Source organism: Micromonospora sp. NPDC006766, from assembly GCF_040636055.1.
Taxonomy (GTDB): Bacteria; Actinomycetota; Actinomycetes; order Mycobacteriales; family Micromonosporaceae; genus Micromonospora.
Genome location: NZ_JBEYIX010000001.1, coordinates 1 through 107,166 on the forward strand (window position 1 = coordinate 1; position 107,166 = coordinate 107,166).

The 107,166-nt window shown below is 71.8% G+C and carries 142 protein-coding genes, 1 tRNA gene and 1 pseudogene (1 of these 144 only partly in view); 96 read left to right on the forward strand and 48 right to left on the reverse strand.

All coding sequences use genetic code 11. The features are described 5' to 3' along the window. Positions 1–121: 121 nt before the first annotated feature. Positions 122–1,018 carry a TatD family hydrolase gene (locus tag ABZ671_RS00005; RefSeq protein ID WP_357850551.1) on the reverse strand — a complete coding sequence of 299 codons (897 nt, stop codon included), beginning with the start codon at positions 1,016–1,018 and terminating at the stop codon, positions 122–124. Between the two features lie 82 nt (positions 1,019–1,100). Here ABZ671_RS00005 and ABZ671_RS00010 point away from each other — a divergent pair, with 82 nt between their 5' ends. Further along, the gene (locus ABZ671_RS00010; RefSeq protein ID WP_357848660.1) at positions 1,101–2,324 is read left to right on the forward strand and encodes a hypothetical protein; all 1,224 of its coding nucleotides are present in this window, start codon (positions 1,101–1,103) and stop codon (positions 2,322–2,324) included. 62 nt (positions 2,325–2,386) lie between these two features. Then, positions 2,387–3,238, forward strand: a complete 852-nt coding sequence (locus tag ABZ671_RS00015; RefSeq protein ID WP_357848662.1) for an alpha/beta hydrolase — start codon at positions 2,387–2,389, stop codon at positions 3,236–3,238. Between the two features lie 51 nt (positions 3,239–3,289). Here ABZ671_RS00015 and metG read toward each other — a convergent pair whose 3' ends face one another. Then, positions 3,290–5,092, reverse strand: a complete 1,803-nt coding sequence (gene metG / locus ABZ671_RS00020) for a methionine--tRNA ligase (RefSeq protein ID WP_357848665.1) — start codon at positions 5,090–5,092, stop codon at positions 3,290–3,292. Positions 5,093–5,230: 138 nt separating this feature from the next. Between metG and ABZ671_RS00025 the strand changes: the two genes are divergently transcribed. After that, a complete protein-coding gene (locus tag ABZ671_RS00025; RefSeq protein WP_357848668.1) occupies positions 5,231–6,106 on the forward strand; it encodes a hypothetical protein in 876 nt (291 codons plus the stop codon). 57 nt (positions 6,107–6,163) lie between these two features. Here ABZ671_RS00025 and rsmI read toward each other — a convergent pair whose 3' ends face one another. Then, entirely contained in the window at positions 6,164–7,012 is an 849-nt protein-coding gene (gene rsmI, locus ABZ671_RS00030) for a 16S rRNA (cytidine(1402)-2'-O)-methyltransferase (protein WP_357848671.1), read from the reverse strand. 84 nt (positions 7,013–7,096) lie between these two features. Here rsmI and ABZ671_RS00035 point away from each other — a divergent pair, with 84 nt between their 5' ends. The 5 genes from ABZ671_RS00035 (at position 7,097) to ABZ671_RS00055 (ending at position 12,752) form a co-directional block, all read left to right on the forward strand. Further along, the gene (locus ABZ671_RS00035; RefSeq protein ID WP_357848674.1) at positions 7,097–8,788 is read left to right on the forward strand and encodes a phospholipid carrier-dependent glycosyltransferase; all 1,692 of its coding nucleotides are present in this window, start codon (positions 7,097–7,099) and stop codon (positions 8,786–8,788) included. 196 nt (positions 8,789–8,984) lie between these two features. Beyond that, a complete protein-coding gene (locus ABZ671_RS00040) occupies positions 8,985–10,262 on the forward strand; it encodes a VWA domain-containing protein (protein WP_357848677.1) in 1,278 nt (425 codons plus the stop codon). Positions 10,263–10,264: 2 nt separating this feature from the next. Continuing rightward, positions 10,265–11,038 carry a peptidase gene (locus ABZ671_RS00045; protein ID WP_357848680.1) on the forward strand — a complete coding sequence of 258 codons (774 nt, stop codon included), beginning with the start codon at positions 10,265–10,267 and terminating at the stop codon, positions 11,036–11,038. Positions 11,039–11,126: 88 nt separating this feature from the next. Then, positions 11,127–11,783, forward strand: coding sequence for a 4'-phosphopantetheinyl transferase superfamily protein (locus ABZ671_RS00050; protein WP_357848683.1), 657 nt, complete (start codon positions 11,127–11,129; stop codon positions 11,781–11,783). Between the two features lie 72 nt (positions 11,784–11,855). Next, positions 11,856–12,752 (forward strand): DUF4352 domain-containing protein, encoded by an 897-nt coding sequence (locus ABZ671_RS00055; protein ID WP_357848686.1) that lies wholly within the window; start codon positions 11,856–11,858, stop codon positions 12,750–12,752. 66 nt (positions 12,753–12,818) lie between these two features. Here ABZ671_RS00055 and ABZ671_RS00060 read toward each other — a convergent pair whose 3' ends face one another. Beyond that, the gene (locus tag ABZ671_RS00060; protein ID WP_357848689.1) at positions 12,819–13,697 is read right to left on the reverse strand and encodes a dihydrodipicolinate synthase family protein; all 879 of its coding nucleotides are present in this window, start codon (positions 13,695–13,697) and stop codon (positions 12,819–12,821) included. Positions 13,698–13,767: 70 nt separating this feature from the next. On the opposite strand from ABZ671_RS00060, the gene ABZ671_RS00065 reads away from it, so the two are divergent. Next, positions 13,768–14,664, forward strand: a complete 897-nt coding sequence (locus ABZ671_RS00065) for a LysR family transcriptional regulator (protein ID WP_357848693.1) — start codon at positions 13,768–13,770, stop codon at positions 14,662–14,664. Between the two features lie 38 nt (positions 14,665–14,702). Here the strand turns inward: ABZ671_RS00065 and ABZ671_RS00070 are convergent, their stop codons facing one another. Then, positions 14,703–15,875: a TDT family transporter gene (locus ABZ671_RS00070; protein ID WP_357848696.1), complete on the reverse strand. Its 1,173-nt coding sequence runs from the start codon at positions 15,873–15,875 to the stop codon at positions 14,703–14,705. 71 nt (positions 15,876–15,946) lie between these two features. Between ABZ671_RS00070 and ABZ671_RS00075 the strand changes: the two genes are divergently transcribed. From ABZ671_RS00075 to ABZ671_RS00090, 4 genes and pseudogenes are all read left to right on the forward strand, one after another. Then, the gene (locus ABZ671_RS00075) at positions 15,947–16,864 is read left to right on the forward strand and encodes a LysR family transcriptional regulator (RefSeq protein WP_357848700.1); all 918 of its coding nucleotides are present in this window, start codon (positions 15,947–15,949) and stop codon (positions 16,862–16,864) included. A gap of 55 nt (positions 16,865–16,919) precedes the next feature. After that, on the forward strand, positions 16,920–17,588 hold the full coding sequence (locus tag ABZ671_RS00080) for a hypothetical protein (protein WP_357848703.1): 669 nt from the start codon (positions 16,920–16,922) through the stop codon (positions 17,586–17,588). 52 nt (positions 17,589–17,640) lie between these two features. Next, positions 17,641–17,823: pseudogene (locus ABZ671_RS00085) on the forward strand (GntR family transcriptional regulator); the annotation flags it as partial. Between the two features lie 137 nt (positions 17,824–17,960). Continuing rightward, entirely contained in the window at positions 17,961–18,743 is a 783-nt protein-coding gene (locus ABZ671_RS00090) for a methyltransferase domain-containing protein (RefSeq protein ID WP_357848706.1), read from the forward strand. A 141-nt stretch (positions 18,744–18,884) separates the two neighbouring features. Here ABZ671_RS00090 and ABZ671_RS00095 read toward each other — a convergent pair. From ABZ671_RS00095 to ABZ671_RS00120, 6 genes are all read right to left on the reverse strand, one after another. Beyond that, positions 18,885–18,958 (reverse strand) — tRNA-Ala (locus ABZ671_RS00095). A 294-nt stretch (positions 18,959–19,252) separates the two neighbouring features. Beyond that, entirely contained in the window at positions 19,253–20,038 is a 786-nt protein-coding gene (locus ABZ671_RS00100) for a hypothetical protein (RefSeq protein WP_357848709.1), read from the reverse strand. A 177-nt stretch (positions 20,039–20,215) separates the two neighbouring features. Further along, positions 20,216–20,824 (reverse strand): GNAT family protein, encoded by a 609-nt coding sequence (locus tag ABZ671_RS00105; protein WP_357850554.1) that lies wholly within the window; start codon positions 20,822–20,824, stop codon positions 20,216–20,218. Positions 20,825–20,856: 32 nt separating this feature from the next. Then, positions 20,857–22,170, reverse strand: coding sequence for a gephyrin-like molybdotransferase Glp (gene glp / locus ABZ671_RS00110; protein ID WP_357848712.1), 1,314 nt, complete (start codon positions 22,168–22,170; stop codon positions 20,857–20,859). Then, entirely contained in the window at positions 22,167–23,120 is a 954-nt protein-coding gene (locus ABZ671_RS00115) for a UTP--glucose-1-phosphate uridylyltransferase (RefSeq protein ID WP_357848715.1), read from the reverse strand. Before ABZ671_RS00115 ends, glp begins: the two co-directional genes overlap by 4 nt. A gap of 9 nt (positions 23,121–23,129) precedes the next feature. Further along, positions 23,130–25,352, reverse strand: a complete 2,223-nt coding sequence (locus ABZ671_RS00120) for a diguanylate cyclase (RefSeq protein ID WP_357848718.1) — start codon at positions 25,350–25,352, stop codon at positions 23,130–23,132. An 83-nt stretch (positions 25,353–25,435) separates the two neighbouring features. On the opposite strand from ABZ671_RS00120, the gene ABZ671_RS00125 reads away from it, so the two are divergent. From ABZ671_RS00125 to ABZ671_RS00135, 3 genes are all read left to right on the forward strand, one after another. Next, positions 25,436–26,065, forward strand: coding sequence for a 5-formyltetrahydrofolate cyclo-ligase (locus ABZ671_RS00125; RefSeq protein ID WP_357848721.1), 630 nt, complete (start codon positions 25,436–25,438; stop codon positions 26,063–26,065). A 98-nt stretch (positions 26,066–26,163) separates the two neighbouring features. Continuing rightward, the gene (locus ABZ671_RS00130) at positions 26,164–26,499 is read left to right on the forward strand and encodes an FmdB family zinc ribbon protein (RefSeq protein WP_357848724.1); all 336 of its coding nucleotides are present in this window, start codon (positions 26,164–26,166) and stop codon (positions 26,497–26,499) included. 256 nt (positions 26,500–26,755) lie between these two features. After that, a complete protein-coding gene (locus tag ABZ671_RS00135) occupies positions 26,756–27,253 on the forward strand; it encodes a flagellar biosynthesis protein FlgA (protein ID WP_357848726.1) in 498 nt (165 codons plus the stop codon). A gap of 9 nt (positions 27,254–27,262) precedes the next feature. On the opposite strand, the gene ABZ671_RS00140 is transcribed toward ABZ671_RS00135, so the two are convergent. Beyond that, positions 27,263–27,439, reverse strand: coding sequence for a hypothetical protein (locus tag ABZ671_RS00140; protein WP_357850654.1), 177 nt, complete (start codon positions 27,437–27,439; stop codon positions 27,263–27,265). Between the two features lie 79 nt (positions 27,440–27,518). Here ABZ671_RS00140 and ABZ671_RS00145 point away from each other — a divergent pair, with 79 nt between their 5' ends. Further along, entirely contained in the window at positions 27,519–27,848 is a 330-nt protein-coding gene (locus ABZ671_RS00145) for a hypothetical protein (protein WP_357848729.1), read from the forward strand. Positions 27,849–27,855: 7 nt separating this feature from the next. Here ABZ671_RS00145 and ABZ671_RS00150 read toward each other — a convergent pair whose 3' ends face one another. Then, positions 27,856–28,338 carry a DUF2231 domain-containing protein gene (locus ABZ671_RS00150; protein ID WP_357848732.1) on the reverse strand — a complete coding sequence of 161 codons (483 nt, stop codon included), beginning with the start codon at positions 28,336–28,338 and terminating at the stop codon, positions 27,856–27,858. A gap of 114 nt (positions 28,339–28,452) precedes the next feature. Here ABZ671_RS00150 and ABZ671_RS00155 point away from each other — a divergent pair, with 114 nt between their 5' ends. Together ABZ671_RS00155 and ABZ671_RS00160 are read left to right on the forward strand one after the other, a co-directional pair. Continuing rightward, positions 28,453–28,881, forward strand: a complete 429-nt coding sequence (locus ABZ671_RS00155) for a Fur family transcriptional regulator (protein ID WP_357848734.1) — start codon at positions 28,453–28,455, stop codon at positions 28,879–28,881. Positions 28,882–28,959: 78 nt separating this feature from the next. After that, on the forward strand, positions 28,960–29,814 hold the full coding sequence (locus ABZ671_RS00160) for an oxygenase MpaB family protein (RefSeq protein ID WP_357848737.1): 855 nt from the start codon (positions 28,960–28,962) through the stop codon (positions 29,812–29,814). A gap of 19 nt (positions 29,815–29,833) precedes the next feature. Here ABZ671_RS00160 and ABZ671_RS00165 read toward each other — a convergent pair whose 3' ends face one another. The 10 genes from ABZ671_RS00165 to ABZ671_RS00210 form a co-directional block, all read right to left on the reverse strand. Then, entirely contained in the window at positions 29,834–30,667 is an 834-nt protein-coding gene (locus tag ABZ671_RS00165) for a PD-(D/E)XK nuclease family protein (RefSeq protein WP_357850557.1), read from the reverse strand. Between the two features lie 144 nt (positions 30,668–30,811). Beyond that, complete coding sequence (locus ABZ671_RS00170) at positions 30,812–31,426, reverse strand: MarC family protein (protein WP_357848740.1); 615 nt, start codon at positions 31,424–31,426, stop codon at positions 30,812–30,814. A 40-nt stretch (positions 31,427–31,466) separates the two neighbouring features. After that, the gene (locus tag ABZ671_RS00175; RefSeq protein ID WP_357848743.1) at positions 31,467–32,333 is read right to left on the reverse strand and encodes a PHP domain-containing protein; all 867 of its coding nucleotides are present in this window, start codon (positions 32,331–32,333) and stop codon (positions 31,467–31,469) included. A 56-nt stretch (positions 32,334–32,389) separates the two neighbouring features. Further along, positions 32,390–33,634, reverse strand: a complete 1,245-nt coding sequence (locus ABZ671_RS00180) for a hypothetical protein (protein ID WP_357848746.1) — start codon at positions 33,632–33,634, stop codon at positions 32,390–32,392. Further along, positions 33,631–34,320 (reverse strand): SigE family RNA polymerase sigma factor, encoded by a 690-nt coding sequence (locus tag ABZ671_RS00185; RefSeq protein WP_357848749.1) that lies wholly within the window; start codon positions 34,318–34,320, stop codon positions 33,631–33,633. Before ABZ671_RS00185 ends, ABZ671_RS00180 begins: the two co-directional genes overlap by 4 nt. Positions 34,321–34,425: 105 nt before the next feature. Continuing rightward, complete coding sequence (locus ABZ671_RS00190; RefSeq protein ID WP_357848752.1) at positions 34,426–35,301, reverse strand: PH domain-containing protein; 876 nt, start codon at positions 35,299–35,301, stop codon at positions 34,426–34,428. Positions 35,302–35,307: 6 nt separating this feature from the next. After that, entirely contained in the window at positions 35,308–35,466 is a 159-nt protein-coding gene (locus ABZ671_RS00195) for a hypothetical protein (protein ID WP_242796591.1), read from the reverse strand. A gap of 275 nt (positions 35,467–35,741) precedes the next feature. Then, positions 35,742–36,365 carry an RNA methyltransferase gene (locus tag ABZ671_RS00200; protein WP_357848755.1) on the reverse strand — a complete coding sequence of 208 codons (624 nt, stop codon included), beginning with the start codon at positions 36,363–36,365 and terminating at the stop codon, positions 35,742–35,744. 49 nt (positions 36,366–36,414) lie between these two features. Then, positions 36,415–36,906, reverse strand: coding sequence for a hypothetical protein (locus ABZ671_RS00205; RefSeq protein ID WP_357848758.1), 492 nt, complete (start codon positions 36,904–36,906; stop codon positions 36,415–36,417). A gap of 72 nt (positions 36,907–36,978) precedes the next feature. After that, positions 36,979–37,494, reverse strand: a complete 516-nt coding sequence (locus ABZ671_RS00210) for a MaoC family dehydratase (protein ID WP_357848761.1) — start codon at positions 37,492–37,494, stop codon at positions 36,979–36,981. Positions 37,495–38,042: 548 nt separating this feature from the next. Here ABZ671_RS00210 and trxA point away from each other — a divergent pair. Further along, on the forward strand, positions 38,043–38,405 hold the full coding sequence (gene trxA, locus ABZ671_RS00215; protein ID WP_357848764.1) for a thioredoxin: 363 nt from the start codon (positions 38,043–38,045) through the stop codon (positions 38,403–38,405). A gap of 59 nt (positions 38,406–38,464) precedes the next feature. Here the strand turns inward: trxA and ABZ671_RS00220 are convergent, their stop codons facing one another. Further along, complete coding sequence (locus tag ABZ671_RS00220; RefSeq protein ID WP_357848767.1) at positions 38,465–38,851, reverse strand: DUF393 domain-containing protein; 387 nt, start codon at positions 38,849–38,851, stop codon at positions 38,465–38,467. A 59-nt stretch (positions 38,852–38,910) separates the two neighbouring features. Between ABZ671_RS00220 and ABZ671_RS00225 the strand changes: the two genes are divergently transcribed. Further along, positions 38,911–39,318, forward strand: a complete 408-nt coding sequence (locus ABZ671_RS00225; RefSeq protein ID WP_357848770.1) for a CoA-binding protein — start codon at positions 38,911–38,913, stop codon at positions 39,316–39,318. Positions 39,319–39,370: 52 nt separating this feature from the next. Here the strand turns inward: ABZ671_RS00225 and ABZ671_RS00230 are convergent, their stop codons facing one another. Then, positions 39,371–39,970: a TetR family transcriptional regulator C-terminal domain-containing protein gene (locus tag ABZ671_RS00230; protein WP_357848773.1), complete on the reverse strand. Its 600-nt coding sequence runs from the start codon at positions 39,968–39,970 to the stop codon at positions 39,371–39,373. Between the two features lie 94 nt (positions 39,971–40,064). Between ABZ671_RS00230 and ABZ671_RS00235 the strand changes: the two genes are divergently transcribed. Beyond that, positions 40,065–40,877, forward strand: coding sequence for a hypothetical protein (locus tag ABZ671_RS00235; RefSeq protein WP_357848776.1), 813 nt, complete (start codon positions 40,065–40,067; stop codon positions 40,875–40,877). On the opposite strand, the gene ABZ671_RS00240 is transcribed toward ABZ671_RS00235, so the two are convergent. After that, positions 40,858–42,054: an acyl-CoA dehydrogenase family protein gene (locus tag ABZ671_RS00240; RefSeq protein WP_357848779.1), complete on the reverse strand. Its 1,197-nt coding sequence runs from the start codon at positions 42,052–42,054 to the stop codon at positions 40,858–40,860. The genes ABZ671_RS00235 and ABZ671_RS00240 overlap by 20 nt on opposite strands. A 176-nt stretch (positions 42,055–42,230) precedes the next feature. Between ABZ671_RS00240 and ABZ671_RS00245 the strand changes: the two genes are divergently transcribed. Further along, entirely contained in the window at positions 42,231–42,638 is a 408-nt protein-coding gene (locus tag ABZ671_RS00245) for a DUF4190 domain-containing protein (protein WP_357848782.1), read from the forward strand. Positions 42,639–42,641: 3 nt separating this feature from the next. Here the strand turns inward: ABZ671_RS00245 and ABZ671_RS00250 are convergent, their stop codons facing one another. Further along, on the reverse strand, positions 42,642–43,532 hold the full coding sequence (locus ABZ671_RS00250) for an SDR family NAD(P)-dependent oxidoreductase (protein ID WP_357848785.1): 891 nt from the start codon (positions 43,530–43,532) through the stop codon (positions 42,642–42,644). 116 nt (positions 43,533–43,648) lie between these two features. Here ABZ671_RS00250 and ABZ671_RS00255 point away from each other — a divergent pair, with 116 nt between their 5' ends. Continuing rightward, complete coding sequence (locus ABZ671_RS00255; protein WP_357848788.1) at positions 43,649–44,125, forward strand: DUF4190 domain-containing protein; 477 nt, start codon at positions 43,649–43,651, stop codon at positions 44,123–44,125. A gap of 67 nt (positions 44,126–44,192) precedes the next feature. On the opposite strand, the gene ABZ671_RS00260 is transcribed toward ABZ671_RS00255, so the two are convergent. Next, complete coding sequence (locus ABZ671_RS00260) at positions 44,193–45,149, reverse strand: CoA ester lyase (RefSeq protein WP_357848791.1); 957 nt, start codon at positions 45,147–45,149, stop codon at positions 44,193–44,195. Between the two features lie 76 nt (positions 45,150–45,225). Here ABZ671_RS00260 and ABZ671_RS00265 point away from each other — a divergent pair, with 76 nt between their 5' ends. Next, complete coding sequence (locus ABZ671_RS00265; RefSeq protein WP_357850560.1) at positions 45,226–46,050, forward strand: SDR family NAD(P)-dependent oxidoreductase; 825 nt, start codon at positions 45,226–45,228, stop codon at positions 46,048–46,050. A 248-nt stretch (positions 46,051–46,298) separates the two neighbouring features. On the opposite strand, the gene ABZ671_RS00270 is transcribed toward ABZ671_RS00265, so the two are convergent. Further along, positions 46,299–48,482: an APC family permease gene (locus ABZ671_RS00270; RefSeq protein ID WP_357848794.1), complete on the reverse strand. Its 2,184-nt coding sequence runs from the start codon at positions 48,480–48,482 to the stop codon at positions 46,299–46,301. A 78-nt stretch (positions 48,483–48,560) separates the two neighbouring features. After that, positions 48,561–49,517, reverse strand: coding sequence for a DMT family transporter (locus ABZ671_RS00275; protein WP_357848797.1), 957 nt, complete (start codon positions 49,515–49,517; stop codon positions 48,561–48,563). A 108-nt stretch (positions 49,518–49,625) separates the two neighbouring features. Between ABZ671_RS00275 and ABZ671_RS00280 the strand changes: the two genes are divergently transcribed. Continuing rightward, the gene (locus ABZ671_RS00280; protein ID WP_357848801.1) at positions 49,626–50,330 is read left to right on the forward strand and encodes an HAD family hydrolase; all 705 of its coding nucleotides are present in this window, start codon (positions 49,626–49,628) and stop codon (positions 50,328–50,330) included. 3 nt (positions 50,331–50,333) lie between these two features. Here ABZ671_RS00280 and ABZ671_RS00285 read toward each other — a convergent pair whose 3' ends face one another. Together ABZ671_RS00285 and ABZ671_RS00290 are read right to left on the reverse strand one after the other, a co-directional pair. Beyond that, entirely contained in the window at positions 50,334–50,849 is a 516-nt protein-coding gene (locus tag ABZ671_RS00285; RefSeq protein ID WP_357848804.1) for a hypothetical protein, read from the reverse strand. 22 nt (positions 50,850–50,871) lie between these two features. Further along, complete coding sequence (locus ABZ671_RS00290) at positions 50,872–51,741, reverse strand: PhzF family phenazine biosynthesis protein (RefSeq protein WP_357848806.1); 870 nt, start codon at positions 51,739–51,741, stop codon at positions 50,872–50,874. A 126-nt stretch (positions 51,742–51,867) separates the two neighbouring features. Between ABZ671_RS00290 and ABZ671_RS00295 the strand changes: the two genes are divergently transcribed. After that, on the forward strand, positions 51,868–53,013 hold the full coding sequence (locus tag ABZ671_RS00295) for an Mrp/NBP35 family ATP-binding protein (RefSeq protein WP_357848809.1): 1,146 nt from the start codon (positions 51,868–51,870) through the stop codon (positions 53,011–53,013). Between the two features lie 34 nt (positions 53,014–53,047). On the opposite strand, the gene ABZ671_RS00300 is transcribed toward ABZ671_RS00295, so the two are convergent. Both ABZ671_RS00300 and ABZ671_RS00305 read right to left on the reverse strand, forming a co-directional pair. Next, positions 53,048–53,473: a preprotein translocase subunit TatB gene (locus tag ABZ671_RS00300; RefSeq protein ID WP_357848811.1), complete on the reverse strand. Its 426-nt coding sequence runs from the start codon at positions 53,471–53,473 to the stop codon at positions 53,048–53,050. 71 nt (positions 53,474–53,544) lie between these two features. Beyond that, complete coding sequence (locus tag ABZ671_RS00305; RefSeq protein ID WP_357848814.1) at positions 53,545–54,840, reverse strand: trypsin-like peptidase domain-containing protein; 1,296 nt, start codon at positions 54,838–54,840, stop codon at positions 53,545–53,547. 307 nt (positions 54,841–55,147) lie between these two features. Here ABZ671_RS00305 and ABZ671_RS00310 point away from each other — a divergent pair, with 307 nt between their 5' ends. Then, a complete protein-coding gene (locus ABZ671_RS00310; protein ID WP_357848817.1) occupies positions 55,148–55,720 on the forward strand; it encodes an O-methyltransferase in 573 nt (190 codons plus the stop codon). A gap of 11 nt (positions 55,721–55,731) precedes the next feature. Here the strand turns inward: ABZ671_RS00310 and ABZ671_RS00315 are convergent, their stop codons facing one another. Both ABZ671_RS00315 and ABZ671_RS00320 read right to left on the reverse strand, forming a co-directional pair. Then, on the reverse strand, positions 55,732–57,192 hold the full coding sequence (locus ABZ671_RS00315) for a leucyl aminopeptidase family protein (RefSeq protein ID WP_357848820.1): 1,461 nt from the start codon (positions 57,190–57,192) through the stop codon (positions 55,732–55,734). 144 nt (positions 57,193–57,336) lie between these two features. Continuing rightward, entirely contained in the window at positions 57,337–57,504 is a 168-nt protein-coding gene (locus tag ABZ671_RS00320) for a DUF3117 domain-containing protein (protein WP_203990634.1), read from the reverse strand. Positions 57,505–57,694: 190 nt separating this feature from the next. Here ABZ671_RS00320 and ABZ671_RS00325 point away from each other — a divergent pair, with 190 nt between their 5' ends. Beyond that, positions 57,695–58,513, forward strand: coding sequence for a PaaX family transcriptional regulator C-terminal domain-containing protein (locus ABZ671_RS00325; RefSeq protein WP_357848823.1), 819 nt, complete (start codon positions 57,695–57,697; stop codon positions 58,511–58,513). A gap of 3 nt (positions 58,514–58,516) precedes the next feature. Further along, positions 58,517–59,308 carry an enoyl-CoA hydratase-related protein gene (locus tag ABZ671_RS00330; protein ID WP_357848826.1) on the forward strand — a complete coding sequence of 264 codons (792 nt, stop codon included), beginning with the start codon at positions 58,517–58,519 and terminating at the stop codon, positions 59,306–59,308. A 15-nt stretch (positions 59,309–59,323) separates the two neighbouring features. Here ABZ671_RS00330 and ABZ671_RS00335 read toward each other — a convergent pair whose 3' ends face one another. The 4 genes from ABZ671_RS00335 to ABZ671_RS00350 all read right to left on the reverse strand — a co-directional run bounded on the left by ABZ671_RS00335 (position 59,324) and on the right by ABZ671_RS00350 (position 61,848). Continuing rightward, positions 59,324–59,920 carry a hypothetical protein gene (locus tag ABZ671_RS00335; RefSeq protein ID WP_357848829.1) on the reverse strand — a complete coding sequence of 199 codons (597 nt, stop codon included), beginning with the start codon at positions 59,918–59,920 and terminating at the stop codon, positions 59,324–59,326. A 63-nt stretch (positions 59,921–59,983) separates the two neighbouring features. After that, positions 59,984–60,568 (reverse strand): DNA-3-methyladenine glycosylase I, encoded by a 585-nt coding sequence (locus tag ABZ671_RS00340; protein WP_357848832.1) that lies wholly within the window; start codon positions 60,566–60,568, stop codon positions 59,984–59,986. A gap of 48 nt (positions 60,569–60,616) precedes the next feature. Continuing rightward, positions 60,617–61,111, reverse strand: coding sequence for an SRPBCC family protein (locus ABZ671_RS00345; RefSeq protein WP_357848835.1), 495 nt, complete (start codon positions 61,109–61,111; stop codon positions 60,617–60,619). Continuing rightward, complete coding sequence (locus tag ABZ671_RS00350) at positions 61,108–61,848, reverse strand: DivIVA domain-containing protein (RefSeq protein ID WP_357848837.1); 741 nt, start codon at positions 61,846–61,848, stop codon at positions 61,108–61,110. Before ABZ671_RS00350 ends, ABZ671_RS00345 begins: the two co-directional genes overlap by 4 nt. Positions 61,849–61,997: 149 nt before the next feature. Between ABZ671_RS00350 and folP the strand changes: the two genes are divergently transcribed. After that, entirely contained in the window at positions 61,998–62,867 is an 870-nt protein-coding gene (folP, locus tag ABZ671_RS00355; RefSeq protein WP_357848840.1) for a dihydropteroate synthase, read from the forward strand. Between the two features lies 1 nt (position 62,868). Here folP and ABZ671_RS00360 read toward each other — a convergent pair whose 3' ends face one another. After that, positions 62,869–63,246, reverse strand: a complete 378-nt coding sequence (locus tag ABZ671_RS00360) for an NADH-quinone oxidoreductase subunit A (RefSeq protein WP_357848843.1) — start codon at positions 63,244–63,246, stop codon at positions 62,869–62,871. A gap of 335 nt (positions 63,247–63,581) precedes the next feature. On the opposite strand from ABZ671_RS00360, the gene ABZ671_RS00365 reads away from it, so the two are divergent. Beyond that, complete coding sequence (locus ABZ671_RS00365; protein WP_357848846.1) at positions 63,582–65,429, forward strand: 2-oxoacid:acceptor oxidoreductase subunit alpha; 1,848 nt, start codon at positions 63,582–63,584, stop codon at positions 65,427–65,429. Continuing rightward, positions 65,422–66,456 (forward strand): 2-oxoacid:ferredoxin oxidoreductase subunit beta, encoded by a 1,035-nt coding sequence (locus ABZ671_RS00370; RefSeq protein WP_357848849.1) that lies wholly within the window; start codon positions 65,422–65,424, stop codon positions 66,454–66,456. Before ABZ671_RS00365 ends, ABZ671_RS00370 begins: the two co-directional genes overlap by 8 nt. A 121-nt stretch (positions 66,457–66,577) precedes the next feature. Here ABZ671_RS00370 and ABZ671_RS00375 read toward each other — a convergent pair whose 3' ends face one another. Further along, on the reverse strand, positions 66,578–67,594 hold the full coding sequence (locus ABZ671_RS00375) for a potassium channel family protein (protein ID WP_357848852.1): 1,017 nt from the start codon (positions 67,592–67,594) through the stop codon (positions 66,578–66,580). A gap of 146 nt (positions 67,595–67,740) precedes the next feature. On the opposite strand from ABZ671_RS00375, the gene ABZ671_RS00380 reads away from it, so the two are divergent. Both ABZ671_RS00380 and ABZ671_RS00385 read left to right on the forward strand, forming a co-directional pair. Then, entirely contained in the window at positions 67,741–68,325 is a 585-nt protein-coding gene (locus ABZ671_RS00380) for a helix-turn-helix transcriptional regulator (protein ID WP_357848855.1), read from the forward strand. Positions 68,326–68,451: 126 nt separating this feature from the next. After that, positions 68,452–69,045, forward strand: a complete 594-nt coding sequence (locus ABZ671_RS00385; RefSeq protein ID WP_357848858.1) for an ATP-dependent Clp protease proteolytic subunit — start codon at positions 68,452–68,454, stop codon at positions 69,043–69,045. Between the two features lie 92 nt (positions 69,046–69,137). Here ABZ671_RS00385 and ABZ671_RS00390 read toward each other — a convergent pair whose 3' ends face one another. The 3 genes from ABZ671_RS00390 to ABZ671_RS00400 all read right to left on the reverse strand — a co-directional run bounded on the left by ABZ671_RS00390 (position 69,138) and on the right by ABZ671_RS00400 (position 72,269). After that, positions 69,138–70,931 (reverse strand): adenylyl cyclase, encoded by a 1,794-nt coding sequence (locus tag ABZ671_RS00390; protein ID WP_357848861.1) that lies wholly within the window; start codon positions 70,929–70,931, stop codon positions 69,138–69,140. Between the two features lie 153 nt (positions 70,932–71,084). Continuing rightward, positions 71,085–71,861 (reverse strand): HAD-IIB family hydrolase, encoded by a 777-nt coding sequence (locus ABZ671_RS00395; RefSeq protein ID WP_357848863.1) that lies wholly within the window; start codon positions 71,859–71,861, stop codon positions 71,085–71,087. A 141-nt stretch (positions 71,862–72,002) separates the two neighbouring features. Beyond that, a complete protein-coding gene (locus ABZ671_RS00400; protein WP_357848866.1) occupies positions 72,003–72,269 on the reverse strand; it encodes a hypothetical protein in 267 nt (88 codons plus the stop codon). Positions 72,270–72,621: 352 nt separating this feature from the next. Between ABZ671_RS00400 and ABZ671_RS00405 the strand changes: the two genes are divergently transcribed. Next, positions 72,622–72,885 carry a helix-turn-helix domain-containing protein gene (locus ABZ671_RS00405; RefSeq protein WP_357848869.1) on the forward strand — a complete coding sequence of 88 codons (264 nt, stop codon included), beginning with the start codon at positions 72,622–72,624 and terminating at the stop codon, positions 72,883–72,885. Positions 72,886–73,328: 443 nt separating this feature from the next. Further along, positions 73,329–74,675, forward strand: coding sequence for a tyrosine-type recombinase/integrase (locus tag ABZ671_RS00410; RefSeq protein WP_357848871.1), 1,347 nt, complete (start codon positions 73,329–73,331; stop codon positions 74,673–74,675). On the opposite strand, the gene ABZ671_RS00415 is transcribed toward ABZ671_RS00410, so the two are convergent. After that, positions 74,672–75,091: a hypothetical protein gene (locus tag ABZ671_RS00415; RefSeq protein ID WP_357848874.1), complete on the reverse strand. Its 420-nt coding sequence runs from the start codon at positions 75,089–75,091 to the stop codon at positions 74,672–74,674. The genes ABZ671_RS00410 and ABZ671_RS00415 overlap by 4 nt on opposite strands. Before the next feature lie 214 nt (positions 75,092–75,305). On the opposite strand from ABZ671_RS00415, the gene ABZ671_RS00420 reads away from it, so the two are divergent. The 10 genes from ABZ671_RS00420 to ABZ671_RS00465 all read left to right on the forward strand — a co-directional run bounded on the left by ABZ671_RS00420 (position 75,306) and on the right by ABZ671_RS00465 (position 79,531). Next, a complete protein-coding gene (locus tag ABZ671_RS00420) occupies positions 75,306–75,599 on the forward strand; it encodes a helix-turn-helix transcriptional regulator (protein ID WP_357848877.1) in 294 nt (97 codons plus the stop codon). Then, on the forward strand, positions 75,596–75,919 hold the full coding sequence (locus tag ABZ671_RS00425; protein ID WP_357848880.1) for a hypothetical protein: 324 nt from the start codon (positions 75,596–75,598) through the stop codon (positions 75,917–75,919). The genes ABZ671_RS00420 and ABZ671_RS00425 overlap by 4 nt, the downstream gene beginning before the upstream one ends. Before the next feature lie 364 nt (positions 75,920–76,283). Next, on the forward strand, positions 76,284–77,126 hold the full coding sequence (locus ABZ671_RS00430) for a hypothetical protein (RefSeq protein WP_357848883.1): 843 nt from the start codon (positions 76,284–76,286) through the stop codon (positions 77,124–77,126). A 115-nt stretch (positions 77,127–77,241) separates the two neighbouring features. After that, a complete protein-coding gene (locus tag ABZ671_RS00435) occupies positions 77,242–77,502 on the forward strand; it encodes a hypothetical protein (protein WP_357848886.1) in 261 nt (86 codons plus the stop codon). Then, entirely contained in the window at positions 77,499–77,777 is a 279-nt protein-coding gene (locus ABZ671_RS00440) for a hypothetical protein (RefSeq protein WP_357848888.1), read from the forward strand. The genes ABZ671_RS00435 and ABZ671_RS00440 overlap by 4 nt, the downstream gene beginning before the upstream one ends. Then, the gene (locus ABZ671_RS00445) at positions 77,777–78,076 is read left to right on the forward strand and encodes a hypothetical protein (protein WP_357848891.1); all 300 of its coding nucleotides are present in this window, start codon (positions 77,777–77,779) and stop codon (positions 78,074–78,076) included. Before ABZ671_RS00440 ends, ABZ671_RS00445 begins: the two co-directional genes overlap by 1 nt. A 29-nt stretch (positions 78,077–78,105) precedes the next feature. After that, positions 78,106–78,330 carry a hypothetical protein gene (locus ABZ671_RS00450; protein ID WP_357848894.1) on the forward strand — a complete coding sequence of 75 codons (225 nt, stop codon included), beginning with the start codon at positions 78,106–78,108 and terminating at the stop codon, positions 78,328–78,330. Positions 78,331–78,643: 313 nt separating this feature from the next. After that, positions 78,644–78,910: a hypothetical protein gene (locus ABZ671_RS00455; RefSeq protein WP_357848897.1), complete on the forward strand. Its 267-nt coding sequence runs from the start codon at positions 78,644–78,646 to the stop codon at positions 78,908–78,910. After that, positions 78,903–79,331: a DUF3307 domain-containing protein gene (locus ABZ671_RS00460; RefSeq protein ID WP_357848900.1), complete on the forward strand. Its 429-nt coding sequence runs from the start codon at positions 78,903–78,905 to the stop codon at positions 79,329–79,331. Before ABZ671_RS00455 ends, ABZ671_RS00460 begins: the two co-directional genes overlap by 8 nt. Then, the gene (locus ABZ671_RS00465) at positions 79,328–79,531 is read left to right on the forward strand and encodes a hypothetical protein (protein WP_357848904.1); all 204 of its coding nucleotides are present in this window, start codon (positions 79,328–79,330) and stop codon (positions 79,529–79,531) included. Before ABZ671_RS00460 ends, ABZ671_RS00465 begins: the two co-directional genes overlap by 4 nt. A gap of 2 nt (positions 79,532–79,533) precedes the next feature. Here the strand turns inward: ABZ671_RS00465 and ABZ671_RS00470 are convergent, their stop codons facing one another. Continuing rightward, on the reverse strand, positions 79,534–79,770 hold the full coding sequence (locus ABZ671_RS00470) for a hypothetical protein (RefSeq protein WP_357848907.1): 237 nt from the start codon (positions 79,768–79,770) through the stop codon (positions 79,534–79,536). Positions 79,771–79,877: 107 nt separating this feature from the next. Here ABZ671_RS00470 and ABZ671_RS00475 point away from each other — a divergent pair, with 107 nt between their 5' ends. From ABZ671_RS00475 to ABZ671_RS00595, 25 genes are all read left to right on the forward strand, one after another. Then, positions 79,878–80,297 carry a hypothetical protein gene (locus ABZ671_RS00475; RefSeq protein WP_357848909.1) on the forward strand — a complete coding sequence of 140 codons (420 nt, stop codon included), beginning with the start codon at positions 79,878–79,880 and terminating at the stop codon, positions 80,295–80,297. Then, positions 80,294–80,809 carry a hypothetical protein gene (locus ABZ671_RS00480; protein ID WP_357848911.1) on the forward strand — a complete coding sequence of 172 codons (516 nt, stop codon included), beginning with the start codon at positions 80,294–80,296 and terminating at the stop codon, positions 80,807–80,809. The genes ABZ671_RS00475 and ABZ671_RS00480 overlap by 4 nt, the downstream gene beginning before the upstream one ends. Further along, positions 80,806–81,015, forward strand: a complete 210-nt coding sequence (locus ABZ671_RS00485; RefSeq protein ID WP_357848913.1) for a hypothetical protein — start codon at positions 80,806–80,808, stop codon at positions 81,013–81,015. The genes ABZ671_RS00480 and ABZ671_RS00485 overlap by 4 nt, the downstream gene beginning before the upstream one ends. Continuing rightward, positions 81,012–81,314: a hypothetical protein gene (locus ABZ671_RS00490; RefSeq protein WP_357848916.1), complete on the forward strand. Its 303-nt coding sequence runs from the start codon at positions 81,012–81,014 to the stop codon at positions 81,312–81,314. The genes ABZ671_RS00485 and ABZ671_RS00490 overlap by 4 nt, the downstream gene beginning before the upstream one ends. After that, entirely contained in the window at positions 81,314–82,390 is a 1,077-nt protein-coding gene (locus ABZ671_RS00495; protein WP_357850563.1) for a hypothetical protein, read from the forward strand. The genes ABZ671_RS00490 and ABZ671_RS00495 overlap by 1 nt, the downstream gene beginning before the upstream one ends. Positions 82,391–82,404: 14 nt before the next feature. Further along, positions 82,405–83,616 (forward strand): hypothetical protein, encoded by a 1,212-nt coding sequence (locus ABZ671_RS00500; protein ID WP_357848919.1) that lies wholly within the window; start codon positions 82,405–82,407, stop codon positions 83,614–83,616. Further along, positions 83,613–84,572: a hypothetical protein gene (locus ABZ671_RS00505; RefSeq protein WP_357848922.1), complete on the forward strand. Its 960-nt coding sequence runs from the start codon at positions 83,613–83,615 to the stop codon at positions 84,570–84,572. The genes ABZ671_RS00500 and ABZ671_RS00505 overlap by 4 nt, the downstream gene beginning before the upstream one ends. A gap of 76 nt (positions 84,573–84,648) precedes the next feature. Next, the gene (locus tag ABZ671_RS00510; RefSeq protein ID WP_357848925.1) at positions 84,649–85,521 is read left to right on the forward strand and encodes an exonuclease domain-containing protein; all 873 of its coding nucleotides are present in this window, start codon (positions 84,649–84,651) and stop codon (positions 85,519–85,521) included. After that, a complete protein-coding gene (locus tag ABZ671_RS00515) occupies positions 85,518–86,051 on the forward strand; it encodes a hypothetical protein (protein WP_357848928.1) in 534 nt (177 codons plus the stop codon). The genes ABZ671_RS00510 and ABZ671_RS00515 overlap by 4 nt, the downstream gene beginning before the upstream one ends. Then, a complete protein-coding gene (locus ABZ671_RS00520; protein ID WP_357848931.1) occupies positions 86,048–86,557 on the forward strand; it encodes a hypothetical protein in 510 nt (169 codons plus the stop codon). The genes ABZ671_RS00515 and ABZ671_RS00520 overlap by 4 nt, the downstream gene beginning before the upstream one ends. A gap of 13 nt (positions 86,558–86,570) precedes the next feature. Beyond that, entirely contained in the window at positions 86,571–87,065 is a 495-nt protein-coding gene (locus ABZ671_RS00525; RefSeq protein ID WP_357848934.1) for a hypothetical protein, read from the forward strand. After that, positions 87,062–87,619, forward strand: coding sequence for a hypothetical protein (locus tag ABZ671_RS00530; protein WP_357848936.1), 558 nt, complete (start codon positions 87,062–87,064; stop codon positions 87,617–87,619). The genes ABZ671_RS00525 and ABZ671_RS00530 overlap by 4 nt, the downstream gene beginning before the upstream one ends. Further along, a complete protein-coding gene (locus ABZ671_RS00535) occupies positions 87,616–88,101 on the forward strand; it encodes a hypothetical protein (RefSeq protein WP_357848938.1) in 486 nt (161 codons plus the stop codon). Before ABZ671_RS00530 ends, ABZ671_RS00535 begins: the two co-directional genes overlap by 4 nt. Then, complete coding sequence (locus ABZ671_RS00540) at positions 88,101–88,754, forward strand: RusA family crossover junction endodeoxyribonuclease (protein ID WP_357848941.1); 654 nt, start codon at positions 88,101–88,103, stop codon at positions 88,752–88,754. Before ABZ671_RS00535 ends, ABZ671_RS00540 begins: the two co-directional genes overlap by 1 nt. Beyond that, positions 88,747–89,172, forward strand: coding sequence for a hypothetical protein (locus tag ABZ671_RS00545; protein WP_357848944.1), 426 nt, complete (start codon positions 88,747–88,749; stop codon positions 89,170–89,172). The genes ABZ671_RS00540 and ABZ671_RS00545 overlap by 8 nt, the downstream gene beginning before the upstream one ends. Continuing rightward, on the forward strand, positions 89,169–89,567 hold the full coding sequence (locus tag ABZ671_RS00550) for a hypothetical protein (RefSeq protein WP_357848947.1): 399 nt from the start codon (positions 89,169–89,171) through the stop codon (positions 89,565–89,567). Before ABZ671_RS00545 ends, ABZ671_RS00550 begins: the two co-directional genes overlap by 4 nt. Next, complete coding sequence (locus ABZ671_RS00555; protein ID WP_357848950.1) at positions 89,567–89,740, forward strand: hypothetical protein; 174 nt, start codon at positions 89,567–89,569, stop codon at positions 89,738–89,740. The genes ABZ671_RS00550 and ABZ671_RS00555 overlap by 1 nt, the downstream gene beginning before the upstream one ends. Before the next feature lie 56 nt (positions 89,741–89,796). Further along, positions 89,797–90,054, forward strand: coding sequence for a WhiB family transcriptional regulator (locus ABZ671_RS00560; protein WP_357850566.1), 258 nt, complete (start codon positions 89,797–89,799; stop codon positions 90,052–90,054). Then, positions 90,054–90,755 (forward strand): HNH endonuclease signature motif containing protein, encoded by a 702-nt coding sequence (locus ABZ671_RS00565; RefSeq protein WP_357848953.1) that lies wholly within the window; start codon positions 90,054–90,056, stop codon positions 90,753–90,755. The genes ABZ671_RS00560 and ABZ671_RS00565 overlap by 1 nt, the downstream gene beginning before the upstream one ends. Position 90,756: 1 nt before the next feature. Continuing rightward, positions 90,757–91,257, forward strand: coding sequence for a single-stranded DNA-binding protein (locus ABZ671_RS00570; RefSeq protein ID WP_357848956.1), 501 nt, complete (start codon positions 90,757–90,759; stop codon positions 91,255–91,257). Next, entirely contained in the window at positions 91,257–91,463 is a 207-nt protein-coding gene (locus ABZ671_RS00575) for a hypothetical protein (protein ID WP_357848959.1), read from the forward strand. Before ABZ671_RS00570 ends, ABZ671_RS00575 begins: the two co-directional genes overlap by 1 nt. A 3-nt stretch (positions 91,464–91,466) precedes the next feature. Beyond that, positions 91,467–92,147, forward strand: coding sequence for a hypothetical protein (locus ABZ671_RS00580; protein WP_357848962.1), 681 nt, complete (start codon positions 91,467–91,469; stop codon positions 92,145–92,147). A 78-nt stretch (positions 92,148–92,225) separates the two neighbouring features. After that, positions 92,226–92,882, forward strand: coding sequence for a hypothetical protein (locus ABZ671_RS00585; protein ID WP_357848965.1), 657 nt, complete (start codon positions 92,226–92,228; stop codon positions 92,880–92,882). Next, complete coding sequence (locus ABZ671_RS00590; RefSeq protein WP_357848968.1) at positions 92,879–94,390, forward strand: hypothetical protein; 1,512 nt, start codon at positions 92,879–92,881, stop codon at positions 94,388–94,390. Before ABZ671_RS00585 ends, ABZ671_RS00590 begins: the two co-directional genes overlap by 4 nt. A gap of 83 nt (positions 94,391–94,473) precedes the next feature. Further along, positions 94,474–94,692: a hypothetical protein gene (locus tag ABZ671_RS00595; RefSeq protein WP_357848971.1), complete on the forward strand. Its 219-nt coding sequence runs from the start codon at positions 94,474–94,476 to the stop codon at positions 94,690–94,692. A gap of 226 nt (positions 94,693–94,918) precedes the next feature. On the opposite strand, the gene ABZ671_RS00600 is transcribed toward ABZ671_RS00595, so the two are convergent. Further along, entirely contained in the window at positions 94,919–95,191 is a 273-nt protein-coding gene (locus ABZ671_RS00600) for a hypothetical protein (protein WP_357848974.1), read from the reverse strand. A 270-nt stretch (positions 95,192–95,461) separates the two neighbouring features. Between ABZ671_RS00600 and ABZ671_RS00605 the strand changes: the two genes are divergently transcribed. From ABZ671_RS00605 to ABZ671_RS00720, 24 genes are all read left to right on the forward strand, one after another. Beyond that, a complete protein-coding gene (locus ABZ671_RS00605) occupies positions 95,462–96,697 on the forward strand; it encodes a hypothetical protein (RefSeq protein ID WP_357848977.1) in 1,236 nt (411 codons plus the stop codon). Next, positions 96,694–98,070 carry a DnaB-like helicase C-terminal domain-containing protein gene (locus ABZ671_RS00610; RefSeq protein WP_357848981.1) on the forward strand — a complete coding sequence of 459 codons (1,377 nt, stop codon included), beginning with the start codon at positions 96,694–96,696 and terminating at the stop codon, positions 98,068–98,070. Before ABZ671_RS00605 ends, ABZ671_RS00610 begins: the two co-directional genes overlap by 4 nt. 14 nt (positions 98,071–98,084) lie before the next feature. Continuing rightward, the gene (locus tag ABZ671_RS00615; protein ID WP_357848984.1) at positions 98,085–98,804 is read left to right on the forward strand and encodes a DnaB-like helicase C-terminal domain-containing protein; all 720 of its coding nucleotides are present in this window, start codon (positions 98,085–98,087) and stop codon (positions 98,802–98,804) included. Beyond that, the gene (locus ABZ671_RS00620) at positions 98,801–99,199 is read left to right on the forward strand and encodes a hypothetical protein (RefSeq protein ID WP_357848987.1); all 399 of its coding nucleotides are present in this window, start codon (positions 98,801–98,803) and stop codon (positions 99,197–99,199) included. Before ABZ671_RS00615 ends, ABZ671_RS00620 begins: the two co-directional genes overlap by 4 nt. After that, complete coding sequence (locus ABZ671_RS00625) at positions 99,199–99,393, forward strand: hypothetical protein (RefSeq protein ID WP_357848990.1); 195 nt, start codon at positions 99,199–99,201, stop codon at positions 99,391–99,393. Before ABZ671_RS00620 ends, ABZ671_RS00625 begins: the two co-directional genes overlap by 1 nt. Beyond that, the gene (locus tag ABZ671_RS00630) at positions 99,390–99,755 is read left to right on the forward strand and encodes a hypothetical protein (RefSeq protein WP_357848993.1); all 366 of its coding nucleotides are present in this window, start codon (positions 99,390–99,392) and stop codon (positions 99,753–99,755) included. The genes ABZ671_RS00625 and ABZ671_RS00630 overlap by 4 nt, the downstream gene beginning before the upstream one ends. Before the next feature lie 104 nt (positions 99,756–99,859). Next, complete coding sequence (locus ABZ671_RS00635; RefSeq protein ID WP_357848996.1) at positions 99,860–100,018, forward strand: hypothetical protein; 159 nt, start codon at positions 99,860–99,862, stop codon at positions 100,016–100,018. Beyond that, positions 100,015–100,479, forward strand: a complete 465-nt coding sequence (locus tag ABZ671_RS00640; protein ID WP_357848999.1) for a hypothetical protein — start codon at positions 100,015–100,017, stop codon at positions 100,477–100,479. The genes ABZ671_RS00635 and ABZ671_RS00640 overlap by 4 nt, the downstream gene beginning before the upstream one ends. Next, entirely contained in the window at positions 100,476–100,886 is a 411-nt protein-coding gene (locus ABZ671_RS00645) for a hypothetical protein (protein ID WP_357849002.1), read from the forward strand. The genes ABZ671_RS00640 and ABZ671_RS00645 overlap by 4 nt, the downstream gene beginning before the upstream one ends. Next, on the forward strand, positions 100,883–101,656 hold the full coding sequence (locus tag ABZ671_RS00650) for a hypothetical protein (protein ID WP_357849005.1): 774 nt from the start codon (positions 100,883–100,885) through the stop codon (positions 101,654–101,656). The genes ABZ671_RS00645 and ABZ671_RS00650 overlap by 4 nt, the downstream gene beginning before the upstream one ends. Beyond that, positions 101,649–102,500, forward strand: a complete 852-nt coding sequence (locus ABZ671_RS00655; protein ID WP_357849008.1) for a hypothetical protein — start codon at positions 101,649–101,651, stop codon at positions 102,498–102,500. The genes ABZ671_RS00650 and ABZ671_RS00655 overlap by 8 nt, the downstream gene beginning before the upstream one ends. Further along, positions 102,497–102,634 carry a hypothetical protein gene (locus ABZ671_RS00660; protein WP_357849011.1) on the forward strand — a complete coding sequence of 46 codons (138 nt, stop codon included), beginning with the start codon at positions 102,497–102,499 and terminating at the stop codon, positions 102,632–102,634. Before ABZ671_RS00655 ends, ABZ671_RS00660 begins: the two co-directional genes overlap by 4 nt. A gap of 44 nt (positions 102,635–102,678) precedes the next feature. Then, complete coding sequence (locus ABZ671_RS00665; RefSeq protein WP_357849014.1) at positions 102,679–103,455, forward strand: hypothetical protein; 777 nt, start codon at positions 102,679–102,681, stop codon at positions 103,453–103,455. Between the two features lie 3 nt (positions 103,456–103,458). Next, positions 103,459–103,647, forward strand: coding sequence for a hypothetical protein (locus ABZ671_RS00670; protein ID WP_357849018.1), 189 nt, complete (start codon positions 103,459–103,461; stop codon positions 103,645–103,647). 2 nt (positions 103,648–103,649) lie between these two features. Then, positions 103,650–103,853 carry a hypothetical protein gene (locus ABZ671_RS00675; RefSeq protein ID WP_357849021.1) on the forward strand — a complete coding sequence of 68 codons (204 nt, stop codon included), beginning with the start codon at positions 103,650–103,652 and terminating at the stop codon, positions 103,851–103,853. Beyond that, positions 103,850–104,179 (forward strand): hypothetical protein, encoded by a 330-nt coding sequence (locus ABZ671_RS00680; RefSeq protein WP_357849024.1) that lies wholly within the window; start codon positions 103,850–103,852, stop codon positions 104,177–104,179. The genes ABZ671_RS00675 and ABZ671_RS00680 overlap by 4 nt, the downstream gene beginning before the upstream one ends. After that, positions 104,176–104,484 carry a hypothetical protein gene (locus tag ABZ671_RS00685; protein WP_357849027.1) on the forward strand — a complete coding sequence of 103 codons (309 nt, stop codon included), beginning with the start codon at positions 104,176–104,178 and terminating at the stop codon, positions 104,482–104,484. Before ABZ671_RS00680 ends, ABZ671_RS00685 begins: the two co-directional genes overlap by 4 nt. Continuing rightward, positions 104,477–105,502 carry a hypothetical protein gene (locus ABZ671_RS00690; protein ID WP_357849030.1) on the forward strand — a complete coding sequence of 342 codons (1,026 nt, stop codon included), beginning with the start codon at positions 104,477–104,479 and terminating at the stop codon, positions 105,500–105,502. Before ABZ671_RS00685 ends, ABZ671_RS00690 begins: the two co-directional genes overlap by 8 nt. After that, positions 105,499–105,771 carry a hypothetical protein gene (locus tag ABZ671_RS00695; protein WP_357849033.1) on the forward strand — a complete coding sequence of 91 codons (273 nt, stop codon included), beginning with the start codon at positions 105,499–105,501 and terminating at the stop codon, positions 105,769–105,771. Before ABZ671_RS00690 ends, ABZ671_RS00695 begins: the two co-directional genes overlap by 4 nt. Further along, positions 105,768–106,079, forward strand: a complete 312-nt coding sequence (locus tag ABZ671_RS00700; protein ID WP_357849037.1) for a hypothetical protein — start codon at positions 105,768–105,770, stop codon at positions 106,077–106,079. The genes ABZ671_RS00695 and ABZ671_RS00700 overlap by 4 nt, the downstream gene beginning before the upstream one ends. Beyond that, on the forward strand, positions 106,076–106,531 hold the full coding sequence (locus ABZ671_RS00705) for a DUF6221 family protein (RefSeq protein ID WP_357849040.1): 456 nt from the start codon (positions 106,076–106,078) through the stop codon (positions 106,529–106,531). Before ABZ671_RS00700 ends, ABZ671_RS00705 begins: the two co-directional genes overlap by 4 nt. Next, positions 106,528–106,884: a hypothetical protein gene (locus ABZ671_RS00710; RefSeq protein ID WP_357849043.1), complete on the forward strand. Its 357-nt coding sequence runs from the start codon at positions 106,528–106,530 to the stop codon at positions 106,882–106,884. Before ABZ671_RS00705 ends, ABZ671_RS00710 begins: the two co-directional genes overlap by 4 nt. After that, entirely contained in the window at positions 106,881–107,048 is a 168-nt protein-coding gene (locus tag ABZ671_RS00715; protein ID WP_357849046.1) for a hypothetical protein, read from the forward strand. The genes ABZ671_RS00710 and ABZ671_RS00715 overlap by 4 nt, the downstream gene beginning before the upstream one ends. 17 nt (positions 107,049–107,065) lie before the next feature. Beyond that, a protein-coding gene (locus tag ABZ671_RS00720; RefSeq protein WP_357849049.1) for a hypothetical protein crosses the window boundary here: on the forward strand, positions 107,066–107,166 show its 5' end (the start). 265 nt of this gene lie beyond the right edge of the window; the window shows 101 of its 366 coding nt (coding positions 1–101); the start codon lies at positions 107,066–107,068; its stop codon lies beyond the right edge, outside the window.

The following is a 107,166-nucleotide window of genomic DNA, read 5'->3' on the forward strand; positions in this document are numbered from 1 at the left end:
CGTGCCGATGAACAGATCGTCTCGGCACATGAGGCCGGCGACGCTGAGCTTGTCGGGGACGTTCGGTGCCCGGTTGTGCTCCAGCGATACGTCGACTGGCGTTAACAAGGGGCCCCTCCTTTCACCAAGGGCCGAAGGCGCGGTTGCCGGTGGCGGAGATGGCGGCGCAGAGTGCGTCGAGGTCGGTGCCGGTGGTGGCGGCCAGGGACCGGACGGTCAGCGGGATCAGGTACGACGCGTTGGGCCGGCCCCGATGCGGCATCGGCGTCAGGTACGGGGCGTCCGTCTCGACCAGCAGCTGGTCGATCGGCGTGACGGTGGCGGCCTCGCGGAGCGCCCCGGCGCTGCCGAAGGTGACGGTGCCGGCGAAGCTGAGCAGAAAGCCCCGGCGTACGCACTCTCGGGCGAAGTCGGCGTCGCCGGAGAAACAGTGCATGACAACGGTGTCGGGGGTGCCCTCGTCGTCGAGGATGCGCAGCACGTCGGCGTGGGCGTCCCGGTCGTGGATGACGAGGGTCTTGCCGTACCGCTTGGCGATGGCGATGTGCGCCCGGAAGCTCTCCTCCTGCGCAGCCCGCCCCTCGTCCCCGGTACGGAAGAAGTCCATCCCGGTCTCGCCGACGCCGCGTACCCGGTCGCGGGCGGCGAGGGATTCGATCTCGCGCAACGCCTCGTCCAGGTCGGCCAGGCGGGGCGCCTCGTTCGGGTGCAGCGCCACGGTGGCCAGCACCGCGCCGTAACGCTCGGCGACGTCGGCGCCCCAGCGGGACGACTCGACGTCCACGCCGACCTGGACCAGCCGGTCCACGCCGACGCCGGCGGCCACCGCGATGGCGGCGCCGACCGGGTCGTCGGCCGGTCCGCCGGGTACGCCGGCCTCGCTGACGGTGATGTCCAGGTGGGTGTGGCTGTCCAGCACGGGGACGGGCAGCGCCTCGGGGGCGGGCGGGAACTCCCCGGCCCGGCGGGCGGCCCGCTGCTTGCGGGTTTCGGTCTGCTCGGTCATCGCGGCCAGCATCACACACGGCGGCTGGCCGGTGTTCCCGGACCGCCACCACCTGTTCACTCGTCCCACACCTGTCGCGCCTACCGTGCGGATCGTGATCGTCACCCCTCAGGCCAGCGAGACCGGGCTGCACGTGACGTACGACGGTCGCGTCCACCCGGCGGAGGAGATCGCCCGGGGCGCGGCGTACGAGTTGTTCAGCGCCGAGGAGGTGCCCGGTTTCGAGTGGGCGCCCCGGCCGGGCTTGGCGTACCCGTGGCGGAAGTTCGTGCACATGACCGAGGTGAGCGCGGTGCGCGGCGGGACACCGCCGACCGAGGAGTCGGACGCGCCGCTGCTGATGCCGGTGCACCGGGAACGCGGCTGGTCGTACCTGCACCAGGCCAGCCAGCGGCCGGGGGCGGCGGGGGACCCGACGCTCGCCACGGTACGCGGCTCGGCGGTGATCCGGCCGGGTACCCGGATGGTGAAGGTGCTGTCCGCCCGCCAGCTCGCAGGCTACGTGCGGGGCTGGCTGCCGCACGGCTTCTGCTACCGGGAGCACGACGTGGCGCACCTGCGTACGCCGGCCGGGCTGGCGGTGCTGCGCGGCGATGGCGAGGGCGGCGACGTGGCGTACGCGCTGCGCTGGCGGGCCACCGACCCGACCGACTACGACGTGCCGGCCGGACCGGCGCACCAGGGGCTGTTCGCCCTGCCGCCCCGGGACCGGCTCGGGCCGCCGGTGCTGGGTACCGGCTTCGTGCCGAGCAACGCCCAGCTCATTCCGGAGTTCATCACCCGGGACTTCGCCGACCTGCCGATGCCGGCCAACGCCGCCCTGCTCGCCTACCCGGCGGAGGGGGTGGAGGTGGTGCTCTACACGTATCAGGCGGAGCAGCGGGGCTGGCTGCGGATGGTCGGCCCGCAGTGGCGGCATCTGCTGTCCGCGGTGCCCGGGCTCTCCCCCGACCAGGAGTACGTGCCGACCGGCGACGCAATCCGCTCCACCCAGCTGGTCGGCACCCACGGTGACAGCGAGTACGAGGCGGTGGCCGACCTGCCCGGCGGGTTCCGGGTGCTGGCGATGACCCGGGCGGCCCGGTATCCGGTGGAGTCGGCCGCCCGGCGGCTGCGCTACGCCACCTGGCGCGGGGCGTCCTGCCTGGTGCTGCGGGAGGAGGGGGGCTGGCTGCGGCTGCGGTTACGCCGGCCGGGCCCGGACGCGGTGGCCGCGACCGGGGCGCAGTGCCACGAACGGGGCGTCTACGAGACCTGGGCGCCGGGCGCCGAGGTGACCGCCGACCAGGTGGTGGACCTGCCGTACCCGCGCGCATAACTGACAGCGGTGGGGGAATCCGCCGGGGTCCGACCAAGGCACCCCAGCTCAGGAGATCCGACATGCCCTTCGTCACCGTCGGCACGGAGAACTCCGCGCCCATCGACCTGTACTACGAGGACCACGGCTCCGGGCAGCCGGTGGTGCTGATCCACGGGTTCCCGTTCAACGGGGCGACCTGGGAGAAGGTGACCACCGCGCTGCTGAAGGCCGGATACCGGACGATCACGTACGACCGGCGCGGCTTCGGCTCCTCCGCCCAACCGGCGATGGGGTACGACTACGACACCTTCGCGGCCGACCTGGACGTGCTGATGACCGAGCTGGACCTGCGCAACGCGATCCTGATCGGGCATTCGATGGGCACCGGCGAGGTGACCCGCTACCTGGGCTCGTACGGGTCGAACCGGGTGGACCGGGCGGTGCTGCTGGCCCCGCTGGCGCCGTATCTGTTGAAGACGCCGGACAATCCGGAGGGCGTCGACAAGGCTCTCTTCGACGGCTTCCAGCAGGCGATCCTCAACGACCGTTTCGCCTACCTGACCCAGTTCTGCCAGAACTTCTTCAACTGGGACGAGAACAAGGGCAAGCTGGTCAGCGAGGAAGCGTTCCGGGCGCACTGGGAGATCGGCACGCGGGCGTCGGCCAAGGGCACCCACGACTGCGTGGGCGCCTGGCAGACGGACTTCCGCAACGATCTGCCCCGGATCGACGTACCCGTGCTGATCATTCAGGGCGACAAGGACGCCGTCCTGCCCTACCCGGCGACCGGGCAGCGGTTGGCGCCGATGCTGCCCAACGCGAAGCTGATCACCCTGAAGGGCGCCCCGCACGGCACCCCGTGGACCCACGCCGACGAGATCAACCAGGCGATCATGGAGTTTATCGGCGCGTCGCGGATGGCCCGCGCCTGAGCGTGTCGGCGGCGCGGCCCGGGTCCCCCCGGGTCGCGCCGCCGCGTACGGTCAGCCGGCCAGCCGGGCCAGCTCCTCCTCGACGATGGACGGGTCGAGCTTGCGGAACACCGGCTTCGGCGCCGCGAGCGGCCGGCCCACTTCCAGGGGTACGGACTCCCAGCGCGCGCCGACGGTGTAGTCGCCGGTCAGCACCGGGTACGACGGCCCCCCGTCGAGGTCGTCGACCTCCTCGATCACCGGCATCGGCGCGTGCACGCCGGTGCCGCCGAGCAGCTCGTGGATTTTCTGTGCGGAGTGCGGCAGGAACGGGGTGAGCAGCGTGTTGGCGTCGCTGACCACCTGCAGGGCGACGTGCAGGATGGTGCCCATCCTCGGCTTGTCGTCCTCGCCCTTGAGCTTCCAGGGCGCCTGCTCCGACAGGTACTTGTTGGCCTCGGCGACCACCCGCATCGCCTCGCCGATGGCCTGCTTCTGCCGGTGCTTTGCGATCAGGTCACCGACGACGGTGAAGCCAGCCCGCGCGGTGGCGAGCAGCGCCTGGTCGGCCTCGGTGAGCCCGGCCGGGTCGACCGGCGGGATCGCGCCGAAGTTCTTCGCCGCCATGGAGATGGACCGGTTGACCAGGTTGCCCCAGCCGGCGACCAGCTCGTCGTTGTTGCGGCGGAGGAACTCCGACCAGGTGAAGTCGGTGTCGTTGCTTTCCGGTCCGGCGACCGCGATGAAGTAGCGCAGCGCGTCGGCGTCGTACCGCTCGAGGAAGTCCCGGACGTAGATGACCACCTTGCGGGACGAGGAGAACTTCCGCCCCTCCATGGTCAGGTATTCGCTGGAGACGACCTCGGTGGGCAGGTTGAGCCGCCCCAGCTCGCCCGGCTCGCCGTCGCGGGAGCCCGCGCCGGAGTAGCCGTCGAGCAGCGCCGGCCAGATCACCGAGTGGAAGACGATGTTGTCCTTGCCCATGAAGTAGTAGCCACGGGCGTCCTTGCCCTGCCCGTCAGCGGACCACCACTTCCGCCAGGCCTCCGGGTCGCCGGTGCGGCGGGCCCACTCGATGGAGGCGGACAGGTAGCCGATCACCGCGTCGAACCAGACGTAGATCCGCTTGTCGGGCCGCTCGCGCCAGCCGTCCAGCGGGATCGGCACGCCCCACTCCAGGTCGCGGGTGATGGCCCGGGGCTGGAGGTCGTCCAGCAGGTTCGTTGAGAACCGCAGCACGTTGGGCCGCCAGCCGTGGCGGGTGTCCAGCCACTGCCGGAGCGCGTCGGCCAGGGCCGGCAGGTCCAGGAAGAAGTGCTCGGTCTCGACGAACTCGGGCGTCTCGCCGTTGATCTTCGACTTGGGGTCGATCAGGTCGATCGGGTCGAGCTGGTTGCCGCAGTTGTCGCACTGGTCGCCGCGGGCGCTGTCGTAGCCGCAGATCGGGCAGGTGCCCTCGATGTAGCGGTCGGGCAGGGTGCGGCCGGTGGACGGCGAGATCGCCCCGGTGGTGACCTTCGGGACGATGTAGCCGTTGCGGTGCAGCCCGAGGAACAGCTCCTGCACCACCGCGTAGTGGTTGCGGGTGGTGGTGCGGGTGAACAGGTCGTAGGAGAGCCCCAGCGCCCGCAGGTCCTCGGCGATCACCCGGTTGTAGCGGTCGGCCAGCTCGCGCGGGGTAACCCCCTCGGCGTCGGCCTGCACCTGGATCGGGGTGCCGTGCTCGTCGGTGCCGGAGACCATGAGCACGTCGTGGCCGGCCATGCGCATGTACCGGGAGAAGACGTCGGAGGGTACGCCGAATCCGGATACGTGGCCGATGTGGCGCGGGCCGTTGGCGTAGGGCCAGGCGACCGCGGCGAGAACGTGACTCATGAGCAGCAAGCGTAGTGATTGCCTCCGGTCGACCGCGAACCAATAGGGCCTGTGCCACCGCCCAACCCCGACACCACGTCCGATTTGTCGCCGACACGCGGTCTGAGCTGCCCGGTCGCCCCCGCGTACCGGTGTCAAATGAACGGCGTGACCAGCAGACCAGCGGTGCCGGAGCAGGGCGGGCCACCCGTCGACCCGGCGGGGGACGCCGCCGCGGCCGGGACCGGGGCGGCGCGCGGGGCGGTCGCCCCGCAGCCGCGGGTGGAGCCGACCGACCCGCTGGTGGAGGTGGAGCCGACCACCGGAGCGCCGGTGGACGCGGTGCCCCGCCGCGTGCCGGTCCGGCAGCCCCACTGGCAGCAGCCCTCCCCGGGCGGTACGCCGGATGGCGGGATCTTCTGGGCGCCGATCGAGGAGGTGCACTGGGACGGCACGCCGCTGCCGGCGGAGCCGCGCCGGCGGGTGCATCGGTCGTCCACCGGCCGCCCGCTGTTCCGGTCCCGCCGGCCCCGCTCGTCCCATCCGCCGGATCCGCTGCCGGCGTTGGCGGTGCTGGTCGCGTTGAGCCTGATCGCGGCGTTCTTCGCCTGGGTCAGCGCCGGGCCGTTGTGGTTGGCGGCGGGGCACGCCACCAACGGGACCGTGGTGATCACCGACTGCACCGGCCGTGGCCTGACCCAACGCTGCCGGGGGGTCTTCCTGGCCGACGGCGGGCGGTTCGTCGCCCACGGGGTACGGGTCAGCGGGGTGCCGGCCGAGCGCAGCGCCACCGGCAGCGCCCTGCCCGCCCGGATGACCGGGCCCGGTGCTCGCACCGCGTACGCGGACACCGGGCTCGGCCGGCACCTGCGCTGGCTGCTCGGGCTGCTGCTGGTGCTGGGCTGCGCGGCCGGGATCGCCCGATGGACCGGTGCCACCCGACTGCCGGACCGGCGGCACCGTCGCTGGGCGGTGGGCAGCGCCCTGGCCGGCCCGCTGCTGATCACCGCCGGCTTCCTCATCGCCGCCTGGTGACACCCGTTAACAAGGGGCCCCTCCTATACACGAGGCGTCAACAGGGGGCCCTTCCTTTCAGCTGTGCACGACGGTGTAGACGTCGCGGCGGCGGAGGCCGTACTCGGTGGCGACCTCGGTGATCGCGTCGCGCCGGGACAGCCCGGCCGCCTCCCGCTCGGCCACCGCGGCGCGCAGCGTGTCATCGTCCGGCCGGGCCGCGGAGGCCGGCGGCGCGCCCGCGACGACCAGGGTGATCTCGCCGCGCGGCTCGCCCGCCACGGCCCACTCGGCCAGTTCGCCCAGCGGCCGGCGGACCACCTCCTCGTACGTCTTGGTCAGCTCCCGGCAGAGCGCGGCGGGCCGGTCCGGGCCGAAGGCGGCGGCCAGGTCGGCCAACGCGCCGGCGATCCGGTGCGGCGCCTCGAACAGGACGAGGGTGCGTTCCTCGGCGGCGAGGGCCCGCAGCCGGGACCGGCGGGCACCGGGCGTGCGGGGTAGGAACCCCTCGAAGCAGAACCGGTCGCAGGGCAGCCCGGACAGGGCCAGCGCGGTGGTCACCGCGCTCGGGCCGGGTGCCGCGGTGACCGGGATGCCGGCGTCGAGGGCGGCCCGGACCAGCCGGTAGCCGGGGTCGGAGACGCTGGGCATGCCGCCGTCGGTGACCAGGGCGATCGTGTAGCCGGCGGCGAGCACCTCGACCAGTTCGGGGGTGCGCCGCTCCTCGTTGCCCTCGAAGTAGGAGACGATCCGGCCGGGCACGGTCACGTCGAGGTCGCGGGCCAGCCGGGTGAGCCGCCGGGTGTCCTCGGCGGCGACCACGTCGGCGGTGGCGAGCACCTCGCGGAACCGGGCCGACGCGTCGGCCGGGTTGCCCAGCGGCGCGCCGAGCAGCACGAGACGCCCTACCTCGGACATTTCACCCACAGCAGTAGGCCCTTTCATCGACAGCTGTACCAATCTCGGGGACGATGGGCGCCACCGGGCACGTTGGCAGCCTACGATCGCCGGGTGACGAGTGCGTCGACTGCACAGAGCGCGAGCGAGTCCGCCGCCGAGCGGACGGACGACGACCGGGCCACCGGGTCCTCAACGACCGGCGGGGGCGGGATCCCGGCTGCGGTTCGACGGCGGCTCGCCACCGTCGACGCCCGCCTCGACGGGTACGCCTGGCTGGCCACCGCGGTGGTGGTGGCGATCGCGGGGATTCTACGGTTCGTGAGGCTGAGCAGCCCCTCGGGCAAGATCTTCGACGAGACCTACTACGCCAAGGACGCCTACGGTCTGATAGCCCGGGGCGTCGAGTGGAACTACAAGGACAACGGCCCGTCGTACGTGGTGCACCCGCCGCTGGGCAAGTGGCTGATTGGGCTCGGCGAGTGGGCCTTCGGCTACCAGGACGCGGAGACGAACATCTCCGTGCCAGGGCACTTGATCACCACCTCCCCGGAGTTCGGCTGGCGGGTCGCGGCGGCCGTGGCCGGCACCCTGTCGGTGCTGCTGCTGGTGCGGATCGGCCGGCGGATGTTCCGCTCCACCGTCCTGGGCTGCACGGCCGGGCTGCTGCTCGCCCTGGACGGCTTCCACCTGGTGCTCTCCCGTACCGCGCTGCTGGACATCTTCCTGCTGCTGTTCGTGCTGGCCGCGTTCGGCGCCCTGGTGCTGGACCGGGACGCGCGGCGACGCCGCTGGACCCGGGCGCTGGAGGCGGGGCTCGACCCGTCGCGGCCGGGGCGGGCCGGCCGGCCGGCGTCGACCTGGCGGGAGTGGCCGTGGTGGCGGCTGCTCGCCGGGGTGCTGCTCGGCTGCGCCTGTTCGGTGAAGTGGAGCGCCGTCTACTTCGTGCCGGCCTTCGCGCTGTTGGTGATCCTCTGGGAGGTCGGCGTACGCCGGTCGGCCGGCGTACGCCATCCGTGGCGGGACGCCGTGCTGGACGAGCTGCCGTGGCTGCTGCTGGCCGGGGTGCTGGTGGTCGGGACATATATCGCCACCTGGTCGGGCTGGCTGTTCACCGACGACGGCTACTACCGCCTGGCCAGCCGCTATCCGGGCGCGGGGCTGAGCGACAACCCGGTCTACGGCCCCCTGTACAACCTGTGGAGATACCACAGCGAGGCGTACAAGTTCCACACCGGGCTCGAGTCCCCGCACAAGTACCAGTCGTGGCCGTGGCAGTGGCTGCTGCTCGGCCGGCCGGTCGCCTTCCACTACTCCGGTACCGGTAGCTGCGGCGCGCCGAGCTGCTCCGAGGAGATCCTGCTGCTGGGCACCCCGCTGCTGTGGTGGTCGTTCCTGCCGGCGCTGGCGGCGCTGGCCTGGCTCGGGCTGGCCCGGCGCGACTGGCGGGCCGGGGCGATCCTGCTCAGCGTGGCCGCCGGCCTGCTGCCCTGGTTCTGGTACGCCCTCGACAACCGGACGATGTTCTCCTTCTACGCCGCCCCGGCGGTGCCGTTCCTGGTGCTCGCGGTGACCTACGTGCTCGGCGCGATCGCCACACCGGCGCCGGCGGCCGCTTCGGCCACGGCACCACCCGGCAGCGCGCAGGAGATCGCCGATCGCCGGCTGGTGGGCGGGATCATCGCGGGCGCGTACGTGCTGCTGGTGGCGCTCTGCTTCGCCTACTTCTACCCGATCTTCGTGGCCAAGTCGATCACGTACGCGGAATGGTCCGCCCGGATGTGGCTGGACGGTCGCTGGATCTGACCGGGTAGCGCCGGCGCACGAAAAGACGCGCCCCGATCGCCTGCCACGGGGGAAGCGGGCGATTGGGGCGCGCAGATGAAGCTTAACCAGCCGGCCTCACCTGCACAACTGGTTGCTCCCGTTCAGATTTCCCGCCGCTGGGCCCGGGCCACCACCCGGGTGATCGTCCGAAGTGGATCTCACTACACTTCGGTCGGTGATCAACAAGAGAAGATCGTTGGCCGCCCTTCTCGGACTGCTGACGACGACCGCGCTGATCGGTCCCGCACCCGCCAAGGCGGACAGCGAGGGCGAACCCACCGCCGAACCCCCCAAGGTCGAACTGGTTCTCGACGTCAGCGGCTCGATGCGGGCCCGCGACATCGACGGGCGCAGCCGGATCTCGGTCGCCCAGCAGGCGTTCAACGAGGTCGTGGACGCGCTGCCGGACGAGACCCAGCTCGGCATCCGGGTACTCGGAGCCACCTACCCCGGCGATGACAAGAAGCAGGGCTGCCGGGACACCCAGCAGATCGTGCCGGTCGGCCCGGTGGACCGTACGCAGGCCAAGGCGGCCGTGGCCAGCCTCCGGCCGACCGGCTGGACCCCGATCGGGCTGGCGCTCCGCTCCGCCGCACAGGACCTCGGCACCGGCAGCACCGCCCGCCGGATCGTGCTGATCACCGACGGTGAGGACACCTGCGCCCCGCCCGACCCCTGTGAGGTGGCCCGCGAGCTGGCCGCCCAGGGCACCAAGCTGGTCGTCGACACCCTGGGCCTCGTCTCCGACGAGAAGGTACGCCGTCAGCTGCTCTGCATCGCCACCGCGACCGGCGGCACGTACACGGCGGTGCAGAGCGGCGACCAGCTGACCAGCCGGGTCAAGCAGCTCGTCGACCGGGCCCGGGACACCTACACCGCCGCCCCGACCGTCGTCGGCGGGTCGACCGAGTGCGACAACGCGCCGCTGCTCGCCCCCGGCGTCTACACCGACCGGGAGGCGTTCTCCGAGCACCGCTGGTACCGGGTGCCGGTGCGCCCCGGCCAGGAGCTGCGCGCCTCGGTCAGCGTGGCGCTGGACCGGCCGGTCAACCCCGACTACGGCGTGCTGCTGCGGGCCACCGCACGGGACGGGCGGGAACTTGTCCGCGGCGTCGACGCCGACAGCGGGCGGATCGACGTGATCTCCGCGGGCCTGCGCTGGTCCGCGGCCGAGGAGGAGTCCCCCACGCCGTCGCCAACCGACACCGTGACCGCGGAGACCGTGTGCCTGGTGGTCAGCAACTCGCTCGCGCCCCGTCCTGGCACCGAGGCCACCCCGGGGATGCCCCTGGAACTGACCGTCGACGTGGTCGCCGCCTCCCCCGCCCCGGACGGGCCGGACCTCGGCCGCGGCTGGGCCCTGCTGCTCCTGCTCACCCTGGCCGGGCTGATCACCGGGCTGGTCACCGGGCTGCTCACCCGCTGGTGGGTCGCCACCTGGAGGGAGAACTGAGGATGCGTACGCTGATCCGGTCCGTGGCGGCGCTGGCCGCCGCCGGGCTGACCCTCGCCCCCGCCGCCGCCTCGGCCGCGCCCACGCCCTCACCCGGCGCGAGCACGGTCACCAAGGCCGGCACCTCGTTCCTGACCGCCACCGCCATCGCCGCCGGCCAGCCCGTCCAGGTGGACGCGTCGAGCGGCGACCACCTCTACTGGTCGTTCCGCGCGGAGGCCGGCCAGACCCACACGATCAACGCCACGGTCTCCTTCCCGAAGGGCCGCAGCGGCAGGTCCACCTGGACCATCGACGTCTTTGACGGGCTGCGCCGCCGGCAGGCCTGCACGGCCGGGGCACAGACCCCGACCGTCGACGCGACGGCGACCAGCGTCACGTTGGGCTGCACGTTGCGCCGGGTGCGGCCCTGGGCCGAGCCCTGGTCCGGTGACCCGCTGCCCGGCACCTACTACGTCCGGCTCGCGGTGACCGACCTGCCCGAGCTGGATTTGGGCCTGCCGATCGACGCGGACCTGCTGGTCAGCGTCGACGGCGAGGGCGGCGCGTCCGGTGACGACGGAAAGCTGAAGGCACCGCTGGTGCCGAACACCCGGGCCGGGACGGTGCTCACCGCCGAGCCGATGCCCGAACCGGTCGCCGAGAAGAAGACCAGCCTCACCGACTGGCTGCCGGAAGCCGGCTCCCGCTGGGTCTGGACCACCGCCGGCGGTGTGCTCGCCGCCGTGGCGGGCGTGGTCGGCTTCGCCCTCACCCGGCGACGCCGCCGCCCCTGAGCAGCCCGGTGGCCGCCGCGTTTGCCGGCGCGGCGGCCACCGGAGGCAACGGATCCACCGTTGCGGCGGCTGCGGTACCTTTCCGGCTGTGCGTGACCTTCTGCCGCCGACGGTCGCGGTGGCCGTGGCCGGGCCGCAGGACTGGTCCGGTGTGCTGCTCCCCGCCGAGCAGGCCTGCCTCGGCGCCCGGGCACCCGCCAGCCGCCGTCGCGATTTCACCGCCGGCCGGGTGTGCGCCCGTCGGGCCCTGGCCGGGCTCGGACTGCCGGCAACGCCGGTGACCTCGGCGCCCGACCGGTCCCCGGTCTGGCCGGCCGGTGTGGTCGGCACCATCACCCACACCCGCGATTACTGCGCGGCCGCCGCCGCCCGCGCCGCCGAGTTCCGCTCCCTCGGCATGGACGCCGAGCAGCACCGGGAGCTCGACCCGGGGGTACGCCGGGCGATCTGCCTGCCCGAGGAGGAGGCGGACCTCGCCCGGTTGCCCGCTGGCGTCTCCTGGCCGACGCTGGTGTTCAGCATCAAGGAGACCGTCTACAAGGTCTGGCACCCGGTCGTCGGGACGTGGCTGAACTTCCACGATGCGCGGGTCACGCTCGATCCGGACGCGGGGACGTTCACTGCCCGGATCGCGCCGGGGCGGATCGCCGCAGCCCCCGTGCCCGATCCCCCGACGTGGCTCGCCGGGCGGTTCGCGGTCGACGCCGCCCTGATACGCAGCGCCGCCGCCCTGCTGCTCCACTGAGGTCCTGATGGCCGGTTCTGCCAGCAGCTTGTACCGTCGTCCCGACCGAAGCCCTCCGAGACAAGGAGCCCGGTGAGCCACCCTCAGCCCCCGTTCGGACCGCAGGACCCGAACCAGCAGCCCGCGGAACCGCCGACCCAGGCGTTCCCCACCGCGCCGATGCCCCCGGTGCCGGGCGACCCGTACGCGCCGCAGCCGCCGGTCTCCGGGGCACCCCAGCCGCCGTATCCGCCGGTCCTCGGCGAGCCCCAGCCGCCGTACCCGCCGCAGCCTCCGGCCGGAGGCGGTCCCTACCCGCCGCCGGGCGGGCCCTACCCGCCGGCGCCCGGGCAGCCGTTCGGGGTGCCGCCGGCGAAGAAGTCCAACAAGACCGTCTGGATCATCGTCGGCATCGCGGCGGCGGTCCTGCTGCTGCTCTGCTGCGGCGGCGGCATCTTCGCCGTCTACAACGGGTTCAAGAAGGTGCAGGACACGGTCGAGAGCCTGCCCACCCCGGGGATCACCGCCGACCCGTTCGACGAGACCCCGACCGGAGCGCCGAAGTCGACGCCGAAGCCGGGTCCGACCGGTGAGACCTTCAACATGAGGCCGGGCGAAACCCTGGTCATCACCGACGACCAGGGCACCATCGAGATCACCGTCAGCAAGTTTCACACCAAGGACAAGGCCTGCCAGGCGTACCTGCCGGAGCCGAAGAACGGGATCTACCTGATCGCCGACGTGACCGCCGAGGTCACCAAGGGCAAGGCCTCGATCAACCCGTTCTACTTCAGCTGGATCGACGCGGACGGCAATGAGGAGAACGGCCTCGGGGGCGCTCTCTCCGGCTGCGGCAAGCTGCTCGGCTCGGGCATCAACCTCGCCGCCGGCAGCAAGCGCACCGGCCAGCTGGTCTTCGATGTCAAGGACACCAACGGCAACCTGGAGTACGAGCACCAGCTGGAGACGGCCGGCTCCTGGAAGCCCTGAACCGTGACACCCGGCGACGGGGGCCGGTCCCGAACCGGGGCGCCGGCCCCCGTCCGTTTGTCACGGTCACGCCAGCACCCCGGTCAGCTCCTCGGCACACGCCACGGCGCGCGCCGTGGCCGCCTGCGTGGCCGGCAGCAGCGGCGGGCGGACCGCCGGCGTCGGAATGCGTCCCTCGGCATGCAGCACCGCCTTGATCACGGACGGGTTGGGTTCGGCGAAGAGCGCCGCCGAGAGTGCGGCGAGCCGGTGACCGAGCGGCCGGGCCCGGGTGACGTCCCCGGCCCGCCAGGCCGCGACCAGCGCGGCGTAGTCGGCGGTGGCGATGTGCGCCGAGGCGACGATGCCGCCGCCTGCGCCGAGGGCGAGCAGCGCCGAGAGGTACGCGTCCTCACCGCCGAGCACCGCACACTCCGGCGGCGGGTCGGCGAGCAGGGCGAGGGTGTCCGCGTCGATGCCGCCGACCGCGTGCTTGATCCCGACCACTCCGGGCAGCCCGACCAGCCGGCGTAGCGCCTCGGCGGAAAGCTGCTGCCCGGTGCGGTACGGGACGTGGTAGACGACCAGCGGCACCGGGGACGCCTCGGCCAGCCGGGCGAAATGGGCGTGCACCGCCTCCTCACCGGGCCGCAGGAACGGCGGCACCAGGCAGAGCGCCGCCGTCACCTCGGGCCGCTCGGCGAGCGCCCGCAGCGCGTCGATGGTGTGCGCGCCGACCAGGAGCCCCGCCCGGCGTTCCCGGCAGGCGGCGGCGATTGCGTCGACCACCTGCCGCCGTTCGGCGTCGGCGAGCGCGTGCGGCTCGGCGGTGGTGCCCAGGGCGACCAGGCCGTCGGCCCCGGCCGCCAGCACCTCGTGGGCGAGAGCGGTCAGCACGTCGAAGGCGACAGCGCCTTCCTCGTCGAACGGTGTGATCAGTGGTACGTACAGCCCGGTCGGTGTCATGCCCCCAGCCTGCGACGCGAGACCATGAAGCACCAGTTCCGATTACTGAACGAATACGTAAGCTGAACTGATGCTTGATGTTCGCCGCCTGCGCCTGCTGCGGGACCTGGCCCGGCTCGGCACCATCGCAGCCGTCGCTGAGGCCCACACCTACACGCCGTCCGCCGTCTCCCAGCAACTCGCCGCATTGCAACGGGAGGCCGGCGTCGCGCTCCTGGAACGCGCCGGCCGCCGGGTCACCCTCACCCCGACCGGGGAGGCACTGGTCCGGCACACCGAGGTCATCCTCGCCGCCCTGGAGGCCGCCGACGCCACCCTCGCTGCCGCCCGCGGCGGACTTTCCGGCACGGTACGCATCGGCACGTATCCCAGCGCCGTGCGTACGCTCCTGCTGCCCGCCCTGGTCGCGCTGGCCCGGGACCATCCCGCGCTCGACCTGATGGTCACCGAACTGGACCCGGTCGCCGTGCCCGACGCACTGCGCGACCGCCGCCTCGATGTGGCCCTCGTCCACGACTACGACATCGTGCCGGTCGAGCCGGACCCGGCGCTGGATTCGACACCGCTGCTGGACGAGCCCGTGTTCCTCGCCCTGCCCGACGGCATGGAACACGACCCGGCCGGCGACCCGATCCGCTCGGCGTGCGACGCCGACTGGATCGTGGGCAGCCCCGGAACGCTGTGCCACACGGTTGCCCTCCACGCCTGCGAGCTGGCCGGTTTCCACCCGTCCGTACGCCATCACGCCGACGACTTCGGCGCCATGCTCGCCCTGGTGGCCGCCGGCCACGGCGTCGGGCTGGTGCCCCAACTTGCCGTCGGGCAACCGCCCACCGGGGTCCGCCTCGTACCCCTCACCATCCGGCGACGCACCCGGATCGCGTACCGGCGGGGCGCGGGCGACCACCCGGCGGTGGCCGCCTGCGTCACGGCGCTCCGAGCCGCCAGCCTGTTGCACCAGGCGTGACGGCCGGGCGGGCCTGTCGCCACTCAGCTTGACCGCCGTCAATGCGCTGCTGTCGACACGGCCGGTGAAAGGAAGAGGTGACCGTGCCAGGCACCGCGCACCGTACGCGTCGCTACCGTCACCCAGGCGGCGAGCAGCAGCCCGTACAGCAGCACTGCGAGGGTGGTCAGCAGGGCCGAGCCGGTCCGGGCGGCCAGGCCGGTGATGCCGGTGACCAGGGTGCCGACGGGGAAGGTGAAGCTCCACCAGGTGAGCGAGAACGGCAGCCCGGCGCGCGCGGTGCGGACGGTGATCGCGGCCGCCAAGGCCAGCCAGAGCAGAGCGAACCCCATGGCAGGTACGCCGTAGAGCACGGCGAACATCTGCGCGCCGGCCGCGTACGGCTCGGGTAGGACGCCCTCGGCGGCGCGGCCGAGCAGGTGCGCGGCGGTGATCGACTGGCCCAGCGGCCCCAGCACGATCCACAGCGTGGGAACCATCCGCGCGGCGCCGACCCGGTGCTGGACCAGGCGGGACCACAACTGCGGCATGATGATCACGGTGGCGGCCAGGCTGATGCCGAACATCGCGTAGCAGGCGATGACCATGTCGAGTCGGGCCTGCCCGGCCGGCAGGTGCGGCACGAGCAGCGCCCCGTTGGCGGCCGAGACCATCGGCGGGACCACCGGCATCAGCCAGCCGCCGAAGGCGGCGTCCGGCCCGATCCGGTGCCGGGTCATCATCAGGTACGGAATCGCCACCGCGGTCAGCAGGCCCAGCCCGGTCCCGGCGCTCCACAGCACCAGATCGACCGTGACGGCGGCGGACTCGCCGATCCACGTTGAGCCGAGCAGCAGCGTGCCGCCGCCGACGGTCATCAGCGCCATCGGTGGCGCGCCCCAGAACTGCGCCATGACCGGGTCGGCCGCATACCCGAACGCGGTGGCCCGGTGCCGGCGCAGGTGCACCGCCCAGGCCACAACCAGCGTCACCAGCAGCAGCGCCGCCGCCAACCAGACCAGGGTCGCGGCGAACCGCAAGCCCGGCAGCCGCACCGGCAGCCCGGCGGCGGCGGTGGCCACGATGCCGGTGCCCATCACCGAGGCGAACCAGTTCGGCCCCAGGTACGCGAACACGTCACACGGACGCGCCAGCGCCGACAGCGGCGCGGGCCGCCCGGCGACCTCGGGGGAACGGGTGGGAAGCGTGGGCGGGTGGTGCAGGCTGTTCACGCGAACAACTGTCCGGCCGCGCGGACCGGTCCGGTAGGCGGTGATCTCGTACCGAGTCATAACCTGCTCTTATGCCTCTGCCGCCGCAGGTGACCGACCTGACCAGCTTCGACCTGCTGCTGTCGGTCGCCCGCCTCGGCAGCATCGGACAGGCCGCCACGGAACACCGCATCTCCCAGCCGGCGGCCAGCGCCCGGCTCCGCCACCTGGAACGCCGCCTCGGCCTCACCCTGCTGCAGCGCACCCCGCGCGGCTCCGCCCTCACTCCCACCGGCGCGCTGATCGCCGACTGGGCCCGCGGCGTGGTGGACGCCGCCGATTCGCTCGCCGCCGCCGTTCAGACCCTGCGCAGTTCACACGAGAGCCGGCTGGCCGTCGCCGCCAGCCAGACCATCGCCGAGTACCTGCTGCCGGCCTGGCTCGTGGCGCTACGCGCCCGGCAGCCGGAGCTCACCGTCACCCTGCAGGCCGCCAACTCCACGGAGGTGGCCGCGCGGCTGCTCGCCGGCAACGCCAACCTCGGCTTCGTCGAGGGCCCCGACCTGCCACCCGGCCTGGACGCGGACACCGTCGCCACGGACCAGCTCACCGTCGTCGTCGCCCCCGCCCACCCGTGGGCCCGCCGCCGACGCGGCATCACCCCGGCCGAGCTCGCGGCCGCACCGCTGGTGTCCAGGGAGTCCGGCTCCGGCACCCGCCGCGCGCTGGAAGCCGCCCTACGCGAGCACGACATCGACGCGCTCGCAGCCCCGCTGCTCGAACTCTCCTCCACCACGGCGATCAAGCACGCCGTCGCCGCCGGCAGCGGGCCGGCCGTGCTCAGCTCGCTGGCGGTCAGCACCGAACTCGCGGCCGGCACCCTGACCGCCGTACCCGTCAACGGCCTCGCCCTGCACCGCCTGCTCCGCGCGGCCTGGCCGGCCGGCCGGCAGCTCACCGGCCCCGCCCGCGACCTCCACGCCATCGCCGCCCGACCCGAACGGAGTTAGCCCCGGGGCCACTGCCGAGCACAAGGGACGCCAGGCGTTGGGTAGCGTGCTCAACGTGCGGGAGCAGACGGGCGACAGGCAGCAGGTGTTCGTGTCGGCCCACGATCGGCCCGACGGGCGAGAGGCGCCGGTGATCGACCTGGGCGCAATGCGGGATCAGTCCGCAGACCCCGAGCCGGACCAGGAGCGGCACGCCTGGCAGGCGCTTCGATCGACGCGGGTCTCGCTGCCATTGGTCCTTGCCGTCCTGCTGGGCACGGCGGCCGTGGCGGGTATCGGAGGGTACCGGTGGCAGGCCCGGCAACAGCGCCTGGCCGACGAGTCGGTCGCTTCCGTTTATATCCTTCCGCAGGCCGCGATAGCCCAGGTTGAACGAGACGGGCCGCTGGTCAAGGTCAAGTCATCGGTGATCGTGGTGAACTCCGGGCCCCTGCCGGTGGAGGTCACCGACATCCAGGCCTCGAAGGACAACCTCGCTCTCCAGGTGGCCGACCCCGATGTCGTACGTCCCGGGGTGCGGTGGTTCAGCGTCTGGGTGACGGTCAACTGCACCACGGCAGTGCCGAACGAGCCTGTCCCGGTCGTGATATCGGTGCGCCCACCGGACGGCAAAACACGCGACGTCACCTTCCAGGTGCCGCCCAGCCCATGGCAGTACGCGTCCGATTCGATGTGTCTGCCGCCCGAAGGTTTCCCGGGCCGGCGGGTGCGGATCGGTACCTGACCGGCAAACGTTTCCGGGCATGGGTGGCCCACGGCAGGCCCCGGCCGCCAAGCTGGGTAGCCCCACGAGCAACCTGAGACGCAATGTGCGCAGGGTCAACACTGGCAAGCTGCCATCCTTCGCCGCCCTGTGCGAGCACTACGAGGTCAGCAACACCGTCATCCGGGCCGCCATGCTCCTACTCAAAGCCGAGGGGCTGATCGACGGCCGGCAGGGCAAGGGCGTGTACGTATCGCGATCGACGCGGCGATCTTCGCCGTCCTGGCGCTCACCTACCGCCTCGCCGCCCCCCACATCTCGTTTACAAGCTCTGTGCATCGCGTACGCACACGTTCCAGGAACGGTTGCACGCTCGGAGCTAGGCTGCCGATCATGCATGGGTTCACCGACGTCGACCGCCCGTCAGACCCGGACTCGTGGGTCGGCGTACTGCACCGCCTCACCGAGGAGCCCTTCTACCAGGCATACCAGCAGCGGGTCCGGGAGCTGCTCCATCCGGCGCCTGGCCGTCGCTACGTCGATGTCGGTGCTGGCACAGGGGCAAGCGCAGCCCTGTTGAAAGATCAACACGGTGTCAGCGTGGCAACTGTGGACCATGCACTGACCATGGCTGCTGCCATGCAAGCCCGCGGCTTGACCCAGAGCACCGTCGCCGACGCCCATCACCTGCCGTTCCTCAGCAACTCATTCGATGGGGCCTGGGCCGATCGCACCTTGCAACACCTCGCCGATTCCCACGCCGCGATCAAGGAACTCATCAGGGTTGTCCGGCCGGGTGGCCGCATCGCACTCGCAGACCCTGACTACGACACTCAAGTACTCGACATCGCCGACCAAAACCTGGCTCGACGCGTGCTGAGGTTCCGGGCGGATGTCCTCCTCCGCAACGGCACCCTGGCGCATCAACATGCCGGCCTTCTCGCCGCACACGGCCTGGTCGACGTCACCATCGAACCCCGAACACTGCTGGTCCGGAACCCGACCGCCGTCGACAACGTTCTCGGCCTCCGCTGCTGGGCTGCCACAGCTGCTCAGCGCGGCGCACTCGACCCGGCCGAAGCTCGTGCGTTCGAAGACCAGTTCGACGACGCCGTCGCTGCACACCGGTTCACATACGCAGTCACGTTCTTCCTCACCGCCGCCACCGTCACCTGAGGGGTGAGTGAGCACGCAGCGTTCAGCCTTGCGGCGACCGAGAACGCGCTCAAGCGCCTCGGCGAACAGTTCGTATGAGCTGCCGCTGCACAGGGATCGAAAAGGCCGTCCCCGACGAGCGGGAACGGCCTTTGAACTGGGTGGAGCTGAGGGGATTTGAACCCCTGACCCCCTCGATGCGAACGAGGTGCGCTACCGGTCTGCGCCACAGCCCCTCCGCTGGCGTACCAGCATCGGTCCCACCCGGCTTGCACCGGGCGGGCCGGCGCCAAGGTTAACAGGTCCCGAGCCCCCCGCGCGAACCGCCCCACCAACGGAAGAGATCTTGGCGGCAAAAGCCCCCATCTGGACCCAAACCTCCCAAGACCTCCAAGGCCCTGCCTCCCTAGCGTCGATCATGGAGTTGTGGCAGTGGACGAAAAGGGTGAATGGTGCCTACTTGGCGCCACAACTCCATGATCGACGGGGTGGGGTGGGGGTGGGGGTGGGGTGGGGTGGGGTGGGGTGGGTTAGGCGCCGCGGCCGGATTGGTAGGGGCGGCCGCGGAGGCCGCCTGCGCGGCGGTAGGAGACCGAGCCGCCGCTCGCCGCCGGCGGGAGGTCCGCTGGGCGGTCCAGGCCCATTGCCGTGCGGCGGACCGCCTCGCGCTGGGCGGCCAGCCGGCGCTGCGCCTCCCGGCGGGCCGCGGCGCGCCGCGCCTGTTCGCGGCGCACCTCGGCTTGGCGGGCGGCGAGCCAGGCCGCCTCGCGGGCCTCCGCGCGCCGCCGCCGACGGTCGGCCAGGGCCAGCTTCCGCAGGTGTACGACGTACGTCACGAGCAGGGTGCCGGTCACCGAGACGCTGATCCAGAAGCCGGGTCCGACCAGCACCACGCCGATCAACTCGACGAAGTTGAGCAGCAGCAGCGCGGCCAGCACCCGACGCCGGCGGTAGATCGCCGGGGTGTGGTGGCGGCGCTTCGGCGGGTTCCGTCGACGGGACCGGGCCGGGGTGGGCGGCACCGACCGCAGCCGGCCCGACCGGCGGGCGGCGGGCGGCGCGGAGACCGGCGGAGCCAGACTCTTGGTGTTGCTATCTTCACTCAGGGTGACGATGAGGGCGCGGGGCGGCCGGACCGGTCGTCGTCCGGGCACGGTACGACGTCGACGGCGGCGCTGAAGCACCCGCGCCGTCGACTGCGCCCGCTCCGCCACCAGCCGCTCAGCGGCGTCGTACCGGCGGACCAGCGCCGGCGCGAGGGCAAGCAGACCGGCGGCGGCGAGGACGGCGAGGAGCACCGAGGTCGGCACCCGCACCCCTCCCGTCACCAGATTCGGGCCCGCGCCGCTCGACCGTAACTTATTCCGTCATCCGTCGTTCACGGCGCAGATCGTGCGGTCATGCAGCGCTTGCCACAGCTTGCAGTTACTTGAGGTTACGGGCCGTAGACCAAGTTGACCGTGCGCCGCGCCGGACGGGACGGGTGGGACGCTTCACCCGCGGCTGTCACGTACGCGGTGCCAGCGGGCCAGCAGCCCGCCCTCGGCGGCCACTTCCTCACTTGTCATCGCGTATCCGATGTGGTCCCGCCAGGTCCCGTCGATGTGCATGTAGCGCACGTGGTAGGCCTCCTCGCGGAAGCCCAGCTTCTCCACCACCCGCCGGGACGGCTTGTTCTCCGGTCGGATGTTCACCTCGATCCGGTGCAGCCCGCCCGGACCGAACGCGTGGTCGACGGCCAGCGCGACCGCGGTGGGGATCACGCCGCGACCGGCCACTCGGGAGTCCACCCAGTAGCCGACGTACCCGGAGCAGAACGCCCGGCGGACGATGCTGCCCACGTTGAGATGGCCGACCAGCCGTTCCTGTCCCTCCTCGCGCAGGCAGACGGCGAACGGCATTCCATCGCCGGTACGCGCCGAGCGGCGCTGGTCGGCGTGGACGAAGCGGAAGGCGACGGGGGAGTTCAACTCGTCCCAACTGCCGGGCAGGTGGGACTCCCAGGGGGACAGCCAGGCTCGGTTGGCCCGCCGGATCTCCGACCAAGCCGCCGCGTCGGAGCGCCGGTAGGGACGCAGCACCACCGGACCGTCCGCCAGCACCGCCGGCCAACCGGGCGACCGTCGAAACAGGCTCACCGACGCCGGTCCAGCAGCAGCACGTCCACAGTCGACCCGGCCGCTGCGGTGGTGACCCGCTCGCCGAGGACCAGTAGGCCGTTCGCCTCGGCCAGGCCGGCGAGCGTGAACGGCCCGCCGGCCAGCGGCTGGACGGTGTACCCGCCGCCGCGCCGCTCGGCCACGTGCGCGGGGCGGAACTCGCGCAGCCCGCCGGGGGACGAGACCGTCTCCAGCAGGTGCGCCCGGACGCTGGGCCGGAACACCGGCTCGGCGCCGGCCAGCAGCGCGATAGCCGGGCGGGCCAGCACCTCGAAGCCGATCAGGGCCGCTCCGGGCTCACCGGGTAGACACACCACCGGCACCTCCTCGGCGCCGACCGTACCGAATCCCAGGGCCGTTCCGGGATAGAGGGCGACCTCTGTGAAGGCCACCGGCCCGGCCCGGCTGCCCTCGCGGCGGGACAGGATCCGGCGGACCATGTCGCCGGGCCCGGTGCCGATGCCGCCGGTGGTGATGATCAGGTCGGCCCGCAGCGTCTGGTCCTCCAGCAGGCCGCGCAGCGCCTCCGGGTCGTCGTCGCAGATCCCCACCCGGTACGCGAGCGCGCCCGCCTCGGCGGCGGCGGCGGTCAGCGCGTGCGAATTGGTGTCCACCACCTGGCCGGGCTGGCTGCCCCGACCGACGTCGACCAACTCGTCGCCGGTGGCCACGACGACCACCCGGGGGCTGGGCCGGACCACGACGTGCCCGATGCCGGTGGCGGCGAAGACGGCGACGAGGGCCGGCGAGACGTACGCGCCGGCGCGGGCGAGCAGGGCACCGGCCGGCAGTTCCTCGCCGGCGCGGCGGACGCCGTACCCGCGCTTGGGAGCGCGGAAGATCTCCACCGCGGCCATGCCCTGGTCGGTCCACTCCACCGGCACGACCACGTCGGCGGCGATCGGCAGCGGCGCGCCGGCCGCCACCGAGAAACACGAGCCGGGGGTGAGCCGGACCGGCCGCCAGCTCGCCGCGCCCAGGTCGCCGACCACGTTGAGCCGGATGCTGCGGCCACCTGGCGTGCCGGAGGGAGCCGGGACGTAGCCCGGGCCCCGGCCCCCTCCGGAGATGTCCTCCCAGCGCGCGGCGTACCCGTCCACCGCCGCCTGGTCGAAGGCGGGGTACGAGTGCGGTGCGACGACGTCCTCGGCGAGGACGTTGCCGTACGCCTGGGTGAGGTCGAGGTCGAGCGGAGGCAGCGCGCGCAACCTGCGCAGCACACTGCCCAGGTAGTCGGCGAGCGGCATCAACTCGTTCGCGGCCGCCTCGGCGTCGGCCGTCGCGGTCATGTACTGGGACCGCCCGACGTGTCGGAGTTGACGAACTCGGCCAGCCACTTGCGGAATTCGGCGCCCAGGTCGTCGCGCTCGGCGGCGATCTGGACGACGGTCTGCAGGTAGCCGAGCGGCATGCCGGTGTCGTAGCGGGTGCCCCGGTAGACGATGGCGTGCACCGGCACCCCCTCGCGGCGCAGCAGCTCCATTGCGTCGGTCAGCTGGATCTCCCCGCCGCTGCCCGGCTCCGTACGCCGGATCGCGTCGAAGATCCGCGCCGGGAGCACGTACCGACCGAGGACGGCGAGGTTGCTCGGGGCGTCCTCCGGCTTCGGCTTCTCCACCATGCCGGTGACCTTGACGACGTCGGCGATGTCGGCGAACTCCGGCTCGGCCGGCTCGACCGAGGCGATGCCGTACCGCTTGGTCTCGGCCGGGTCGACCTCGAAGAACGCCAGCACGACACCGCCGGTGCGGGCCTGCAGCTCCAGCATCGCCGGCAGCAACGGCTCGTCCATCTTGACGAACTCGTCGCCGAGCAGCACCGCGAAGGGCTGGTCGCCGACGTGCGACTCGGCGTACCCGACGGCGTGGCCGAGGCCGAGCTGCTCGGGCTGCCGGCAGGTGTAGATTTCGGCCAGCCCTTCCGGACGGCGTACCGCCTCCAGCAGGTCGGGCTTGTTCGCGAGCCGGGACTCCAGATCGGGCCGGCGGTCGAAATGGTCCACCATCGAGGTCTTCCCGCGCCCGGTGATCAGCAGCACGTCGGTGAGACCGGCCTGGGTGGCCTCCTCGACGATGTACTGCAGCACCGGCCGGTCGACGACCGGCAGCAGTTCCTTCGGGACCGCCTTGGTGGCCGGCAGGAACCGGGTGGCCAAGCCGGCAGCCGGGATGACCGCCTTCACCGCGCGGGCACGGCCGGTCGCGGCCGTCGCTGAGGGATTCGCTGAGTGCTCCGACATGTCGCGAGACTATCGGCCACGGCTCTGCCGCGGCGGGTGAGGACCGGAAGACGCGCCGCGCTGCTCCGCGCTCGCGGCGTCCGCCGCGCCGGCCCGGGGCAGGCCGTCGGGCGGGCTGACCGCCGCAGGCACCACCGGGATCTCCCGGGTGGGTGTCGAGTCGGGTGCCGGGGCCAGTCGGTAGCTGTCCCGACCTGCCGACTTGGCCGCGTAGAGGGCATCGTCGGCGGCGTCGAGGACCTGCTGGCCGGTGGCGGCGTGGTCGGGGTAGACGGCGACGCCGATGGAGACCGTCACCGGCACCCGGACCGGCCCCGAGTGCCCGTTCACCGGCACCGGTTGGTCCCGTACCACCGCGCCGAGCCGCTCGGCGACGATGGCCGCGCCGCGCGCGTCGGTCTCCGGCAGCAACACCACGAACTCCTCCCCACCCTGCCGGAACGCCAGGTCCACCTCGCGGATCTCGCCGCGCACCCGGCGGGCGAACTCCACGAGCACCGCGTCCCCGGCGGCGTGCCCCCAGGTGTCGTTGACGTTCTTGAACCGGTCGAGATCGAGGGCGAGGACGCTGAGCATCCGCCCGAACCGGTTCGCCCGCTCCACCTCCCGCCGGATCGACTCGCGAAGGTAGCGGTAGTTCCACAGCCCGGTCAGCGGGTCGGTCAGCGAGAGTCGCTGCGCCTCCTCGTGCACCCGGACGTTCTCCACCGCCACCGCCGCGTGCCCGGCGAAGGTCCGCAGGGTGACCAGGTCGTCGTCGTCGAACTCGTCCGCGCCGAGCCGGTCGTAGAGGGCCAGCACGCCGAGCGCCTCGGACGACGGCTCCGGGTCGCGGCGCGGCGGGTCCAGGTCGTCGGCCGGCGGGTGGCCGGGCCGGGCCGGGCCGCGCCCGCCCAGGTCCGCCGCCCTGGGCGCGGCGAACGGCACCGCGATGTACGTCTCGCAGGTCGGTTCCCCGGTCGGGGCGTCCGCCAGTGCCCACCGGCCGCACAGCGGCTCCCCGGTGGCGGCCACCGTGCCGATCACCCCGGTGCCGACGGGCACCCGCAGTGTGGCCGGGTCGGATCCGTCGGTGCTGGGCCAGCGTCCGTCCAGCCCCTCGACGCACCGGCCGACGAGCATCCCATCGCCGTCGAGCAGCAGCACCGCCCCGGCCCGGGCGCCGGTGGCGGCGATCGCGCTGTGCAGGATCACCCGCAGGATGCGTTGCAGGTCGTGGGTGCTGGCCAGGGTGTCGCCGAGCACCGCCAGGTGGCCGCGCAACTGATCCCGGCTGTTGGTCAGGGCGGCCACATAGCTGCCGGTTTCCCGGGCCATCCGGTTGAACGCCCGGGCCAGCCGGCCGATCTCGTCCCGGCTGCGGACGGACACCCGGGCGGTCAGGTCGCCGTGCGCCACCCGGTCCACCGCCCCGGCCAGCTCGACCAGGGGCCGGGTGGTCACCCGGGCCAGCCGCCCGGCGGCCAGCACGGCCAGCACCGCGGCGAGCAGCACCGCGCCGACCAGGACGACGTACAGGGCCGGCGGGCGCTCACCGGGGACCGAGAGGATCAGCGGTAGCGGCTGCCCCGGGAACGGGCCGAGCCGGCGGACGTACCGGCCGTCGCTGGTCTCGGTGACCCGGTTCCCGTCGGCCGTGCGGGCGGCGGCCAGCACGGCCGCGCGTACCTCCGGGGTTTCGGTGGTGTGGGTGACGCGGTCGGTGCCGCCGGGATCGTCCAGGAGGGTGACCGCGACGCCGGTCACCGCGGCGAGCCGCGCCACGAAGGCCGGGTCGACGGGCTGGGCGGCGGCGACCGTGCCCAGGTCGGCGCCGGCGGCGTCGCGGAGCTGAACGGTGGCGGCGAGTGCGCGGACCGGGCCGGCGGCCGGCGGCGTGCCGGCGCAGTCCTGCCAGGGCCCGGCGGGACCACCCGGGGTGGCATAGCTGGTCCGGCCGGCGGTGTCGGTGATCAGCACGGCGGCGGCGAGGCCCCGCCCCACCACCTGGTCGGCCGCGCGGGGCCGGGCGGCGGCGTCGGTGACCAGCGCGACCGCGTCGGCCGCCGCGCGCAGCTGCTGGCAGAGGGCGTCCACCGAGGTACGCACCCCGGCGGCGGCCAGGCCCAGCCGCTCGGTGGAACGGCCGCGGTCGACGGCCGACATCATCGATCCGACGAAGAAGGCGCCGAGCAGAACGGGGCCGAGCACCACCACGAGGAAGGCTGCCGTCAACCGCCCGCGTAGCGTCAAGCCTTCTCCCCGGAAGTTCTGCGCCCTTGCTGCGATGCTGACACAGAGCGACGGGTAGGCAAGCGTGGCGTCAGGAGTGTTGCGTGCCGGAATTTTCGGATGAAGCGGATGTGACGCATGCTGCGAAGCGGGATTTGCGTGTCGCGTTGCTCGCCCACCGTCGGTCGCTGTTCGCTACGGCCCGGGCGGAGGCGGCGGCGCGCGTCCAGGCCGAGCTGACCGCCCTGGTACGCCGGCTCCGTCCGGCCCGGATGAGCGGGTACGTGCCGGTCGGCTCGGAGCCGGGCGGGAGCGACCTGCCGGAGGTGCTGCGGGCCGCGCTCCCGCCGGCGGCGGAGCTGCTGCTGCCGGTGCTCCGCGACGACCTGGATCTGGACTGGGCGGCGTACACCGGCGCGGAGTCGCTGCACGCGGCCGGGCGGGGACTGCGTGAGCCGACCGGGCCCCGACTGGGGCGCTCCGCCGTGGCCGCCGCCGAACTGGTGATCGTTCCGGCCCTGGCCGTGGACCATCGGGGGCGGCGGCTGGGCCGGGGCGGCGGCTCGTACGACCGGGCGCTGGCCCGGGTGCCCGGGTCGGCCCTGACGGTGGCCCTGCTGCACGACGGGGAGCTGCTCGAGGCCGTGCCGGCGCAGCCGCACGACCGCCCGGTACGCGCCGTGATCACCCCCACCGGCGGTCTACGTACGCTGCCCCGGACAGCGCTTGTCTGACAACGCACTTCCGCTGGACGAACCCGGGTTCCATGACGCACCATTGGCACTCGAATACGTCGAGTGCCAACCCGGCCGTGCCAGATCCGGAGGAGACCGTGCCTACCTACCAGTACGCCTGCACCGCGTGCGGCCACCAGCTCGAGGCGGTGCAGTCCTTCAGCGACGAGCCGCTGACCGAGTGCCCCGCGTGTGAAGGACGGCTGCGCAAGGTTTTCAACTCGGTCGGCGTCGTGTTCAAGGGCTCCGGCTTCTACCGCACCGACTCGCGTTCCTCTGGCTCCGAGAGCAAGAGTGGCACCTCGAGCAAGCCGGCCAAGTCGGAGTCGTCATCGAGCAGCACGTCGAACGGGTCGAGCAACGGCTCGTCGTCCTCGACCGGCGGCTCGGCCACCAAGGCGCCCGCCGCTACCACCTCCGCGACTTCCTCCTGACCTTCAATTCGCGCAGATCCTCAGAAAAGTGGTTATTCCTCCTGGAATGGCCACTTTTTTTACGTCGACGAAGGCATGCAGCCGCTACGCACACTGTGGCCGACGCCGGACGAAACCTGAGCCACCCATAGCAGATCATCTCGCTGGCCGCGGCCTGTCCACAGTGCTTCCCGCCATCCACAGGCCGATGCCTTCGGCCGGCGTCGGTTCCTAGGCTGGGCGGCGTCCATCGGGTGGCTGGCAAGGAGGGGCGCGGGTGGCGGCGGACGAGGGATCACTACGGCCGGTGCGGTGGCGCGGGCTGCCCCGGGGCGGGACCCTGCTCCGGGTGGCGCTGGTCGCGGTGCTGCTCGGCCTGGCCGCCGCCGTCTTGCCGGCCCCCGCCGGCTGCCCGCCCGGCGCAACCCCGGCCCGACCCACGCCGGCCCCGACTTCCTCGCCACCGAACGACGGCCGCCCCGGCGGCGCGCTGCCGCTGCCCGACGGGTCCGTCGGCGTACCGGTCCGGCTGGCCGAGCCGGCCGCCCTCGCGGTGCTCCGCCCGGGCGCCCGGGTGGACCTGCTGGTCGTGCGGGGCGGCGAGGCGGCCGGGGAAGCGACGCTGCTCGCCCCGCGGGCGTTGGTGCTCGACGTGGTGGGCGCCGGGGCGGTCGACGGTTCCTCCGCGCTCTATTTGGCGCTTCGACCCGAGCAGGCGCTGCGGGCGGTCGGGTTGCCCGAAGGCAGCCGCTTCGCGGTGGTGGTACGCGAATGACCGGCGTGGTCAGCCCCAGTGCGGCGGGCGCTCGGCCAGCAACCAGTCGTCGTTGCCACCGGGCCGCTCGCCCCAGCCGCGGTCCGTGTCGTCGCTGGTCTGCTCGGGCAGCACCACGAGATCATCGCTGAGGTCGACCACGCGGTCGTCGTCGCCGCGTGCGCCACGCATGCCGGGATCGCTCACGAGCGGCAAGGATACCGCCAGAAGACGTCCGTCGCGTCCGGCGGGCCGAGTGGCCACGGCGTTGGTAGCGTCGGACGGCGTGACGACGCCGAGCGGTACTCCCGACGACGAGTTCTGGCGACGCCCGACACCGGACCAGCCGAAGGGCGGAGTCGACAGCGGCCAGCCCGGAAGCGGTGTGCCGGGCAGCGGCTATTCCGGCCCGCCGCCGACCACACCACCCCCGCCCGGCTGGCGGCCGCCCGTGCACGTGCGGCCCGCCCCACCCCGGCAGCTGCCGCCGCAGGACATGGCCGCGATGGACCGGACGGAGCAGCGGGCCCAGCGGCTCACCTACGGCATCGGTGCGGTCGCCGGGGTGGTGCTGGTGATCCTGACGTGTCTGCTCTGCTCGCGGGTGATCTTCTGACCCAGGGTCAGAGTGTGCCGCCCCAGACGACCTGGGCGCCGCTGTCACCGGCCAGGTAGACGTACACCAGCGCGAAGACCGCGAGGACGACCACCATCCCGGTCAGCACCGGGGCCAGCCAGCGGGGCAGGCTGCGCACCCGAGCCAGGCCGCTGGTCACCAGCAGGAGCAGCAGCGCCGCCACCGCCAACCCGATGGTGAACCAGAACAGGGTGTCGCCGTACTCGGCGTGCTCCTCGATCTTCCTGAGGAACTCGCCGCCGAGGCCCCGCTGCCGCTGCGCCTCCTCGAACGCCTCCCCGGACTCCTTCGCCACGAACGTGGCGATCGGAGTCACCACGGACAGGCCCGCCACCGCCCAGTCGAGCCGGGACCGCCACCAGGGCAGCACCCCGTACGCGACGGAGATCAGCGCCAGCAGCGGCACCAGCACCACGACGGCGTGTACGACCAGCGGGTGCAGCGGCAGGCCGTTGACTTCCGTGAACACCGACACCTCCAACGAGTGAACCGAAGCGCCCGCCAGCGTACGACCGTGTGGCCCGCACCACCCAGCATCCCAGCGCGGTTGTCGCCCCCCGAAGGCACGTGCTGTCATTAGTTCATGTCCAGCGGTGAGGAACTGCTCCGGTCGAGGGGCCTCCGGGTCACCCGACCGCGGCTCGCCGTGCTGGATGTCCTCGCCGCCGGCGGTCACCTGGAGGTCGACGAGATCACCCGCCGGGTCCGCGAGCGGCTCGACTCGGTCTCCACCCAGGCCGTCTACGACGTGCTCGGCGCGCTCTCCCGGGCCGGCCTCTCCCGCCGCATCGAGCCGGCCGGCAGTCCCGCCCGTTACGAGGCACGCGTCGGGGACAACCACCACCATGTCGTCTGCCGGGGCTGCGGCGAGATCGCCGACATCGACTGCGCGACCGGCAGCGCCCCCTGCCTCGACCCGAACACCGCGCACGGTTTCGAGGTCGACGAGGCCGAGGTGACCTTCTGGGGGCTCTGCCCAATGTGCCAGGCCCGCCGCCGCCGCGGCGACTGAACCCCCGCGCGATCACACCTGGGATCCGGGCCACTCGCGGGGGCACTAGGCCGGGCCTGCGCATGGCACTCTTGGGCGGTGGACACCGATGACCTCGGCCTGTTCGGTCCGGGATCGGTCACGTGGAAGGTGCACGCGGAGCCGATCCTGATCGTCGCGGGCCTGCGCTCGCTCTACCTTCAGGCGTTGCACCCCCGGGCGATGGCCGGAGTCGCTCAGAACAGCAGCTACCGCACCGACGCGTGGGGGCGGCTGGTCCGGACCGCCACCTACGTGGCGACGACGGTCTACGGCACCACCGCCGAGGCCGAGGCGGCCGGCCGCCGGCTGCGTACGCTGCACGCTCGGATGCGGGCCACCGACCCGTCCACCGGCGAGGAGTTCCGGATCGACGAGCCGGGGCTGCTGCGCTGGGTGCACGTCACCGAGGTCGAGTCGTTCGTCAGCACCGCCCGCCGTGCCGGTCTCGCCCTGAACGACGCGGAGGTCGACGCCTACTACACCGAGCAGCGCCGGGCGGCGGCCCTGGTCGGGCTCGACCCGGCCGAGGTGCCGGGCACCGCCGCCGAGGTGGCCGACTACTACCGGCGGATCCGCCCGGACCTGCGAATGACGAGGGAGGCGGCGGAGACGGCCCTCTTCCTGACCGCCCCGCCTATCCCCTGGAAGCTCAGTCTGCCGGCGCGACTCGGCCTGCACCTCGGCCCGCCGCGCTGGGCGTACCTGGGAATCGCCGGCACCGCGCTGGCGCTGCTGCCGGCGTGGGCGCGCCGGTTGTACGGCGGCCTGGGCCTGCCCACCACCGCGCTGTCGGCGGAGATGAGCATCCGCGCGCTGCGCCTCGCCCTGGCGGCGCTGCCGCGCCGCTACCGGGAGGGCCCGATCCAGCAGGCCGCCAAGGAACGCGCCGCCCGTCTCGACAGCGCCGCGTAGCCCGCCGGCGAGCCGCGAGCTAGGCGGGCTCGGCGGGGCGGTCCATGGCCGCCCACGGGTCCTTGCCCGGGGTCTGGGCGCCGGTGGGGCAGGTGCGTCGGTAGTCGCACCAGCCGCAGCGCGGCCCCGGGGTGACGGGGAACGCCTCGTCGGGGTCGGTGCCATCGGCGATCGCCCGCTCGGCGGCCATGATGTCCCGAGCGGTCTCCTCGGCGCGGGTCAGCTGCCGGTGCAGCGACTCCGGGGTGTGCTCGTGCGCGGCGACCGTGCCGGTGGGCAGGTGGTGCAGCTCCACCCGACGGCAAGGCCGGCGGAACACCCGCTCGGCCGCGTACGCGTAGAGGGCCAGGGCCTGCGAGCCGCGAGCGTCGTCGCCGTCCAGCCCGGTGCGGCCGGTCTTGTAGTCGACGATGACCAGCTCGGGCCGCCCGTCGGGGCCGGGACGGGAGTCGATCCGGTCGGCCCGGCCGTTGAACGCGAGCACCCCGGTCTTGACGGCCACCACCCGTTCCACCCCGACCGGCTCGTCGGCCGGGTCGAGCCCCGCCACGTACGACTCCAGCCAGGCCAGCGCCCGGCGGAAGGCGGCCCGCTCCTGCTCGTCGTCACGGTAGCCCTCGCGCACCCAGGTGCCCTTGAGCAGCGTGGCCAACGCCTCGGGGCGGCGGCGGTCCGGCGGAAGCGCGTACCAGTTCTTCAGGGCGGTGTGCACACTGGCGCCGAGCGAGTTGTGCGCCCACGGCGGCCCCTTGGGCGGCGCGGGCCGGTCGACGTAGGAGTAGCGGTAGCGCCGGGGACAGTCGGCGTACGCGCCGAGCTTGCTGGGCGTGCAGACAAAGAGGCGCTCCGGCATCCCCTCGAAACCGAGCTGCTCGGCCTGCTCGGCGCGGGGCCGGGGCGGCCGGCCGCCGGTGGGTCGTCCGGTCGGGGAGGGTCGTCGCACGCCTGAGATCCTGCCATCCGGGTACGACATCGCGGCGACGGCGGGGCCGACGGATCAGCGCATGGTGAGGAACTCGGTCACGAAGGCGGCTACGGCGTCGGCGATGAGCTGCACCGCGATGGCGGCCAGCAGCAGACCGGCGATCCGGGTCAGCACCTCGATGCCACCCGGCCGGAGGATCCTGACGATCACGCCGGAGAAGCGCAGCGCCACCCAGACGGCGACCATCACCGCGAGGATCGCGAGGGCGATCGCAAGGTAGTCGGTGGCCGGGCCGGCCCGCTGCACGAAGAGCATCGTGGCGACGATGGCACCCGGCCCGGCCAGCAACGGGGTGCCCAGCGGCACCAGGGCGACGTTGGAGGTGGTCTGCTGGCTCGGGTCGTCGGCCTTGCCGGTCAGCAGCTCCAACGCGACGAGCACCAGCAGCAGCCCGCCGGCGGCCTGCAACGCCGGCAGCGAGACGTGCAGGTAGGCCAGGAGGGTCTGCCCGGCCACCGCGAAGATCACAATCACCCCGAGCGCCAGCGCGACGGCCTGCCAGGCGGCCCGGTTCCGGTCGCGGGCCGGCAGGGGGCCGGTGAGCGCGAGGAAGATGGGCAGCATGCCGGGCGGGTCGACGATCACCAGCAGGGTCACGAAGACCTCGAAGAAGAGCTTGAGATCCACCTGAACACGGTAGCCGCGCCGCGGTAACCCTAACCGCGGATCAGCCCCAAGCGACCGGGGTCACCCCGCTGGCCAGGGCGACGAGGCGTTCGTACACCTCGGGGTCGGTGGTGTGCGCGCCGAGTTGGACGGTCTTGTGCGTGCCGTGGAAGTCCGACGCCCCGGTGACCAGCAGGCCCAGCTCGACGGCGAGCCTTCGGACGTGAGCCCGCTCGGCCGGGGTGTGGTCCTCGTGGTCGGCCTCCAGGCCGGCCAGCCCGGCCGCCCCCAACGCGGCGATCAGCTCGTCCGGCACGATCCGCCCGCGCCGCGAGGCCCGTGGGTGGGCGAAGACCGCCACGCCGCCGGCCGCCCGGATCAGCGTCACCGCCCGGAACACGTCGATGTCCTCCTTGGGCAGTCGGTACCGCTCCCCCAGCCAGTCCGGCCCGAACGCCTCGCTGGTGGTGGCGACCAGCCCGGCCCGGATCAACGCCTGGGCGATGTGCGGGCGGCCGACCGTCCCGCCGGCCGCGCCGGCCAGAATCTCCGGCCAGCTCACGTCGATGCCGTCGGCCTGCAACAGCCGTACGATCCGCTCGCCGCGTTCCTCCCGGGCGCGTCGGACCCGGGCCAGCTCGGCGACGAGCTCCGGCTCGCTCGGGTCGAAGAGGTACGCGAGCAGGTGCAGCGGGATCGCCGGCTCGACGCCGTACCACCGGCAGGAGATTTCCGCACCGCGTACCAGGGTGAGCCCGGGTGGCAGCGCACCAACCGCGGCGTCCCAGCCCCCGGTGGTGTCGTGGTCGGTGATCGCGACGACGTCGAGGCCGGCGTCGGCGGCGGCCCGGACCAGCTCGGCCGGGCTGAGGGTGCCGTCGCTGGCGGTGGAGTGGGCGTGCAGGTCGATCCGAGCGGCAACGGTCACCTCGCCGACGCTACCGCCCTGGTACGACCGCCGGTCGCGGCGGAGCAGGCAACCGGTCAGGGTTGGATGTCGGCCACCACGACCGGCCGGTCACCCGGAGCAACCCCGTCGACCGGCGCCGAGAAGGGCTGCTCGCCGGCCGTCACCTCGTCGGGGCGTACCCGGACCAGCGCGCCGGTGGCGTCGACGTGCAGGGCCGCACCGGACCGGGTCCACGTCACCACCCCCGTCAGCGCCGGCCCGGCGGCCCGGGCCGACCCGCCGGCGCCAAGGGCGTCCAGGTCGACCAGGAGCGCTGCGTTCCGCGCGCCGTTCACCAGCAGCCACCGACCGTCGAGGGAGACGTCGCCGTGGCCGTCGGTGGCGAGCTCCGGGCCGCATCCGGTGCGGACCGGGGCGAGGTCGCGGGCCGGGTCGAGGAGAGCGAGGCAGGGCCGCCGGGGCGTGCCGGCCGAGACCTGGCCGACCACCAGGCCGTCCGGACGCACCCCGTAGACGTTGAGCACGTCCCGGTTCACGGTGCCCAGCCGATCCTCGACTCGGGAGTGCCAGACGCGGAAGCCGCTCGGATCGGGCTGCCGGATCAGGACGGTGTCGCCGGCGAAGCCGACCGGCACGCCCCCCGCCGGGGCCGCCGTCCGGGTGGTCGCCAGCAGCTGCCCGGCGACCGCGCCGGCGGCGAAGACCTCGGTGCCGTCGCGCCAGGCGACCCGGCGCCCGTCCGCGCCGACCGCGATCGCGTCCGCGCCGGCGAGCAGCACCTGCGGCGGCCTGCCGTTCGGTGGCATCCACCAGAGGGTACGGCCGGCCGCGGTGACCGCCGAGGTGAGCAGCCAGCCCCCGTGGTCGGGCACGCGCTGTGCCCGCTCGACCGGGCTCACCCCGGTCAGCTCCCACCGCTCGCCACCGTTGGTGTAGAGCCAGGCGCCGACGATCAGGTCGAGCTCGGGGCGGACCGGGCCGGCCGTGGGGGCCGCGACGGTGGGCAGTGGGGAGGGCCCGCGAGGGTCGCCGAGCACCACGATCGGCGGGCCGTCCGGGCCGGTCGACGCACCGAGCTGAGCCATGCCGGTGGTGACCAGCACCGTGGCCACCCCGGCCAGGGCGAAACCGGTCAGCGCACGGCGGCGGCCGACCCGCCGGGCCCGTCGGACGGCCAGACCCGCCGGGTCGGCGACGAGCGGTCGGGGCGTGGCGACCCGGCGGGCGAAGGTGTCCCGCAGCGCCCGCTCCAGCTCGTCGTCGGTCACGAAAGATGGACGCTCCAGGCCGCCCGCCTGGTTGTCGCAGGGTGCGCTCATCGGGTCTCCACCGGCACGCTGGTGGCGGAACGGGCGAGGGCCGGGCCGGCGGCAATCGGGGCCGGCCGGACCACCGGCGGGCGCGCGGTCGGCGGTGACCCGGCGAGCCGTGGTGTTGCCCGGTGTGCCGACGGCGTGCGCGGCGCGGGGGCCGACCCCGCCGCCTCCGGCTCGGCCGGCAGGCCGAGGGCGGCCTCGGAGCCCAGTCGGCGGCGCAGCGTGTTCAAGGCCCGCGAGGTCTGGCTCTTCACGGTGCCTGGGGAGATCTCCAGCAGGGCGGCGGTCTGCGCCTCGGACATGTCCTCATAGAAGCGGAGGACCAGCACGGCTCGCTGCCGGGCCGGCAGTGCCTGTAGGTGCCGCCAGAGCGCGTCCCGGTCGAGCTGCTGCTCGATCTCGTCAACCCCGGCCCGCTCGGGCAGCACCTCGGTCGGGCGTTCACCGTGCCAGCGACGCCGCCACCAGCTCGTCGAGGTGTTGACCAGAACGCGGCGGGCGTACGGCTCGATGGCCTCGATCCCGCCGAGGCGCTTCCAGGCCAGGTAGGTCTTGGTCAGCGCGGTCTGGAGGAGGTCCTCGGCCGTCGCCCAGTCCCCGGCGAGCAGGTAGGCGGTACGCAGCAGGGCACCGGAGCGGGCCGCGACGAACTCGCGGAACTCCTCTTCCAGCGGGTCCCTGTTCGCCACCGCGTCACCTCCGCGCCCCCGTCCTGCATGGCAGGCTGCCACGTTCGTACGGCTCGGGTCGACGGCAAATGGTGCGCAGTTCCTCCGATGTTCGGACGAAAAGTTTCAGGCGCCGTCGTCCGCCTGGGCCTCGTCCGCCTCCTTGCCCAACCGTGCCTCGACGGCCTGCGGCTCGTACATCTCTTCGACGACGCGCAGGTAGAGCTCGTTCGGGTTGGGCAGGTTCTTGACCTCGCGGAGCGCCTGATCCTGGCCGGCGGACTCCAGCACGAAGGTGCCGTAGTTGAGCGCCCGGCCGGTCGGCGACTGCGTGTATTTCATGTCGGTGACCCGGACCAGGGGCATCATCGCCACTCGGCGGGTGATGATGCCGTTGACCACCATCACCCGCTTGTTGGTGAGGATGAAGCGGTCGTACCACCAGTCGGCGACCCGCCAGGCGACCCAGCCCATCACCGCGAACCAGAGCAGCACCGCGACGGTCGTCAGTGCCCCGACGTTACGCCCGGCGAGGAAGCCGGCGAGGTAGCCGAGGACGAAGGTGGCGGCGATGCCGATGAGGATCGGGGTGGCCAGGTGGATCCAGTGCCGCTTCCACTCGCCCCGGTAACGCTCGGTGGGGAACAGATAGCGAGCCACCAGCGAGCTGGGCTCGTCCTCCAGCGGCAGCACCCGACGGGGGGACATGCCGGAGGCACCGGCCCGCAGCCCGGCCAGCTCTTCCTCGGAGATCTGCGGCTGCTGGTAGCCGGCCTCCGGGTCGCGGATCCAGGCTCGCCCGGAGCGCCCCTCACCGGCGAAAGCCGTCCCGCCGCCCAGGTTGACGTCGTCGGACAGGGCGGGACCGTCGCCGAGGGAGGCACCGCGACCGAGGCCGGGACCGTCGTCAGGGTCGATCCGGGGGATGGGCTCGGTGTCGCGCTCCCGGCGTTCCCAGTTGGGATCGTCGGGGTCGAACGGTGGACCGGCGGGGCTTCCCATCGGCGGCTAGGCGACCAGGTTGGTGAAGAAGTCACCGAAGCCCTGGGCTATGTCCATGATGCCGCCGCCGAGGGACTTGAAGACGTCGGCGGCGGAGTTGGGCCGGTAGGCGACGAAGAAAACCAAGAATGCGATGCCGGCCCAGGTGAGGACCTTCTTGACCATGGCGGGCCATCCTCTCGCGCGGCACCGGGTGCGTTTATCGCAGTGGCACCCAGAGTATCAGCATGATGTCGTAGAGTGAATATCTGCGTCCATTCTCCAACCGTCGGTGCTGGCCGGTCAGGCCCGCCCGTGCCGATGCGGAGACGGTGCGCCGTACACTCGCCGGCCAGGCTATCGCATGAAGCCCCAATCCCCGAGCTTCGCTGGCGTACGCGCGTCGATCGGTCGGAGATCTGCCAGCCACAGTGGAGCGGTCCCGGACCCGACGGATGGGGTCAGTCCGGCGGCGGCCCGGCGTAGGCACGGACCCAGGCGTGCATGGCGATGCCGCTGGCCACGCCCGCGTTGATCGACCGGGTCGAGCCGTACTGGGCAATGGAGAAGAGCTGGTCGCAGGCGGTTCGGGCCACGTCGGACAGCCCCGGCCCCTCCTGACCGAAGAGAAGCACGCAGCGCCGCGGGAGGACGCTCGTCTCCAGCGGCCTCGAGCCGGGCAGGTTGTCGATGCCGACCACCGGCAACTGCCGCGCCGCCGCCCAGGCGACGAACTCGTCGATCGTGGGATGGTGCCGGACGTGCTGGTAGCGGTCGGTCACCATGGCCCCGCGCCGGTTCCACCGCCGCTGCCCGACGATGTGCACCTCGGCGGCGAGGAAGGCGTTGGCGTTGCGCACCACCGTGCCGATGTTGAAGTCGTGCTGCCAGTTCTCGATGGCCACATGGAAGTCGTGTCGGCGCCGGTCCAGGTCCGCCACCACGGCCTCCCGTCGCCAGTAGCGGTAGCGGTCCACCACGTTGCGCCGGTCGCCCTCGGCGAGCAGCTCCGGGTCGTACCTCGGGTCGTCCGGCGGGTCGCCGGGCCACGGCCCCACACCCACGTCGAGCTGGTCGTCGGTCACGGTTTTTAGAGGGTACGGCCTGGCTGCGCCGGCCGGCCCAGGACCCTGGTCAGCGCAGGTCGAGTGCGCCGGCGAGCCGGTCGAGGAAGCGCCGGTCGGCGGGGCTGGGCGCGGCGTCGCCGACCCGGCAGACCCGGGCCGCGACGGACTCCACCCACTGCCGGTAGGCCGCCGAGTCGGCCGGGTCGGCGCGTCGGCGGAGCACCCGCACCGCGGCGCGGCAGGCGGCGAGCAGGTCGACCAGGTCGGTGAGCTGGTCGACCCGCTCGACGGCGCCGTCGTGCCGGGCATAGATGGCGGAGACCACGGCCCGGATCAGGTCGCTGTCGAACCCCCGGCCGGCCGCCACGCCGTCCAGGCCGGCGAGCCCGGCGGCCACCCCTCGCGGCGGGCGCCCGGGGGTCGGCGCGGCGGCGGCGACGAGGACCCGACCCGGCAGTTCGGTCAACAGGTTCCACTCCGCCGCGGAGTAGACGGCGGTGGTCAGCGGTGCGGCACGACGGCCGGCAGAGGGCGGCTCTCCGGCGACGGAGTGGCTCACGGCGTCAGCATATGCCCCGTGATGAGGAACCGACCCCCACCCGCGCGGATCGGGAAGGGGCCGTACGTCGGATCAGCGCGGCTCGGGGAAACTGGGCCGCTCCGGGTCGACGCCCTCGGGCACGGCCGAGGCCGCGTACTCCTTCTTGGGAACCATCACCTTGCGGCGAAAGACGCAGACCAGGGTGCCGTCCTGGTTGTAGCCGCGGGTCTCCACGGCCACCACGCCACGGTCCGGCTTCGAGGCGGACTCCCGCTTGTCCAGCACGGTCGTCTCGCCGTAGATGGTGTCGCCGTGGAAGGTCGGGGCGACGTGCCGCAGGGACTCGACCTCCAGGTTGGCGATCGCCTTGCCGCTGACGTCCGGCACCGACATGCCCAGCAGCAGCGAGTAGATGTAGTTGCCGACCACCACGTTGCGCTTGAACTGGGTCGCCGACCCGGCGTAGTGGGCATCCAGGTGCAGCGGGTGGTGGTTCATGGTGAGCAGGCAGAAGAGGTGGTCGTCGTACTCGGTGACCGTCTTGCCCGGCCAGTGCCGGTAGACCGCGCCGACCTCGAACTCCTCGTAGTAGCGGCCGAACTGCATCCTGGTCCCCCTCAGACGGGCGGCGATGAAGTTCGGCCCAGCATGCCTTACCGCTTGTTAAGGCGGAGGCGGGGGCGCTGGCGACGAGAAAATGTCACACCCCGACCGAGCGGGGGGCGGACGCAATGAGCGGCGGGGCCCTCCCCGGCACCCGCCGCCCACGCTCTGATGTGAGAGATTCTGCCGTACGGCAAGCCCGCGCCGACAGAGACGGACGTCACATTTATCTTTTTGTGACAACACGTTGAGTAATCGATGCGCGCTCCGCAAGCGATCTCCGCAGCTCGGATAGCTCCTTGTCAATCGCGAAGTTACCGTGCCGTAGCACACACTCGCCGTGATCACGTTGGAAACGCTCCCATCACGTGCGGTCACGCAAGTGCGGACCGCACTCGCGTTCCACACATCCGGGAAGACAGATTAGGCTCGATGGATCGGAGCGTGGTCGCGACATAGCGGAACGTTTCGTCGCGTACGTCACGGGAATTGGACGACATCCACCATGGTTCCCACTGGACGTAGGCAATCCGCGCTGATCGGAGAGTGCAATGGCAACGGTTGAGCTGACCACGGCCAACTTCGAAGAGGTGACCGAACGCAGCGGCATCGTGCTGCTCGACTTCTGGGCCGACTGGTGTGGTCCGTGCAAGCGCTTCGCCCCGGTCTACGAGCGCTCGTCGGAGAAGCACCCGGACATCGTCTTCGGCAAGGTCGACACCGAGGCCCAGCAGGAGTTGGGGGCCAGGTTCAACATCCGCTCGATCCCGACGGTGATGGCGATCAGGGACGGCGTGATCGTCTTCGCCCAGCCGGGCGCGCTGCCCGAATCCGCGCTGGAGAACCTGATCGAGCAGGTCGAGAAGCTGGACATGGACGAGGTCCGCCAGAAGATGGCCGCGCACGAGCACTGATTCACCGCCGACGTCCGAACCGTCCGGGTCCCCGCCGGGGCCCGGACGGCGGTCGAAGACTATTGGCGTGCCCGGGCCTCCCGTGGCAGGGCGCACGCGGCCGTGCCGCCCGGCAGCCGGTGCCGGTTGCGGGCCACCCACCGATAGGCCGTCCAGGCGACGACACGCACCGGCGGGAAGCGCAGCCCCGCCCCGGCCACCCGCCAGAGCGGCGTGCTGCCGCTGAGCAGCTTGGCGATGGCGTCCGGGCCGGCGGCGCGGGAGCCGTCATCGCCCACCCACCGCACCGATTCCTCGCATTCGGCCTCCGTCAGCTCCAGTGCCGCCAGGTCGGCGAACTGCCAGGGCACCACCCGTGCGTCGGTGGGAATCCGGCGCTCGATGAACTGCGCGCAGCGCGTGCAGAAGGCGCAGTCACCGTCGTAGACGAAGGTCGACGTTTCCATGCCCCCATCCTGCACCCGGCCGGCCCGTGTTCGGGTGCCGTCGGGACTACAGTCGCAAGGTGCGCTCAACCCAGCAGATCCTCGCCGACTCCGCCGTGATCGCCGTCGTGGGCGCGTCCCGCGACCCCGGCAAGGCCGCGCACCGGGTGCCGGCGGAGATGCAGCGGTACGGCTGGCGAATCATCCCGGTCAACCCGACCGTGGACGAGTTGTTCGGCGAGAAGGCGTACCCGTCGCTGGCCGACATCCCGCACCCGGTCGACCTGGTGGACGTGTTCCGTCCGGCGCGGGACGCGGTCGAGGTGGTCCGGCAGGCGGTGGCGATCGGCGCCCCGGCGGTGTGGTTGCAGCTCGGAATCGTCTCGGCCGAGGCGCGGCGGATCGCCGAGGAGGCCGGGATCGACTACGTCGAAGACCGCTGCCTCATCATCGAGCGTGCCGCGGCCGGGCTCAGCCGGCTCGGCTGACCGCCCGAGCCCGCCCGGTCAGCGCTCGGCCCGTCCGGGCGGCGCCGCGCGGTCAAGTCTCTTCCGGCCCGCCGGGGCCGAGCAGCAGATCCAACTGGGTGTCCAACGCGCCGAGTGCCGTCTCCGGCGGGTAGTGCCCGCCGAGCAGATAGACGCCCAGACCCTCCATCACGGCGAGCAGGGCCACTGCGGCCCGGTCCGGGTCGACTCGCGCCTGCGCCGCGCGGATCTGCCCGGCGATGAACGCGAGCAGCTCGGCCGTCTCCCCGTGCAGCGCGGCGGCCACGGCCGGGCGTACTGCCGTGTAGGCCAGGAACGCCAGCGCCACCCGACCGTCCGCGCGGCGCGCCTCGTCGAGCGGCAGCAGCTCGGCCAGCATGGTCCGGAGCAGCGTACGCGGGGACGGGTCCGGACCCAGCGCCGCGACGGCCTGGCCGACCCGGGACTCGCTGTGCTCGCGTACCACCGACAGGGCGAAGGCCATCATCTCGTCCTTGGTCCGGAAGTAGTGCTGCACCATGCCGGAGGAGACGCCGGCCTCCGCCGCCACGTGGCGCAGGCTGACCGCTTCCAGACCGTGTTCGGCGGCCACCCGCATCAGGGCGTCGGCGATCAGCGTGCGGCGCTCCTGGTGATCGACCCGCTTCGGCATGGACCCATGCTTTCACAATACGACCGCATTGACACGTCGCTGCAGACCGTTTACGTTGCGACTGCAATGCAAAGCGGCGGAAGGCGGGTGGCCCGTGGGAAGTCATGCTGGCGCGTTGCTGCGGCGCATGGTCGCGTACGAGATGGGCATGTGGGGGAGCCTCGGTCGGTGGCTGCTCCGCAGACCCCCGGCTCTGGAGCCCGGGGCGGCGGCGTTCAGCTACGTCGGCGTGGTCAAGCCGATCCTCGGTGCCTTCATCGCGCTCTCCGCGATCGAGATTCCGATCTTCGATCTGATCCTCCGGCACACCGTCCCGTGGCGGCCGGTCCGGCACACCGCGCTCGCGCTCGGGATCTGGGGTGTGCTCTGGATGATCGGTCTCTTCGCCAGCCTGCGGATCCACCCGCACGCCGCCGGCGCGGCGGGGCTATGCGTCCGCAACGGCTTCTCGGTCGACTTCCTCGTCCCCTGGTCGGCCGTCGCCCGGATCGAGCACCGCTACCGGTCGTTGCCGTCGAGCAGGGCCGTCCAGATCGAGCAAGCGGACACGGGAACGATCCTGAACATCGGCGCCGGCAGCCAGACCAGCGTGGACATCGTGCTCCGCGAGCCGCTCTCCGTACGGCTACCGAAGGGCCCGAGCGGGCCGGTGCACGAGATTCGCCTCTACGCCGACGACCCGTCCGCCCTCGTCGCCCGGGCCCCGCGAGCACCTGGCGGTACGGCTCTCCGAATCGGACAGCTAGCCCGAACCAGGCCCCAGCCGGGAGGCCGACTGGCAAGCGGGAACCGCGTACCCTGTGGCCGTGTCCCTCCCCAGGCCAGCGTGTTAAGAAGGGGCCCCTGCTATACCGGAGGCGTTAACAGGGGCCCCTCCTTTCCGCCGGTCAAAGCTTGTACTGCTTGAGCAGGCCGCGGGAGATGATGGTCTTCTGGATCTCCGAGGTGCCCTCGCCGATGAGTAGGAACGGGGCCTCCCGCATCAGCCGCTCGATCTCGTACTCCTTGGAGTAGCCGTAGCCGCCGTGGATGCGGAACGCCTCCTGGACGATCTCGGCGCAGTATTCCGAGGCGAGCAGCTTGGCCATCCCGGCCTCGACGTCGTTGCGCTGGCCAGCGTCCTTGAGCCGGGCGGCGTTGACCATGAGGGCGTGCGCGGCCTCGATCTTCGTACCCATCTCGGCGAGCTTGAAGGCGATGGCCTGGTGCCGGGCGAGGGGCTGGCCGAAGGTCCGGCGCTGCTGGGCGTACGCGACGGCCAGTTCGAAGGCGCGGATGGAGATGCCGCAGGCGCGGGCGGCGACGTTGACCCGGCCGACCTCGATGCCGTCCATCATCTGGTAAAAGCCACGACCCACCTGCTCCGCGCCGCCGAGGACAGCGGAGGCGGGCACGGTGACGCCGTCGAGCACCATCTCGGTGGTCTCGACGCCCTTGTAGCCCATCTTGTCGATCTTGCCGGGGATGGTCAGGCCGGGCGCGGTCTCGCCGAAGCCGGGCTGCTTCTCCAACAGGAAGGTGCTCATGTTGCCGTAGACCGAGTCGGCGCCGGTGTCGGTCCTGACCAGGGTGGCCACCACCGAGGAGTACGCCCCGTTGGTCAGCCACATCTTCTGCCCGTTGAGCACGAAGGTGTCGCCGTCACGGACCGCCTTCGACTTGATCGCCGACACGTCGGAGCCGCACTCCGGTTCCGACATGGAGAAGGCGCCGCGCACCTCGCCGGTGGCCATCCTCGGCAGCAGCCGGGCCTGCTGCTCCGCCGAACCGTGCTGGGAGATCAGGTACGCCACGATGAAGTGGGTGTTGACAATGCCGGAGATCGACATCCAGCCCCGCGACAGCTCCTCGACCACCAGGGCGTACGTCAGCAGGGACTCACCGAGGCCACCGTGCTCCTCGGCGATGGTGAGACCGAACAGGCCCATCTCGCGCATCCCGTCGAGGATGTCGGCGGGATACTCGTCGGCGTGCTCCAGCCGCTGGGCATGCGGAATAATCTCCCGGTCGGCGAACTCCCGGACGGTCTCCAGGATCGACCGCTGCACGTCGGTCAGGCCGGGGGTCTGGGCGAGTCGGGCCATCTCAGCCTCCGGGGTCGACACCTTACTCAGGGGTAACTGAACGCTCGCTAAGTATCGGTCCGGCGGTCGGCGAGGCCAAGGTGACCGGTCCACCCAACCGCTGTGAAAAGGTTCACCGCTGCGGGTAGCGTCCGCAAGAGAGGACCGTTGACCTGCGACGGAGGGGGCGAGCGGGCGTGAGCCAACCACCCGGCGAGCCGGAGCAGCCGCCGTCGCCGTACGAGCCGTCGCCCTACGGCCAGCCGTACGGGCACCCGCAGCAGCCACCGTGGGGCCAACAGCCGCCGTACGCCCCGCAGCCCCCGTACGGGCAGTACGGGCCGCCCGGGCCGGGGCCCCGCGGCGGCGGGCCGAACGTGCTGGCCATCCTGTCGCTGGTCTTCGCCTTCGTCTTCGCGCCGGCCGGCATCGTCTGCGGCCACCTGGCCAAGCGGCAGATCCGGCAGACCGGCGAGGAGGGCGACCAGCTCGCCAGCTGGGGGCTGATCCTCAGCTACGTCTTCACCGCGCTCGGGCTGCTCGTCTGCTGCGGCTGGATCGGCCTGGTCATCTGGGCGAACTCCGACAACGGCTCCTACCGCTGACAGTCAGCGGAACTCCGCCTCCCGGACGCTGTTGCCGCCGTCGACAACCAGCATCTGCCCCGTGATGTACGAGGCGGCCGGCGAGCAGAGGAAGGCGATCGCGGCGGCCACCTCGTCGGGTGTGCCGGGACGGCCGACCGGAGTGCCGAGCCCCTGCTTGATCTCGGCCATGGTGGACGCCGCGGTGTGGATGGTGCCGGGCGCGACCGCGTTCACCGTCACCCCGTCCGCGATCATCTCCATCGCCAGCGCCCGGGTCAGCCCCACCACGCCCGCCTTCGCCGCCGCGTACGCGGCCTCGGTGGGCAGCGCGTTGACCGGGCCGGCGGTGGCGGCCAGATTGACGATCCGCCCCCAGCCCCGCTCGGCCATGCCGCCGATGAACGCCCGACTGCACAGGAACGCGGTGGTCAGGTTGCGATCGATCTCGCCACGCCACTCGTCGTAGCTGAGCTGGACCACCGGCCGCAGCACCTCCGGGCTCGCCCGGCTGGCCAGCCCCGCGTTGTTGACCAGCACCTCGACGTCACCGAGTTGCTCGGCCACCGCGTCGGCGAGCGCGCCCACCTCGGACTCGTCGGTGAGGTCGGCGACGAAGCCGGTGACGCCCAACTCCTCGGCGCGCTCGTGGATCCGTCGGGTGGTGGAGACGATCGCCACCCGGGCGCCCAGGTCGGCGAGGCGGCGCGCGCTCGCGTACCCGATGCCGTCGGAACTGCCCGCGCCGGTGACCAGCGCGACCCGGCCGTCCAGGCGCATGGTGACCGGCTCGGTGAGGGGTGCCGGCTGATCCTGCTCGGCGGAGACCGCCGGCAGGCTGCCGCGGGTGCGCCGCACCGTTCCGGGGCGGCTCACGTCCCGTCGCGACCGACCGCCGCGCGCTTCAAAGGTCATGCCGAGATCCTGCCCGCTGTGGACGTTTCGGGCAACGCGGCACTCAAAGAGGAGGGTCTCGCTGTTGCCCGCCACTGGCTACCCTGGGAAACCCGCGCATACCAGGAGATGACCTGATGAGCTATCCCCCGCCGTCCGGCGGTTGGCAGGACCCGTACGCGCCCGGCCAGCAGTCGAGTCCGCCCGCCGACCCGACCCTGCCGATGAGTGGCAGCCCGATCCCGAGCCAGCCCGCGCCGACCGACCCGTACGCGGCGGGCAGCTACCCGCCGCCGGCCTACCCGCCACCGGCCTACCCGGCGTACGGCCCGCCACCGGCCTACCCGGCGTACGGCCCGCCGCCGGCCAAGACCAATGGGCTGGCCATCGCCGCGCTGGCGCTCTCGTTGATCGGCCTCACCTCCTGCATCACCGCCCCGATCGGCGCGATCATGGGGCACGTGGCTTTAAATCAGATCCGGGAGCGGGGCGAGCAGGGCGAGGGCATGGCAAAGGCCGGCATCATCATCGGCTGGGTCCTCACCGGCCTGATGATCCTGGGCATCGGTGCGATCGTCATCGCCGCGATCGCCGACAGCAGCAGCAGTTACTGACGCTGGCGGGCCGTCTCGGGTCGACCGGGACGGCCCGTCAGCCCGCTTCGGCGGGGGTGGCCCGCACTCACTGCGTGGGCGGGGTGAACGACGACGTACGCGTCATGCCGGCCGCCCGCCCCTTGGCCGCGATCACCAACGCCATCTTGCGGGACGCCTCGTCGATCATCTCGTCGCCGAGCAGCACCGCGCCGAGCTTCCCGCCCGCCTCCGAGGTGTACCAGTCGTACGCGTCGAGGATCAGCTCGGCGTGGTCGTAGTCGGCCTGGGCCGGGGAATAGACCTCGTTGGCCGCGTCGATCTGGCCGGGGTGCAGCACCCACTTGCCGTCGAAGCCCAGCGCGGCCGACCGCCTGGCCACCTCGCGGAACCCGTCCACGTCCCGGATCTGCAGGAACGGGCCGTCGATGGCCTGTTTGTCGTGCATTCGGGCGGCCATCAGGATGCGCATCAGGATGTAGTGGTAGGGGTCGCCCGGGTAGTCCGGGATCAACGCGCCGACCGTCAGCGACCTCATGTTGATGGAGGCCATGAAGTCGGCCGGGCCGAAGATGATCGTCTCGACCCGGGGCGAGGCGGCCGCGATCTCGTCCACGTTGACCAACCCGGCCGCGTTCTCGATCTGCGCCTCGACACCGATCCGACCAACCTCCAGGCCGAGCGTCTTCTCGATCTGGGTGAGCGTCAGGTCCAACCACTGCACCTGGGCGGCGTTCTGCACCTTTGGCAGCATGATGCAGTCCAGGTTGGCACCGGCGCCCTCGACAACCTCAATGACGTCCCGGTACGTCCACGGCGTGGTCAGGTCGTTCACCCGGACCACCCGGGTCTTGCCGGCCCAGTCGCCCTCGTTCAACGCGGCGACGATGTTCTTGCGGGCGTCCGGCTTGGCCAGCGGGGCGACCGCGTCCTCCAGGTCGAGGAAGACCTGATCCGCGGGGAGGCCCTGCGCCTTGCCGAGCATCTTGACGCTGGAGCCAGGCACGGCGAGGCAGGACCGGCGGGGGCGACCGACAGCGGCCATGATGCGCTCCTTAACGATCCCAAAGGTCGTGGTGACGCCACGGTAACCTCGTGCCGTGACCGGAGTGAACGGGCCTGTGGAAGATCTCACCGACCGGCGCACCGTGGTGGTGACGGGCGCCAGCTCCGGCATCGGGCTGGCCGCGGCGGTCGACCTGGCGAGGCGCGGTGACCGCGTGATACTGGTCGGTCGGGATCCGGCCCGGCTCCGGGACGCCGGGCAGCGGGTCCGCGACAGCTGCGGCGAGCAGCCGGACCTCTTCCGCACGGACTTCGCCGTCCTGGACGACGTACGCCGGCTCGCCGAGCGGCTGCGCGCCGCGTACGACCGGATCGACGTGCTCGCCAACAACGCCGGCGCGATCGCGCTCCGGCCCGCCACCACCGTCGACGGCTTCGAGTTGACCATGCAGGCCAACCACCTCGCCCCGTTCCTGCTCAGCAACCTGTTGCGGGATCGGATCGGCCGGATGGTGGTGACCGCCTCCGGGGCGCACCGCAGCGGCGTCCTCGACCCGGATGACCTCAACGCCACGCTGCGCCGCTACCGCCCGATGCGGGCGTACGGCACCAGCAAGCAGGCGAACATCCTCTTCGCCGCCGAGGCGGCCCGGCGCTGGCCGGACGTGCCCGCGTACTCGTTCCACCCGGGCGTGGTGCGCACCCGGTTCGGCAACGAGAGCCCGCTGGTCGCCCTCGGCATGCGGCTGTTGCCCTTCCGCAGTCCGGAGCGGGGCGCCGAGACCCTGGTCTGGCTGGCCAACCAGGATCCGTCGCGGCTGACCTCCGGCGGCTACTACTACAACCGGCGGCCCCGCCGGCCGCTGCGCAAGGCGGCCGATCCGGCGCTCGCCGCCCGGCTCTGGACCGCCAGCGCGACAGCCGTCGGCCTCGACGGGTAGACGCGGGCGTTGCCACCCTCGCGCGCTCATCGGCCCTGGTAGCCGGAGCATGGTTGTCTCCCCGTGTCGCTACAAACTTGATGACGTAGACGATTCAGGCCCGCAGCGGCAGGGGCCGGCGGTAGGGGCGGCGGCGGCAGGCGGCAGGGGCCGACCCGGCCGGTGATCCGTTTACGTCATCAAGTTTGTATGCAATAGCGACGTCACTTCCCGCCCGACCCAAGAGGCTGGTGTGCGGTGCCCGACGCTCAATCAGCGATGTGAACCGGGACGCTGGTGACCACCACGCCGGGCAGGCCGCGCAGCGCGGCGCGCAGCCGGTGGCCGGCGCGACTGTGCAGAAACCGGTGCCGGCGGTGGCGAAGCACCACCTCCGGCACGATCACGGTCAGCGTCAGCTCCGGCCGGGCGGTGTGCAGCGCCTCCAGGTAGTGCGCCAGCGGCCCGATCACCGCCCGGTACGGCGACACGATGGTCTCCAGCCGCAGGTGGTCGCCCCAGGCCCGCCACTGCTCACGGAACCGGTCCGCCTCGGCGTCCTCGGGGGCGATGTGCACGGCCAGCGTCGGCTGGCCCAGCGAGGCCGCGTACGCCAGGGCCCGCAGCGACGCCCGGTTCAGCCGGGCCACCGGCACGACCACCAGGTGGCGTACCTCCTGGGGCAGTTCCTCGCCCTCGGCGGACCCGGTGGGGCCGCGCGGCGCGCCACCTGCCGCGGGCCCGGGTGGCGACGGCGCGTGCAGCGCCAGGGCGTGATTCAGCGTGGCGTAGTGGCGGTGGATCCAGCGGGCGAGCAGCACCAGCAGCGGCACCGCGATCACCACCACCCAGGCACCCTGGGCGAACTTGCCGACCGCGGCGATCACCAGGACCACCCCGGAGAGCGTGGCACCGACCGCGTTGATCGTCAGCCGGCGTCGCCAGCCCCGATCCCGGTGGCGGCGCCAGTGCACCACCATGCCGGCCTGCGACAGGGTGAAGGCGAGGAACACGCCGACGGCGTAGAGCGGGATCAGCGACTGGGTCTGGCCGCCGAACGTGACGAAGATGAGTGTCGCGGCGAGGGCAAGGGCGACCAGGCCGTTGTTGAACGACAGCCGGTCGCCCAGGTGCAGAAATCGGCGGGGCGCGTGGCCGTTGCGGGCCATGAAGAAGAGCAGCCGGGGAAAGTCGTTGAAGGCGGTGTTCGCCGCCAGCAGCAGGATCAGCGCGGTGGTGGCCTGCAGGAGCGCGTACCAGGGGCCGGTGGGGAAGGTGAGCCGGCCGAGTTGGGACAGGATCGTCTGGTTCGAGCGAGGCACCAGGCCGTTCAGGTGGATCAGGCCGATCAGCCCGACGAAGAGCACCACCAGCAGGCTGACCATCCAGCTGAGGGTGGTACGGGCGTTGCGCCACTCGGTGGGGCGGAACGCCGGTATCGCGTTCGACACCGCCTCGATACCGGTCATCGACACCGCGCCGGAGGAGAAGGCGCGCAGCACCAGCAGCAGGCCCAGCCCCTCGGTGGTGGGCACCGGGGGCGGCGGCACCGGCGCGAAGCCCCGGCCCGCCGCCCGCGCGTAGCCGACCAGCAGCAGCGCGAGGATCGCCGCCAGAAAGGCGTACGTGGGCAGCACGAAAATGTTGCCGGCGGTACGCACCCCGCGCAGGTTCCCGGCGAGCAGCACGGCGATCACCAGCACCCCGATCAGCACGGCGGCCGGCCCGAGCCGGGGCAGCGCCGAGGTGATCGCGCTGACCCCCGCCGCGATCGACACCGACACGGTGAGCACGTAGTCGAGCATCAGGCCCGCCGCCGCCGTGAGCCCCGCCGTCGTGCCGAGGTTGTCCCCGGCGACGATGTACGACCCGGCCCCGTGCGGATACGCCGGGATGGTCTGCCGGTAGGACGCGCCCACCGCGATCATGAGCAGCACCAGCAGCGCGGCCAGCGGCAGGGAGAGCCCGAGCGCGGTGCTGCCGGCCAGCACCAGCACGGTCAGCATCGCCTCCGGCCCGTACGCCACCGAGCTGAGCAGGTCGGAGGAGAGGATCGGCAGGGCGACGAGCTTCCGCATCCGCTCGTAGACGACGGCGCTACTGGCCAGCGGCGGGCCGAACAGCGTCCGGCGCAGCCGAGCGGACACCCGGGCGGCCCGGGAGTCGGGCTCCTGGGCGCGGGCGGCGGCCTGCAGTTCGCCCGGCTCCTCGACGGTGAACATGTCGATCGGGGCCAGCCGCCCGAACCGGGTCGGGGCCGGGCCGGGCCGGTTGCGCCCCAGGGCCGGGTCGACGGGCAGCTCGTCGGGGCGGCAGGGCACCCGCCAGCGCTCCCCGATCCGGCCCAACGCCACCCGCTCCTGCGGTGCCAGCGGCGGGAACTCGGCCGAGGGCGTGACCAGGGTCCCCCGATCCGGCTCGGGGCCGCCCGGCTGCTTCGCTCCCTTCCCCACCCCCGCACTGTCACGGAAAGCGGACGGCCGGGAGGCGAAATGGCCAAAGTGCGGCCGCGACGACGTCCCGACGACGCGTCAGCCAGCCAGTGGGGCGGCGTCGGTGGGAATCGGGCGTGGCTCGGTACGCCGTCCGGCCCGGGAGCCACCGAGGACGACCACGGCGACGCCGGCCAGCAGCAGGGCCAGCCCGGGCAGGGCGAGCGGGCGGGGCAGCTGACCGAGCCAGACCCAGGCGATCAGGGCCGCGCCCGGCGCCTCCAGCAGGATCAGCACGCTGATCGTGGTGGCGGAGACCCGGTGCAGGGCGTAGTTGAACATCGAGTGGCCGAGCAGTTGAGCGCCGGCCACCAGGCCGAGGATCGCCAGCCAGGTGCCCGTTGGCCAGCCGTGCAGGGGCACCCCGCCGAGCAGGCACACCACCAGCAGGATCGCCGCGCAGACGCCGTAGCAGATGGTGGTGTAGGTGGTGGTGCTGATGGTGGCCCGGGCGCGTTCGCCGAAGGCGGTGTAGACCGCGGCGAAGAGGCCACCCGCGACGGCGAGCAGATCACCGGCGAAGGCCCGGCCGGAGACGGTGAAGTCGGCGCCGGTGGCCAGTACCGCGCCGAGCACGGCCACCCCGATCCCGGCCCAGGCCGCCATTGGCAGCCGTCGCCCCTGCCAGCGGGCGATCAGCCCCTGCCACACCGGTTGAGTGGCGCCCAGCGCGGTGGCCGCGGCGACCGTGGTGAGTTTCGCGCTCGGCATCCAGGTGGCGAAGTGGGCGGCCAGCGCCACCCCGGAGAGTACGCAGTACCACCCCTCGCGCCGGCCGGCACCGACGGTCAGCGCGCGGAACTCGGCCCGGCGACGAACCAGCGCGAACGGGCCGAGCACCGCCGCCGAGAGCAGGTTCCGCCAGCAGGCGACGGCGAGGGCGGGCGCGGCAGCGAACGCGATGAGCGGGGCGGACGACGAGACGGCGGTGACGGCCAGCGCGAGCGCGCTGAGAGTCAGCGCATTGACCGGGGGACGTTGCGGAACGGGAGGCACGGAGAGCAATCCTCACATGCCCGGCGGGCACCACGGGCAGTCAGCGCTCCGTTACGATCATGCGCGTCCCGGCGACCCCTCCCCCTCGACGCCCGGAGGCACTCCCGCATGCCCAGCTACCAGGCGGTGCTGTTCGACTTTTTCGGCACGCTCACGTGCAGCGTCCAACGTGGCACCGCCCACCAGGCCACCGCCGAGTTGCTCGGCTGCCCGTCGGCCGCCCTGACCGAGGTGCTCGACCGCACCTACTACCAGCGCGCGACCGGCCGGCTCGGCAACGCCGAGGCGACCCTGCGCTGGGTCTGCGAGCAGGTCGGCGTCCACCCTTCCGATCGGGCGGTACGCGCCGCCGTCGCCTCCCGCCACCGGGCGGTACGCGCCGACACCCGCCTGCGCACCGAGGCGGTGCCGGTGCTGGCCGCGCTGCGCCAGCGGGGCGTACGCACCGGGCTGATCAGCGACTGCACCCACGAGTTGCCGGCGTTCCTGCCCCAACTGGCGGTCGCGCCGCTGCTCGACGTGTGCGTGTTCTCAGTGCAGTTGGGCTGCTGCAAGCCGGACCCGGCGCTCTACCGGGCCGCGTGCCGCCGGCTCGACCTCGCCCCGGCCGACTGCCTCTACGTGGGCGACGGGGGCAGCCAGGAGCTCACCGGAGCGGTGCGGACCGGCATGGCGGCGGTCCGGCTGGCCGCCCCGGACCTGGCCGACCACATGGTCTTCAACGTCGACCGGTCGTGGCACGGCCCGGTACTGACCTCGCTGGCTGAGGTGCTCGACCTGCTCGCCCCGGTCCCCTGCGCCGTACCGGCCTGACGGTCACCGGCGTCGGACCTTGTGTAGCCGGAACGGCGTACGGGTGGCGCGGACCACCGGGGCCGCCCGGGGCGGCTCGGCCAGCGAGTCGGCCGGCAGGTCGGCGTCGGCGACCGGGGTGCCCGCCGGGGTGAGCCGGTTCAGCGCGCAGTCTGCGGCGGCCCAGCGCCGCACCAGGTCGGCGGCGGGGCCGGGCGCGTTGAGCCGCTTCGCCGCGACCAGCGGCGCTGCGGTCTCCCACTCCTGCGTGCCGGGGCGCAGCCGGGTCACCCGGGCCGGCCAGGTGACGATCCGTCCGCCGTGGTCGCCGCGCAGGGTCACCTCCGCCGCGTCCGCGTCGGCGAGCCCGGGAGCCGACTGTTCCCCGGGGCCGGTGACCACCAGGAGCGCGCCGTCGAGCGGCAGGCACCACAACGCGTACGCGGGCCCGCCGGCCACCGACACCCACGCCACGGCGGCCTTCTTCACCGCCTCGTCCACCAGCGGCGTGGTGACCCGCTCGCCCACCTCTTCGCTCACTCCGGCCTCCTTCTCAGCGTGCTCAGCCCAGGAAGGGTGGGACGACGATCTCGCCGCGGGCCACCGGCATCACCTGGCCGGAGACCGTCGCGCCCAGGGCCGCTCCGCCGGCCGCGGTGACCGTGCAGGCCAGCGCGGACGGTCGATTGATCTCGCTGCCCTGACGTACCGCGTACTCGGAGCGACCGTCGCCGGGCAGCAGCCCGCTGGCGACCAGCCAGACCCCGAGACCGAGGGCGGCCGAGCCGGTCGCCGGGTCCTCCGGCACGCCGATCCCCGGCACGAAGACCCGGGCGTGCGCGGTGCGCGTGGCGGCGTCCCAGGAGAAGACGCTGATGTGTTCCACGCCGTACCGCTCGGCCGTCACCGGGTTGACCTTGGCGCGGGCCACCGCGTCGGGGCGTACCGGCAGGTAGGGGAACTCCAGGCCACAGCCGGCGACCCGGGGTGCCGGGCCGGCGTGGTCGGCGCCGGTGAGGCCGGCCATCTCCAGCAGCGGCTCCGGGTCGAGTTCCGGGCCGAGCGTGGGCGTTCCGCCGGTGAGGGTCGCTCCGGTCGCGGTCACCTCGATCGGCAGCACCCCGGCACCGCACTCCTGGGTGACCGTGCCCACGTCGAACATCCCACGACGGCTGGCGGTCACTGCGGCGCCCACACTGGGGTGCCCGGCGAACGGCAGTTCCTCGGCCGGCGTGAAGATCCTCGCCCGGTACGTCGCACCGACCTGCGTCGGCGGCAGCACGAACACCGTTTCCGAGAGGTTGAACTCCAGCGCGAGCGACTGCATCTGTTCGGTGGCGAGCCGTTCCGCGCCGAACACCACGGCCAGCGGGTTGCCGGCGAACGGGCGGTCGGTGAAGACGTCCACGATCTCGTAGGCCAAGGTCGACATGGTGGTAACACTAGGCCCTCGGGCTGGTGCCGTGAGCACGCCGAACCTCGGTGTCGGCGCCATCGACTCGCTCACACCGACCCCACCAGCGGCGGTCGCCGATGGCCGGCGACGTAGCATTGCGGCATGTCAGCACCCGTCAGCACCGTCTCGGACGCGGTACAGGCCGCCCTGGCCACCGTCAACGACCCGGAGATCCGTCGGCCGATCACCGAACTCGGCATGGTCCGTTCCGCCGAAATCGGCGACGACGGCGTCGTCCGGGTCGAGTTGCTGCTCACCGTGGCCGGCTGCCCGCTGAAGGACAAGCTGCGTAGCGACATCACCGCCGCCGTCGGCGCGGTGCCCGGCGTGACCGGCGTCGAGATCGAGTTCGGTGTGATGAGCCCGGAGCAGCGCCAGCAGCTGCAGTCCACGCTGCGCGGCGGCGCCACCGCCGAGCCGGTGATCCCGTTCGCGCAGCCCGGCTCCCGCACCCGGGTGTACGCGGTTGCCAGCGGCAAGGGCGGCGTCGGCAAGTCGAGCGTCACCGTCAACCTGGCCGCCGCGCTGGCCGCCCGCGGCCTGTCGGTCGGCGTGGTCGACGCGGACATCTACGGCCACTCGGTGCCCCGGATGCTCGGTGCCGAGGGCGCCCCGACCCGAGTCGAGGACATGATCATGCCGCCGCAGGCGCACGGCGTGAAGGTCATCTCGATCGGCATGTTCACCCCGGGCAACACGGCCGTCGTCTGGCGCGGCCCGATGCTGCACCGGGCACTGCAGCAGTTCCTCGCCGACGTCTACTGGGGCGACCTGGACGTGCTCCTGCTGGACCTGCCCCCGGGCACCGGTGACATCGCGATCTCGGTGGCCCAGCTCCTGCCGAACGCGGAGATCCTGGTCGTCACCACTCCGCAGGCCGCCGCCGCCGAGGTGGCCGAGCGGGCCGGCGCTATCTCGCTGCAGACCCACCAGCGGGTGGTCGGCGTCATCGAGAACATGTCGTGGCTGGAGCTGCCGGACGGTTCGCGGATGGAGGTCTTCGGGGCCGGCGGCGGCGAGGCGGTCGCCGAGTCGCTGACCCGGACCATCGGCGCGCAGGTGCCGGTGCTGGGGCAGATCCCGCTGGACACCCGCGTCCGCGAGGGCGGCGACGCCGGCACCCCGATCGTGCTGGCCCAGCCGGACGCTCCCGCCGCCAAGGCCCTGATGCAGGTCGCCGACCGTCTCGCCGTCCGCCGCGAGTCCCTCCTCGGCAAGCCCCTCGGCCTCAAGCCCTCCGCTCGCTGACGGCCTCCAGCCCTCCGCCCGTTGACGCAACCGGTCAGGTGGCGTCCTCGTAGGTGGGGCGGGGGGCGGGGGTCGACGGGGTGCCGCCGGTGGCGGTGGTCGGCCGGGCGACGGCGGTACGCGGGTCGGCCGCCTTGGCGACGTCCTTCAGTTCCTCGTGCACACCGGTGATGTCCGAGCGCAGGTCGTCGTACATGCTCTGCAGCGGCTTCCGGATGGCCTGCTCGTCTTCCTCGCTGAGCAGGTGCTTACGGATGAACGCCTTCGGGTGCAGGTCCTCCAGCTGGATGTCGGTGCCCAGCTCGCGGCTCAGGTCGCCGGTGGCGTTGCGGGCCATGGCGCGCAGGTTGCGCACCATCCGAAGCCCGTCGCTGATCACGTTGGGCAGCCGGTCCCCGAAGATCAGCAGCGCCAGCAGCAGCAGCGCACCGATCTCCCACATGTTCAGGTTCTCGAACACTCCGGCCTCCTCGTCCGCGTCACCGCAAGACTACGCACGTCACGGGGTCGACCGGGAGGGGTGTCCGCTGCTCACTTCGCGTCTGCGGCGAGGGTCACCGAGGTGTTCTGCCGGGTCGTGCCCCGCCGGTACTCCACCGCCACCACCGAGCCGGGGGCGTATTTGCGGACCAATGCCACCAGGTCGGTCGGGTCGGCCATCGGGTGCCCGTTGAGCCGCAGCACCACGTCCCCGCTGCGCAGCCCGGCGGCCGCCGCCGGCCCGGACGGCTCGACGGCGCCCAGGCGTACGCCCCCGCCCGTCACGCCGGCGCCGCCCACCTGGACGCCGATCACCGTACGCCGGGCCTTGCCGGTGCCGATGATGTCCTGGGTGACCCGCTTGGCCTGGTTGATCGGTATGGCGAAGGCGAGCCCGATGTTGCCGGCCTCCTGCCCGTCGGCGACCAGCGACTTGATGGTGGAGTTCACCCCGATCACCCGGCCGGCGCCGTCGACCAGCGGGCCGCCGGAGTTGCCGTGGTTGACCGCCGCGTCGGTCTGGATCGCCGCGTAGTAGCGCGTCGGACCACCCGGCTCGCTGGCCTGCATGGTCCGGTCCAGGGCGCTGACGATGCCGGCGGTGACGGTGTTGGCCAGCGAGAGCGGCGAGCCGATGGCGAGCACCGGGTCACCGACGGCGAGCGCGTCCGAGTCGCCGAACTCCACCGGCCGCAGCCCACTCCGCGCCACCTTGATCACCGCGAGGTCCGACTCCGGATCCTGGCCGACCACCGTGCCCGACGCCGAACCGCCATCGTTGAAGATCACGGTGACCTTGCCGGAGCCGCCGGCGACCACGTGGTCGTTGGTGACGATGTGCCCCTCGGTGCTGACCACGAAGCCTGACCCCTCGCTGGTGCCACCCAGGCTGGCCACCCGGACGGTCACCACGCTGGGCAGGGCCTTCTCGGCGACGCCGGCCAGTGACTCGGGCTTGCGCTGGGCGAGCGCCGGGGCCTGGGCCGGCGGCGCGCCGAGGCTGGGTACGGCGGGACCGCCGCGCAGGAGGGCGTACGTCAGGGCGCTGCCGAGCGAGCCGGCGAACAGGGCCGTGATCAGCGAGACCAGCACGACCTGGCGCAGCCGGGGCCGGACAGGCGCGTCCGGATCGCTGACCGGTTCGGGTTCGCTGCCACCGTCGATCGGTGCGGCGGGAAGCACCACCGCCGTGGGCGCGTACGGATCGCGCCACGGGTCGGCGAGCGCGTCGGACCACCAGGGTGAGGGCGCATCGCCCCCGGCACCAGGCGACGGGCTCCCGGACGCTGGCCCTTCCGCCGGTGTCGGGGCCCCGCCGGGCCGGCGCCAGTCCCAGCCGTCGGTCACGTCGGTGCCCTCCCAGTCCGTCCCGCGCGTCCCGCGCCGGGCCGGCGGAGCCGGCCGAACGTGCCACCCGGGACACCGTCCAGGATTGCACGGATGCCCGAACCGGGGTCATGGGTTGCCCGGCCGTGATCGTCTCGAACCAACTCGCGGCTGCGCCCGTCCGGTCCCGCCTCTAGGCTCATAGCGGCAACAACCCCTCAGCACCACTCCCGCCGCCCGGAGGTGTCCCATCGCCACGGTCGCCAGTTCCGGCGCCTCGACGGCCCAGGCGCTCCAGTTCGCCGAGGCCTACGTCACCGAAGATCTCGTGCTGCGCACGGCCCGCAGTCTCGCCCACGAGGTGGGCGTGGACGCGGTGACGCCCGGGGCCGGGGCCGCGCTGCGGCTGCTCGCCGCCGCCGGAAACGCCCGCGCGGTGGTGGAGATCGGCACCGGCACCGGGGTCAGCGGTGTCTGGCTGCTGCGCGGCATGCGCCCCGACGGGGTGCTCACCACCATCGACGTGGAGGTGGAGCACCAGCGGATCGCCCGGCGCATCTTCGTGGAGGCGGGCGTTCCGCCGGGGCGTACCCGGATCATCACGGGCCGGGCCCTCGACGTGCTGCCGCGGCTCGCGGACGGCGCCTACGACCTGGTCTTCGTCGACGCGGAGGCGACCGGCTTCACCGCCTGCGTGGACGCCGCGCTGCGGCTGCTGCGGCCCGGCGGGGTGCTCGCGCTCAACGGCGCCCTCGCCGGCGGCCGGATCGGCGACCCGGCCGCGCGCGACGTGGAGACGGTCACCGTCCGGGAGACCATCAAGGCGATCCGGGAGTCGGAGCACTGGGTACCCGCCCTGCTGCCGGTCGGGCACGGCCTGCTCGCCGCCGTCCGGAGCTGACCCCGGGCCGGTCAGCCCAACGTCGCCAACCAGCGCAGCAGCCCGCGTACGCCCCAGCCGGTGGCGCCCCGGGTCAGCTCGGCGTGCTCGTCCTCGGACCAGGAGGGGGCGGACATGTCCACATGCACCCAGCGGTCCCGCAGGTCACCGGTGAACTCGCGGAGGTAGAGCGCGGCCACCACCGAGCCGGCGCCCCGGTCCGGGGAGCTGTGCAGATCGGCCACCTCGCTGCCCAGGTACTCGACGTAGTCGGCGGGCAGCGGCATCCGCCAGGCGTGCTCGCCGGCCGCCTCGACGGCGGTCAGCAGGTCGGTCGCGAGCTGGTCATTGTCGCTGTAGAGGGCGGCGTGTCGTTTACCCAGCGCCACCGCGTTGGCGCCGGTGAGGGTGGCCAGGTCGACCAGCAGGTCGGGCCGCAGCTCGCGCGCCGCGTACGCCATCGCGTCGGCGAGCACCAGCCGGCCCTCGGCGTCGGAGTTGGTGCTTTCGCTGGTCAGGCCGCCGTAGTGGCGGATGACGTCGCCGGGGCGGAACGCCGAACCGCTGACCATGTTCTCGGCCAGCGGCGCGAGCGTGGTGACCCGCACCGGCAGCCGCAGCGCGGCGGCGCCCAGGGTCGCGGTGACCACCGCGGCGGCGCCGGCCATGTCCTTGCGCATCAGCTTCATGGCGGGCACCGGCTTGATGGAGATGCCGCCGGTATCGAAGGTGATCCCCTTGCCGACCAGCACCACATGGGTACGCGCGTCCGCCGGCCGCCAGTCCAGCTCGACGAGGCGGGGGCCGCTGGCCGAGCCGCCACCGACGGCGAGGATGCCCCCGAAGCCCTCGGCCGCCAGTTCCTCGGGCTCGCGGACCCGCAGGTGCAGGTCCGGGTAGGCGGCTGCGGCGGCCTCAACCTGGCCGGCGAACCAGGCCGGGTTCTTCGTCGACGAGGGGGTGTTGGTCAGATCGCGGGCCAGTCGGGTCATCTCGGCGGTGGCCCGGGCCGTGGCCAGGGTCGCGTCGAGCGCGCCCGGGTCGGCCACCACGACGTCCACCTCGGCCAGGGCGGGTGTCGCGCCGGCCTCGGTCAGCCGGAACCGGTACGACCCCAGCAGCAGCCCCTCGACCAGGCCGCGCAGCGCCGTGGCGCCGTCGACCGGGAGGGCGACTGTGATGCACGTCTCATCTTTGCCGGCCCGGGCCAGCGCCGCTCCCGCACTCCGCCACGCGTGTTCGTCGCCCGCGCCGACGCCGAGCAGGATCAGGCGCGACGGCGTACCGGCGGGACGCAGCTGCGCCCAGACCTCGCCGGCGTCACCGGCCAGCCGGGCGACGGGCAGGAGCGCGGTGGCCTCGGCCCGGACCTCGTCGGCGAGCGGCGAGGCGGTGGGGACCAGCGCGGCCGGGCCCTCCGACCCTTCGGGACGAATGGGCAGGACGAGGGTGTCGAGCCGCGTGGGCTCACTCACCAGACGAATGGCCAGCACGCTGGACCGCACCTCCGAAAGTTCGCAGAGCGGGGCCATTCGCCGCTCTCTGGGCCAATGGAGTCCCTGAGCCACCGGCAGGGCCGGTGGCTCAGGGACGGACGAACCGTTCGCACGACAGGTGCCGCGCGGAGCGCTTCTTGCTCAGCCGACGGCCGCCTTCAGCGCGTCACCGAGCGCGGTGGCCTCGTCGGGAGTCATCTCGACGACGAGCCGGCCACCACCCTCCAGCGGGACCCGCATGACGATGCCCCGGCCCTCCTTGGTGACTTCCAGCGGACCGTCGCCCGTCCGCGGCTTCATCGCCGCCATGTCGTCTCCCCTCAGACCTACACCAGGGTCGGTGGGTTGCCCCACAGCCACTTCGCCACAACCACCCGCAACCGTCGCGGGTGCGTCGCCCAACGATTTTCCCTGATGAACACCGCCGGACCCAAACCGAAGCAGCTTTGATGTAACAGCACCTAGCATATCTTGAATAGGCCTGTCACAATGTGCGGTCATGCAGGCACGGTCGGCACTCTTCGACCTGTACGGCGACCACCTCCGGGCTAGGGGCGGGCGGGCGCCGGTCGCTGCCCTGGTCAAGCTGCTTGCGCCGTTGGGGATCGCCCCACCGGCGGTACGCACCGCAGTCTCCCGGATGGTCCGACAGGGTTGGCTCGAACCGCTCCGGCTTTCCACCGGACCGGGATATTCGATCACACCGAAAGCGGCCCGGCGACTCGACGAGGCGGCGGCCCGGATCTACCGCACCGGCCGGCACGGCTGGGACGGCCGGTTCGACCTACTGGTGCTGGAGGCCGCCGCCTCCCGACGGGACCGGCAACGGCTCGCCGCCAACCTGACCTACCTCGGCTACGGCACGCTCGACGACTGCACCTGGGTGGCCACCCGGCCCGGCGAGGACGTGGACATCCTGCTCGCCGAGGCCGGCGTGCGCTACGAGCGGTTCACCGCCGCCCACGCCGCCGGCACCCCCGGCGCGATCAGAGTGGTCCGCCGTGCCTGGAACCTCGCCGAAATCGGTCGGGCGTACGAGCGGTTCGTCACCGAGCAGAAGCAACTCCTGTCCGAGGTGACCGCGCGCAGCAGCGACGAGGCCGCGTACGCGGCCCGGTTCCGGCTCGTCCACGCGTGGCGTACCTTCCTCTTCCGGGACCCGCAGTTGCCCCCGGCGCTGCTGCCCGAACGTTGGCCGGGCAGCAGCGCGGCCAGCTTCTTCGACCGGCACGCGGCCCGGCTGCGGCCGGCCGCCGACCGCTACGTCGAGCAGTGCCTCGACGGCAACCACCGCCTTGCCCGACAGAAGGGTCGTTAGAACGTGACCGAGCCGCTGCTCGTCGACCGCACCGACGCCGTCGTCACCCTGACGCTCAACCGCCCGACGGCGATGAACTCGCTCGACGTCGCGCTCAAGGAAGCGCTCCGCGACACCCTGGCCGAGCTGGAGAGCGACCCCTCCTGCCGGGCGGTCGTGCTGGCCGGCGCGGGCGGCTCGTTCAGCGCCGGGCAAGATCTGCGGGAGCACGTGCAGAGCCTCGAGTCCGCCGACGCGGACCCGCTGGCCACCGTTCGGGCCCACTACAACCCGATCGCCGCCCGGCTGGGCAACCTGCCCAAGCCGGTGGTCGCCGCGGTCCGGGGCATGGCCGCCGGGGCCGGAGCCTCGCTGGCGTTCCTCGCCGACTTCCGGATCGGCGGCCCGAAGACGAAGTTTCTGATGGCCTTCGCCGGGGTCGGGCTCGCCGCCGACACCGGTGCCTCCTGGACGCTGCCCCGGCTGGTCGGCCACGCCAAGGCCGTCGAGCTGCTGATGCTCGCCGAGCCGGTGGGTGCCGAGGAAGCCGCCCGGCTCGGCCTGCTCACCAAGCTGGTGGCCGACGACGAGCAGGTGCTGCCGACCGCGCAGGAACTCGCCGCCCGGCTCGCCGCCGGCCCGACCGTCGCGTACGGGGCGATCAAGCGCCAACTCTCCGTCGCCGAAGCCGGCACGCTCGCCGACGCGCTCGCCGCCGAGGCGCAGGCGCAGTCGACCTGCGGCGCCACCGTCGACCACCGGGCGTCCACCATGGCGTTCGTCAACAAGCAGAAGCCGACCTTCGAGGGCCGCTGACCGGGCGGCCGGTAGTCAGTCGTCCTCTTCCGGATCCTGGTTGGCCTCGGCCCCGAGCACGAAGGCCTGCATGGCCAGCTCGTCGCCGGTTGGCGACACGAAGGCGGGCAGCTCCCGGGGGCCCAGCTCCTGCACGTAGGACCAGAAGAGCCGGACCGCCTCGGCGGGCGAGGCCGCCTCGATCGGCAGGTCGAGGCTGACCAGCCAGGACCGGCGGGCCGGGGGCGGGCCGAGCCGGTCGGCCAGCTCCCGCCAGAGCGCCGGGTCGAGCCGGGTCACCGGCCCGTCGAGGGGCAGGCCGTCGATCGGCACCGGCTCGTCGAGCACCCGCCGGGTGTACGACACCACGAGCGTCCCCGGGCCGGCTTCGGACTGGGGATCGTCCGGATCCTCCCGGGTCTCCCCGGTGGTCAGGGCGACCCGACCGAGGGCGACCAGCCGCAACGGCTCGTGGACCAGCACCGCGACCAGGTCACCCGCCCGGGACCGGGCCTGGTCCTCGAACCCGGTCAGCTCCAGCGTGTCGTGGTGCACCAGCCGCTCGGCCTCGTACCGCTCGGCGGGCAGCAGCACCGCCCAGGCGCCGGGCGGGTGGAGTTCGGTGTCGGTCATGCAACCAATCCCACCACGCGCGGCCGGTGCCGGTCCCGGCACGTCCACCGGACGCCGCCCGGCTCACGCCCGAGGTGGCTCGACGGCGATGTGGCAGCCGGCGAGGTGGTCGTCGACCATGCCGGTGGCCTGCATCAACGCGTACGCGGTGGTGGGGCCGACGAAGCGGAAGCCGCGCTTCTTGAGCGCCTTGGCCAGCGCGGTGGACTCCGGAGTGAACGCCGGCACCTCGACGAATGATCGCGGCCTGGCCGGCCGGGGCGGCGGCGCGTACGACCAGAGCAGCGCGGAGAGGCCGTCGGGAAGTTCCAGGGCGGCTCGGGCGTTGGCGATGGCCGCCTCGACCTTGGCCCGGTTGCGCACGATCCCCGCGTCGGCGAGCAGCCGGGCAACATCGGCCTCGCCGTAGCCGGCGACCTTCTCGATCCGGAACTCGTCGAAGGCGAGCCGGAACGCCGGACGCTTGCGCAGGATGGTCAGCCAGGACAGGCCGGACTGGAACGCCTCCAGGGTCAGCCGTTCGTAGAGCGCGTCGTCGCCGCGCAGGGGGCGGGCCCACTCCCCGTCGTGATAGAGGGCGTAGTCGGGGGTGCTCGCCCCCCAGGCGCAGCGGGGCAGCCCGTCGGCGCCCGTCACCAGGTCAGTCACGGCGTACACGGTAGGCCCGCCCACCGACAGCGGGCCGCGCGCCGTCGGTCACGGCAGCCGGCCCTGCTCCACCAGGCGGGCGAACTTCCGCAACGCCCGGGTGAGGCCGAACTTCGAGCCGGGCCAGACCACCGGCCAGGCCACCCGGCCGGCGGTTCCGCCGGGCAGATGGAACCACTCGTGCCACACCACCTGGGTCCGGTCCCGTTCCACCGGGGTGCAGCGCAGCACGCCGGGGCCGCGCAGCAGCGTGCCGCAGTGCACCACCCCGACCTCGTACGGGGCGTCCACCCGGACCACCCGCATCTCGTCCCGCAGCACGGCCGGGCCGAGCGTGGTGACCGCCTCGACCAGGCTCCCCTCGCCACCGTCCCCCTCGACCACCCGGACGGTGGTGAGCGGAATCCAGTCGGACTGTCGCTCCCAGGCGGTCAGCGCGGCGAAGACCCGCTCGGCGCGCGCGTTGACGATCACCGTCGCGGTGACCTCCCCGGCACCGGGCCGGGCCGCCTCGGCGAAGCCGTCGCCCGCCGGGCCCGTCACGCCGACTCCGACCGGACCACCCCACCGCGCTCTCGGTCGCCGTCGGCACCCACGTCACCGAGGTCAATGTCGATGGCCTTCGGGCCGCTCGGCTCGGTGGCCGAGGCGTCGGAGGCCGGCGGACGCAGGGAGACTGGCCGGTCGGCCGGCTCCCGGTCGACCGGCCGGGCGACCGGGGCGAGCGGACCGGCCGGTGCCGGACCGGCAGTGACCGGCGCCTTCTCGTCCTCGACGGCAGCCGCGGCCGGTGCAGCGGCCACCCCGGCCTTGTCAGCCTCGTCGGCCGCCCCGGTCTCGCCCGCCGCCCCGGTCCCGTCGGCCGCCCCGGTCTCGTCGGCTGCGCGGGCCGGGCGGTCGGCGTCCGGCCGGTCGGCCGCCGAGACGGCCTTCTCCCGGGTGCGGCGCAGCGCCTCGGCCTCCTCGGTCCGCCCCTCGCGGAGCGCGGCGACCTCGGCCTCCAGCACGCCGATCAGCTCGGACTTGTAGCCGATGTCGTACGCGGCCCGCCGCATCGCCTGGTCGACCTGAGCCATCCGGTAGCCGCGCAGCGCGGTGTCGAAGCGCACCTCGGCGACGTCCGCCTCGTGCAGCGGGCGGCTGCCCGGCAAGGGCACAGCCCGTCCGTCCGGCTCGACGGGCACCAGGCCCGGATCGCGCCCGGACACCAACACCGTCACCCCGAACACCACCGCCGCGACAGTCAGCCCGACGACCAAGAGGAGCAGAATCTGACCCATGGACAGATCGTGGCATGCGCGCCGGCATCGGGCGAGCCCTCCAAGCGCTTCGATGAAGGTTCGACGCCCGACGTACCGGGCGGACCGGCCGGAGCGGGACCGGATAGCGTCGGGGGCGGCGGGCGGGCAACCGGAGATCAGGAGGTGGCATGGCCGGGGCGCTACGGCTCGGTGGGCGGACGTACTCCCCCGGTGAGCTGGTGGTTATGGCGATCGTCAACCGCACGCCGGACTCATTCTTCGACCGGGGCGCCACCTTCGCCCAGGACAGCGCGCTGCGCGCGGTGGAACGGGCGGTGGCCGAGGGCGCGGAAATCATCGACATCGGCGGGGTCAAGGCCGGGCCGGGCGACGAGGTGGACGTGGCCGAGGAGATCCGGCGGACGGTGGACACCATCGCCGCGGTCCGGGCCGCCTTCCCCGACGTGGTCATCTCGATCGACACCTGGCGGGCCGAGGTGGCGGTGGAGGCGGTGGCGGCCGGCGCCGACCTGCTCAACGACACCTGGTCGGGGGCGGATCCCGCGCTGGCGCGGGTGGCCGCGGCGACCGGCGCCGGGCTGGTCTGCTCGCACGCGGGCGGTCTCGCGCCGCGGACCCGGCCGCACCGGGCCGCTTTCGACGACGTGGTGGCCGACGTGGTCACGACGGTGACCGGGCTCGCCGAGCGCGCGGTCACCCTCGGCGTACGCGCGGACGGGATCCTGATCGACCCGGCGCACGACTTCGGCAAGAACACCCGGCACTCGCTGGAGATCACCCGGCGGCTGGCCGAACTCGCCGACACCGGGTGGCCGCTGCTGGTCGCCCTGTCGAACAAGGATTTCATCGGCGAGACGTTGGACCTGCCGGTGCCGGACCGGTTGGAGGGCACGCTGGCCGCCACCGCCGTGTCGGCCTGGCTGGGCGCCCGGGTGTTCCGCGCCCACCAGGTCCGCGAGACCCGGCGGGTGCTGGACATGGTGGCGTCGATCAGGGGGGACCGACCCCCGGCGCTGACCCGCCGCGGGCTGGCCTGAGTCAGGCCCAGCGGAGGACGTTCTTGCGCCAGGCGTAGAGGATGCCGAGCGCCACCACGGCGATGAAGACCGCCATCTCCACCACGGTGGTCGCGCCGAACCCGGGCCGAGCGAAGATCAGCGCCCAGGGGAAGAGGAAGACCGCCTCCACCGCGAAGAGCACGTACAGGTAGGCGTAGACGTAGTAGCGGATCTGCATCTGCGCCCAGTCGCCGCCGACCGGGTCGATACCGCACTCGTAGCCGGCCCGCTTGCCCCAGGGGTTGGCCGGGCGGCCGGGACGTAGCAACCGGTTGGCCGAGAACGCGATCACGAAGAAGAGCACGGCGGCGAGCAGCAGGAGACCGAGCGTGGCGTACGAGCCGAGGTAATCGGTCACGGCCGGCAGCCTACCGGCCCGGCGGTCCCGGCACCGACGGGTGGCGCGCGCCGCCCGTCTCCGGTCGTGCTGTGTTGTGAATTACGGGCAGCGGTACCAAGCGCCGCAAAGACGGGCATACAGTAACTTGATCGGGTCCCATACGTCGGACCTCGACCAAGGTTGCCCTAACGGGCCGACGTAGGCTCTGACGTGAGAATTGAAGCGGGCCCGGCTACGGGGACGGACGGCCGGGCGGCAACAGCGCGTCTAGGAGGGCACGTGGCGGGGCAAGGCGGGGTCACCATCATGTTCAGCCGCCCCTGCGACGGCGCTGAGCGAAGCGAGGTGCGGGCGTGACCAAGCAGATCCGTCAGCTGGACCGGGTCGTGATCCGGTTCGCCGGTGACTCGGGTGATGGCATGCAGCTCACCGGTGACCGGTTCACGTCGGAGACGGCCCAGCTGGGCAATGACATCTCCACGTTGCCCAACTTCCCGGCGGAGATCCGGGCCCCTGCCGGGACGTTGCCGGGTGTGTCGAGTTTCCAGGTGCACTTCGCCGACTACGACATCCTGACCCCCGGCGACGCGCCGAACGTGCTGGTGGCGATGAACCCGGCGGCGTTGAAGGCGAACCTGGCGGATCTGCCGCGCGGGGCCGACATCATCGTCAACACCGACGAGTTCACCAAGCGGAACCTGACCAAGGTCGGCTACACGGCCAACCCGCTGGAGGACGGTTCCCTCGACGGCTACGTCGTGCACCCGGTCGCGTTGACCTCGATGACGATCGGCGCCCTGGCCGAGCACGAGGTGTCCAAGAAGGACGCCGAGCGGGCCAAGAACATGTTCGCGCTCGGCCTGCTGTCGTGGATGTACTCGCGGCCGTACGAGTCGACGCTGCGCTTCCTGGAGCGCAAGTTCGCCGCCCGACCGGAGCTGGTCGCGGCGAACGTCGCCGCGTTCCGGGCCGGCTGGAACTTCGGCGAGACCACCGAGGACTTCTCCGTCCGGTACGAGGTGAAGCCGGCGCGGATGCTGCCGGGCACCTACCGGAACATCACCGGCAACCAGGCGCTGTCGCTGGGGCTGGTGGCCGCAGGGGTGCGCTCGGGGCTGCCCGTGTTCCTCGGGGCCTATCCGATCACCCCGGCGTCGGACATCCTGCACGAGCTGAGCAAGCACAAGCGCTTCGGCGTGATCACGATGCAGGCCGAGGACGAGATCGCCGCGGTCGGCGCGGCGCTGGGCGCCTCGTACGGCGGTTCCCTGGGGGTGACCACCACCAGCGGCCCGGGCGTGGCGCTCAAGGGTGAGACGATCTCCCTGGCGGTGGCGTTGGAGCTGCCGCTGGTGATCGTGGACGTGCAGCGGGCCGGCCCGTCGACGGGCATGCCGACCAAGACCGAGCAGGCCGACCTGAACATGGCCCTGTACGGCCGGCACGGTGAGGCCCCGGTCGCGGTGATCGCCCCCCGCTCCCCGGCGGACTGCTTCTACGCGGCGCTGGAGGCGGCGCGGATCGCCCTCACCTACCGCACCCCGGTGATCCTGCTGTCCGACAACTACGTCGCCAACGGCTCGGAGCCGTGGCTGCTGCCCGACGTGGCGTCCCTGCCGGATCTGCGGGTGGAGTTCGCCACCGCGCCCAACGGCGAGGACGGCACCACGTTCCTGCCGTACCTGCGGGATCCGCAGACCCTCGCGCGGCCGTGGGCGATCCCGGGCACCCCCGGCCTGGAGCACCGCATCGGCGGCCTCGAAAAGGCCGACAAGACCGGTGACATCTCCTACGACCCGGCCAACCACGACTTCATGGTCCGCACCCGCGCGGCCCGCATCGAGACGATCCCGGTGCCGGACGTGGAGGTGGAAGACCCCGACGGTGATGCCCGGGTGCTGGTGCTCGGCTGGGGCTCCACCTACGGGCCGATCGGCGCGGCCTGCCGTAGCCTGCGCCAGCGTGGTCTGCCCGTCGCGCAGGCCCACCTGCGGCACCTGGCGCCGATGCCGGCCAACCTGGGTCAGGTGCTGGCCGCCTACGACCGGGTGGTCATCCCCGAGATGAACCTCGGCCAGCTCGCCCACGTGATCCGGGCGAAATACCTGGTCGACGCGATCGGCTACAACCAGGTCCGCGGCCTGCCGTTCACCGCCGCCGAGCTGGAGACGATGCTGGAAGAGGTTTGCAAGAATGTCTGAGCCCGTCGCCCTCAAGCTCACCGCCAAGGACTTCAAGTCCGACCAGGAAGTGCGCTGGTGTCCCGGCTGCGGCGACTACGCCATCCTCGCCGCCGTCCAGGGCTTCATGCCGGAGCTGAACATCCCGCGTGAGCGGACCGTGTTCATCTCCGGGATCGGCTGCTCGTCGCGTTTCCCGTACTACATGAACACCTACGGGATGCACTCCATCCACGGCCGCGCCCCGGCGATCGCCACCGGCCTGTCCGCCACCCGACCCGACCTGTCCGTGTGGGTCGTCACCGGTGACGGCGACGCCCTGTCCATCGGCGGCAACCACCTCATCCACGCGCTGCGCCGCAACGTCAACCTCAAGATCCTGCTGTTCAACAACCGGATCTACGGCCTGACCAAGGGGCAGTACTCGCCGACCTCCGAGGTCGGCAAGATCACCAAGTCGACCCCGGTCGGCTCGGCGGACGCCCCGTTCAACCCGCTGTCCCTGGCGCTCGGCGCGGAGGCCACCTTCGTCGCCCGCACCATCGACTCCGACCGCAAGCACCTGCAGTCGGTGCTGCGGGCGGCCGCCGAACACCAGGGCTCCGCGTTCGTGGAGATCTACCAGAACTGCAACATCTTCAACGACGGCGCCTTCGACCCGCTCAAGGAGCCGGCCACCCGCGACGACTACCTGATCCGGCTGGAGCACGGCCAGCCGATCACGTTCGGCAAGGACGGCCAGCACTGCGTGGTGCACCCGCCGGGCGGTTTCGGGCTGGAGGTGCGCGACACCGCCTCCACCCCCGCCGACCAGATCGTGGTCCACGACGCGGGCGTCACCGACCCGGCGTACGCCTTCGCCCTGTCCCGGCTGCCCGACCTCGACCTGCGGAACACCCCCATCGGCGTGTTCCGCTCCGTCACCCGCCCCACCTACGACAGCGCGGTGCAGGAACAGGTCGCCGCCGCCAAGGCGAAGACCGACGAGACCCCCGAGCAACAACTCGCCGGCCTCCTCGCCACCGGCGACACCTGGACGATCGCCTAGCGCGCCAAGATTCACGCACGTGTGGGGAAGTTGCTGTCTCCCGGCACCGGAAGGCAGCAACTTCCCTGAAGTTGCGGGGCCCGCCGCCCCGATCGGGCGGCTCAGTCGCGGGACGGGCGGCTCAGATCGAGACGGCGGGCGTGGAACGGTCGTCGCGGACGTAGACGAGCATGTCGCCGGTCTCGATCTCGGCGCCGGCCTGATCGGCGAGCGTCACCACCCGGCCCCGACGGACCAGGGCGATGACCAGCGAGTCCAGCTCGCGCGGCGACCGGCCCACCTCGTCGCGATCAGCCGAGCGCATGGCCAACGCCATGCCCTGCCCCGGGGTGAGCAGATCCTCCACCACCTCGATCAGCGGCGGGGCGGAGGTGGAGAGACCGAGCAGCCGGCCGGCGGTCGCCGAGGAGACGATCACGTGGTGCGCGCCGCTCTGCTTGAGCAGCGGCGCGTTCTCCGCCTCGCGTACGGCGGCGATGATCCGGACCTGGCCGGCGGTGAGCTGCCGGGCGGTGAGCACCACCATCACGGACGAGTCATCGCTGTCGGTCGCGATGATCACCGCCTTGGCCGTGCGGATGTGTGCCTCCTCCAGCACCGCCGAGCGGGTCGCCGAGCCCTCGACGGTGACCAGCCCGGCCGAGGTGGCCTGCCGCAGCGCGGTGCCGTTCCGCTCCACCACCACGATCCGGGACTTGTCCGTCCCGTTCTCCAGCAGCGCGGAGACGGCACTACGGCCCTTGGTGCCGTAACCGCAGATGATCACGTGGTCCTTCACGGTCCTCCTCCATCGGGTCAGGCGACGGCCGTTCCGGTACTGGTCGGTCAGGACTTCCAGGGTGGTGCCGACCAGGATGACCAGGAAGAGCACCCGGGCCGGGGCGACGAACAGGACGTTGACCAGCCGCGCCGACTGGCTGGCCGGGGTGACGTCCCCGTAGCCGGTGGTGGAAAGCGAGACGACCGAGTAGTAGAAGCAGTCGAGGAGGGTCAACCGACCCTCGTTGTTGCCGTCGTGGTAACCGTCCCGGCCGAACCAGACCACCGCCACCGTGGCACAGACCAGGGCCAGCGCGCTGAGCAGGCGCAGACTGAGCGCACTCAACGGCGCCCGCCGGTGCGCCGGAAAATGGATCACCGTCGGCCTCGCCCCGCCACCGTCGCCAGCACGTGCAACAACATAGCCCCTACGTCGCCGCCCGGCCGCTCGGGTCGGGGTTCCCTCCCGTGTCGCCGGACCAGGCATGATGGGGGACGTCGGGACGACGACCGCGAGGAGGCCGGATGTCGTTGCTGCGACGGGTGATCGGCGGGGTGCTCCGCCGGATACGGCTGCGGCAGGGCCGCACGCTGCGCGAGGTCGCCCAGGCGGCCGGCGTCTCGCTGCCCTACCTCTCAGAGGTGGAGCGCGGGCGCAAGGAGGCCTCCTCGGAGGTGCTGGCGGCGATCTGCCGCGCGCTCGGCATCCACCTCTCCGACCTGCTGGAGGAGGCCCGCGACGAGCTGCGCCAGGCCGAACGGCGGGCACCGGTGACCTCCGGGCCGGAGCTGGCCCGGCTGGAGCGGGCACCGGCGGTGCGCGGCGCGCGTACCGGCCCGCAGCTGCGGGTCGGCGGTTGGCCACGGCTGCACGTCACCCGACGTCCGGCCGCCCCGACCCCACTGCTCGGCGGGACACTCCGGCTGCCGGCCACCGCGCCGACACCCGTCGGCCCGGGGCTCGGGTACGCGTCGTCGACGATCTTCGGGACGGGCACCCGGATCTGGCTGATCCCGTCCGCGCCGGTCGTGCGCCGTCGTCCGCGTACCTCGGTCGCGCTGGCCCGGCGACGGACCCGGGCGGGCCGGCGGCGGCTGATCGCCGCGTAGTTCTGCCCACGGCGGATCTGCCGGCGGCAGAAGCCCTGGCCCCACGGCCGGCCGCCGCCGCAGGCTGGAGACCGCCGGTTGCCGGGCGGTCCGACGCCCACCGGCGGCACGGAGGGCGGTCAGGTCATGGGGTACGGCATCTGGATGGTGGACGGCGGGCAGCCGTCCTTCGGCGACCAGGTCTTCGAGCGGCTGCTCAAGGAGCGCATCATCTTCCTCGGCACCGAGGTCACCGACGCCTCGGCCAACCAGATCTGCGCGCAGATCCTGCTGCTCGCCGCCGAGGACCCGGCGCGGGACATCTTTCTCTACATCAACTCGCCGGGCGGCTCAGTCAGCGCCGGTATGGCGGTCTACGACACCATGCGCTACGTCAAGAACGACGTGGCGACCCTGGCACTCGGGCTGGCCGGCTCCATGGGGCAGTTCCTGCTCTGCGCCGGGGCGGCCGGCAAGCGCTTCGCGCTCCCCCATTCGCGGATCATGATGCACCAGCCGTCCGGCGGGATGGGTGGCACGGCCGCCGACATCACCATCCAGGCGGAGAACATGCTGCACGTGAAGCGGACCATGCAGGAGCTGACCGCCCAGCACAGCGGACGCACCCTGGACGAGATCCAGCGGGACTGGGACCGGGACCGCTGGTTCACCGCCGAGCAGGCCCGCGACTACGGCCTGATCGACCAGGTCATCGTGCGCGCCGAACAACTCCCGGCCTGACGTAAGGAGGGGCCCCCTGTTAACGCCTGCGGTAGAGCAGGGGCCCCTTGTTAACAGCCGGGTGTTAACAAGGGGCCCCTGCTTGCGCTGGGTCAGGGGTAGCTGATCAACGGGCTGGTGCCGTACGACCCGACGACCGGGGTGCCGGCCTCGTTGATGGTGCGCTCGATGCCCCCGCTGCCGTCGAGGAAGACGGTGACCGCGTCGTGGAAGCGCACCCCGGCCCGGCGGGGCGCCTCGATCGCCCGGTCGCAGCGGATGTCCACCCTCTGGTTGAAGTAGGAGTAGACGCCGAGCCCCCACGCCTCGTGCTCGCGGACGTGGTCGGCAACCTTGTACGAGGCCCAGCCCTTGCCGGTCGGGCTGCGCCAGGCGGCCTGGCTCGGTGGGTCGTAGGGCAGTTCGCTCTGATAGAAGATGGTCCGCCCGCGCTCGCCGTTCCAGATGGTCTGCCACCGCTGGTAGTGCTCGACGAAAAGCCCGTACGCGGTCACGTCGTCGCCGTTGACCACCACGCCGGTCCCGGCGGTGTTGACGGCCCAGCCGGTGCTGCCTGGCCTGCCGTGGTCGCCACGCCAGGCCCAGATGTTGTCGATCAGGGTGTGCCGGCTGTTGACCACCAGGCTGGTGGCCGCCCGACCCGCGTACGGGCCGCCGATCCGGAAGAAGACATCCTGGAGCGAGATCGGGTTGGCCGCATGCGACCGGTTGCTGTTGCGCTTGCCGACCTCGACCAGCACCTCCGACTCGACCGGCCCGGCGTCGACCAACACCCCGGCGACGCGTACGCCGTCCACGTCCTCGATGCGCAGGGCCGCGTCGCCGGTGGTCGGGGCGAGGCTGGGCATGCCGAGGCCGAGCACGACGGTGCCCGGGTGCTTGACTCGCAGAGCCCGGTCGAGGTGGTAGACGCCCGGGGTGAGCAGCAGGTGCCGGCCCGGGGTCAGCTCCTGGTTGATCCGCTTCGCCGAGTCGGTCGGCTTGGCGATGAAGAAGTCGGACAGCGGCAGCGAGGACTCCGGCCGGGCGGCCGCGCCCCAGGTGGTGCCGGCAGTGTCGCGGCGCAGCCCGGGCACGGCCACCCGCCACCGGCCCGCAAGGTCGACGAAGAGGTACGGCTTCTCCCGGGTGATCGGGCTGGTCGGCAGGGTGGTGTAGGGCGGATCCGGGAAGCCCTGCGCGGGCGCGCCGATCACCCCGGAGAAGACCTGGTTCCAGACCCCGTTGGTCCAGTCGCCGCCGAGTTCGCTGTCCCGGGTCAGCCACTGCTGCTGGGACCCGTTGATGGTGATGCCGTCCACCTTGGAGTCGGCCAGGTAGCCGCCGCTGGAGTAGCCGCCGTTGCCCGGCTCCAGCCAGAGGATGCCCTTGATGTGCACCCGGCGCATCGGGGCCGCCTGGGAGACCGCCCATTGGTTTGACCAGTCGGTCGGGGTGACGGCGAGGTTCTCCGCCGAGCGCCAGAAGTTGGTGAGGGCGGAGATCCCGGCCGCCGAGTTCGGGTCGGGCTGGCCGATGACCCGCACCGCGCCGTGGATCTCCACGTCGTCGGGGTGGGTGCCGAGGCCGGCGACGGTGGTGTAGTAGCCGAGCTTCGCGTCGACCTCGTACCGGCCGGGTTTGAAGAGTACGGCGTACCGGTTGGTGCCCATCTCGTTGTGTTCCTGCGCCGCGAAAATCCGATCCAGGGTGGACTGGATCTGCGCGGTCGGGGTGGATGGGCCGTACACGAAGACGTTCGGGCCGAGGTCGGGGTCGGTGGCGTCGGGGCGGGGGGCGGGCGCGGCGGCGGCCGGGAAGGCGGGAAGCCCGACGGCGGTCAGCGACGCGGCCGAGGCGGCGGTGAGGGTGAGGAAGCGGCGGCGGGAAGGGTCGAGTGAGCTCATCTGCCTGCCTGTCGGTGGGGACCGGGACGGCCACCGAGCGCCAAGAGAGCACTCTCCGGCCGGTTGCCCTGTTCCTATCCCATCGACGCCCGCCACGCCAGGGCCCGCCGGTTCCGGAACCGTCAGCCGGCCCCGCTCCCGGAAGTCGCTCCCTTACGCGGGCTCGGTGCGCCGCTTCACCAGGCCGTCGACGAGGGCCTCGACGTAGTCGGCCGTCTCCTGCCAGCAGGTCACCGAGTGGCACTTGATGCCCATCGCCTTGACCGGGTAGTCGTTGCCGCCATGGTCCAGCCGGTCGCCAACGAAGAGCACGTTGTCGTGCTTCAGGTCCAGGCATTCGAGCAGCTTGCGCATGCCGTACGCCTTGTCCACGCCCTTGCGGGTGACGTCGATGGAGGTCGAGCCGCCGCCGCGGACCTCCAGGTCGGGCAGCTTCTCGGCCACGGCGTCCCGGAGCCGCCGCTTCTTGCTGCCGTCCGGGTCCCAGCCGTACTTCTCGGCGGGCGGGGCGGTCTGGCCCAGCGCGGAGAAGGTGATCTGGCTGTCCCGGTCCTCGATGATGTCGCCCCAGGTCTTCGCCTCCCAGAGGCCGAGCGCCTTGGCCGACTCGGTGAGCGCCGCGATGATGCGGGCCTTGTCCGCCTCGCTCAGGTCCTCGGCGTAGACCAACCGCCAGTCGCCGTCCTGCCAGCGGAGGTACCGGGTGCCGCAGGTCGGCATCAGGTGCAGCCGACGCAGCTTGTCCTCCGGGAGGTCGAGGTGGGTCAGCACCTGCGCCTCGAACTGCTCGAACCGGCCGCCGGAGATGATCAAGACGTCTACCTCGCCCAGCAGGTGGCCGAGAAGCTCCGCCATCCGACCATCGATCTGGGACTTGGAGACAGCCAGGGTGTCGTCCAGGTCGAACGCCACCACTCGAAGATCATTCATCAAGTACCACCATGTCTCGCGGGCAGGCCAACTAGCAGGGTACCGATGGTGACCATCCGCCGGCCGCGAGCCCTGAGCGTTACGCTGAGTAGCCCCTCCTCGCGCAGGGTAGCAGCGGGCGTGCCAACGAGTACGGGGATCTCACTCGGCGGTTGCCTCGTCCACGCGTTCCGCCGAAGCGTCCGTCCACAACTGCGGCGCGGCCCGGAACGAGATCCGGGCATCCCCGTCGATCCACCCAACAGCCAGAGCAAACGTAAGCGCCGTCCGGATCTCCTCCCCGGTCAGGCCATGCAGCATCGTGTGCTGCTCACCAGGTGCGTCGTCAACGATCCAGCCACCGTCACCAGTCTGGTAGATCACTAAAGGCGGATCCTCCGGAACCCGCGTTATCTTCCAGTCACCCACCCTGCCTTCCGGGTGCCGGCCGTACCTGAACCAACCAACGTCCCTCCGGTGCCACGCGGCGTCCTGCATCACGGCTCCTCATCCCCGGCGGCGTCCACCATCCGTTGAACGTCGTAGCAGACCTGGCCGCTTTGCCGGCTCGGGCACGCCAATGCCGGCGTGCCGAGGTGCAGTCTGTTCGCCTTCGACCCACCCGATCTGCGATCTTGCTGGTCGCAGGGAACAAAGCCGGCAACTGAAAGGGTTGGTACGAGACCAACATCCTCGAAGCAGACAGGCTCTTCGCCACACATCTTCGGACGTTGAAGGGACAGCGCTGATGGCTCGCAGTTGGCGGGAGACTCGCTCCCGCATGAACCTCGACGAGGCCAAAGTCGCCGAGCACACCGAGCGGATGCTCGCGGAGGTGCGTGCTACCCGACTGCGCGAGCGCCGCGACCTGACCCAGCAACAGGTCGCCGAGCGCATGGGGGTCTCTCAACCGCGGGTGGCCGCGATCGAGAAGGGCGAGGTGCCGGCCACCGAGGTCGGCACCATCGAGCGGTACGTCTGCGCCCTGGGCGGCAAGTTGGAGATCGTCGCAGACTTTGATGGTGAACGGCTTACCCTGAAGTAGCCCAGGACGAAAGCAGAACGAGGGGTCACCGTCCAGGCGGTGCCCTTCGTCGCGCACGCGGTTCCCGGCGGGCGGCAAACGGGCGACGTTGGTTTGGTGGGACACCCACCGTTCGTGCTGTCGATGGACGAGACGCTGAGACCGCTCAGCACCTGGACGTGACAGGGCGAGGGTGCCAAGGCGATCGGGCCTGGAGCGGGCACGCAAACCCCGGCAGACGGGGCAGTTGTCGTTGATCAAGGTTGTGGCCTGGTGCCCCCGGCAGGATTCGAACCTGCGACACACGGTTTAGGAATCGGTTCCCGATTATGCCGCTGATCAGCGTCGGAGTGCTCCACCGCAGGTCAGAGGGGGTGTCGGGACGACACGGGACGACACGAGACGACACGGGAGGGCCATTTCGTGCCCCCGTGGGGGCACGCCTCTGGACTACCGTTCCGGACGTGGCAAGCATCGAAGAACGGGCCAAGTCCGTGCGTGTGTGCTGGCGTCTCGGCGGCACCCGAGACGGGGCCCGCCAGTCCGCCGCCTTCACCGGCCCACCGACCGCCGCCCGCGTGCTCGCCGAGAAGGCCAAGAAGCTCGTCGTGGCGTACGAGCGCCGCATCACCCGCGAGGAGGTGTTGCGGCTCGTCCTCGGTGACGACGCCCCAAAATCGGGAGACATCACCCTCGCCGAGTGGGTGAAGATGTGGGAGGCAGACCGGCGACCGATCAACCCGGACGCGCCCGGCCTGGACGACATCCAGGCGGACACCCTCGACGGGTACATGCAGGTGCTCAGGCTGCGGGTGCTGCCGTACATCGGCCACAAGTACCTGTCGGAGATCACGGAGGATGTCCTCCGGGTCTGGATCAAGCAGTTGAAGGGGTCGCGGGTCGGACGGACCAAGAAGAACCGGGCGGGCCGTCCGATCTCGGCGAGCACGGTGCGACGCGCGCACGGTGTGCTGCACATGGTCCTCGGCGCGGCGGTCCCCCGGTTCATCCCGGTCAACCCGGCGGCCAGGCCTGCGGGGACGAAGAAGAACCGGGTCGGCCTGCCGAAGCCGGTGCCGTTTGAGGGCATGTTCTTGACCCCGTCGGAGGTGGATCAGATCCACGCCTCCTGTGACTCCCTGATCCGAGATATCTGGTACGTGCTCGTCAACACGGGGCTGCGGCTGGGTGAGCTGCTGGTGCTGCGGGTCCAGGACGTGACCGTGGAGGGCGACGAGCCGGAGATCCGGGTGCGGCGGGCGTTGAAGAAGGGCGGCCGGATCGGGCTGCCGAAGTCGGCGAAGTCGATCCGTCCGGTGTCCACGTCGACGGATGTGGCGAAGGTGCTCGCGGCCAGGTGCAAGGGGAAGCGGCCCCGGGATCTGATCTTCCCGTGCCCGGGGAAGAAGAAGACGAAGGGCGCAGAGCCGACGTGGGCGGAGAACAACCTGAACCGGCGGCACTGGCAGCCGGCGGTAGCGGCGGCGATGCGCTGCGACGAGCACCCGCCGCCGCTGCCGCCGAAGCCGAAGCGGGGTCCACGCCGGAAGCTGCGCCCGGATGAGGTGTCGACGTGCGGCTGCCCGGGGCTGCTGCGGCGTAGGCCGCGGTTGCATGATGGTCGGCACACGCACGCGTCGGAGTTGATCCACGCGGGCTGGCAGTTGCATGAGGTGCAGAACCGGTTGGGGCACGCGTCGCCGTTGACCACGCTCACGATTTACGGGCACGCGTGGGAGGGCCGGGGATACACGGCGAGGTTGGATGAGCTGGGCGCGCGGCGGGCCATGGTCGAGGACGAGGCGGCTTAGGACGCCTCGCGGTCCTCGTCTTCCTGTTGCGCGGCTTTCCTGAGTTGGTCGATCTGGTCGAGCAGTGAGCGCGCCCATGCCCGGATTCCCTCTGACCGGTATGGGTCGGAGGCGTGGTGGCGTAGCTCGGGTTCTAGCTGCTCTAGGTCGGCGAGCGGGGTTGCTGGCATTGCGGAGGGTGGTTCGGCGCCGTTGAGGATGTTGTCGATGGTGCCGTCGGGCCATTGGAGGACCCGTTCGAGGGAGCGGAGGATGGCACCTCGGTAGCTGGTTTGGCTGCCGTTTTCGATGACGCGTTGGGTTGCGGCGGATGGGCCGCCTGCGTGGTGGACGGCGGCTTGGGTGAGTCCGAGTTGTTCGCGGCGGTGTACGACGTGTCGACCGAGGCGTTGCCAGTCTGAGGGGTCGTGGGCCACGGGCCCCATCCTTGCGGAAAGGTTCGGAAAGGTCCAGTTGCCGGGGCCGACGTGCGGCTGTCTGTTTACCTGACCACTTCTCGGGACACCATCCACAGGCGTGAGTATTGCTGTAGCCACCCTCCGTAGGCAAACGGACATGCGGCACGGGCAACAACAGTCGAAACGGAGCCTTTCCCTTGCTTTCTAGCGCTGCCTGGCGCAAGATGGCGCTATGCCACGATGGATCCCACCACAGGTAAGCCTGAGGGCCTTCCGCGAGTGGCGCGGGCTGACCCTTGAGGAGCTAGCCGAAGGCATCCGCTCCCACGGCATTGCCATCAGCACCCAGCACGTCAACAACGTCGAGTTGGGCTACAAGCAGACCACCGCCGTCGTCATGGACGCATGGGCGCGTGTACTCGGCCTCAACGCAGGCCTCGTCCGCTGCGACCGCGAGATCCGCCAGTACGTCAACGCCGTCGACCAGGACCGCGAGCAGGCGGCGGTGTTGGAGCCGGCCGCATGAACGACCAGCCGCTCACCCTGTCCGAGATGGCTGACGACCAGCCGCTCACCCTGCCCGAAGTCGCCGCCATCACCGGCCTGTCCCTGCGGTCGATCGAGCGGGGCTGCCGCGCCGGCACCATCGAGCACACCACCAAGGGCGACGGCACCATCAAGCGACACCGGCTCATGTACCCGCCTCAGGTGCGCAAGCTACTCGCCGCCCGGCAGGTCGGTGCCACCAAGCCGGTTGAGGTTGTCCCGGCGGTGGACGACGACCTCGCCGCCGCTAGGGCCGCGACCCGGCGGATGCTCGCCCGCACAGGGCGGCGTGTCGCGTGACCGGCCCGCTCACCCCCGCACAGTCTCCGGCCACATGGTCGGAGCCCGGACCGGATGCGTCGACGCTCGCCGGTCCGGGCCACAGCCACCCGCTGGTACCGGGTGAGGCCGCACGCCCGGCTGACCGCCGCCCCCCAGCGGCAGGTGAAGCCCCGACTGGTCCCTCCTCTGGCCGGTCGGGGCAGGCGCAGACCACACACCTGGGGGGATGGGTGGGGGTGCCGTTGTCGGACGGCGGCACCCCCACCCCACACAGGCCCGCCCTGAAACGCGAAACGGGCCGCAACCCAGACGGTGCGGCCCGTTCGATGACTCGTCCCCTGCGCGGGACGGCCAGTGAATCAGAGATCCAAAAGGAGCGTACATGACGACCACCGCACCACCCCAAGCCCAGACCGGGCCGACTTCCCAGGTCGAGCACGTCACCCCCAACCAGGCGGAACGCTGGTTGGCGGACGACAACATCAGCAACCGCAACATACGTGAGCACCGCGTTGCCGCCTACGCCCGCGACATGACCGCCGGACGGTGGATGTTCAACGGCGAGAGCCTGAAGTTCGACATCGATGGGGTCCTGCTCGACGGGCAGCACCGCCTCGCCGCCGTCGCCCGATCCGGTGTCACGGCCCCGTTCGTTGTCGTCCGCGGTTTGCCGCCCGAGGCGCAGGACACGGTCGACATCGGCGCGGCCCGCACCATGGCGGACGCCCTGAGTCTGCGTGGCGAGCCGGGGGCGGCTGCTCTGGCCGCAATCGCCCGCAGGATCGTCCGCTGGGAGCGGGGTGTCACCACGCAGGGTGGTGCCGGCTATGTCACGCCTGCGGAAGTGCTCGTCTACATCGAGGATCACCCGGAGCTGCGCCGGGCGGTGCAGGTCGCGCAAATGAGCCGGGGGGCGGTGCCGGCGGCCCCGTCCGCTGTCGCGTCGGCCTACCACCTGTGCGCCAGCCTGGACGTGCCCGGCGCGGAGCGGTTCTACGTCGACCAGCTCATCAAGAGCGTGGGGTTGCAGGAAGGTGACCCGGCGCTGGCGTTGCAGCGCAAGTTGCAGCGGGCCATGAACAGCGACGGCCGGCAAATGCACCCGGACGATGCGTTCCGGTTCGCGGTGCTCGCCTGGAACCACTTCCGGGCCGGCACGCGTATCTCCAAGCTCCAAGCGCCGAAGGGCGGTTGGACCGCCGCGAACATCCCGATCCCGAAGTGACGCGAGGGGTGGACGGCCTCACAGCCGTCCACCCCTCACCCCGTGCCCGCAGCCGGCCGTGACCCGGCTCGGGGGCTGACCCGGAAACCCGCTAGCGCTACCGAGGAGGTTCCAGATGGACACCAAGCTACAGCCCTTCCCGACTGACCCCGGCGGCAGGACCCTGTCGGTCGAGGAGTGGAACGACCCGCGTATCGCCGCCGCCCACGCCGGCGTGCCGGTCGAGATGATGACCGGGCTGACGCCGACCGCCGCCGAGCTGGTCGCCATGTACGGCACCGACAAGCCGGACGAGCTGCGGCGTATCCCGTTCGTGTTGGACGTTGACATCGCCGCCGCCGAGCGGCTTGCCGCGAGCATGGGAGCGGCGGCGTGAGCGCCCGGCTGCGGCGGGTCGGTGTGACCGGGCGGCTGCGCCGCGTGGTGACCAGGGTGTTCGAGGTCAACGCGGCCCCGGCTGCGGGCGAGGCCCAGATGGCGGGGTTCGCCGTGGACGGCCTGGACCTGGACCTGGACAGGGACGAGGACGGCCAGGTTCAGCCGACGTCGCTGCTGGGTGAGGCCGTCGCACGTTTCGGGCCCATCGTGGTCGTGGTCGTGGTCGCCGCCGGTCTGATTTGGTTCGGGCTCGCCGCCCACGGGTGGCTGTGATGGCCGGCTACCCGGTCGGCCTGGCCGCGCTCGACCCCGTCACCGTGCCGCACACCGCCGTGCCCCGCGTCGCCTTCCACCGGCCTGTTCCGCCGTCCGGCTGCGGTAGCTGGTTGTGCACCATCCCTACCGCTCTCGCGGTGGGGATGGGTTGCGTGCCCTGCCCCGACTGCTGGCCCGCCCCTACCGCCCCGGCCCCGAGGCTGCTGCGCCCGGCCGTCCCGCGACCGGCCAGCACTGGCCGGCGGGTCTACGACGGCTCTGATCCCGCCCGGCCCGCCTACCCGGCCGCCGCCTAACCCGCCATCCCGAGAGGCTTCCCGTACCAATGCTCTGGTTGATCGTGCCCGCCGCCGCTGGCCTGCTTGTGGTCGTGTGGCAGGGCCTCGGCGCCCTCGACGAACAGCGGGACGCGCCCCGTATCCCGGTTGAGGTGGAGTACGCGCGCATCCTCGCCGCCGCCCGCGTGTGGGCCGGCACGGCTGCCCTGCCGGCCGGGTATACGCCGCCGGGCCGGCACCGTGGCGTCATCGAAGGGGAAATCGCGTGCTGAGCATGGTCATCCGGTACGCGACCGCCTGCTATGTGGTGGGTGCCTGCATGGTCGTTGTTTGCGGTGCCGTTCTGCTTGGGCGTCGGGTGTTGCGGTGGGTCCGGCGCACGCGGCGGGGTCGTGGCCGGCGGGCGTGGCTGGTCGGCGCGCACCGGGGGGTGCGTCCTCACCGGCCGGCGCGGGTTGTTCGCCCGGCCCGGCCGGTACCGCCTCCGGCGTGGAATGAGCCGGCCAGCTTGTACCCGGTCCTGCCCGAGCGTGCCGACCGTGATCGGACCGTGGTGATTCCCCGGCAGCGGCAGCGGGGTGACTCGTGAGCGGCGGCGGGGTGCGGTTGCCGTACACGCCGGGTGAGGCCCGCCGGTCGGCGTTGGGCTGGCGGAAGGCGTCGTGGCTGCTGTTCGTCCTCGCGGCGGTGTTGTTCGCGTTGCGGTTGCACGGGCTGGACCTGCTGGCGCTGGTCGGGTGGGGGTTGTGCCGGGCGGTGTCGGCGTACCGGTGGGGGTGGCGGCACGGCTACCACACCCATCAGGGGATGCCGCGCCGCCCGGCCGAAACGGGCCGGGGTCGCCGTGGCTGACGCGTCCGTGATCGCCGCTGTGTTCTGCGCCCTGTTCGCCGGGCATCACCTCGGAGACCACATTGTGCAGACCGACTGGCAGGCCAACCACAAGGCGTTGCCGGGCTGGCTGGGTGTGCGGGCGATGGCCGGTCACCTGGTCGGCTACCACGCCTGCATGGTGGCCGCCCTCGCCGGCTTGGCCGCCGTGGGCGTGCCATTGACTGTTACCGGCAGCGCGGTAGGGCTCGGGTTCTCCGCCGTGACGCACGGGTTCCTGGACCGGCGGTGGCCGGTCCGCTGGATCCTCGAACACACCGGCTCCCGCGACTTCGCCGCCTCGCAGACGCCGCTGCCCGGCGGCTACCTGGCGGACCAGTCGTTGCACATCGCCTGCCTGTTCGTGGCGGCGTTGCTGGTGGTGGCCGGTGGTGGGTCGTGAACTGCACGGACCGGATCGCTACCGGGCTCACGTTGATCGCGGGCGGGGTGTGGTTGGACGCGGCCGGGCTGCCGGGGGCGGTGGTGCCGGTGGCCGGGTTCCACGTCTATGCGCTCGGGGTTGCGGTGTTCGGCCTCGGGATGTTGGGGGCGGGCCGGCATGCCACCGAGGCGCGACAGCGGGAACGGAGCGACCGGTGACGTCAGTCGGTGTCGCGTTGACCGCGCGGGCTGGTGAGCCCGGCTGCCTTGAGGATCCGGCCGACGTGGTTCCGGTCGTAGGGGACCTCGTCCTGGATCTCGGACGGCCGCCAGTCGAGCCGGCGGGCGTCCACGATCGCCTCGGCCAGCTCGATGCGTTCGGCCTCGTGCCTGCGGACGCGGGCAGCAGCGCGACGGAGCCGGTCCATCGCGGCCTTCTTGGCGGCGTCCTCAGTCATGCCGGCGAGTATGCCGCATCGTGTTGCAACTTGTCACCCCACGCCGTACGCTAACCTCATGACGTTGCAACATTGGGTTGCAACGGTGCGCCGCATTGGAGCTGCCCGTGACCACCGACTTCCGTCCTGGCGAGCTGGTCGACGTCGTCATCCGCGCCGCTCGGGTCATCGAGCCGAGGCACACCGATGACACCGCTCTGACCCTCGCCTACGCCGAGCCCCAGCCCGGCATCTTCGCCACGCTCTGCATCGACCACTTCGACGCGAAGCGTGTCGAGATCACTCGGGTCGCCCCCGCCGAGTGGCCGCCGCAGCCCGGCGATCTGTGGCGCAGCGCGTTTGGGCGTCTCTGGTTCGTCTACAGCTACGTGAACGGCGAGGGCCGCAGGGAGCAGCGGTTCACCCCCGCCGACGACCGTGCCTACGGCGGCAACCCCTGCACCCCGGAGGCGCTGCTGAGCCAGGAAGGCCCGCTGACCCTCGTGCACCGGGAGCACCGCGACGACGCGGACGGCGCGGACCTGTGACCGCACCGCTGACAGCCGGCGTGGCACCTGGCGTGGACATCTACTTCTGCGGCATCTGCGGCACCACCGTCGCCATCCCCGGCCTCTGCGGCGACTGCCAGGCCAGACTTGACGCCAAGGCCGCCGCCGAGCACGCCGCCCAGACCCGCGCTCTCGCTGGCGACCCGATCGCCGAAGCGATCCGCGCCCACCTCGACACCCTCACCGGGGCGGAACTCCGGGTCGCCGAGCACCGGGCGCAGATCCGCACGGGCAACGCCGGGCGGTGCGCGATGGACATCAAGCGGCTCGTTGACCTCGGAACTCTGACGCAGTCGTCGCTGGACGCGGCGGGCGACGAGTTGGAGGCCGCCCGATTGGTGCTCGGTCTGGTGCATGAGGCGCAGCAGATCGACTTGCAGCGCCAGCGTGAGGCGGAGGCCGCAGCGCTGGCCGAGGAGTGCCGCGACTGCGGTCCCGAGGGCGCGACCGGTCCCGTCTGCGACGACTGCGGTCAGGACGCCGGCCTGTGACCGCGACGACGACCCGGCCCGCCGGCAGCACGCCCGCCGGCACCGCGCCTGCACCGACCGTCTCCGGCGGGCCGGTCGTCGTCGCCTACCGCCTTACCTGCCCGTACTGCCTGCTCCGGCCGATGCCCGGCCTTCTGGCCGGTAGCTGCGACTCCCCCGGCTGCATCAGCGACTTCCTCAACGACGACGCGAGGTACGACCAGTGACCGACCACGACAACCCCGACTGGACGCCGCTGCGGAAAGTCATCCCCGCCGCCGATCTGGACTACTGGATGTGGATGGGCCGCAGTTCCGCCGACGACGGCACCACCATCGAGCAGTACAAGCACCGTCAGACCCGGGGTTACCTCAACCTCAGCACCGACGGCCAGGCGTGGCTGATCCGTGGGAACGCGGACGGCTGCACCCCGTTCTGCGGTGAGACACACGAGCACCGCCCCGACTCGCCGCCGACCGTGGAAGCGGTGTCGATGGAGACGGCACGCGAGTGGGCGTGGATCTGATGACGATCACCGCCGAAGCACCAGCCGCGCCGGCCACCGTCTTCCACGGCGTCGAGGAAATCGACGACAACCGGTGGTACCTGATCGGCAACCTGCGGCTCATTTCCTCCTCCACCGTCGCCGGGGTCATCAGCAAAGACGCCCTCGTCCGGTGGGCCGCCAGCCTCGCCGCCAAGGCCGCGTTCGCCGAGCTGCCCACCATCGTCGTCGCCTCCCGCGTCAAGCCCTGCGGGAACACCGGCAGCAAATGCGCGGGCGAGGGCGGCCACGAACCGGCCGCCCGGTGCGAGCGGTGCCCCTGCCAGCAGTGCAAGGCGTGCATCGCCCGGTGGATCGCTAACCGGCACGTCGAGCACACTGCCCGCCGCGCCGACGAGGGCACCCGCGTCCACGACGTCGCCGAGTGGTGGTCGTACCACGGGGAGATCAAACCCTATGACGCGGACATCGCCCCGTACGTGAAGTCGTTCGAGGCGTTCGTGGCCGAGTACGGGCTGACCCCGGACGACTTCCTCGTGTCTGAGGCGATCGTGGTCAACCGGGAAGCCGGCTACGCCGGGACCTGCGACGGCATCGTCATCTTCCACGCCGACCGCACGGACGCCGCCGCGAAGCTGGTCGCCCGCGTGACCGGCATCCCCGCGAAGCAGGCCGCGAAACGCGGCATCACCGTCGTGTTGGTCATCGACTTCAAAACCCGCGAGGGCGAAGGCCCGCAGTTTTATCCGCCGCAGGCGTTGCAGCTCACCGGCTACCGGCACGCCCAAACCATCCGCATCAAGAACACCGACGTCGAGCAGCCGATGATCCCCACCGACGGGGGCCTGCTGGTGCAGTTGCGCCCCGATGGGGTGACGGCCCGGCTGGTGCTGACCGATGAGGACACCTACCGGGACGGGTTCCTGCCCGCCCTGGCCACGGCGAAGTGGGTCATCGAGCGGGGTCCGGCGGCGGTCAGTTCGCGCACGTTCGTCCTGCCGGAAACCCTCGCCGCCCGGCGCCGCAAGGCCGCCCGCGAGACCCCCGCCGCCGGGGACGCCCCGGCCACCGAGTCCATCAGCCACCCCGCCGCCTGAATCGAGGTACCACTATGCCGATCAAGGATTTGCAGCGACGCCTGACACAGGTCGGGGTGATCCGTCTCGGCCAGCAGCTCGTCAGCAAGGGGGGCAAGAACTACCCGGCGAAGCTGGAAACCCTGCGGTTCACTAGCCCGTCGAAGTCGCTGATCGAAGCGGTGGCCGCGTTGCTCGGCGGCCAGGTGAAGCCGTGGGAGTTCCAGGGCCCACAGTTCGAGGTGATCACCAACGCCCGGGAGATCCGCGTCCTCGTCCCCCCGCAGCAGATCGACCCGAACTATGAGCTGTGGGGCAACGGCTTCCGGGCGCGTATGTGCGACGGGGAGACCGAGCGCATCCGGCAGAAACCCTGCCTGTGCGCGCCGGTCAAGGCCGCCGCCCAAGCCGCGGGCCGCGACTTGAAGGCGGGCGAGGTGTGCAAGCCGACCACCCGCGTGTCGCTGATGCTCGCCGACGTGCCGTCCCTCGGGACGTGGAAGCTCGAATCGCACGGATGGAACGCCGCCGCCGAACTGCCGATGCTGGCCGAGGCCATCGCCAACGCGCGGCAGCCGATCCCCGCCCGGTTGGAGATCCAGCGGCGGGAGAAGAAACTGCTGCACCCGAATAAGCCGCAGGACAAGCAGGTCGAGTCGCGGGTATTCATGGTGCCGGTCCTGCACTTCGACTTCGTGACCCCGGCGCAGGCGTTCTCCGGGCAGATCGGGGCGGCGGCTGCTGCGGCGCAGCGTCAGGTTGTGGCCGCGCAGCTCGCCGCGATCGGGGCGGCCCCGGCTGACGCCCCCGGCGATGGGGACAAGTTGACGCCGGGTGACGTGATCCGCCTGGCCCCGCGTACGACCACGTTGGAGGCGTTGCAGGCGTTGTGGAAGGACGCCCACCGGGACAAGGCGTTGACCGATGAGTCGGTGGCGGTGTTGACGGAGCAGGCCGCGAGGTTGGAGGCCGCCCGCAAGCAGGCCGCCCAGACCCCCGCCGACGCCCAGCCGGCCGCGTCCGAGCCGCCGGCTGCCCCGCCGGCCGGTGAGCCGATCGACGCCGAAGAGGAGCCGAACCCGACGGCTCTGTGGGTGCAGATCCAGGCCGCCGCCGGCACCCGGGGGTGGAACGCCGAGGGCATCGAGCAGCGGCTCTACGACCGGTTCAAGAAGACGTCGAACGAGATAAACGGCTTCGACATGGCCGCGTTCCTCGCCGAGGTTGAGAAGGGCGAGATCCAGTGACCGCCGACGACCGGTATCTGACGGTCCGCGACGGCCGGGGCGCGTCCCTGGTGTTGGAGCGCGACGACGACGGTTCCCTGTCGGCGTGGATCGCCCCGCCGGGTGGCAACGACGGCCCGTCGGTGTTCCTCGACAAGGAGACGCGCGCCCAGGTGGCCGCGTTCCTCACCGAGGGCAAGAGCGAGGAGACCCAGGCCGAGGTCATCGCCGCGCGGCGGAAGCACATTCAGGACACCGCCCGGTGTGTCGGCTGCGGCGGCACCCTGACGGACTGCAAGGCGAACCGGGGGAAAGACCCGAACGCGCCGGCATGGTTCGGGTGCTGCGCGCGGGGGACCGCCCTCGGGCCGTGCCGGCATGAGGTGGACGCGGGGGCGCTGCTGGCCCTACTCGGCGAGATCGAGGCCGGTGAGGTGCGCAGCGTCGAGCAGGTCACCGAGGAGGATCGGCGGTCGCGGGCGGCGCGTACCGGCATGTCGTGGTTCGACTACCTGAACCAGGACAAGGTGTGGCAGCCGAAGGGCAAGCCGCCGGTGGCGATCGCTGACATGGACCCGGAGTGGCGGTACAACGCGGCCCGCTGGTTGGAGAGCGGCTGCGTGAAGATCGGCCACCGGTACAGCTTCGACGCCCGCGCGTGGCTGCTGGTGCAACTGTCGTCGCCGCTCGGCCCGTCCGAGAACGCCGCCGACGCGATCGAAGGGGACATCGATCGGGAAACCGCCGAGATCAAGCACGACCCGGTGGCGTGGATCCGCACTACCGCGCTGTACCGGGCGCTGGTGGCGGGTTTGCCGACCAAGCCGAAGAAGCTGACCGCCCTAGCGGAGCGGGCCCGGCACTGGTCAACCTGCCCGGCCCGGAACGGCGACGCGAACTGCCGGTGTGAGCAGATCCGCGCCGCGAACGACGAGCGGGAGACGGCGCAGCCTGCGGACGCGGACGGTGTGGCGTGACTGGAATGCACAGGCGACACGGGTGGGAATGCCGGTCTCGCGAACTCAATGGCCAGTTCAGCCCGGGGAGCGCGCGATGAACGTTTTTGCCGGCCCCATGATGGCCGCCGACACCGAGTCGACCGGCGTGGACGTGGAGAACGACCGGATCGTCACCGCGACCACCGCGCTGATCCGCCCCGGGCAGCCGCCGGCCGTGGCCGCGCACCTGATCGCGGTCGACGTGGACATTCCGCAGGCCGCGACGGACGTGCACGGCATCACCACCGAGCACGCCCGCGCCAACGGCCAGCCGGCGGTGAAGGTGCTCGACCAGGTGGCCGCCGACCTTGCTGCGGCGATGCTCGACGGCATCCCGGTGGTCGGCTGCAACCTGGCGTTCGACCTGACCCTGCTGGACCGGGAGTTGCGCCGCCACAACCTGCCCACCCTGCCGGACCGGCTCGGCCGTGACATCGGCCCCTGCATCGACGTGTTCGTGTTGGACAAGGCGGTCGACCGGTACCGGCCTGGACGACGCCAGCTCACCGCCCTGTGCGAGCACTACGGGGTGCGGTTGGACGGCGCGCACGACGCGACCGCCGACGCCCTGGGGGCGGCCCGGGTCGCGTGGCGGATCGGGCAGCTCGGCGCGGGCGACCCGGACGTGCTGTTCAGCCGGTACGCGCACCGGCCCCGGCAGGCCCCGCACATCGTGCGCGGGCTGGCCCGGGTCGCCCGGATGTCTTTGGACGAGTTGCACGCCTTCCAGCAGGCCGCCTACCGGGAGCAGGCGCCCGGCCTGGCCGCGCACTTCCGCCGGAAGGCCGCCGAGATCGAACACGAGGCCGCCGCGACCGGTGAGGACGGTATCCGGGCGGCGGCTGCCGAGGAAGCCGAGGAGCTACGCCGCCGGGCTGACGACGTGTCCGGGGAGTGGCCGATGCGCCCGTGGATGGAGGCGGCGTGAAAGCAGTGTCGGACAAGCAGCGCGCCAAGCTGGCTGCCGCTGGTATCACTCACCCGTACTCGACCCTGACCACGAGGTCGACGCTGGCCCGCAAGGACGGCCCCACCCGCACCGCCTGCCTGGACCGCAAGCCGCAGGTGAAGGTGTCCCGCCCGGCGGACACGGGTCCGACGCCGGAAACGGTGGCGGTGGTGGGCGAGCGGGACCAGGGCTGCTGCGTGCGCTGCGGGAAGCCGCTGCGGGGTGACCGCGGGTTCGCGTGGTCGGTGCAGCACCGGCGGGCGAGGCAGGGCCGGGACCTGCGGCCGGACACGAACCAACCCCACAACCTGATCTTGTTGTGTGGGTCTGCCACAACCCTGTGCCACGGCTGGGTCGAGTCCAACCGCAACGCCGCCCGCGCACACGGGTGGGCGATCCGGCAGACCGACGACCCGGCCGCCCGGTTCGTCGACCACGCGATCCACGGCCGGGTGTGGCTCCTGTCCGACGGTGGGATCTCCCACCGGGCACCGGAGTTGGCCGCATGACCGTCGACTACCGGCTGATCGTGACCGGCTCCCGAGGCTGGGACGACGTGGCCACCTTCGGCACCGAGATGGCCACCGTCGCCCAGGCTGCCCGGTACGCCGGCTGCGACCGCCTGGTGGTGGTGCACGGTGCCTGCTACCCGCCCGAGACCCGCGCCACCCGGGTACGGCCGCTGCGGTCGGCGGACTGGCTGGCCCACCTATGGGTGGTGCACCAAGGCCCGTCGCAGCCGCTGCCGGTGGTCGAGGAGCCGCACCCGGCCAACTGGTCGGCTGCGTGCCGGCCGGAGTGCCGCCACGGCGGGCGCCGGATCCACGGTTCCCGGTCGTCGTGCCGGGCTGCCGGCGACTACCGGAACCTGCGGATGGTCGAGCGCGGCGCTGATTCCGGGCTGGCGTTCTGGGATGGCCGTTCGAAGGGCACCCGCCACTGCATTCGGGCGATGGAGGCCGCCGGCATCCCCGTCCGCGTCATCAAACCCGCCCCCACCCACGACGAGCACTGAGGAGGACCCGCACATGGATGAGAAGACATACGGCCCGGCCGTCGAGGTCGAGAAGGCCGTCTTCTGGGTGGTCGCCGCTGAACGGCACACCCGCCAGGAGGACCCGCACGCCGACGCCGCGTCGGAGCACGCGGACGAGCTACTGGCCCTGGCCTGCCGTGACCTGGTTGACGCGGTCAACGCGGGTGACCCCCGGGAGTGGCCGATCGGCTGGGCGTGCGGTGAGGTCGGCACCGGCTGGCCGGGCGGCACCGCAGGCGGCCCGGTCCACACGGAGCCGTGCCGGCTGCGGCCCAACCACGACGGCGGGCACGACTGGGAGATCGCGGAGGACGCCAAGCCGGCCGGGTACATCGTGCTGCTGCGCGAGCACGGACGCTGGACGGACCACTGGGACGGCACGGTGCACCCCGACCGGGCTGAGGGTGACAGGTCGTTGGCGGAGGCGCGAGCCGCCGGGTATGAGGCCATCCTGACCGCTGCCGTGCCGGTGGAGGCGGGCCGGTGAGCTACCAGACCCGCGCCTACGACAACGAGCACGGCGACCCGGTCGTGGTCCTCGTCGCCGACGGCACCCACGACGTCGGCCGCCTCGCCGGCCTCCTCGCCTCGGGCAACTGCGAGCAGAGCGACCTGGCCCGCACGATCCTGCGGCAGGTCCGCCGGCACAACGGCGGACGGGCCGCGTTGCAGATGCTCGCCGCGCACGGCGGCCCGGACCTGCTCCACGACGTCGCCAAGGTAGAGGCCGAACACGAGGCCGAGTACCTGGACGTCATCGCGGCGACCCGGCAGATGGCGAACGACGCTAACGCGGCGCTGCGGGCGAAGCTGCTCGCCGCCCTCGGGATCGACGATGACGGGGAGACGCCGCTGGCTGGCTACGTCGACCAGCTCATCGCCGAGCGGGACGCGCTGATGGCGGCTCTGCGGTTGCAGGCCACCGTGATCGTGCGGGCGAATGAGTGGCGGGCGCAGTTCGAGAAGCCGGTCCAGTGGCCGCGCCAAGCCGCTCTCATCGCCGCCCTGGACGCCCTCAACGAACAGCAGGCGTCGGCATGACCCACGCGCTGGCCACCGTTGAGCACGCGATCACCGTGCGGCAGCCGTACGCCCAATGCATCGCCATCGGCCGGAAACCGGTCGAGAACCGTGGCAAGCCAACCCAGCACCGGGGCCCCATCGCCATCCACGCCGGCCAGGCCGAACACGAGCACGGCAAAACCGACCCCCGGGTCATCGCCCTGTACGGCGCTGACCCCACGGTGGGCATGGCGCGAGGCGCGGTCATCGCGGTCGCCAACCTGGTGGATTGCCACCCGGCGGAGGACCGAGGTCCGGGCCGGACGTGCTGCGAGCCGTGGGGCGCCGCTGTCTACGTGACGAAGGCGAAGGCAGTCCCCGCGTTCCATCTGGTGTTCGCCGACGTGGCGCTGCTCGCCTCGCCGGTGCCCGCGCGTGGGTCGCTGTGGTTCCCGTGGGTGATGCCCGCCGACGTGCAGACCGCCGTCCGGGCGCGGCTCGCCGAGGCGGTGACCCGCTGATGGCCGTCAACGCCGTGCATCTCGTCGTCTACGGGCTCCCCGCCCCGCAGGGCTCCAAGTCGTTCAAAGGCATCAGCGAGAAGACCGGCCACGCCATCTTGGTCGAGTCGTCCAAGGGCGTAAAGCCGTGGCGGGAGGACGTCGAGACCGCCGCCCTGCGACTGATCGCCCGTATGTCCCCCGCCGAGCGTCGCTCCCTGCCCCTCGACGGGCCCCTCATCGGCCGGGTTGTCGTGACCATGCCGAAGCCGAAGAACGCGCCGAAGACCCGCACCACCTACCCCGACCGGTACCCCGACCTGTCGAAGCTGCTGCGGTCCACCGAGGACGCGATGACCACCGCCGGGCTGTGGAAGGACGACGCCCGGGTCATCACCTACGAACGGCTCAGCAAGGTCTACCCGGGCGAGGACCCGGAAGCCCTTGCCCGGCCGGGCGCGGTCATCACCGTCCGCCGGCTCACCGCCTCGGATGCGCCCGGTGTCGGGCTGACGTCGACCCCGGCGGTCGAGGTCGACCATGCCGCTGTCGCCGTGGAGGCATTCCGCGCCGCGCTCGAACACATCCGTGAGGCGGACCCATCCGGTCAGGCCGGACGCATCGCCGCCAACGCCCTGCTCGGCTACGCGACAAGGGAGGCCGCCCGTGGATGACGTGGCCCTGTTCGACGACGCCGCGTTTCGGGTCGAGCCTGCCATGGCCGAGCCGGTGGGGAAACTGTCCGCCGGCCGGCGTCGCACCCAACGGCAGAGTCAGGCGCTCACCGCCCGGGTGCACCCGCTCGGCCTGGCCCTCGGCCGGACCCTGCGGCTGCACCCGGACGCCCCGCCCGCCGACGACCGGCAGGCCCCCGGCCCGCGCTGCGGTTCCTGCTGGTACCGGCAGGTACTTGGGTACCACGGCCGGTCGTACGCGAAGTGCACCGCCGACGACGGCTCCCGCGTGAGTCACGGGGCGGGCACCGACGTCCGCGCCTGGTGGCCCGGGTGTGTCGACCACTCCCCCGGCGACACCAGCCTGAGCCCCGACGCCGCCCGGCACATCCCCGACCCGGCGGAGGTGACCGCGTGATCGCCGGCACCACCTACCTGCTGCGCGGTGAGCCCGTCACCGCGGTCATCGCCTGGCGGCAGCAACGCGGCACCGAACGCCTCGACTGCGGCCCGCACCTGGCACTCAGCCCGTGGACGCCGAAGAACGTGCTCATCCGACACGAGGACGGCACCGAGGTCGTCCGCCCGTTCCGTGGCCTGCGACGACCTGCGATGACCGAAGGGAATGGCGTGATGGCCAGCTCAGGGATATGGCCCCAGATCGCCTGCCCCGGCTGCGGCCGGGAGAACACGAAAGTCGCACCGAGTGCAGAGCGGATCGCCCGGCACACCGACCCCTCCACCGGTGACCAGTGCAGCAGCTCCGGCCGGCAGATCGACCTGTACGGCACCACCGGCGAGGAGGCCGCCTGATGTTCCAGCCGGATCACGCCACCGACCGCCCGTTGATTGACCTCGACCTGGGCCGCGCCCACCAGTACGGCTACCCCGACCGCCGGTTCATCCCCGCCGGTCGGGGTGAGGGCTGGCCCGCGTTGCCCGACACGACCACGACCCGCACACCCGGACAGGAGACCCGACCATGAGCCGCCGATCCACCCATGGCCTTAGTACTGCCGCGACTTCCGCCGACCACGGCGGTATCGACTGGCGGCACGACGCCGTCTGCCGCGACGAGGACCCGGAACTGTTCTTCCCGATCGGCGCTGGCGACTCCGGCCCGTACCTGCGGGGCGTCGAAGCGGCGAAGGCGGTGTGCCGGGGCTGCCCCGTCACCGGCCAGTGCCTTGCCTGGGCGTTGGAGTCCGGTCAGGAGCACGGCGTGTGGGGCGGCATGTCCGAGGAGGAACGCCGGGCGGTCAAGCGCCGGGGTGGCCTCCGTGTCCTGCGAGCGGCCTGATGGTCACGGCTCCCACACCTGTCCCCGACGTGGTCAGCGCCCAAGGGCTCACCGGCTGCGTTGAGGACGGCGGGGCGTGCGGACAGAAGATCGTCGGCCGTGGCCGGTGCCGTAAGCACTACGTGCGTTGGTGGCGACGTACACGCGGCGCCGAGGTTGCGCCCGCGCTCGGCCTGAAGACCAAGACGCCGCACGAACGGTTCTGGGACAAGGTCGGCATCGGCAGCGCGTCGGAGTGCTGGCCCTGGGGCGGAAGCGCCGACGACAAGGGGTACGGGGAGTTTTACGTCTCCCCTGAACGCGGGACGGTGCCTGCCCACGCATATGCGGTTGAGGTCGCAACCGGCCAGCAGTGCCCCAACGGGCTTGAGGCGTGCCATCGGTGCGACAACCCGCCGTGCTGCAACCCCGATCACCTGTACTACGGCACCCGGCAGCAGAACGTCAACGACATGTGGTCCCGCCTGCGTGCGCCCCGTGGGTCGGCACGCACGCAGGCAAAGCTCAACGAATCCGCCGTCCTGTCCATCCGCACGAGGTTCGCGGCCGGTGAGTTGAGTACGCACCTCGCTGCGGAGTACGGCATTGCTGACTCGCTGGTCAGCCGAATCGTCAATGGCCGCGCCTGGCATCACGTCGGCGGCCCAACCGGCACGCACGGCAAGCCTGGACGTCGCCCGCTAAACAGAAAGGTGGTCTGAAATGGCCGGAGATACATCAATCACTGTCATTGGCAACCTCGTGGATGATCCTGAACTCAGGTTCACCCCGTCGGGTGCGGCGGTCGCCAAGTTCCGCATCGCCTCGACACCCCGACAACTGGACAAGGCGTCCGGGGAGTGGAAGGACGGCGAGCCGCTGTTCCTGGCCTGCACGATCTGGCGGCAGGCCGCCGAGAACGTCGCCGAGTCGTTGCAGCGCGGCGCCCGGGTGATCGTGTCCGGTCGGCTGCGTCAGCGGACGTACGAGACGAAGGAAGGCGAGAAGCGCACCGTCATTGAGTTGGAGGTCGACGAGATCGGCCCGTCGCTGCGCTACGCCACGGCGAAGGTGCAGAAGATGTCCCGCTCCGGCGGCAGCGGTGGTGGTGGTGGCCAGGGCGGCGGCGGCAACTTCGACGACCAGTGGGCGTCCGGTAGCCCGGCGCACGGACGCTCCGGCAGCAACGGCGGCGGCAACTTCGACGAGGAGCCCCCGTTCTGATGGCCGGCACCTCATCCAACAGCAGCGCCGGAGGTTCGCTCGGCTTCGCCGGTGCGCTCACCATCGCGTTCATCGTCCTGAAACTGACCGGCGTCATTGGCTGGTCGTGGTGGCTGGTGCTGGCCCCCATCTGGATCAGCGCCGGTCTCGCCGCCCTCATCGTGGCGGTCGTCGTCCTCATCGCGCTCACCCGAAAGGGGTCGTAACCCGTGGCATACGACACCGTGTTCGTGCCGTCCGGTGACTTCACCGGCCTGCTCGCCGATGTGATCCCGTTGGCCGGGCAGGACAAGGAGATCCCCGAAACGTTCGCCGTCCGCGTGCAGTGGGACGGCGAGCAGTTGCACGCGATGGCCACCGACGACACCCGCATGGGTGTGTCGTCGTGGCACCCGGACGACTTGCCCGAGGCCGCCGAGCAGGAAGGCGTGTTCGCCCGCCGGGGCGGGCAGTGCCGGCCGTGGTCGGTGGTGATCGGCCTGCCCGACGCGGCGCTGATGGCGAAGACGTTCAAGGTCAGTGAGAAGAACTGGTGGGTTCCCCTCGCCCTCGACTACGTGGAGGGCATCACCGACACCGCGAAGCTGCGGGTGGCCCGTAACACCGACTGCGGTATGCCGGGCCTGTCGATGACCGTGCTCGACCGGCCGGTGGACCTGCCCGACGTGCGGAAGCTGCTGGACGTGGTCCCGCCCGAGCGGGAGGTGTCGCGGATCAAGTTCAACGGGGAGTTGTTGGCCGGGTTCGGGCAGGTGCGGCAGCGCGGCGGCGGCCTTGAGTTCACGTTCTCCGGCCCGGACTCGATGACCCTGGTCACGGTCGGCGAACGGTTTAGGGGCGGTATCCAGCCTGTCCGCGCCGAGCGTCGCCGGCTCGCGTCCGTCGCCTAACCACCTCGGGGTGGCCGACACCCGATCCCGGCCCGGCCGCCCCCCACACCCCACCAACAACGGAGAAGGAGAAGACCCGTGTCCAAACCCGTAACCAACGCCCTGCTGCTCGTCGACAAGTCCGGCTCGATGGGGCCGCTCGCGTCCGACGTACGCGGCGGGTTCAACAGCTACGTCGACGAGTTGCGCGCCGACACCGACCGGGAGTACCGGCTGACGGTCACCCTGTTCGACAACGAGATCACCCCCCTGTGCATTGCGGCCCCGCTAGGCGAGGTGCCGCAGCTCACCGAGGCCAACTACTGGACGCGTGGCATGACCGCCCTGCTGGACGCGGTCGGCGAGACCATCACCGGTTTCGAGGCGACCACCACGCTCGGCGAGCAGGACCGGGTGCTGCTGGTCGTGCACACCGACGGGCAGGAAAACCGGTCGCGGGAGTACACCAGGGAACAGATCGCCGGCATGATCCGGCAGCGGGAGGCCGGCGGCCGGTGGTCGTTCATGTTCCTCGGCGCCGGCCCCGACACCTGGCAGCAGGCCGGGGCGATGGGATTCAGCCGGGCGTCCACCGTGGCCCTCGACGCGTCGGGCACGGCCACGAAGGGCAGCTACTCGGGTCTGGCCGCCGCCACCCGTAGCTACTCGCGGGGCGGGTCGGCCGCCGACAGTGCGGTCACGGTCGCCGACGCCGCCGGTGGGTACGTCCCCGGCACCAGTGGGGGGCCGGCGTGACCCGCACCGTCAAAACCCTGCTGGCGGTCGGTGTGCCCGCCGCCGCCATCGCCTGCTGCGCCGCAGCCGCCCCCTACTACACGACGATCGCCGTGTGGGAGCTGCGCTCGTGCCTGCCGCTGCTCGGCGTCCTCGCTGCTGTCCTGGTCGGGGCGGTGGTCTTCGGCGCGGTCGGCCTCGCCCGCGACAACGACCTCGAAGGCATCCTCGCCGTCGCTGGCGCGGTCGCCGGCTTGGGTGCCGGCATCTTGTGGGCGGCGCACACCAGCTACGAGCAGGACCGCACCTACCTGTCCTCGATACGGGTCACCTCCGATCCGGTGCCGACGTTGGCGGCCCGCGCCCCCTTCCAGGTGGGTGAGGCGCAAGCCCGCCCCAACCTCGGGGATACCTCCGGCACGATCGTGGACACCACCTACCTACCCGGTGAGGACCGGTACGCGACCCTGGTGGAGCGGCGCGGCTGGCTGTCCGGGTATGAGGTGGCGTACACGCAGCACATCCCGCTACAGGGCCGGGGTGAGGCCGACCGGAAGTGCGGTTTCGACCGCGACCGGGCCGGCGCCCGCGTGAGCGGCTACTTCGGCCACAACCTGGGCCGGCTCATCTCCGAGAAACAGCGGTGGGTGCGGTTCGACAGCGGCGACGTGTACGCCTACTGCCAGAGCGACGGGCATCCGATCGTGGTGGTGCCGTTGAAGCGGCAGACCGGCGTGTGGGTGACCACCGAACGCCCTGCCGGGGCGGCCCTGTACGACGGGCAGACCGGTGACTTGACCATCACCACCGACACGGCCGGTATCCCCGGCCCGTCGTACCCGCTGTCGCTGGCGAAGACGCAGCGGGAGGCGACCGCGGCCTCTGGCGGCTTCTGGGATTGGGTGTTCGGCCGGGCCGGGTGGGAGACCTCCGACGATGAGACGAACGCCGAGAACAGTTCCGAGTTCACCCTGTCGGCCGGCGGTAGTCCGGTGTATGTCACCCCGCTGACCGGTCGGGGTTCGGCTACGGCGATCTCGGTGGTGGCGGTGGTGCCGGCCCGGCATTCCGGGTTGTCCCTGGCCCCGGTGAGCGTGCACAGGATGTCCCCGGTGTGGGTGTCACTGAAGGCGATCGAGGACAAGATCCGCGCCGACTATCAGGACATCCCGAACTGGCAGAACATTCACGTCTATGAGGTGTCCCCGTCCGGTGGGAACGGGTGGGTGGCCACACTCGGCACCGGCCAGAACGTGCTGTACCGGGTCAGCGGCACCGGTGACCTTCGCGGGGACAAGGCGACGTGCCTGCTGCGGGCGGACGGTACGACGGTCCGCTGCGGCACCCTCGCCGGGGTCGGCGGTAACGGGGTCGGCACCCAGTACGGGACGGACACCCCCGGCGGTCAGGGGTCGCCGCCGCCGGCTGGTGATCTGCGGCGCATGTCGGACGCCGAGCTGGCGAACCTGCAACAGCGGGTCGCGGCGGAGGCGGCGTGCCGGCTGGCGAAGACCTGCAAGGCGGGCTGAGGCGGGTTCGTGTGGGGCGCGGTCTGTCTCTGGCGGGCCGCGCCTCACCCATGCACACCGCAAGATCGAGAGGAGTTAATGGCATGGTCGTACTGCTGCCCCAGACCGCCCCCAACCGGCCCGACACGAACACCCCCGGCGAGGTCGAACACTACTACTGCTGCGACGAGAACGTGGCGATGTGCGGCCTGGACCTCACCGGAGCCCCCGAGGTAGAGCCGGGCGGCGGCCCGGTGTGCCCGCTGTGTCATCTCGCCTGGGATGAGGGCAGGCCGTGCCCGGTGCCGGGGTGCCGGCCGTGACCGGGTGGAAGCCGGGCAGCCGGCCGACGCTGGTTCCGCCGCCGGGGTTTGTGCGTGAGCCGCCGCTGGCGAAGCCGTGCGGGGCCGGGGTGACCGCGTGCGGGATGTTGCCGGCCCGCCTGTACCCGTGCGGGTGGCGGTGCGAGCGGCACGCCCCGGTGGCGACAGCAGGACAACCCGGCACCGTGGCGGGGCCGGGCGAGGCCGGTGAAGCAGCGTGAGGCGGCTAGTCGGTGGCGGTGTTCTTCTTCGGCTTGACCCAGCCGTCAAGCTCGTTGGCCTCGGCGAAGAGGCGGCCCAGGTGTTCCCGGGAGTACCCGGCCCGGCGTGCGGCCTCGGCGATCGACAGGCCGCCGTGGCGGATCGCCTCGATGGCGTCCGCGACCAGCTTGTCCCGCAGTTCGGCCAAGCGGTCCTCGGTCTGGTTGTACTCGCGCGCCGTCGCGTCGAGCGCCCGGGACTGGGGCGTCTCGACGACCTTGCGATGCGAGCGCGGCATGGGCCGGATTCTTGCACGTTCGGTGTCGCGATCCAAGCCTGCGACACGGCGTCGCGCTTGGCTGGTGATCTGAGCTATCGGCGTCATACAGTGATCCTACCTCACTACATGGTGTAGGGTTATCCCGGGACGATCGAGTCCCTACCAGCACAAACAGCACCACCGAACGGAGCACAACGTGGCCAACCCGCGCACCACCGACCCGGCACAGGCCGGCGTCACCACGGCCGCGTCTGCCCCCCGCCACAGCCGGAAGGAGGCGCGGGTCTGATGGGCTGGGGGCGGATGGACGATGGGTTCGACGACCACCCGAAGGTCGTCGCCATGCTCGACCGTGACGACCCGATGGTTGCGGGATTCGCGATCGGCCTCTGGACGCTCGCCTGGACATGGGCCCACCGGAACACCCGGAAGAAGGGCAAGACCCCGGGGCTGATCCCGCCAGGCTTGCCCCGCCGCTGGTTCGGTCCGGCGTTCCGCGAAGGGGCCGAGATCCTTGTGGCTCACGGGCTGTGGGACGAACACGAATCCGGCGGATGGATGATCCACGACTTCGCCGACTACCTGCCGACCGAGGGGACCCGTGAAGCCAGGTCGGAGGCGGGGAAGCGGGGCGCTGCCGCTCGGTGGGGGAAGCGGGACGACGTCGAGGATGTCCGTTCCGTCCCCGAACTGGATGGCAATTTGCCATCGGTTTGCCATGACGATGATGGCAACGGCGAGGCAAGCGATGGCTCACACGCGCCCGCGCGCCGGGACCCCACACCCACCCCCACACCCACCCCCGAAGAAGAACCAACCCCACCCGCGCCGGCCAAGCCGGCGGCAGGCAACCATCTCAACCCCCACCCCGCCGTGCCCGGCTGGCTCACCGACCAGAAACCCACCCGACCCGCCAAAGGCACCCAACCCGGCCTGTTCGGCACCGCCGAGGTCCGACTGACCGAACGGCAGGAAATCATCGACGGCTGGCTACGCCTCAACGGCTACCCCGCCGACACCCCGTTCGTGAAGGCCGTCGCCAAGCTCGCCCAGCAGGCATTCCCCGGCAAGCCCACCAACTACTTCCGGGGCATCGCCGGCCCCGACGGGTCCGGGTTCGGCACCTTCGCCGAACAGGTCCGCAAGGAACACGGAGAGACCACCGACGCGGCAATCCGCAAGCTCGAAGCCACGGAACCCGCCTGCGAGCACGGCACCCTCGCCGGCCGCGCCCCACACCCCACCCACAAACACCTGATTTGCCCGCGCTGCCGAGCCGGGATTCCGGCGCCCGCCGACGAACCCACCACCCACCCGGACGTGGCCGCCGCCCTCGCCGCCTACCGGGCCGGCTGGTCCGGCCCGCCGCTGGCGACCACCGCCCTGCTCGTCGTCACCCAGCAGGCCGAAGCGCTCCGCGCCGCCGGGGTGCCCGCCGCCCAACTCGCTGACCTCGCCCACACCGCCGCCAAGACGGGGGTCGGGCTGCTTGCCGCCGCAACACGGAAGGACCACGCCGCATGATGACCACCGACGCCGACGCCCCAACCGTCGACCAAGCCGACCAGGCGCAGTCGTTCAACGTCGAGGCCGAACAGATCGTCATCGGCTGCCTGCTCATCGCCGGGGACGGCCCCAGCCCCGACGTGTGGATCGACCGGGTCAAAGACATCCTGAACCCCGACGACTTCTACCGGCCCCACCACACCGAGATCTATCAGGCGATCCTGGGCCAGCACGAGACCCGGCAGCCCTTCGGCCCAGCGGCGGTCGCCCACCGACTCGCCGAACAGAAACGGCTCGCCAAAGTTGGCGGTGGCCCGTACCTGCACACCTGCATCGCCAAGGCCCCCAACGTCGGCCAGATCGACTACTACCGGGACCTGGTCATCGAGTGCGCCCGCCGCCGTAGCTTGCAGGAGGGCGGGGTCAAGCTCACCCACGCTGCCGCGACCGGGATGAGCGCCGACCGGCTCGCCGAACTGGCGATGGAGTTGGCGCAGAAGGCTCAGGCCCGCAACACCGGCCGCGCCCCCGACCTGGTCACCCTCGGCTCACTCATCAACCCGGCGCTCGACGACATCAAGGGCCGGCAGGCCAAGCCGAAGGGCATCCCCACCGGCTACGAAGAACTCGACAAGATGACCGGCGGGATGCGCCGCAAGGAACTGACCTTGCTCGCCGGTGCGACCGGCATGGGCAAAAGCATCGCCCTGGTCGACATCTGCCGACAGGTCGCGATCAGGCTCGGGCTGACGGTCGCCCTGTTCACCTTGGAGATGTCCAAGGAGGAAGTGTTCGACCGGGTCCTGTCCGCCGAGTCCGGGGTACCGCACCACCTCATCCGCGACGGCCTGCCGGAAGACGCCCCCGAGTGGTCGCGGATCGACGCCCGGATCGGCCGAATGGCCAACGCCCCGTTCTACGTGTCGGACCGGTCGCCTATGCGGATGGCCGACATCGAGCGGTGCTGCCACCAGTTGATGCGAACCCCCGCCGGCCTGGACCTGGTCGCGATCGACCACCTGCACCTCGTGCACCCGTCCAGCCCCCGGATCACCGACCCGAACCAGAAGATCGCCGACGTGTCGACGTCCGCGAAGGGCCTGGCGATGTCCACGGACCTGCCGGTGATCGCCGCCGCCCAGTTCAACCGGGCCCCGGCGGCGCGGATGGACAAGACGCCGCAGCTTACGGACCTACGGGGCGCGGCGAACCTCGAACAGGACGCCAACCGGATCATCCTCGTTCACCGGCCCGACTACTACGACCACGACTCCCCCCGACGGGGCGAAGTCGACCTCATCTTGGCGAAAGACCGGTCCGGGGCTACCGGTGTCGTCACCCTCGCCGCGCAGCTCTACCTGTCTCGCTTCCAGAACATGGCCACCCTCTGAAAGGGGCTACCACCGTGACCACGACTGATCTGATCCCCACCGGCCTGCCGGCCGTGGACGCCCTGCTCGGCGGTGGCCTGCCCATCGGCCGGCTGACTCTCGTCTCCGGCCGCTCGCAGTCCGGCATGACCACCATGCTCGACACCATCGCCTGCCAGGCAATCCGGCAGCAAACCCCGACCGTCCTGGCGGACCTCGAAAGCCCCACCCGGGTACGGATGACGCGCCTATCCGCTGCCCTGTCCGGCGTGCCGTTCACCGACATCCGCGACGACAGCCTCACCGCCGAGCAGCGGGCGGCCATCCGGACCGGTGACCGTCCTGGCGCACCATTCTGGTTCGCCGACGACGTACGGACGATCGATGACCTGAGCTGGCAGCTCGGCGTCGACGGCATCGCCGCCCGACTCGCGCTGGTCGACGGGACTCGGCTACTACTCGACGGCGGCATGCCCCGGATCATGCTCGGGCTCGACAAGCTGGCCGCCTCCGCGAACGTCGCCGTGGTCGCAACGCTTCCTGTGCACTGGCTCCCGGATTTCCCGGACGGTGACCTGCCAGTGTCGGCGATGTGGGCGGCGGGTGCGGTGCTGTGGTTGCACCGCCGCCACTCGGACGAGGCAACGGTCACGGTGACCGGTACTGGCCCGCTCGCCTCCGGTTCCGCGACGATCGCCGCGGACTTCACCCGCGCCCGGTTCCTCCCCCTCACCACAGACCCGGTGACGTCGTGAACTCCTGCATCGATTGGTACGGGCGGGACTTCCTCGTCCGCGATGCCCTCGCCCGGGGCGGGGTGTTGGTGTCGCAGACCGAGGCCCGGATGCTCGACGGCAGTGTGGTCGACGTGCCGGCGCACTGCGGCCACGACCAGGCCGACTGCCCGCCCACGCCGGTAGTCGCGGGTGAGCCGGTGTGCTGCGACGAACCGATGATCCACAACAGCTTCACGGGGCTCTACGAGTGCGCAGAGGCGTACTTCCATCTGCTGGACGACGGCGTACTCGGCGACCCGCCGGACCTGTCCGACACCGACGTCATGGACGACTACCAACGTGAGCGGTACGCGCATTGGAAGACCACCCGGATTTCGGACGCGGCGGTCGTTCTCGCGGAACGGGTCGGCTGATGGCGATCACCCTGGTTGTCGCGTTGTCGTGTGACCGGTGCGGGGAACGGTACCCAGTGCGGGACGCGGCGTTGGCGAACGCCGGCAAGGTCCGTGAGGCCGCCGAGCGGGCCGGCTGGCAGGTCGTCGGCCCCGGCTCCCGCACCGACCGATGCCCCACCCACCACACCCGGTCGAAGGTGGCAGCCGCGTGACGTACCTCGACCTCGCGTACCGCATCGCCACCGGCATCGCCCACACATGGATGTTCTCTGGCCTCGGTATCGCGTTCTTCAAGCGGCGCGGCTGGCAGGTTCCGCCCATCTGGCGGCATGTGTTTCACGAGCTGCGCCCGTTCTACCTGCCAGCGGTCATGGCCGTCCCGGTCATCCAGTCACTACATGACACCACCTCCACCCTGACATGGATAAACCTGGCTCTCTCCGTGTGGAACTGGTGGTGGCTGCGGAAGATCGACGATGACGACGACCGGTGGAAGCGCCGCCGGAAGCGGCTGACCGAGCGGGTGTCCGTACTCGACGGCCGACTCGTCCTCGTCCCGGGCGGGGCGTCATGACCACGCCAGCTCTGAGCCCTACGCAGGTCGTGTCGTTGTGGCGTTGCACGACCTGCGGGAAGTGGTCACACGCGAAGCGCCACCCGAGGCAGCACCAGCGGTGGGTGATCACCGGCACTGAGACCGTCACCGAGATGGAGAACTGGGACACCGGCGCGTACATCGACGTCGAGGTCCCCACCGGCGAGTTCCAGACCTGCGGCCCGTTCGAGGAATGGACCGCCGCCCCCGCCACTGCCCGCCCCGAAGGAGGACCCGCATGACCAGTAGCCTCGCCGCCCAGATCGCGGACCGGCTCCGCACCCACCAATGGCGCTCCGACCCGAAGTTCCCGTTGCTGCACGAGCCGTCGGCGCACGCCAACCATCAATACAACTCCGACTGTGCGATCTGCCAGAACGACCTCGCCAAGATCGCAGCAGTCGTCGCCGAGGTGGCCCGCGAAACCATCACCGCCGAGATCGCCGCCGTCCTGCGTATCGCCGCCGACGGGCGGCGCGAGTACGCCAAGAACGCCCCAGCAGACTCGGCCGCCGCGCTACAGCAGGAAGCCGCCACGCTGGACAGTGCGGCCCGGGTTGCCTCCGGTGACATGGCCCCCATGTTCGGGTGGTTGCCGTCATGGTGGTGGACCGGTGCGGTGGTCAGCCGCATGGGCGTCCCGGTCGCCGACCAGCTCACGGCGATCACCCAGCCGGCACCGGCGGACGGGGATGACCGGTGAAGCGCCGCACCCTGGCCGCCGCCCCGCAACCGAAAGGCACACCGATGACCGACAACCTCGGCAGCCTCCGCGACCAGTTGCGTGACCTGATCGCCACACGCATCCACGCCGCCGACTGCGGCTGTACCGACTTCCGACCCGACGGCAGTGACGCCGACGACGTCTACTACCGCCGGCTGGCCGACTCCGTGATGGACATGTTCGACGGCGAGATCACCGAGTTGTGGCAGGTGATCGGGGTCAGCGAAGAGTTCAGCGACGAGGAGTGGGCCTCCTACCCGAAGACGCGGGAGAAGGCGTTGGCGTACGCGCGGGAGGCCAACACCCAGCCCGGCACCAAAGCGCAGGCGTACCGGCTGTTCGAGCTGCGCACCACACCCGAACCGATCAAGGAGGCACATCGATGACCGACACCATCCACCAACTGATCAACCGGGTCGCCCCCGAGTACGGGCACGCCCGGGTCAAAGCCGCCGCCGATGCTCTCGTCCGGCTCCGCACACAGGCCCCGAACCTCGACGAGCTGGACGCCGACGAACAGCGGTTCTGGCTGCGGGACGCCCGCGCCGCCATCGACGCCGCCGGCCTGGCCGGCCTGATGCGCGAACTGAGCCAGGCCCGGCACATGGAGCGAGTAGCCGACCGGCACGCCCTCGCCGCCGAGAAGGACGCCGCCCAGATGGCCGCGGCCCTCGCCAACCGGGACGCGACGATCGCCACCCTGACCGCTCAGGACACCGCCCGCGCCGTCGAGGCGTACGACCTCGAAACCCGGCTCGCCGAGGCTCAAACCCTGATCGGGGAAACCGGGCAGCCCGGCTGGGACAACGTCACCCGGGCCGAGGCGATCCGGCAGGCCGAAGCGTTCCACACGGCGATGCTGCGGTGGGCCGCCGACCACAACGACCGCCGCGCCGAGCGGGACAGCGCGTTGGATGTGCTCCGCCGGCTGGCCGCTGCCGTCACCGACGAGAACGCGCCGCCGGAGGTGCTGGCCGGTGTGCTGGCGGAGGCCCGGCAGGTCGGAGGCCGCCCCCCGCAGGCCGGTGACCGGCTGGTCGACGGCGGCCAGATGGGCACCCTCACCACCTGCGACACCTGCTCCGGGCTCGGGCTGCTGCACCAGCTCGACGAGCCGGCCACGCTCACCACCGAGGAGCCCCGCACCAATGGCTGACTGCACCCACGCCATCTGCCTGCCGCACGGCAGGTGCCGTATCGACGCTTGGGGCAACCGCGGCGACGACTGCGGTCACTGCACCCTGCTGCCGTCCGTGAACGGCTGGTCCCGGGCCGTCCAGTCCCGCTGCCCCGTGCACGGCACGCCCGCCGTCCGTCCCGGCCAGGACACCGGCCGCGTCCGCGACCTGACACAGCTCGCCCAGTTCCGCAAGGGCGTCATCGACCGGCACCGCGCCGAAGCCGAAGCCGCCGGACGGGTGGTTGATGCCACCCGCACGGCGGTGGAACAGCTCGGCAGGATGCTCGGCCCACGGGACGCCGCCCGGCCCGTGGTCGACCGGCTCGCCGCCACGATCGCCGCCTTTGACACCCCCGGCGGCCTCACCGACCCGGTCGATGAGCGGCAGCCGCGCCCCACCCCGCACCTTGACGCGGTCACCGCCGAACGGGACCGCCTCCGCGACGCAACCGACGGACTCGTCCTCACCCTCGCCGAGGTGATCGGCGTGTTCCGCGAACCGGGTGCCGTCTCGGTGTCGCCCGCCATCGTTGACCGTTGGCGTCGGGCACTTCACGAGGCCGAAGAGGCGCGCACCCAGGCGACGGGAGACCCGATCGCTGAGGCCACCCGTTGGCGGGTCGCCCTCCCCGCCGGTGTGCTCAAAGGCATCAGCGAGGCCGACGCACGGCGGATCGCCGCCGAACACCAGGTCAGGCCGGAACGGTCGCGGGTGCGCCTGTACGCGGACGGCAAGGAGGAACTGGGCCAGTGGTCGCCCGCCAACGTCGCCCGCCGACCGGAGTCGCCTTCCACACCGCCGCCGGAGGGCAACCGGTGACCGACCCCGACACCGACGACGACCTGTTGGTTACCGACCGGGAGTGGCTGGCGATCCGCCTCCGCCACGTTGTGCCCCGGCTCATCCGCCGCCGCCACACCCGCACCTACGTCCGAACCCGCTGGTGGCGATAGCCGCCGTGTCCGAGCCCCGCCCTATCCCTACCCAGGAGGAACACATGCCCCCCGTCAGCCAAGCTCCCGCCTGCTCGCACGGCTACACCGTCCACCGGGGCAAGCACCCGACCGGCCAGCCGTGCACCGACACCACCACCACGTCCAACCCGCCGGCCGCCGCCGGCTGGCGACCCGCCAGCCCCGCCGATCTCACCCATGACATGAACGAAAGTCGGTCCGCGTTCCGCACGGCGCTGGTTTCCCTCGGCATCAAGCCCGCCGACGCGACCCATGCCGCCGACCTGTTCGCGGCAGTTGTCCCCAAGACGCTGGCCAGACTGGCGCCGGAGGAACTGACCGCCGCGACCGCCCGCGCCGAGAAAGCCGAGCGGGAGCGAGACCAGGCCCGCGCCGAGCTGGCACGGCTTTACGCCGATGGCCGAGTGCTGGAAATGTCCTGGCCATCGCTGCGGCACCGCCACATGTCCAAGCAGCCGCAGGCCCGCCCCGGTTCCGCGACGCACTGCGCGCACGAGCCGGCCGACGACGCCGCCCTAGGCGAGCCCGCCGGCTACGAGATAACCGCCCGCCGCCTCCACCATGGGCCAAGCGGACTCACCACCGGCGTCGTTGTCGCCTCAGCCGTCAGTACCCGACCGACGCTCGCGGAGGCGGTTGACGAGCTGCGGCGCATCGTCGGCCCGGCCGAGCAGGTGGAGGGCTGCGACTGCGAGTCGTACGTCTGCACCGGCCAGTGCTGCGGAGTCGGCAACTGCTCGTGCACGCCCGGGTTCACTGAGGCTGTCGCCGCCCGGCGGGCCGAGCAGGCGGAGGACTGACAGGTGTCCCACCGCGTTCAGCTTGCCGTCGAGTACGCCGACCATCAGCGCCGCTACTACCCGGCCAACCGCGGCTGGCGGGTCGACGCCGCGTTCCGCTGCCTGGTGATCGGCCGCGACCTGCCCCGCACCTACATCCCCCTCGACAACGTCCTGTCCTTCGACGTTGAGCGCTACCCGGAAGGAGCCTGACCGTGGCCAACGCCCCGGCGAAGACCGCCGCCCACAAGCCGCAGACCGGCGGGAAGACCGGCGAACTGCCGGGCCGCTGCCGGATCGGCACCGCCTGCTACGGGGACGCCCCACCCGAGGCGCTGCGGCTGAGGCGGGTCCCCCGCGACGGGGTGATCATGCTGATCCTGTGCTGCGCCGAGTGCACGGAACGGAACGCGACATGACCTGGCGGGTAACGATCACCCCAGACGCCGGCTGGGACGGCATCGCCATCCAGATCGGCCGCCGGATGGGCGAAGGCCATACCCAGCAACTCCGGTTCGAGCAGACCGCAGACGAGGTCCGTCCCGCCGGCACGGACATGCCGCAGGCGTCGATGAAACTCACCGACGACCTGGCCATGGCGCTGCTCGACGCCCTCGCCGACCACTACGGCAACACCACCGGTGGCCGGCAGCAGCGCGCCGACTACGAACACGAACGGGCACGGGTAGACCGGCTCATCGGCATCGTGGACCGGGCGCTCACGGCCACCTGGCAGCAGCGGTGACCACGCCGCTGCTGCCAGGCCCGGCCCCGGCGTACTGCCGTGGCTGCCACACCGTAGTGCCGACCGGCCGCCTCTACGGGGGATACGGGGAGAAGTGCGCGCGTAAGCGCGGCCTCATCCCGACCCGGCGGCGCATCCGGCGGGTCAGGGTCACCACCCCGCGCGCCACTCCCGGCCCAACCCTGCTGGACCTGCTCGACAGGGAGGACAACGAACCCAACATGAACGACGAAATCACCCAGTGCCACGATCGGATAGACGAAATCCCGGGCCGACACCACCGGAAGGCAACACACGGTGACTGACATCCTTACCGGCATCGACCGGGCCATCGACGGACTCTGCCCCTGCGGCGCCCCACCCCGCCCCGGCTCCGCATACTGCGGCCCGGACTGCGAACCCACCCACTACGGCCCGCACACCGGGCACAGCGCGATGCGGTGGCGGCCTGACCTGGTCACCGCCGCCGCCGGCACCGGCCTCACCAGCCTCGGCGGGCGGGTCCGCTCCGGCCGCTTCTGGCGGGAGATGTTCCAACACGACGGCACCGACAGCATGCACCTGCGTGTGGACGACGGGCACCGGTTTGTCGGCGCTGATCTGGCCGCAGACGCCGATCACGACCAGGCCAACGCCCTGTGGCTGCGGCTCGAACGGGAGCTGACTAACCCGGCCAACACCGCACCGGAGGGCGGGACCGGCCACCCGAGGGTGGACCCGGTCGAGAGACCCCGCGAGATTTACCAGCGCGTCGCAGCGCAAGCCCGGCCCGGGATCCCGAACTGGGAACGCCGGTGCCGTGCCTGCGGACGGCACGGCGAACCGATGGACGCCCGCCGTTTCGCCGACCCCCGTCCCAACTTCAGGAGGTTTTGGACTGCCGCCGGAGTGGTGGATTCCCTCGTCGAGGTGGAGGTCTGCCAGGTGTGCCCGCACTGCCGCGAGCCCTACCCCGGGCCGGTGCTGCACATGAGCATCGGGATCGTCGACCGGCGTTCCGGCCGGGAGTGGCACTACCGGCTGACCGCCTACGTCGGTGACCGCAAGTACGGGCAGGTGATCGTGGTGTCGGAATCCGAGTTGGAGGCCGCCTACGACCCCGCGGAGCGCCTACGCCGGAAGTGGGACCGCATGGAGGAACAACTGCTCCGCGCAATCATGCCGCCCCCACCGCCCTCCCCGGCCCGCCTGCGGGTTACCCCGCCCGGCACCGCCCCAGACGACCGGTTTGCGTGGCGCGAGGTCGGCTACACCCCCCGGGACGGGCTAACCCCCGATCCGGGCCACGCCACCGGCTACTACACAACGACGGAGCGGCCATGAGCACCAGCATCACCATCAAGATTGAGGACCACATCCCCACCATCTTCGGCAGGGTCACCCAGCCGACCCGAACCGTGATCGCCGTCACCCGGGACACTAAGGGTGCAGCCATCCTCGCCGCACTGGCGGCGATGGCCGCCGCCAACAAGGACGACATCGTCCGGGCGTGGGACGAGCTGCGCGCCCAGGTCGAACCGTTGCTGGCCGCCGCCGAAGCCGCGCAGGCCGAGACCGCGCAGGCCGAACCCGACGCGGCGGCGACCCCGTGAGCTGGGAGCCGAAACCGCTGGCCGACCTGTTCGCCATCCCCGTCCACGTCGACCCGACCGTGCCCGCCGGGGCGGCCGTGTTCGACCTCGACGGCGAGGACCCCCGGCACATCACCCGCATCCGCGTCCACCACCAGGACAAGGCCATGGGCGACTGGTTAACCAGCGAGCAGGTGGAGCAGGTCCGCGACCACTACCGGGCGATGGACGAACGCGCCTCCCGGGCGTTGGTCGACTACCGGCGGCTCGTCGCCCGGTTCGCCACCGACCGTAAGCCCAGCAACCGCAGCGCATGGAGGTCAGCGTGACCCTGGTGACGTGGCTGCTCCAGGAGATCGACACCGCCGAGGCGAGCACCCGCGAGCTGCTCTACTGGGCGCAGCAGACGATCTTGACCCTGAAAGATCCGAAGTTGCTGGGCAAGTACATCCCCGGCTGGCACGACTGGCCGAAAGTCGAGGAGGCGTGCCACCAGCGCCTCGCCGAACTGAAATCCGATCGGCTGATCCTTGCCGAGCACGCCCCGGAGTGGCAGACGGTCGAGTGGCCGCACGATCAGAACGGCAGGGGTGAGGCGCAGGTCTGCCGACGCTGCCAGAACGCCGAGCACACCGACTGGAACCCGGCTGTCGGGCAAGCCGATGTCCTGCCAGAGGGCTTCGTCGCGCCCTACGTCCTTGCACCGTGCCAGACGCTGCGCCTGCTGGCCTCGCCGCTCGCCGGCCGGCCCGGCTACCGCACCGAGTGGCGGCCGGCGTGACCCGGCACCACCAGCCACCCGCCGTCCGGGGAGCGGACTACGGCCAGCCCAGCCCGGCCTGGATTGTCCTCGGCACCCCCGTCGGCAACGGGCAGGTCGCCGTGTACGCCTCCAAGGATCTCTCCGGCGCGGAACTCACCCGCGAGGAAGACCCGTTCGAAACCATGCTGGGCGGCCTGCCGCCGTACCACCACGCCGGCCCGCACCGGATCGAACTCACCGTCGGCATGCACCGATACACCGTGGTCGTCGCCGACACCTACGAGCAGGCGTTCCACCGGCTGTTCGCCACCTGGTCACCCGAACCGGAACGGCCCGCGCTCCCCACACAGCCGCAGGGGCCGCTGTCGTGACCAGCACCCCGGACACCCGTCTGCCCTGCCCCGCCTGCGGCGTACCGGTCGCCCGGCTCCGCAAAAGCTGCGGCATCGTCGCCGCCTACCCCTGCACCCACTGGCTCACCCCAGACCAGGCCGCCGCCATGATGCGGCGGTGGCGTGACGCCAACCCGCAGTAACCCCCGAAGGAGACCCGATGTCCCTTGTTGAGCACGCCCGCCGCGAGCTGGAACTGTGCGGCCAGTTCGCCGAGGACCCCGCGTACGCCCAGTCAATCATCGCCGCGGTGGCCGCATT

Bases quoted from the DNA above. Each gene is read 5' to 3' on its own strand.
- ABZ671_RS00005 (WP_357850551.1), bottom strand. From the start codon at position 1,018: ATGCTGGCCGCGATGACCGAGCAGACCGAAACCCGCAAGCAGCGGGCC.
- ABZ671_RS00015 (WP_357848662.1), top strand. From the start codon at position 2,387: ATGCCCTTCGTCACCGTCGGCACGGAGAACTCCGCGCCCATCGACCTG.
- metG (WP_357848665.1), bottom strand. From the start codon at position 5,092: ATGAGTCACGTTCTCGCCGCGGTCGCCTGGCCCTACGCCAACGGCCCG.
- ABZ671_RS00025 (WP_357848668.1), top strand. From the start codon at position 5,231: ATGAACGGCGTGACCAGCAGACCAGCGGTGCCGGAGCAGGGCGGGCCA.
- ABZ671_RS00045 (WP_357848680.1), top strand. From the start codon at position 10,265: ATGCGTACGCTGATCCGGTCCGTGGCGGCGCTGGCCGCCGCCGGGCTG.
- ABZ671_RS00060 (WP_357848689.1), bottom strand. From the start codon at position 13,697: ATGACACCGACCGGGCTGTACGTACCACTGATCACACCGTTCGACGAG.
- ABZ671_RS00065 (WP_357848693.1), top strand. From the start codon at position 13,768: ATGCTTGATGTTCGCCGCCTGCGCCTGCTGCGGGACCTGGCCCGGCTC.
- ABZ671_RS00075 (WP_357848700.1), top strand. From the start codon at position 15,947: ATGCCTCTGCCGCCGCAGGTGACCGACCTGACCAGCTTCGACCTGCTG.
- ABZ671_RS00090 (WP_357848706.1), top strand. From the start codon at position 17,961: ATGCATGGGTTCACCGACGTCGACCGCCCGTCAGACCCGGACTCGTGG.
- glp (WP_357848712.1), bottom strand. From the start codon at position 22,170: ATGACCGCGACGGCCGACGCCGAGGCGGCCGCGAACGAGTTGATGCCG.
- ABZ671_RS00115 (WP_357848715.1), bottom strand. From the start codon at position 23,120: ATGTCGGAGCACTCAGCGAATCCCTCAGCGACGGCCGCGACCGGCCGT.
- ABZ671_RS00155 (WP_357848734.1), top strand. From the start codon at position 28,453: ATGTCCAGCGGTGAGGAACTGCTCCGGTCGAGGGGCCTCCGGGTCACC.
- ABZ671_RS00165 (WP_357850557.1), bottom strand. From the start codon at position 30,667: ATGCCGGAGCGCCTCTTTGTCTGCACGCCCAGCAAGCTCGGCGCGTAC.
- ABZ671_RS00180 (WP_357848746.1), bottom strand. From the start codon at position 33,634: ATGAGCGCACCCTGCGACAACCAGGCGGGCGGCCTGGAGCGTCCATCT.
- ABZ671_RS00190 (WP_357848752.1), bottom strand. From the start codon at position 35,301: ATGGGAAGCCCCGCCGGTCCACCGTTCGACCCCGACGATCCCAACTGG.
- ABZ671_RS00195 (WP_242796591.1), bottom strand. From the start codon at position 35,466: ATGGTCAAGAAGGTCCTCACCTGGGCCGGCATCGCATTCTTGGTTTTC.
- ABZ671_RS00210 (WP_357848761.1), bottom strand. From the start codon at position 37,494: ATGCAGTTCGGCCGCTACTACGAGGAGTTCGAGGTCGGCGCGGTCTAC.
- trxA (WP_357848764.1), top strand. From the start codon at position 38,043: ATGGCAACGGTTGAGCTGACCACGGCCAACTTCGAAGAGGTGACCGAA.
- ABZ671_RS00220 (WP_357848767.1), bottom strand. From the start codon at position 38,851: ATGGAAACGTCGACCTTCGTCTACGACGGTGACTGCGCCTTCTGCACG.
- ABZ671_RS00230 (WP_357848773.1), bottom strand. From the start codon at position 39,970: ATGCCGAAGCGGGTCGATCACCAGGAGCGCCGCACGCTGATCGCCGAC.
- ABZ671_RS00240 (WP_357848779.1), bottom strand. From the start codon at position 42,054: ATGGCCCGACTCGCCCAGACCCCCGGCCTGACCGACGTGCAGCGGTCG.
- ABZ671_RS00250 (WP_357848785.1), bottom strand. From the start codon at position 43,532: ATGACCTTTGAAGCGCGCGGCGGTCGGTCGCGACGGGACGTGAGCCGC.
- ABZ671_RS00255 (WP_357848788.1), top strand. From the start codon at position 43,649: ATGAGCTATCCCCCGCCGTCCGGCGGTTGGCAGGACCCGTACGCGCCC.
- ABZ671_RS00260 (WP_357848791.1), bottom strand. From the start codon at position 45,149: ATGGCCGCTGTCGGTCGCCCCCGCCGGTCCTGCCTCGCCGTGCCTGGC.
- ABZ671_RS00280 (WP_357848801.1), top strand. From the start codon at position 49,626: ATGCCCAGCTACCAGGCGGTGCTGTTCGACTTTTTCGGCACGCTCACG.
- ABZ671_RS00290 (WP_357848806.1), bottom strand. From the start codon at position 51,741: ATGTCGACCTTGGCCTACGAGATCGTGGACGTCTTCACCGACCGCCCG.
- ABZ671_RS00295 (WP_357848809.1), top strand. From the start codon at position 51,868: ATGTCAGCACCCGTCAGCACCGTCTCGGACGCGGTACAGGCCGCCCTG.
- ABZ671_RS00320 (WP_203990634.1), bottom strand. From the start codon at position 57,504: ATGGCGGCGATGAAGCCGCGGACGGGCGACGGTCCGCTGGAAGTCACC.
- ABZ671_RS00325 (WP_357848823.1), top strand. From the start codon at position 57,695: ATGCAGGCACGGTCGGCACTCTTCGACCTGTACGGCGACCACCTCCGG.
- ABZ671_RS00335 (WP_357848829.1), bottom strand. From the start codon at position 59,920: ATGACCGACACCGAACTCCACCCGCCCGGCGCCTGGGCGGTGCTGCTG.
- ABZ671_RS00350 (WP_357848837.1), bottom strand. From the start codon at position 61,848: ATGGGTCAGATTCTGCTCCTCTTGGTCGTCGGGCTGACTGTCGCGGCG.
- folP (WP_357848840.1), top strand. From the start codon at position 61,998: ATGGCCGGGGCGCTACGGCTCGGTGGGCGGACGTACTCCCCCGGTGAG.
- ABZ671_RS00370 (WP_357848849.1), top strand. From the start codon at position 65,422: ATGTCTGAGCCCGTCGCCCTCAAGCTCACCGCCAAGGACTTCAAGTCC.
- ABZ671_RS00380 (WP_357848855.1), top strand. From the start codon at position 67,741: ATGTCGTTGCTGCGACGGGTGATCGGCGGGGTGCTCCGCCGGATACGG.
- ABZ671_RS00385 (WP_357848858.1), top strand. From the start codon at position 68,452: ATGGGGTACGGCATCTGGATGGTGGACGGCGGGCAGCCGTCCTTCGGC.
- ABZ671_RS00390 (WP_357848861.1), bottom strand. From the start codon at position 70,931: ATGAGCTCACTCGACCCTTCCCGCCGCCGCTTCCTCACCCTCACCGCC.
- ABZ671_RS00395 (WP_357848863.1), bottom strand. From the start codon at position 71,861: ATGAATGATCTTCGAGTGGTGGCGTTCGACCTGGACGACACCCTGGCT.
- ABZ671_RS00405 (WP_357848869.1), top strand. From the start codon at position 72,622: ATGAACCTCGACGAGGCCAAAGTCGCCGAGCACACCGAGCGGATGCTC.
- ABZ671_RS00420 (WP_357848877.1), top strand. From the start codon at position 75,306: ATGCCACGATGGATCCCACCACAGGTAAGCCTGAGGGCCTTCCGCGAG.
- ABZ671_RS00425 (WP_357848880.1), top strand. From the start codon at position 75,596: ATGAACGACCAGCCGCTCACCCTGTCCGAGATGGCTGACGACCAGCCG.
- ABZ671_RS00430 (WP_357848883.1), top strand. From the start codon at position 76,284: ATGACGACCACCGCACCACCCCAAGCCCAGACCGGGCCGACTTCCCAG.
- ABZ671_RS00435 (WP_357848886.1), top strand. From the start codon at position 77,242: ATGGACACCAAGCTACAGCCCTTCCCGACTGACCCCGGCGGCAGGACC.
- ABZ671_RS00445 (WP_357848891.1), top strand. From the start codon at position 77,777: ATGGCCGGCTACCCGGTCGGCCTGGCCGCGCTCGACCCCGTCACCGTG.
- ABZ671_RS00450 (WP_357848894.1), top strand. From the start codon at position 78,106: ATGCTCTGGTTGATCGTGCCCGCCGCCGCTGGCCTGCTTGTGGTCGTG.
- ABZ671_RS00470 (WP_357848907.1), bottom strand. From the start codon at position 79,770: ATGACTGAGGACGCCGCCAAGAAGGCCGCGATGGACCGGCTCCGTCGC.
- ABZ671_RS00495 (WP_357850563.1), top strand. From the start codon at position 81,314: ATGACGATCACCGCCGAAGCACCAGCCGCGCCGGCCACCGTCTTCCAC.
- ABZ671_RS00500 (WP_357848919.1), top strand. From the start codon at position 82,405: ATGCCGATCAAGGATTTGCAGCGACGCCTGACACAGGTCGGGGTGATC.
- ABZ671_RS00510 (WP_357848925.1), top strand. From the start codon at position 84,649: ATGAACGTTTTTGCCGGCCCCATGATGGCCGCCGACACCGAGTCGACC.
- ABZ671_RS00520 (WP_357848931.1), top strand. From the start codon at position 86,048: ATGACCGTCGACTACCGGCTGATCGTGACCGGCTCCCGAGGCTGGGAC.
- ABZ671_RS00525 (WP_357848934.1), top strand. From the start codon at position 86,571: ATGGATGAGAAGACATACGGCCCGGCCGTCGAGGTCGAGAAGGCCGTC.
- ABZ671_RS00535 (WP_357848938.1), top strand. From the start codon at position 87,616: ATGACCCACGCGCTGGCCACCGTTGAGCACGCGATCACCGTGCGGCAG.
- ABZ671_RS00540 (WP_357848941.1), top strand. From the start codon at position 88,101: ATGGCCGTCAACGCCGTGCATCTCGTCGTCTACGGGCTCCCCGCCCCG.
- ABZ671_RS00555 (WP_357848950.1), top strand. From the start codon at position 89,567: ATGTTCCAGCCGGATCACGCCACCGACCGCCCGTTGATTGACCTCGAC.
- ABZ671_RS00565 (WP_357848953.1), top strand. From the start codon at position 90,054: ATGGTCACGGCTCCCACACCTGTCCCCGACGTGGTCAGCGCCCAAGGG.
- ABZ671_RS00570 (WP_357848956.1), top strand. From the start codon at position 90,757: ATGGCCGGAGATACATCAATCACTGTCATTGGCAACCTCGTGGATGAT.
- ABZ671_RS00575 (WP_357848959.1), top strand. From the start codon at position 91,257: ATGGCCGGCACCTCATCCAACAGCAGCGCCGGAGGTTCGCTCGGCTTC.
- ABZ671_RS00595 (WP_357848971.1), top strand. From the start codon at position 94,474: ATGGTCGTACTGCTGCCCCAGACCGCCCCCAACCGGCCCGACACGAAC.
- ABZ671_RS00600 (WP_357848974.1), bottom strand. From the start codon at position 95,191: ATGCCGCGCTCGCATCGCAAGGTCGTCGAGACGCCCCAGTCCCGGGCG.
- ABZ671_RS00605 (WP_357848977.1), top strand. From the start codon at position 95,462: ATGGGCTGGGGGCGGATGGACGATGGGTTCGACGACCACCCGAAGGTC.
- ABZ671_RS00610 (WP_357848981.1), top strand. From the start codon at position 96,694: ATGATGACCACCGACGCCGACGCCCCAACCGTCGACCAAGCCGACCAG.
- ABZ671_RS00625 (WP_357848990.1), top strand. From the start codon at position 99,199: ATGGCGATCACCCTGGTTGTCGCGTTGTCGTGTGACCGGTGCGGGGAA.
- ABZ671_RS00640 (WP_357848999.1), top strand. From the start codon at position 100,015: ATGACCAGTAGCCTCGCCGCCCAGATCGCGGACCGGCTCCGCACCCAC.
- ABZ671_RS00650 (WP_357849005.1), top strand. From the start codon at position 100,883: ATGACCGACACCATCCACCAACTGATCAACCGGGTCGCCCCCGAGTAC.
- ABZ671_RS00655 (WP_357849008.1), top strand. From the start codon at position 101,649: ATGGCTGACTGCACCCACGCCATCTGCCTGCCGCACGGCAGGTGCCGT.
- ABZ671_RS00665 (WP_357849014.1), top strand. From the start codon at position 102,679: ATGCCCCCCGTCAGCCAAGCTCCCGCCTGCTCGCACGGCTACACCGTC.
- ABZ671_RS00680 (WP_357849024.1), top strand. From the start codon at position 103,850: ATGACCTGGCGGGTAACGATCACCCCAGACGCCGGCTGGGACGGCATC.
- ABZ671_RS00695 (WP_357849033.1), top strand. From the start codon at position 105,499: ATGAGCACCAGCATCACCATCAAGATTGAGGACCACATCCCCACCATC.